At 71.5% G+C, this 103,851-nt stretch carries 95 protein-coding genes and 1 pseudogene (1 of these 96 only partly in view); 39 read left to right on the plus strand and 57 right to left on the minus strand.

What is annotated here, in order from left to right; translation table 11 throughout:
* Nucleotides 1–269, minus strand: partial view of a hypothetical protein gene (locus tag ACK8GG_RS18120; RefSeq protein ID WP_440352584.1) — the 5' portion only. Its footprint begins 157 nt before the window's first position; only the first 269 of its 426 coding nucleotides appear in the window; its start codon is at nucleotides 267–269; the stop codon falls past the left edge of the window.
* A gap of 114 nt (nucleotides 270–383) precedes the next feature.
* Here ACK8GG_RS18120 and ACK8GG_RS18125 point away from each other — a divergent pair, with 114 nt between their 5' ends.
* The gene (locus ACK8GG_RS18125) at nucleotides 384–758 is read left to right on the plus strand and encodes a DUF1801 domain-containing protein (RefSeq protein WP_440352583.1); all 375 of its coding nucleotides are present in this window, start codon (nucleotides 384–386) and stop codon (nucleotides 756–758) included.
* A gap of 27 nt (nucleotides 759–785) precedes the next feature.
* Here the strand turns inward: ACK8GG_RS18125 and ACK8GG_RS18130 are convergent, their stop codons facing one another.
* Nucleotides 786–1,502 carry a GNAT family N-acetyltransferase gene (locus ACK8GG_RS18130; RefSeq protein ID WP_440352582.1) on the minus strand — a complete coding sequence of 239 codons (717 nt, stop codon included), beginning with the start codon at nucleotides 1,500–1,502 and terminating at the stop codon, nucleotides 786–788.
* A 342-nt stretch (nucleotides 1,503–1,844) separates the two neighbouring features.
* On the opposite strand from ACK8GG_RS18130, the gene ACK8GG_RS18135 reads away from it, so the two are divergent.
* A complete protein-coding gene (locus ACK8GG_RS18135; protein ID WP_440352581.1) occupies nucleotides 1,845–2,834 on the plus strand; it encodes a malate dehydrogenase in 990 nt (329 codons plus the stop codon).
* A 231-nt stretch (nucleotides 2,835–3,065) separates the two neighbouring features.
* Entirely contained in the window at nucleotides 3,066–3,230 is a 165-nt protein-coding gene (locus ACK8GG_RS18140) for a DUF8730 family Cys-rich protein (RefSeq protein WP_440352580.1), read from the plus strand.
* A gap of 159 nt (nucleotides 3,231–3,389) precedes the next feature.
* Here the strand turns inward: ACK8GG_RS18140 and ACK8GG_RS18145 are convergent, their stop codons facing one another.
* The 5 genes and pseudogenes from ACK8GG_RS18145 to ACK8GG_RS18165 all read right to left on the minus strand — a co-directional run.
* On the minus strand, nucleotides 3,390–3,875 hold the full coding sequence (locus ACK8GG_RS18145; RefSeq protein WP_440352579.1) for an FBP domain-containing protein: 486 nt from the start codon (nucleotides 3,873–3,875) through the stop codon (nucleotides 3,390–3,392).
* A 49-nt stretch (nucleotides 3,876–3,924) separates the two neighbouring features.
* Nucleotides 3,925–5,205: an MFS transporter gene (locus ACK8GG_RS18150; protein WP_440352578.1), complete on the minus strand. Its 1,281-nt coding sequence runs from the start codon at nucleotides 5,203–5,205 to the stop codon at nucleotides 3,925–3,927.
* A gap of 243 nt (nucleotides 5,206–5,448) precedes the next feature.
* The gene (locus tag ACK8GG_RS18155) at nucleotides 5,449–6,231 is read right to left on the minus strand and encodes a GNAT family N-acetyltransferase (RefSeq protein ID WP_440352577.1); all 783 of its coding nucleotides are present in this window, start codon (nucleotides 6,229–6,231) and stop codon (nucleotides 5,449–5,451) included.
* Between the two features lie 199 nt (nucleotides 6,232–6,430).
* Complete coding sequence (locus tag ACK8GG_RS18160; protein WP_440353335.1) at nucleotides 6,431–6,910, minus strand: helix-turn-helix transcriptional regulator; 480 nt, start codon at nucleotides 6,908–6,910, stop codon at nucleotides 6,431–6,433.
* Between the two features lie 42 nt (nucleotides 6,911–6,952).
* A pseudogene (locus ACK8GG_RS18165) lies at nucleotides 6,953–7,261 on the minus strand (helix-turn-helix transcriptional regulator); the annotation flags it as partial.
* Here ACK8GG_RS18165 and ACK8GG_RS18170 point away from each other — a divergent pair.
* Nucleotides 7,201–7,926: an alpha/beta fold hydrolase gene (locus tag ACK8GG_RS18170; RefSeq protein ID WP_440356850.1), complete on the plus strand. Its 726-nt coding sequence runs from the start codon at nucleotides 7,201–7,203 to the stop codon at nucleotides 7,924–7,926. The pseudogene ACK8GG_RS18165 and the gene ACK8GG_RS18170 sit on opposite strands and share 61 nt — an antisense overlap.
* A 104-nt stretch (nucleotides 7,927–8,030) precedes the next feature.
* Here ACK8GG_RS18170 and ychF read toward each other — a convergent pair whose 3' ends face one another.
* Nucleotides 8,031–9,116: a redox-regulated ATPase YchF gene (gene ychF, locus ACK8GG_RS18175; protein ID WP_440349709.1), complete on the minus strand. Its 1,086-nt coding sequence runs from the start codon at nucleotides 9,114–9,116 to the stop codon at nucleotides 8,031–8,033.
* 183 nt (nucleotides 9,117–9,299) lie between these two features.
* Here ychF and ACK8GG_RS18180 point away from each other — a divergent pair, with 183 nt between their 5' ends.
* From ACK8GG_RS18180 to cysC, 3 genes are all read left to right on the plus strand, one after another.
* The gene (locus ACK8GG_RS18180; protein ID WP_440352575.1) at nucleotides 9,300–10,817 is read left to right on the plus strand and encodes an AlkA N-terminal domain-containing protein; all 1,518 of its coding nucleotides are present in this window, start codon (nucleotides 9,300–9,302) and stop codon (nucleotides 10,815–10,817) included.
* On the plus strand, nucleotides 10,814–11,311 hold the full coding sequence (locus ACK8GG_RS18185) for a methylated-DNA--[protein]-cysteine S-methyltransferase (protein WP_440352574.1): 498 nt from the start codon (nucleotides 10,814–10,816) through the stop codon (nucleotides 11,309–11,311). The genes ACK8GG_RS18180 and ACK8GG_RS18185 overlap by 4 nt, the downstream gene beginning before the upstream one ends.
* A 139-nt stretch (nucleotides 11,312–11,450) precedes the next feature.
* Entirely contained in the window at nucleotides 11,451–12,983 is a 1,533-nt protein-coding gene (cysC, locus tag ACK8GG_RS18190; protein WP_440352573.1) for an adenylyl-sulfate kinase, read from the plus strand.
* 87 nt (nucleotides 12,984–13,070) lie between these two features.
* Here the strand turns inward: cysC and ACK8GG_RS18195 are convergent, their stop codons facing one another.
* Complete coding sequence (locus ACK8GG_RS18195) at nucleotides 13,071–14,288, minus strand: NADP-dependent isocitrate dehydrogenase (RefSeq protein WP_440349713.1); 1,218 nt, start codon at nucleotides 14,286–14,288, stop codon at nucleotides 13,071–13,073.
* 136 nt (nucleotides 14,289–14,424) lie between these two features.
* Nucleotides 14,425–14,823, minus strand: coding sequence for a VOC family protein (locus ACK8GG_RS18200; RefSeq protein ID WP_440356851.1), 399 nt, complete (start codon nucleotides 14,821–14,823; stop codon nucleotides 14,425–14,427).
* An 86-nt stretch (nucleotides 14,824–14,909) separates the two neighbouring features.
* Between ACK8GG_RS18200 and ACK8GG_RS18205 the strand changes: the two genes are divergently transcribed.
* Nucleotides 14,910–15,698, plus strand: a complete 789-nt coding sequence (locus ACK8GG_RS18205) for a TetR/AcrR family transcriptional regulator (RefSeq protein ID WP_440349715.1) — start codon at nucleotides 14,910–14,912, stop codon at nucleotides 15,696–15,698.
* Nucleotides 15,699–15,701: 3 nt separating this feature from the next.
* Here the strand turns inward: ACK8GG_RS18205 and ACK8GG_RS18210 are convergent, their stop codons facing one another.
* Nucleotides 15,702–16,562, minus strand: a complete 861-nt coding sequence (locus tag ACK8GG_RS18210; RefSeq protein ID WP_440356852.1) for a bifunctional methylenetetrahydrofolate dehydrogenase/methenyltetrahydrofolate cyclohydrolase — start codon at nucleotides 16,560–16,562, stop codon at nucleotides 15,702–15,704.
* Nucleotides 16,563–16,994: 432 nt separating this feature from the next.
* On the opposite strand from ACK8GG_RS18210, the gene ACK8GG_RS18215 reads away from it, so the two are divergent.
* The 5 genes from ACK8GG_RS18215 to ACK8GG_RS18235 all read left to right on the plus strand — a co-directional run bounded on the left by ACK8GG_RS18215 (nucleotide 16,995) and on the right by ACK8GG_RS18235 (nucleotide 22,830).
* Nucleotides 16,995–18,608, plus strand: coding sequence for a peptide ABC transporter substrate-binding protein (locus ACK8GG_RS18215; RefSeq protein ID WP_440356853.1), 1,614 nt, complete (start codon nucleotides 16,995–16,997; stop codon nucleotides 18,606–18,608).
* Nucleotides 18,609–18,763: 155 nt separating this feature from the next.
* On the plus strand, nucleotides 18,764–19,702 hold the full coding sequence (locus ACK8GG_RS18220; RefSeq protein WP_440349828.1) for an ABC transporter permease: 939 nt from the start codon (nucleotides 18,764–18,766) through the stop codon (nucleotides 19,700–19,702).
* Between the two features lie 48 nt (nucleotides 19,703–19,750).
* A complete protein-coding gene (locus tag ACK8GG_RS18225) occupies nucleotides 19,751–20,701 on the plus strand; it encodes an ABC transporter permease (protein WP_440349718.1) in 951 nt (316 codons plus the stop codon).
* Nucleotides 20,702–20,762: 61 nt separating this feature from the next.
* Nucleotides 20,763–21,806 carry an ABC transporter ATP-binding protein gene (locus ACK8GG_RS18230; protein ID WP_440352568.1) on the plus strand — a complete coding sequence of 348 codons (1,044 nt, stop codon included), beginning with the start codon at nucleotides 20,763–20,765 and terminating at the stop codon, nucleotides 21,804–21,806.
* Nucleotides 21,790–22,830, plus strand: a complete 1,041-nt coding sequence (locus tag ACK8GG_RS18235) for an ABC transporter ATP-binding protein (protein ID WP_440349720.1) — start codon at nucleotides 21,790–21,792, stop codon at nucleotides 22,828–22,830. The genes ACK8GG_RS18230 and ACK8GG_RS18235 overlap by 17 nt, the downstream gene beginning before the upstream one ends.
* 110 nt (nucleotides 22,831–22,940) lie before the next feature.
* Here the strand turns inward: ACK8GG_RS18235 and purH are convergent, their stop codons facing one another.
* Both purH and purN read right to left on the minus strand, forming a co-directional pair.
* Nucleotides 22,941–24,509 carry a bifunctional phosphoribosylaminoimidazolecarboxamide formyltransferase/IMP cyclohydrolase gene (purH, locus tag ACK8GG_RS18240; protein WP_440356854.1) on the minus strand — a complete coding sequence of 523 codons (1,569 nt, stop codon included), beginning with the start codon at nucleotides 24,507–24,509 and terminating at the stop codon, nucleotides 22,941–22,943.
* Entirely contained in the window at nucleotides 24,506–25,129 is a 624-nt protein-coding gene (gene purN, locus ACK8GG_RS18245) for a phosphoribosylglycinamide formyltransferase (protein ID WP_440356855.1), read from the minus strand. Before purN ends, purH begins: the two co-directional genes overlap by 4 nt.
* Before the next feature lie 270 nt (nucleotides 25,130–25,399).
* On the opposite strand from purN, the gene ACK8GG_RS18250 reads away from it, so the two are divergent.
* A complete protein-coding gene (locus ACK8GG_RS18250) occupies nucleotides 25,400–25,897 on the plus strand; it encodes a DUF4190 domain-containing protein (RefSeq protein ID WP_440352564.1) in 498 nt (165 codons plus the stop codon).
* Between the two features lie 80 nt (nucleotides 25,898–25,977).
* Here the strand turns inward: ACK8GG_RS18250 and ACK8GG_RS18255 are convergent, their stop codons facing one another.
* The 4 genes from ACK8GG_RS18255 to icmB form a co-directional block, all read right to left on the minus strand.
* The gene (locus ACK8GG_RS18255) at nucleotides 25,978–27,276 is read right to left on the minus strand and encodes a cell division protein PerM (protein ID WP_440356856.1); all 1,299 of its coding nucleotides are present in this window, start codon (nucleotides 27,274–27,276) and stop codon (nucleotides 25,978–25,980) included.
* Nucleotides 27,277–27,454: 178 nt separating this feature from the next.
* Nucleotides 27,455–28,342, minus strand: coding sequence for a succinate--CoA ligase subunit alpha (gene sucD, locus ACK8GG_RS18260; protein WP_440352562.1), 888 nt, complete (start codon nucleotides 28,340–28,342; stop codon nucleotides 27,455–27,457).
* Nucleotides 28,343–28,344: 2 nt separating this feature from the next.
* The gene (sucC, locus tag ACK8GG_RS18265) at nucleotides 28,345–29,523 is read right to left on the minus strand and encodes an ADP-forming succinate--CoA ligase subunit beta (protein WP_440352561.1); all 1,179 of its coding nucleotides are present in this window, start codon (nucleotides 29,521–29,523) and stop codon (nucleotides 28,345–28,347) included.
* Between the two features lie 480 nt (nucleotides 29,524–30,003).
* Nucleotides 30,004–30,408, minus strand: a complete 405-nt coding sequence (gene icmB, locus ACK8GG_RS18270) for a coenzyme B12-dependent isobutyryl CoA mutase small subunit (protein ID WP_440349727.1) — start codon at nucleotides 30,406–30,408, stop codon at nucleotides 30,004–30,006.
* Nucleotides 30,409–30,811: 403 nt separating this feature from the next.
* Here icmB and ACK8GG_RS18275 point away from each other — a divergent pair, with 403 nt between their 5' ends.
* Together ACK8GG_RS18275 and ACK8GG_RS18280 are read left to right on the plus strand one after the other, a co-directional pair.
* Nucleotides 30,812–31,513 (plus strand): M23 family metallopeptidase, encoded by a 702-nt coding sequence (locus ACK8GG_RS18275; protein WP_440352560.1) that lies wholly within the window; start codon nucleotides 30,812–30,814, stop codon nucleotides 31,511–31,513.
* A 357-nt stretch (nucleotides 31,514–31,870) separates the two neighbouring features.
* Nucleotides 31,871–32,674, plus strand: coding sequence for a M23 family metallopeptidase (locus tag ACK8GG_RS18280; RefSeq protein ID WP_440356889.1), 804 nt, complete (start codon nucleotides 31,871–31,873; stop codon nucleotides 32,672–32,674).
* Nucleotides 32,675–32,785: 111 nt separating this feature from the next.
* On the opposite strand, the gene pcrA is transcribed toward ACK8GG_RS18280, so the two are convergent.
* Nucleotides 32,786–35,251, minus strand: a complete 2,466-nt coding sequence (gene pcrA, locus ACK8GG_RS18285) for a DNA helicase PcrA (protein WP_440356857.1) — start codon at nucleotides 35,249–35,251, stop codon at nucleotides 32,786–32,788.
* 150 nt (nucleotides 35,252–35,401) lie between these two features.
* Between pcrA and ACK8GG_RS18290 the strand changes: the two genes are divergently transcribed.
* A complete protein-coding gene (locus ACK8GG_RS18290; RefSeq protein WP_440356858.1) occupies nucleotides 35,402–37,258 on the plus strand; it encodes a bifunctional metallophosphatase/5'-nucleotidase in 1,857 nt (618 codons plus the stop codon).
* A gap of 291 nt (nucleotides 37,259–37,549) precedes the next feature.
* Entirely contained in the window at nucleotides 37,550–37,894 is a 345-nt protein-coding gene (locus tag ACK8GG_RS18295) for a chorismate mutase (RefSeq protein WP_440349731.1), read from the plus strand.
* Between the two features lie 83 nt (nucleotides 37,895–37,977).
* Here ACK8GG_RS18295 and ACK8GG_RS18300 read toward each other — a convergent pair whose 3' ends face one another.
* The 8 genes from ACK8GG_RS18300 to ACK8GG_RS18335 form a co-directional block, all read right to left on the minus strand.
* A complete protein-coding gene (locus tag ACK8GG_RS18300) occupies nucleotides 37,978–38,988 on the minus strand; it encodes an ABC transporter ATP-binding protein (protein WP_440349732.1) in 1,011 nt (336 codons plus the stop codon).
* Nucleotides 38,981–40,021 carry an ABC transporter ATP-binding protein gene (locus ACK8GG_RS18305; RefSeq protein ID WP_440349733.1) on the minus strand — a complete coding sequence of 347 codons (1,041 nt, stop codon included), beginning with the start codon at nucleotides 40,019–40,021 and terminating at the stop codon, nucleotides 38,981–38,983. Before ACK8GG_RS18305 ends, ACK8GG_RS18300 begins: the two co-directional genes overlap by 8 nt.
* A gap of 6 nt (nucleotides 40,022–40,027) precedes the next feature.
* Nucleotides 40,028–40,972: an ABC transporter permease gene (locus ACK8GG_RS18310; protein WP_440349734.1), complete on the minus strand. Its 945-nt coding sequence runs from the start codon at nucleotides 40,970–40,972 to the stop codon at nucleotides 40,028–40,030.
* Complete coding sequence (locus tag ACK8GG_RS18315; RefSeq protein WP_440349735.1) at nucleotides 40,965–41,975, minus strand: ABC transporter permease; 1,011 nt, start codon at nucleotides 41,973–41,975, stop codon at nucleotides 40,965–40,967. The genes ACK8GG_RS18310 and ACK8GG_RS18315 overlap by 8 nt, the downstream gene beginning before the upstream one ends.
* Before the next feature lie 103 nt (nucleotides 41,976–42,078).
* Nucleotides 42,079–43,674, minus strand: coding sequence for a peptide ABC transporter substrate-binding protein (locus ACK8GG_RS18320; RefSeq protein ID WP_440349736.1), 1,596 nt, complete (start codon nucleotides 43,672–43,674; stop codon nucleotides 42,079–42,081).
* Between the two features lie 418 nt (nucleotides 43,675–44,092).
* Nucleotides 44,093–45,301, minus strand: a complete 1,209-nt coding sequence (locus tag ACK8GG_RS18325; RefSeq protein ID WP_440356859.1) for a thioester domain-containing protein — start codon at nucleotides 45,299–45,301, stop codon at nucleotides 44,093–44,095.
* 190 nt (nucleotides 45,302–45,491) lie between these two features.
* Complete coding sequence (locus ACK8GG_RS18330) at nucleotides 45,492–46,178, minus strand: response regulator (RefSeq protein WP_440349738.1); 687 nt, start codon at nucleotides 46,176–46,178, stop codon at nucleotides 45,492–45,494.
* Nucleotides 46,175–47,428 carry an ATP-binding protein gene (locus ACK8GG_RS18335; RefSeq protein WP_440349830.1) on the minus strand — a complete coding sequence of 418 codons (1,254 nt, stop codon included), beginning with the start codon at nucleotides 47,426–47,428 and terminating at the stop codon, nucleotides 46,175–46,177. The genes ACK8GG_RS18330 and ACK8GG_RS18335 overlap by 4 nt, the downstream gene beginning before the upstream one ends.
* 195 nt (nucleotides 47,429–47,623) lie before the next feature.
* On the opposite strand from ACK8GG_RS18335, the gene ACK8GG_RS18340 reads away from it, so the two are divergent.
* From ACK8GG_RS18340 to ACK8GG_RS18350, 3 genes are all read left to right on the plus strand, one after another.
* Nucleotides 47,624–49,510 (plus strand): PspC domain-containing protein, encoded by a 1,887-nt coding sequence (locus ACK8GG_RS18340; protein WP_440356860.1) that lies wholly within the window; start codon nucleotides 47,624–47,626, stop codon nucleotides 49,508–49,510.
* Nucleotides 49,507–49,761 (plus strand): Asp23/Gls24 family envelope stress response protein, encoded by a 255-nt coding sequence (locus tag ACK8GG_RS18345; RefSeq protein WP_440356861.1) that lies wholly within the window; start codon nucleotides 49,507–49,509, stop codon nucleotides 49,759–49,761. The genes ACK8GG_RS18340 and ACK8GG_RS18345 overlap by 4 nt, the downstream gene beginning before the upstream one ends.
* Before the next feature lie 201 nt (nucleotides 49,762–49,962).
* Nucleotides 49,963–51,210, plus strand: a complete 1,248-nt coding sequence (locus ACK8GG_RS18350) for a phosphatidylserine decarboxylase (protein WP_440356862.1) — start codon at nucleotides 49,963–49,965, stop codon at nucleotides 51,208–51,210.
* An 86-nt stretch (nucleotides 51,211–51,296) separates the two neighbouring features.
* Here ACK8GG_RS18350 and ACK8GG_RS18355 read toward each other — a convergent pair whose 3' ends face one another.
* From ACK8GG_RS18355 to guaB, 8 genes are all read right to left on the minus strand, one after another.
* Entirely contained in the window at nucleotides 51,297–52,220 is a 924-nt protein-coding gene (locus tag ACK8GG_RS18355; protein WP_440356890.1) for a CDP-alcohol phosphatidyltransferase family protein, read from the minus strand.
* A gap of 349 nt (nucleotides 52,221–52,569) precedes the next feature.
* A complete protein-coding gene (locus tag ACK8GG_RS18360; RefSeq protein ID WP_440356863.1) occupies nucleotides 52,570–53,463 on the minus strand; it encodes an NUDIX hydrolase in 894 nt (297 codons plus the stop codon).
* A 165-nt stretch (nucleotides 53,464–53,628) separates the two neighbouring features.
* A complete protein-coding gene (locus ACK8GG_RS18365; protein ID WP_440356864.1) occupies nucleotides 53,629–54,576 on the minus strand; it encodes an NUDIX domain-containing protein in 948 nt (315 codons plus the stop codon).
* 112 nt (nucleotides 54,577–54,688) lie between these two features.
* On the minus strand, nucleotides 54,689–56,242 hold the full coding sequence (gene guaA / locus ACK8GG_RS18370; RefSeq protein WP_440349744.1) for a glutamine-hydrolyzing GMP synthase: 1,554 nt from the start codon (nucleotides 56,240–56,242) through the stop codon (nucleotides 54,689–54,691).
* Between the two features lie 100 nt (nucleotides 56,243–56,342).
* On the minus strand, nucleotides 56,343–58,046 hold the full coding sequence (locus tag ACK8GG_RS18375; protein ID WP_440349745.1) for an FAD-dependent oxidoreductase: 1,704 nt from the start codon (nucleotides 58,044–58,046) through the stop codon (nucleotides 56,343–56,345).
* Nucleotides 58,047–58,136: 90 nt separating this feature from the next.
* Complete coding sequence (locus tag ACK8GG_RS18380; RefSeq protein ID WP_440356865.1) at nucleotides 58,137–59,573, minus strand: M1 family metallopeptidase; 1,437 nt, start codon at nucleotides 59,571–59,573, stop codon at nucleotides 58,137–58,139.
* Between the two features lie 186 nt (nucleotides 59,574–59,759).
* Nucleotides 59,760–60,878: a GuaB3 family IMP dehydrogenase-related protein gene (locus ACK8GG_RS18385; RefSeq protein ID WP_440352546.1), complete on the minus strand. Its 1,119-nt coding sequence runs from the start codon at nucleotides 60,876–60,878 to the stop codon at nucleotides 59,760–59,762.
* 29 nt (nucleotides 60,879–60,907) lie between these two features.
* Nucleotides 60,908–62,398, minus strand: coding sequence for an IMP dehydrogenase (guaB, locus tag ACK8GG_RS18390; RefSeq protein WP_440353332.1), 1,491 nt, complete (start codon nucleotides 62,396–62,398; stop codon nucleotides 60,908–60,910).
* 262 nt (nucleotides 62,399–62,660) lie between these two features.
* On the opposite strand from guaB, the gene ACK8GG_RS18395 reads away from it, so the two are divergent.
* Nucleotides 62,661–63,065 (plus strand): DUF5319 domain-containing protein, encoded by a 405-nt coding sequence (locus ACK8GG_RS18395; protein WP_440349748.1) that lies wholly within the window; start codon nucleotides 62,661–62,663, stop codon nucleotides 63,063–63,065.
* Nucleotides 63,066–63,136: 71 nt separating this feature from the next.
* On the opposite strand, the gene ACK8GG_RS18400 is transcribed toward ACK8GG_RS18395, so the two are convergent.
* A complete protein-coding gene (locus ACK8GG_RS18400; protein WP_440356866.1) occupies nucleotides 63,137–64,111 on the minus strand; it encodes a response regulator transcription factor in 975 nt (324 codons plus the stop codon).
* 297 nt (nucleotides 64,112–64,408) lie between these two features.
* Between ACK8GG_RS18400 and ACK8GG_RS18405 the strand changes: the two genes are divergently transcribed.
* Entirely contained in the window at nucleotides 64,409–64,792 is a 384-nt protein-coding gene (locus ACK8GG_RS18405) for a WhiB family transcriptional regulator (RefSeq protein WP_440356867.1), read from the plus strand.
* A 216-nt stretch (nucleotides 64,793–65,008) separates the two neighbouring features.
* Here ACK8GG_RS18405 and groL read toward each other — a convergent pair whose 3' ends face one another.
* A complete protein-coding gene (gene groL, locus ACK8GG_RS18410; RefSeq protein ID WP_440349751.1) occupies nucleotides 65,009–66,652 on the minus strand; it encodes a chaperonin GroEL in 1,644 nt (547 codons plus the stop codon).
* A 69-nt stretch (nucleotides 66,653–66,721) separates the two neighbouring features.
* Nucleotides 66,722–67,030, minus strand: coding sequence for a co-chaperone GroES (gene groES / locus ACK8GG_RS18415; protein WP_502216348.1), 309 nt, complete (start codon nucleotides 67,028–67,030; stop codon nucleotides 66,722–66,724).
* A 315-nt stretch (nucleotides 67,031–67,345) separates the two neighbouring features.
* On the opposite strand from groES, the gene ACK8GG_RS18420 reads away from it, so the two are divergent.
* The 7 genes from ACK8GG_RS18420 to ACK8GG_RS18450 all read left to right on the plus strand — a co-directional run bounded on the left by ACK8GG_RS18420 (nucleotide 67,346) and on the right by ACK8GG_RS18450 (nucleotide 74,052).
* Nucleotides 67,346–68,533, plus strand: coding sequence for a THUMP-like domain-containing protein (locus ACK8GG_RS18420; protein ID WP_440356868.1), 1,188 nt, complete (start codon nucleotides 67,346–67,348; stop codon nucleotides 68,531–68,533).
* A gap of 12 nt (nucleotides 68,534–68,545) precedes the next feature.
* Nucleotides 68,546–69,025, plus strand: a complete 480-nt coding sequence (gene ybaK, locus ACK8GG_RS18425) for a Cys-tRNA(Pro) deacylase (protein WP_440356869.1) — start codon at nucleotides 68,546–68,548, stop codon at nucleotides 69,023–69,025.
* 281 nt (nucleotides 69,026–69,306) lie between these two features.
* Complete coding sequence (locus tag ACK8GG_RS18430; protein ID WP_440349754.1) at nucleotides 69,307–70,395, plus strand: sugar ABC transporter substrate-binding protein; 1,089 nt, start codon at nucleotides 69,307–69,309, stop codon at nucleotides 70,393–70,395.
* An 83-nt stretch (nucleotides 70,396–70,478) separates the two neighbouring features.
* Nucleotides 70,479–71,282, plus strand: coding sequence for an ATP-binding cassette domain-containing protein (locus ACK8GG_RS18435; protein WP_440349755.1), 804 nt, complete (start codon nucleotides 70,479–70,481; stop codon nucleotides 71,280–71,282).
* A complete protein-coding gene (locus ACK8GG_RS18440) occupies nucleotides 71,279–72,538 on the plus strand; it encodes a sugar ABC transporter permease (RefSeq protein ID WP_440356870.1) in 1,260 nt (419 codons plus the stop codon). The genes ACK8GG_RS18435 and ACK8GG_RS18440 overlap by 4 nt, the downstream gene beginning before the upstream one ends.
* A 29-nt stretch (nucleotides 72,539–72,567) precedes the next feature.
* Entirely contained in the window at nucleotides 72,568–73,746 is a 1,179-nt protein-coding gene (locus tag ACK8GG_RS18445; RefSeq protein ID WP_440353331.1) for an ROK family transcriptional regulator, read from the plus strand.
* 18 nt (nucleotides 73,747–73,764) lie between these two features.
* Nucleotides 73,765–74,052 carry a DUF1707 SHOCT-like domain-containing protein gene (locus ACK8GG_RS18450; protein WP_440349757.1) on the plus strand — a complete coding sequence of 96 codons (288 nt, stop codon included), beginning with the start codon at nucleotides 73,765–73,767 and terminating at the stop codon, nucleotides 74,050–74,052.
* 86 nt (nucleotides 74,053–74,138) lie between these two features.
* Here ACK8GG_RS18450 and ACK8GG_RS18455 read toward each other — a convergent pair whose 3' ends face one another.
* The 3 genes from ACK8GG_RS18455 to ACK8GG_RS18465 form a co-directional block, all read right to left on the minus strand.
* A complete protein-coding gene (locus tag ACK8GG_RS18455; RefSeq protein WP_440356871.1) occupies nucleotides 74,139–75,896 on the minus strand; it encodes an ABC transporter ATP-binding protein in 1,758 nt (585 codons plus the stop codon).
* Complete coding sequence (locus ACK8GG_RS18460) at nucleotides 75,893–77,593, minus strand: ABC transporter transmembrane domain-containing protein (RefSeq protein ID WP_440356872.1); 1,701 nt, start codon at nucleotides 77,591–77,593, stop codon at nucleotides 75,893–75,895. The genes ACK8GG_RS18455 and ACK8GG_RS18460 overlap by 4 nt, the downstream gene beginning before the upstream one ends.
* An 82-nt stretch (nucleotides 77,594–77,675) precedes the next feature.
* Entirely contained in the window at nucleotides 77,676–77,930 is a 255-nt protein-coding gene (locus ACK8GG_RS18465) for a hypothetical protein (RefSeq protein WP_440349760.1), read from the minus strand.
* Between the two features lie 69 nt (nucleotides 77,931–77,999).
* On the opposite strand from ACK8GG_RS18465, the gene ACK8GG_RS18470 reads away from it, so the two are divergent.
* Genes ACK8GG_RS18470 through ACK8GG_RS18485 form a run of 4 tightly spaced genes read left to right on the plus strand, consistent with a single transcriptional unit; the run spans nucleotide 78,000 to nucleotide 80,225 of the window.
* The gene (locus ACK8GG_RS18470; protein ID WP_440356873.1) at nucleotides 78,000–78,527 is read left to right on the plus strand and encodes a YbaB/EbfC family nucleoid-associated protein; all 528 of its coding nucleotides are present in this window, start codon (nucleotides 78,000–78,002) and stop codon (nucleotides 78,525–78,527) included.
* A 14-nt stretch (nucleotides 78,528–78,541) separates the two neighbouring features.
* A complete protein-coding gene (locus tag ACK8GG_RS18475; RefSeq protein WP_440356874.1) occupies nucleotides 78,542–78,865 on the plus strand; it encodes a hypothetical protein in 324 nt (107 codons plus the stop codon).
* A gap of 2 nt (nucleotides 78,866–78,867) precedes the next feature.
* Entirely contained in the window at nucleotides 78,868–79,917 is a 1,050-nt protein-coding gene (locus ACK8GG_RS18480) for a toxin glutamine deamidase domain-containing protein (RefSeq protein WP_440356875.1), read from the plus strand.
* Nucleotides 79,918–79,928: 11 nt separating this feature from the next.
* On the plus strand, nucleotides 79,929–80,225 hold the full coding sequence (locus tag ACK8GG_RS18485) for a hypothetical protein (protein ID WP_440356876.1): 297 nt from the start codon (nucleotides 79,929–79,931) through the stop codon (nucleotides 80,223–80,225).
* Between the two features lie 196 nt (nucleotides 80,226–80,421).
* Here ACK8GG_RS18485 and tsaD read toward each other — a convergent pair whose 3' ends face one another.
* The 9 genes from tsaD to ACK8GG_RS18530 all read right to left on the minus strand — a co-directional run bounded on the left by tsaD (nucleotide 80,422) and on the right by ACK8GG_RS18530 (nucleotide 88,048).
* Entirely contained in the window at nucleotides 80,422–81,468 is a 1,047-nt protein-coding gene (gene tsaD, locus ACK8GG_RS18490; protein WP_440356877.1) for a tRNA (adenosine(37)-N6)-threonylcarbamoyltransferase complex transferase subunit TsaD, read from the minus strand.
* Between the two features lie 5 nt (nucleotides 81,469–81,473).
* Nucleotides 81,474–81,872 carry a ribosomal protein S18-alanine N-acetyltransferase gene (rimI, locus tag ACK8GG_RS18495; RefSeq protein ID WP_440353330.1) on the minus strand — a complete coding sequence of 133 codons (399 nt, stop codon included), beginning with the start codon at nucleotides 81,870–81,872 and terminating at the stop codon, nucleotides 81,474–81,476.
* Between the two features lie 62 nt (nucleotides 81,873–81,934).
* Nucleotides 81,935–82,633, minus strand: coding sequence for a tRNA (adenosine(37)-N6)-threonylcarbamoyltransferase complex dimerization subunit type 1 TsaB (gene tsaB, locus ACK8GG_RS18500; protein ID WP_440356878.1), 699 nt, complete (start codon nucleotides 82,631–82,633; stop codon nucleotides 81,935–81,937).
* 60 nt (nucleotides 82,634–82,693) lie between these two features.
* The gene (gene ung, locus ACK8GG_RS18505) at nucleotides 82,694–83,392 is read right to left on the minus strand and encodes a uracil-DNA glycosylase (RefSeq protein WP_440352534.1); all 699 of its coding nucleotides are present in this window, start codon (nucleotides 83,390–83,392) and stop codon (nucleotides 82,694–82,696) included.
* Between the two features lie 69 nt (nucleotides 83,393–83,461).
* Nucleotides 83,462–83,944 carry a tRNA (adenosine(37)-N6)-threonylcarbamoyltransferase complex ATPase subunit type 1 TsaE gene (gene tsaE, locus ACK8GG_RS18510; RefSeq protein WP_440349766.1) on the minus strand — a complete coding sequence of 161 codons (483 nt, stop codon included), beginning with the start codon at nucleotides 83,942–83,944 and terminating at the stop codon, nucleotides 83,462–83,464.
* Nucleotides 83,941–85,023: an alpha/beta fold hydrolase gene (locus ACK8GG_RS18515; RefSeq protein ID WP_440352533.1), complete on the minus strand. Its 1,083-nt coding sequence runs from the start codon at nucleotides 85,021–85,023 to the stop codon at nucleotides 83,941–83,943. Before ACK8GG_RS18515 ends, tsaE begins: the two co-directional genes overlap by 4 nt.
* On the minus strand, nucleotides 85,020–86,138 hold the full coding sequence (gene alr, locus ACK8GG_RS18520) for an alanine racemase (RefSeq protein WP_440356879.1): 1,119 nt from the start codon (nucleotides 86,136–86,138) through the stop codon (nucleotides 85,020–85,022). Before alr ends, ACK8GG_RS18515 begins: the two co-directional genes overlap by 4 nt.
* Nucleotides 86,139–86,148: 10 nt before the next feature.
* Complete coding sequence (locus ACK8GG_RS18525) at nucleotides 86,149–87,636, minus strand: NAD(P)H-hydrate dehydratase (RefSeq protein ID WP_440352531.1); 1,488 nt, start codon at nucleotides 87,634–87,636, stop codon at nucleotides 86,149–86,151.
* Nucleotides 87,637–87,679: 43 nt separating this feature from the next.
* Nucleotides 87,680–88,048 carry a holo-ACP synthase gene (locus ACK8GG_RS18530; protein WP_440349770.1) on the minus strand — a complete coding sequence of 123 codons (369 nt, stop codon included), beginning with the start codon at nucleotides 88,046–88,048 and terminating at the stop codon, nucleotides 87,680–87,682.
* Nucleotides 88,049–88,221: 173 nt separating this feature from the next.
* Here ACK8GG_RS18530 and ACK8GG_RS18535 point away from each other — a divergent pair, with 173 nt between their 5' ends.
* Together ACK8GG_RS18535 and ACK8GG_RS18540 are read left to right on the plus strand one after the other, a co-directional pair.
* Nucleotides 88,222–88,518, plus strand: coding sequence for a type VII secretion target (locus ACK8GG_RS18535; protein WP_440352530.1), 297 nt, complete (start codon nucleotides 88,222–88,224; stop codon nucleotides 88,516–88,518).
* The gene (locus ACK8GG_RS18540) at nucleotides 88,518–90,092 is read left to right on the plus strand and encodes an alpha/beta hydrolase (protein ID WP_440352529.1); all 1,575 of its coding nucleotides are present in this window, start codon (nucleotides 88,518–88,520) and stop codon (nucleotides 90,090–90,092) included. Before ACK8GG_RS18535 ends, ACK8GG_RS18540 begins: the two co-directional genes overlap by 1 nt.
* 55 nt (nucleotides 90,093–90,147) lie before the next feature.
* On the opposite strand, the gene glmS is transcribed toward ACK8GG_RS18540, so the two are convergent.
* Nucleotides 90,148–92,052 carry a glutamine--fructose-6-phosphate transaminase (isomerizing) gene (gene glmS / locus ACK8GG_RS18545; RefSeq protein ID WP_440352528.1) on the minus strand — a complete coding sequence of 635 codons (1,905 nt, stop codon included), beginning with the start codon at nucleotides 92,050–92,052 and terminating at the stop codon, nucleotides 90,148–90,150.
* Nucleotides 92,053–92,296: 244 nt separating this feature from the next.
* On the opposite strand from glmS, the gene ACK8GG_RS18550 reads away from it, so the two are divergent.
* Nucleotides 92,297–93,481 (plus strand): pyridoxal phosphate-dependent aminotransferase, encoded by a 1,185-nt coding sequence (locus ACK8GG_RS18550; RefSeq protein WP_440356880.1) that lies wholly within the window; start codon nucleotides 92,297–92,299, stop codon nucleotides 93,479–93,481.
* 19 nt (nucleotides 93,482–93,500) lie between these two features.
* Here ACK8GG_RS18550 and glmM read toward each other — a convergent pair whose 3' ends face one another.
* The 3 genes from glmM to rplM all read right to left on the minus strand — a co-directional run bounded on the left by glmM (nucleotide 93,501) and on the right by rplM (nucleotide 95,899).
* Nucleotides 93,501–94,859, minus strand: a complete 1,359-nt coding sequence (gene glmM / locus ACK8GG_RS18555; protein WP_440356881.1) for a phosphoglucosamine mutase — start codon at nucleotides 94,857–94,859, stop codon at nucleotides 93,501–93,503.
* Between the two features lie 111 nt (nucleotides 94,860–94,970).
* Nucleotides 94,971–95,435, minus strand: coding sequence for a 30S ribosomal protein S9 (rpsI, locus tag ACK8GG_RS18560; protein WP_440349776.1), 465 nt, complete (start codon nucleotides 95,433–95,435; stop codon nucleotides 94,971–94,973).
* Between the two features lie 20 nt (nucleotides 95,436–95,455).
* Nucleotides 95,456–95,899: a 50S ribosomal protein L13 gene (rplM, locus tag ACK8GG_RS18565; protein ID WP_440349777.1), complete on the minus strand. Its 444-nt coding sequence runs from the start codon at nucleotides 95,897–95,899 to the stop codon at nucleotides 95,456–95,458.
* Between the two features lie 387 nt (nucleotides 95,900–96,286).
* On the opposite strand from rplM, the gene ACK8GG_RS18570 reads away from it, so the two are divergent.
* Nucleotides 96,287–97,438 carry a uroporphyrinogen-III synthase gene (locus tag ACK8GG_RS18570; RefSeq protein ID WP_440352525.1) on the plus strand — a complete coding sequence of 384 codons (1,152 nt, stop codon included), beginning with the start codon at nucleotides 96,287–96,289 and terminating at the stop codon, nucleotides 97,436–97,438.
* 147 nt (nucleotides 97,439–97,585) lie between these two features.
* On the opposite strand, the gene ACK8GG_RS18575 is transcribed toward ACK8GG_RS18570, so the two are convergent.
* Genes ACK8GG_RS18575 through ACK8GG_RS18590 form a run of 4 tightly spaced genes read right to left on the minus strand, consistent with a single transcriptional unit; the run spans nucleotide 97,586 to nucleotide 102,123 of the window.
* Complete coding sequence (locus ACK8GG_RS18575) at nucleotides 97,586–98,209, minus strand: GTP-binding protein (RefSeq protein WP_440349779.1); 624 nt, start codon at nucleotides 98,207–98,209, stop codon at nucleotides 97,586–97,588.
* Nucleotides 98,190–98,552: a DUF742 domain-containing protein gene (locus tag ACK8GG_RS18580; RefSeq protein ID WP_440349780.1), complete on the minus strand. Its 363-nt coding sequence runs from the start codon at nucleotides 98,550–98,552 to the stop codon at nucleotides 98,190–98,192. The genes ACK8GG_RS18575 and ACK8GG_RS18580 overlap by 20 nt, the downstream gene beginning before the upstream one ends.
* Before the next feature lie 59 nt (nucleotides 98,553–98,611).
* Nucleotides 98,612–99,022 (minus strand): roadblock/LC7 domain-containing protein, encoded by a 411-nt coding sequence (locus tag ACK8GG_RS18585; RefSeq protein WP_440349781.1) that lies wholly within the window; start codon nucleotides 99,020–99,022, stop codon nucleotides 98,612–98,614.
* On the minus strand, nucleotides 99,019–102,123 hold the full coding sequence (locus ACK8GG_RS18590; protein ID WP_440356882.1) for a sensor histidine kinase: 3,105 nt from the start codon (nucleotides 102,121–102,123) through the stop codon (nucleotides 99,019–99,021). Before ACK8GG_RS18590 ends, ACK8GG_RS18585 begins: the two co-directional genes overlap by 4 nt.
* Before the next feature lie 450 nt (nucleotides 102,124–102,573).
* On the opposite strand from ACK8GG_RS18590, the gene ACK8GG_RS18595 reads away from it, so the two are divergent.
* Entirely contained in the window at nucleotides 102,574–103,746 is a 1,173-nt protein-coding gene (locus tag ACK8GG_RS18595) for an ABC transporter substrate-binding protein (protein WP_440356883.1), read from the plus strand.
* Nucleotides 103,747–103,851 lie beyond the last annotated feature (105 nt).

The following is a 103,851-nucleotide window of genomic DNA, read 5'->3' on the forward strand; positions in this document are numbered from 1 at the left end:
TGCGCGTCGGCGGCGATCAGCGTCACCGATTCACTGGGGACGCCACCCATCCTGCCGTTGGAGCGCGCACGGATCTCCACGAGCTCCTCGAAGCGGATCTGCTTCCGGATCACCTCACCCCGGGTCTGGGTGACCGCCTCCTCGGAGACGAAGGTGTGCCCGCGCCGCATGCTCCGGGCGATCAGCAGCGGCAGCACGACCGCGACCAGGATGGTCGCGCCGGTCATGCCCCAGACCAGGAGCAGCCGGGGCAGGAAGACGTAGGCCATGCCGGTCATCATCGCGTCCCGTACCCCTTGATCCGCGGAGAGTGTCGGCCCGTCGCGGCATGATGAACGCCGATGTTGCCACGGGGTGCGGCCCCACCGGCGAGGGAGCTTTGGATGACGAATCGATCCGTCGAGGTGGAGCGCTACCTGGCCACGCTCGACCACCCGATGAAGTCCGGCGTCATGCGGTTGCGGTCGGCGATCCTGGACTCCAACGCCGGCATCTCGGAGTGCGTCAAGTGGAACGCGCCCAGTTTCCGCTACGACGGCACGGACCGGGTGACGTTCCGCCTGCACCCGCGCGGCCAGTGTCAGCTCGTCTTCCATTGCGGGGCCCGCGGCCGCGGCGAGTTCCGCTTCGACGATCCCGGTGGACTGCTGGTCTGGCGCGGCCCGGACCGGGCGGTGGTGTCCTTCGCGGACCAGGCCGCCATCGCGGCGCAGCAGGATGCGGTGGTGGCCCTGGTGAACGCCTGGGTCCGGACCTGACGGTCCCCGCTTCCGGGCACGTCGGTGTCAGTGACGGCTGCGGGCGATGTCGCCGTAGCGGTCGACGGGAAGCAACCGCACCCCGGCGGGATCGCCGACGGCTCGCCGGAGCGCCTCGGTCGCGGGGTCGTCCCCGATACGCCCCTCGGCGGCACCCAGATATTGAGTGAGGAACTGTCGTACCGGTTCGGCGGCGACGGTGTCGACACCGGAACCGGCCAGCTCCGGATCGACGTGCAGGGCGAGCAGCAGCATGCCGTACACGCGTTCCCGGCCGGGGCCGAACGCCGGCTGGAAGTACGGCACGTCGAGCGCGCGGGCGCCGTGCCGGGCATAGAAGCGCAGCCGGGCCTGCGGGTCGCCGCGGTGGGCGTCGCCGGTGTGCGCGTCGGGGCGTTCCACCTCGGCGAGCACCAGGCAGGGGCGCAGCGGTTCGCGCCAGCGGTCGAGCTGGGTGGTGTAGAGCAGCGAACCGATGCCGGTGCCGCGGGTCTCGGCGGCCACCGCCAGGTAGCTCAAGAGCATCACCCGGGCCGCCGGTGACCATTCGCCGATGGTGACGCCGAGCGGGCGGCCCTCGCCGTCAACCGCGACCAGCCCTTCGAGCAGTCCCGTACGCAGCCCGTCGCGGATCGCGGCGAGGGTGAGCAGTTCGTCGGGTGGGAAGGCGGGCGTCAGCAGCCGCTGGTAGACCGCATCGCAGAGCGGCCCCTCGGCCAACGCGACGAGTTCTGCCTGTGCCATGCGCGTGCCCCTCGCGGTAACGGCGCCGGTCGCGGCACCCGCCATCAGCCTAGGCATCGCCCCTGGTGAACGAGGCGATGCGAGCAGATCTCACGCTGACCGTCGCCAAGATCACAGAGAACTCCCGCTGGTGGGCCGGCGGGTTGCGCCGGGCTGCGGCGGTACCGGTTGGTCCGGATACCGACCGACGAACGGTCGTGGGAGTGGCGGCGCCGGGTGGCGCGACGGTGCCGCGTACGCCGCAAACCGTGGTAATTGGTCGGAGTCCGCCCAACGTGACCAGGGCGGCGAGCAGGATTAGCATCACCTGGAAGAGATCCGCTTGTCATCGAGGAGAAACCTGTGAGCGACGCACCCGTCAACGTCACCGTCACCGGCGCGGCCGGCCAGATCGGCTACGCGCTGCTGTTCCGCATCGCCAGCGGGCAGCTGCTGGGTGCGAACAAGCGGGTCGCGCTGCGCCTGCTGGAGATCCCGCAGGCCGTACGCGCCGCCGAGGGCACCGCGATGGAGCTGGACGACTGCGCCTTCCCGCTGCTGGACAGCGTGGAGGTATTCGACGACGCCAAGAAGGCGTTCGCCGGCGCCAACGTCGCACTGCTGGTCGGCGCCCGCCCGCGTACCAAGGGCATGGAGCGCGGTGACCTGCTCCAGGCCAACGGCGGCATCTTCAAGCCGCAGGGCGAGGCGATCAACGCCGGCGCCGCCGACGACATCAAGGTGCTGGTGGTCGGCAACCCGGCCAACACCAACGCCCTGATCGCCCAGCAGCACGCCCCGGACGTACCCGCGGACCGCTTCACCGCGATGACCCGCCTCGACCACAACCGCGCCATCGCGCAGCTCGCCAAGAAGCTCGGCAAGCCGGTCTCGGCCATCCGCAACATCGCGATCTGGGGCAACCACTCCGCCACCCAGTACCCGGACATCTTCCACGCCACCGTGGACGGTAAGAACATCGCCGAGGTCATCAACGACGAGGCGTGGCTCGCCGAGCAGTTCATCCCGCGGGTCGCCAAGCGCGGCGCCGAGATCATCGAGGTCCGCGGCGCGTCGTCGGCCGCCTCCGCCGCCTCGGCCGCCATCGACCACATCCACACCTGGGTCAACGGCACCGCCGAGGGCGAGTGGACCTCCGCCGCGGTCGTCTCCGACGGCTCGTACGGTGTCCCGGAGGGCCTGATCTCCTCGTTCCCGGTGACCGCCAAGGACGGCAAGTACTCGATCGTCCAGGGCCTGGAGATCAACGACTTCTCCCGCGCCCGCATCGACGCCTCGGTCGAGGAGCTCGCCCAGGAGCGTCAGGCCGTCAAGGACCTCGGCCTGATCTGATCCACAGCCACGGCCACGACCGCGGGCTGTCGGCAGTCACGCCGTCGCTGCTGCCGGCCTCGCAGGACGCGTCCGTCGTACCCGTTCGGGTGCGACGGGCGCGTCTTCGCTTTCCGGTCCGTCGGCGGAGTGCGATCGCGCACAGCCCTGGCGATCTGATACCCCCAGGGGTATAAAGGAATCGTCAGGCATCACGCCTCATGTGTCCGCTACTGGAGAAGGAGCACCACCATGTGCCGTCCCGCCACCTGCAAGACCTGCGGCAAGGCGACGTGGGCCGGCTGCGGCCAGCACGTCGACCAGGTCATGGCCGGGGTGCCGCGCGCCGACCGCTGCCCCGGACACGCCGCCACCGCCAAGGGCTCATTCCTCGGCCGGCTCTTCCGCCGCGGCTGACCCGACTGGCGAGAGCCATGATCGTTAGTTGATTTCCCGTGCCCTGGGGGGAGCGGAACACCGGAACCGAACTAACGATCATCAGCCGCCGCCTCTTCGCTGGTGTGGTCGTCTGCACAACTCTCACGGCCGGCCGCTCCAGCCGAGCGCCACAACGGATCAGGCGGTGACCTTGCGGAGGAAGGCGGTGAGGTTGGCGTTCATCCGCTCGACCTTCTCCTCCACGGTGATCGTCTCGTTGATGCGCCGCCCGCCGTCCTTGCGGCCCCGCAGACAGAGCGAGCAGGCCAGATCGGTGCAGATGTAGATGCCGACGGAGTCACCCTGCCGTCCGCTCGTCCCGGCCTTGCGGGCGGTCATCAGCGCGACGCCGTCGCCGGTGTGGGTGGTCAGGCAGAGCGAGCACATGCTGCGCCGCACCTGACCAGTCTTCGGTGCCACCCGCAGCGCCACCCCGACCAGCCCGTCGCCGGACTCGGCGACCAGATAACCCCGGTCCGCGCCGGAGACGTCGGACCACCCGAGGAAGTCCAGCTCGTCCCAGGGTCGTTCGTCCAGATCCTTCGGTACGCCCACCCGCTTCGCCTCGCCCTTGGTGCAGTTGACGAAGGCGGCGCGGATGTCGGACTCGGTTACGGGCTTCACCAATTCAACCTACTGACGCCCACAACCGGTTAAATCCGACAGCCCACGGTCAGCGGTGAGCTGGCCTGTCCGCTTCGCGTTCGGCGGCGTCGATGGCGGCATCGGTGACCCGGAGCATGCCGAACGGCAGGAGCAGCGCCGCCACACCCATGACGGCGAAGACCGCACGGAGCCCGAAGAGCTCCGCCAGCAGCCCGCCGGCGGCGGCGCCGAGCGGAACGCTGCCCCAGGCAAGCAGCCGGTAGGCGCCGTTGACCCGCCCGAGCAGGCGGTCCGGGGTGATCCGCTGACGCAGCGACACGGTGACGACGTCCCAGGCGGCGGCGAGCACCCCGCTGCCGAAGAAGACCCCGCCGATCACGTACGGGTTGGTGGTCAGCGCCGGTACGCCGATCAACCCGGCCCAGGAGGCCAGGGCCACCCGCAGCGTCCACACCCGGCCGAGCAGCCGCTGCAGACGCGTGGCGGTCAGCGCCCCGACAACGATGCCCGCGGCGAGTGCGGTCAGGAGCAGCCCGTACGCGGGCTCGGTGAGCCCCACCGCGGAGCCGGCCCCGACCGCGTAGAGCACCAGCACGCTCAGGGCGGCGTTGGTGGTGAAGTTGCTCCCGCCCACCATGAGCGCCAGGGTGCGCAGGAGCCGGTGCCGCCAGAGGAAGCGGAGCCCTTCGGCGATGTCGGCACGCAGGCTGGTGGTGGTGACGCGTTCGACCCGGAACCGGCCGCCGACGAAGAGCATCGCCACGACCGCGAGCGCCCAGAGCCCGGCGGGTCCGGCGAGGGCGAGGGCCACGCCACCGGCGACGAGGAACCCGGCGAGCGGTGGGCCGATGAACGCGTTCGCCGTACGTTCGACGGCGCCGAGGCGTCCATTGGCCTGCGGCAGCAGATCGCGCGCGACGAGCTGCGGCAGGATCGACTGACCGGCCGTGTCGTGCAGGGTCTCGGTGACGCCGACGGCGAACGCCACCACGTAGACCAACCAGATCGAGCCGACGTCGAGCGCGACGGCCACGGCCAGCAGTCCGACCAGGACCGCACGGAGGGTGTTGGCGGCGAGCATCGCCCGGCGCCGGTCGAACCGGTCGGCGAGCGCACCGGCCGGCAACGCGAAGAGCAGCCACGGCAGGCTGAACGCGATCGCCACCCCGGCGACCAGCGCCGGCGAGCGGGTGTAGGCGACGGCGACCAGCGGCAGGCCGACCTTGACGATCCCGTCAGCGAGATTCGACAACGCCGACGCGGAGAGGAAGCGCCAGTAGCGCCCGCCCAGACGCTCTGGCTCCGGAACCGGAGTTGGATGTTCCCGTACGGGCTCACCGACTGTCATTCCAGCGAAAATAGTGGATCTCCGGCGCCGGCGGCGGCCCGCTGCGAAGCCGCACGGCGTGTCGTCCGAGCAGCACCCGTACGGTGTGTGGCCCAGACAGAAAACCCGTACGGGCGTGTCGCCCAGACAGAAAGCAGTGTCGAGGTGTCGGCTACACCACGGCCGTGGTTGCTACTACGACGGTGATGTGGGCACCGGCTCGCGGCCGAGCGCCATTCGCAGCACGTCCCCCGCCGCCTGCCTTCAGCGCCGCCACATGTAGGGCGTCGTGGTCGACACCTTGATCAGGCCCGACCGTTCCAGGATCGGGCGGGAGTACTCGGTGGAGTCGCTGTGCAGCAGGGTCTTGCCGAGGGCGAGGGCTTCCCGGGCGCGGGCCGCGGTGAGCGCGCGGTAGATGCCCCGCTTTCGCCACGGTTCGAGAACGGCGCCGCCCCAGAGGCCGGCGAAGTCGCTGCCCTCCACCGGTTCCAGCCGTCCCGCACCGACGATCCGGCCGTCGGCCTCCGCCACCCACAGCTGCATCCCCGTGCCGAGTTCGAGCCGGCGAAGAAGGGCATCGGCCATCTCCCGCGAGGGCGACTCACCGAATGCCTCGTCCGACATCGCGCTCATCGCCCGTACGTCGTCCTCGGCCGTCACCCGGCGCAGCGTGACCCCCTCCGGAAGCGGTACGTCCACCGCCAGGGCCGCGGCCTCCCCGAGCATGATCGATTCCGGGTCGTCCGGGGAGAACCCGTGCCGGACCAGGGCCTCGTGCAGGCCGGGGACGTTGTCGTGACCCCGGGTCTTCCACTCCACCCGGCCGATCGACGGGTCGGCCCGGTAATGCTCCAGGGCCTCCGGCACCAGCCGGTCGACGGCCTCCACTCCGCGCAGATGCGGGTAGGTGATGAAACCCCGGCCGCCGGGGAAGGTCGCCAACCGCAGCGGGCCCAGCCGGGCGATCGACACCGCACTCGGCGTCTCCGCATCGGTACGCAGTTGCTCGTCGTAAAGGCGGAGGAGGTCTCTGGGGATTCGCATGCCCGTGAATCTGGCCGAAATGCCACCCCGATGCAACCGATTACAACGCGGCTCAGCCCGCGGCTGTCGGCTGATCACCCAAGCGCTCAACGGCCCGTCGTTCTGCGCGGTCCTCCCGGGCTTTCCCGCCGTCACTTCTGGTGTCACGTCCAGACAACATCGGCGGAGGAGAAGACCAGGTTTCCCTCGCCCTCAATCATCACGCTTGAACGTGTACTGATCGGGATGTCGCTGGTGGTACACCGATCTCGCCAATGTCATGGGTGCCGCAGCGCGTCTTTGTTGCGGTGGCCTGCTCGATACGGCTCACGCGGAACCAGCGCATTTCGTCGCGCAGCCGGCACCAACCAATCAGATACCAGTGGCCGTTCGTCGAGGCGAAGATCACTGGTTCGACATCCCTGGTGGTCTTGTTGCCATCCTGTGCGGCGTAGCGGATGCGAACCACCTGCTGCCCGGACATCGCCTCCTCAAGGGCCGATCTGACGGCCCGTGTTCCAGGCTGATCCGTGTTGACCCAGATGCGGCGTGCCAGTTCGTCGACCTTCACTCGGGTCCGAGGGTCGAGTACGTCCATGATCTTCCTGACGGCGACCGAGGCAAGATCGGCGTACGGCGCATCAGGGGCGGCCGAGACCGCTGCCAGAAGCGCCACCGCTTGAGCGGGGGTCAGGCTCACAGGTGGGAGGTTGGCCTGGGTGGCCAGACCATATCCACCGCGCGGTCCCGGACGGGACCAGATCGGAGCCCCACTGTTCTCAAGCGCAGCAAGATCTCTCTTGATCGTGCGCACAGACACCCCGAACTCGTTGGCCAGCCGGTCTGCCGTGCATCCACGAGGCCCGCTGCGTCGCAGCATCTCCGACAATGCGTGGAGCCGCTCCACTCGCTTCATCTCTCCACCCATCACCGAAACCGTGCCATAAATAGTGCCATGCTGTTGGCCGAGAGGGGTGCGAGGATCCCGGCATGAGAACAGCCACCAGCAATCCGACGATCCTTCTGATTCCCGGCCACTGGCTGGGAGCATGGGCGTGGGACGAAGTCCTGGAGCACCTGGCGTCCCTGGGCCACCGGGCGATCCCGCTGACCCTGCCCGGCCTCGACGAAACAGATACCGACCGGATGACCAAGACGCTGGACGAGCAGGTAGCGGCAATCGAAGAGGCCGCCACTGACAGCTCCGGCCCCGTGGTCATCGTGGCGCACAGCGGAGCCAACGCTCCGGTGAGTCTTCTGCTCGATCGGCACCCCGAGCTGGTGAGCCGGGTGATCTGGGTTGACAGCGGCCCGGCAACCTCCGGAGTCGCCTCCGCCCCGGATTTCCCAGCGGACATGGAGGGACTTTCGCTGCCACCCTTCGAGAGGCTCGCGGAGCAGGCCAGCATCGAGGGCCTGAGCGCCGATGCACTCGATCGGTTCCGGGAGCGCGCAGTGTCCGAGCCCGGGACTGTCATTCGTCAGATTGTGCATCTCACGAATGACGCACGCTTCGATGTGCCCACCACGTTCGTTTGCTGCTCAATGCCGAGTTCGCAGGTGATGGAACTGGTCAAGGCCGGTCATCCCATGTTCGCCGAGGTCGCCGATCTCAAGAGCGTCGACTACGTCGACCTTCCGACGGGCCACTGGCCCATGTGGAGTCGCCCGTCCGACCTCGCCCACATACTCGCGTCGGAATCCTCGAACAACTGATACGGCACGGATCTGCTTGGCTTCGCAACACGGTGGCGAAAACACGATGGGCCGCTGAGAACTCATGTTCTCAGCGGCCCATCGCAAGTCTCAGAGGTCAGGAACTAGACGTTGAAGCGGAACTCCACGACGTCGCCGTCCTGCATGACGTACTCCTTGCCCTCCATGCGGACCTTGCCGGCCGCCTTCGCCGCCGCCATCGAACCGGCCGCGACCAGGTCGTCGAAGGAGACGATCTCGGCCTTGATGAAGCCGCGCTGGAAGTCGGAGTGGATCACACCGGCGGCTTCGGGGGCGGTCGCGCCGACCGGCACGGTCCAGGCCCGCGCCTCCTTCGGCCCGGCCGTCAGGTACGTCTGCAGCCCCAGCGTGCCGAAGCCGACGCGGATGAGCTGGTTGAGGCCCGGCTCGGACTGGCCGATCGACTCCAGCAGCTCGCGGGCCTCCTCCTCGGGAAGCTCGATCAGCTCCGACTCGACCTTGGCGTCCATGAAGACCGCCTCGGCGGGGGCGACCAGTGCGCGCAGCTCGTCGAGGAAGGCGGCGTTGCCGAGCTCCTCCTCGTCGACGTTGAAGACGTACAGGAAGGGCTTGGTGGTGAGCAGGTGCAGCTCGTGCAGCTCCTCGACCTCGATGCCCGCCTTGGCGGCGCCGGCGTAGAGGGTGGTGCCGTTGTTGAGCAGCTCGATGGCCTGCTTCGCGGCGGCGACGATGCCGGCGCGGTCCTTGCGGAGCTTGGCTTCCTTCTCCAGCCGCGGCAGCGCCTTCTCCAGCGTCTGCAGGTCGGCCAGGATCAGCTCGGTGTTGATGGTGTCGATGTCGTCGGCCGGGGAGACCTTGCCGTCGACGTGCACCACGTTCGGGTCGGAGAAGGCCCGCACCACCTGGCAGATCGCCGAGGCGTCACGGATGTTGGCCAGGAAGGCGTTGCCCCGGCCCTGCCCCTTGGAGGCGCCGCGGACCAGGCCGGCGATGTCGACGAACGAGACCGGCGCCGGGATGATCTTCTGCGAGCCGAAGATCTCGGCGAGGGCATCGAGCCGCTCGTCGGGCAGCCCGACGACGCCCACGTTCGGCTCGATCGTGGCGAACGGGTAGTTCGCCGCGAGCACGTCGTTCTTGGTCAGGGCGTTGAAAAGGGTGCTCTTGCCGACGTTAGGCAGGCCCACGATCCCGATGGTGAGGCTCACGACAAGCCAGCTTACGCAGTCCGGGGCGGCACACCGAACAGCAGGCTCGCCGCAGCGGCGCTCCCCACACCGGCGACGGCCGCCACCAGGCACACGAGCAGCCAGGCACTCGGCCCACGCCACGCACGGTCATGTCCGAATCCCGCGAGCCGATCGGGCGGGCGAGGAGGCAGGATCGAGGGCGTGGAGCTGGACTTCGAGCGGTGCTACCGGGCGGTCGACAGCCGTGACCTGCGGTTCGACGGCCGCTTCTACACGGGTGTGACCTCCACCGGGATCTACTGCCGTCCCTCCTGTCCGGCGATGACCCCGAGACGGCGCAACGTGCGCTTCTTCCCCTCCGCGGCCGCCGCGCAGGCCTCCGGGCTGCGCGCCTGCCGCCGCTGCCGCCCGGACGCCGCCCCCGGCTCGCCCGAGTGGGACGTCCGCGCCGACCTGGTCGGCCGGGCGATGCGCCTGATCGCCGACGGGGTCGTCGACCGGGAAGGTGTGACCGGGCTGGCGCGCCGCCTCGGCTACACCGAACGGCACCTGAACCGGATGCTGACCGCGCAGATGGGGGCGGGCCCGCTCGCCCTGGCCCGGGCGCAGCGTGCGCAGACCGCCCGGATCCTGATCGAGACCACCGGGCTCGGGCTGGCCGAGATCGCCTTCGCGGCCGGCTTCGGCAGCCTGCGGCAGTTCAACGACACCATCCAGGCCGTCTACGCGGCGACGCCCTCCCAGCTCCGGGCCGCCGCCCGCACCACCCCGGCGCCCGCCGGCACCGGCACGCTGGCGCTGCGGCTGGCGTACCGGCCGCCGCTGCACGCCGGCGCGCTGCTGGACTTCCTCGGCCGGCGGGCGCTGCCCGGCGTGGAGGAGGTCACCGGCGGGACGTACCGGCGGGGGTTGTGGCTGCCGCACGGGGACGCGGAGGTGGCGCTGACGCCCGGGCCGGAGCACGTCGCGGCGACCCTGCACCTGACCGACCTGCGGGACCTGGCCCCGGCCCTCGCCCGCTGCCGCCGGCTGCTCGACCTCGACGCCGACCCGGAGGCCGTCGACACCACCCTCGCCGCCGATCCGGCGCTAGCCGCCGCCGTCGCCGCCGAACCGGGCGTACGCGTCCCCGGCACCGCCGATGGCTTCGAGCTGGCCGTCCGCGCCGTCGTCGGCCAGCAGATCTCCGTCGCCGGCGCCCAGCGCGTCCTCGCCCGCCTCCTGGCCGCCGCACGTGGGCCACACGAGCAACCGCACGCCCAGCACGAGCCCGAGCCGCACGCCGGGCCGCACGAGCCCCAGCCCCACGGGTCCGGCGAACGCCCGGACGCCCCGCACCGGCTGCGTCCGTTCCTTACGGCCGAGGAGTTGCTGGCGCTGCCGGACGACGCGTACGGGATGCCGGCGGCGCGGCGGGAGACGCTGCGCGGGCTGGCCGCGCTGGTCGCCGAAGGCGAGCTGGACCTGGCGCCGGGGGCCGACCGGGCGGCAGGCACGGCGCGGCTGCTCGCGGTGCCCGGGATCGGCGCCTGGACCGCCGGCTACATCGCGCAACGGGCGCTCGGCGACCCGGACGTCTTCCTCCCCACCGACGTGGCCGTGCGGCGTGCCGCCGGACGACTCGGCCTCCCCACCGACCCCGGGGCGCTGGCCGCCCACGCCGCCGCCTGGCGCCCCTGGCGTTCCTACGCCGTGATCAGACTCTGGAGACAGGCATGAGAAGCGATGTGCTCGACACCCCGGCCGGCCCGCTCGCGGTGCTGATCGCGGACTCAGGGGCGGTCCGCGGCGCGGGATTCACCGACGACCCGGCCCAGTTGCTTCCGTTGCTGCACCCGACGCTGCGCGAGCCGGTCACTCCCGGCGAGTCCTCCGAGGTTCGCGCGGCGGTCGCGGCGTACCTGGCCGGTGACCTGACGGCGCTGGACGCGGTGCCGGTCGAGCAGCACAGCGACGGCGCGTTCCTGCACCACGCCTGGCAGGTGCTGCGCGAGGTCAGACCGGGTGCGCCGGTGACGTACACCGGCTTCGCGGCGCTGGCCGGGCGGCCGGCGGCGGTACGCGCCGCGGCTGCCGCGTGCGCCCGCAACTCGGTCGCCCTCTTCGTGCCGTGCCACCGGGTGCTGCGCACCGACGGCAGCCTTGGCGGCTACCGCTACGGTCTACCGGTGAAGCGGTGGCTGCTGAGCCACGAGACGCGCGCGCACGGCTGACGACGAGGCACCACCACGGAACGGGCGCGGCCCACTCCCCTCCGCGTCGCCCGTATCGCAGACTGCTCGTGGAGTGGCACAGTCGACCGAAGATCGGTGGACTGAGAAACTGTGCACCGGCTTGCTAGATGGGGGTGCGATGAGCAACGGATGGGTGTTGCCCGAAGGAATCCTTGGCGAGGCCCCGGCCTACACGCCACGCCCATTCGAGCTGGCCGATCTCGAACTGCTGCTGACCGGCGCGTACGCGCCGCTGACGGGCTTCATGACCCGCGCCGACCTGACGTCGCTGCGGCGCGAGGGACGCCTCGCCGACGGCACCGAATGGTCGGTGCCGGTGACCCTGCGGATCCCCCGGGCGCTCGCCGATCAGCTCGACCTGGAGAACCCGCTGCGGCGCGCGCTGGTGCTCACCGACGGCGAGAGCGCCCCGATCGCGGTCTGCGACGTCACCGACATGTGGCCCGCGAACGACGGTGCCGCGGTCTTCGTCGGCGGCCGGGTGGGGCGCATCGGCGACGGTGGGCGCGGCCCGTTCCAGCGGCTACGCCGCGATCCCGCCGAGGTGCGCGGCATGCTGCCGCCCGGCCGGGTCCTCTGCGTGATCGCCGACCGGCCCCTGCACCGCCCGCAGCTCGCCGAGATCGCCCACGCCGTACGGACCCTCAACGGCCACCTGCTGATCCTGATCCCGGTCGGCGAGTCCTCGGTCGGCTACCTCCCCGCCGAGGTGCTGGTCCGGACCATCTTCGCCGCCCGGGACCGGATGCCGCCGGCCACGATCGTCGCGGTGCCGATGGCCTCCCGGGGTGACGAGTTCGGCGACGCCCTGCTGCGCTCCCAGGTCGCCGCCGCCTACGGGGCCACCCACCTGCTCTCCAGCAACAGCACCCTCGCCGGCAACGGCCTGCGGGTGCTGCTCTCCCGGGAGCTGGCCTACGACAACCGGGACGGGCAGTGGCGCTGGCGCGACGACGTACCGCCGCGCAACCGCCGGCTCGCGCTGACCGGGGCCGAGATCGACGACCTGCTCGACCGCGGCTTCCCGCTGCCGGAGTGGCACACCCCGCCGGCGGTGGCCAAGGAACTGGTCCGGGCCCGTCCGGCCCGCCGCCACCGCGGCCTGGTCGTCTTTTTCACCGGCCTCTCCGGGGCCGGCAAGTCGACGATCGCCCGCGGGCTCGCCGACGCGCTGCGGGAGACCGGGGAGCGGACGGTGACCCTGCTCGACGGGGACGTGGTGCGCCGCGAGCTCACCTCCGAACTCGGCTACAGCGCCGCCGACCGGGACGCGAACGTACGCCGGATCGGCTGGGTCGCGGCCGAGATCGCGCGGCACCGCGGGGTGGCGATCTGCTGCCCCATCGCCCCGTACGCCGCCGCCCGCGAGCAGGCCCGCGACATGGCGCTGGCCGCCGGGGCCGGGTTCGTGCTGGTGCACGTCGCCACGCCGCTTCAGATCTGCGAGCAGCGCGACCGCAAGGGCCTCTACGCCCGCGCGCGGGCCGGCACGCTGCGCGGCATGACCGGGGTGGACGACCCGTACGAGGAGCCGACCAACGCGGACCTGGTCCTGGACACCACCGACCTGAGCGTGGCCGATTCGGTGCAGGAGGTGCTGCACCACCTGATCGAGAGCGGCTGGGTGGAGCTGCGCCGCCCCACCGCCTGACCGCCCGCCGTACGCCCGGTTGAGGGCCGGGAACGGCGAACGCCCGCCGGGGTGAGCCGGCGGGCGTTCGGTGGTGCGAGGCGGGAATCAGGCGGCGAGCTTCGCGGCCAGGTTCTCGTCCAGCGCGGCCATGAACTCGTCGGTGGTCAGCCACGGGGCGTCGCGCGAGATGAGCAGCGCGAGGTCCTTGGTCATCTGACCGCCCTCGACGGTGGAGATGCAGACCTGCTCGAGGGTGTTGGCGAAGTTGGTGACCTCCGGGGTGCCGTCGAGCTTGCCGCGGTGCGCGAGACCGCGCGTCCAGGCGAAGATCGAGGCGATCGGGTTGGTGGAGGTCTTCTCGCCCTTCTGCCACTGCCGGTAGTGCCGGGTGACGGTGCCGTGGGCGGCCTCGGCCTCGACGGTGCGGCCGTCGGGGCTCATCAGCACCGACGTCATCAGGCCGAGCGAGCCGAAGCCCTGCGCGACGGTGTCGGACTGCACGTCACCGTCGTAGTTCTTGCAGGCCCAGACGTAGCCGCCCTCCCACTTCAGGGACGCGGCGACCATGTCGTCGATGAGGCGGTGCTCGTAGGTGATGCCCGCGGCAGCGAACTTCTCCTTGAACTCGGCCTCGAAGACCTCGGCGAAGAGGTCCTTGAAGCGGCCGTCGTAGGCCTTCAGGATCGTGTTCTTGGTCGACAGGTAGACCGGGTAGCCGCGCTGCAGGCCGTAGTTCATCGAGGCCCGGGCGAAGTCGCGGATCGACTCGTCGAGGTTGTACATCGCCAGCGCGACACCGGAGCCGGGGGCCTGGAAGACCTCGTGCTCGATCGGCGCGGAGCCGTCGGTCGGGGTGAAGGTCACCGTCAGGGTGCCGGCGCCCGGGAAGCGGAAGTCGGTGGCGCGGTACTGGTCACCGAAGGCGTGACGGCCGACGACGATGGGCTTGGTCCAGCCCGGCACCAGGCGCGGCACGTTCTGCATGATGATCGGCTCGCGGAAGATGACGCCGCCGAGGATGTTGCGGATGGTGCCGTTGGGCGACCGCCACATCTTCTTCAGGCCGAACTCCTCGACGCGGGCCTCGTCGGGGGTGATGGTCGCGCACTTGACGCCGACGCCGTGCTCCTTGATGGCGTTGGCGGAGTCGATCGTCACCTGGTCGTCGGTGGCGTCGCGGTTCTCGATCGACAGGTCGTAGTAGCGCAGGTCGACGTCGAGGTAGGGCAGGATCAGCTGCTCTCGGATCTGCTTCCAGATGATCCGGGTCATCTCGTCGCCGTCGAGCTCTACGACCGGGTTGGTTACCTTGATCTTCGCCATCAGCCGGGCGCTCCTCTCGGGGACTCGTGCTAGCAGTACGAGCGTACTGCCCGTGCTCCGGGCCGGCGCGGTCGGCCTCGGCCGGCGGCCGCACGCGCCGCCGGCCGGACCGGCCACTCCCCGTCGAAACCGGTGATCAGCCCTGCTCGCCGGGCTTACCCATCCACTGCACGAGCTGCAGGATCACGCCGTTGGGGTCGGTGACCTGGAAGAAGCGCTCACCCCAGGGCTCGGTCTGCAGTTCGGTGGTGATCTCGACACCGTCGTTGCGGAGCCGGTCGTACTCGGCGGCGATGTCGGCGACCTCGAAGGCGACGAGCAGGCCGGCGACGCTCTGCTGCTTGAGCGACTCGGGCTGCAGGCTGGCCAGCCCGGTCCGCAGGTAGACGAGGTTGAAGCCGAGGTCCTTGTGGGCCAGCGAGACGAATCCGTCTGCGGACATCACCTCGGTGAAGCCGAAGTGCCGGGTGACGAACGCGGCCGAGGCGGCGGGGTCGGCCACGTTGATCGAGATGGCGGCGCCGGTGATCTGCACGGGCTCTCCTTCTGATGGAGGCGGGAACTAACTCCGTACATGGTACAACGTACGACGTACGGAGTGGCCGTGCGACAATTGGCCACATGTCCGACGATCGCAGTGGTGCCGGCGACCCGAGCCGCACCCTGGAGCTGCTCTGGCGCCGCGACGGCGACCGGGCCGGCCGCCGCGGCCCCCGGCCGGCACTCACCCTCGACGGGATCGTGGCGGCGGCGACCGAACTGGCCGACGCCGAAGGCCTCGGCGCGCTGACCATGCGCCGGGTGGCGCAGGCGCTCGGCATCGCGCCGATGAGCCTCTACACCTACGTCCCCGGCCGCGCCGAGCTGCTGGATCTGATGCTGGACGCCGCCTACGCCGCGATGCCCCGCACCGGCCACGGCGACCGGCCCTGGCGGGACCGGCTGAGCAGCGTCGCCCGCCAGAACTGGGAGCTGTACCGCCGGCACCCGTGGGCCGCGCTCGTCTGCACCGCCCGGCCGCCACTGGGCCCCGGCATGATGGCGAAGTACGAACACGAACTGCGCGCCTTCGACGGCACCGGCCTCAGCGACGTGGAGCGGGACGCGGCGCTGACGTACCTGCTCGGCTTCGTCCAGGCCGCCGCCCGGGCCGCGGCCGAGGTCGCCGCCGCACGGACGGCGAGCGCGCAGACCGAGGCCCAGTGGTGGGCCGCGAACGGGCCGCTGCTGGCCGAGGTGCTCGATGCGCAGCGCTACCCGACCGCGGCACGGGTCGGGGCCGCCGCCGGGGCCGCCCACGACGCGGCGTACGACCCGGCGCACGCCTACGAGTTCGGGCTGGCACGGACCCTCGACGGCCTCGGCGTGCTCATCGAGGGCGGACGGCCGGCGGGAACGGCCGGCGGCTGAGCCTCAGCCGCGCTCGGCGCGCTCCACGACGTTGCTCAGCAGCATGGCCCGGGTCATCGGGCCGACCCCGCCGGGCATCGGCGCCATGGCGGAGGCGATGTCGGCCACATCGGACTCCACGTCACCGGTGTAGTGGCCCTTGCCGTCCGCGCCGACGATCCGGGTGATGCCGACGTCGATCACGACCGCGCCGGGGCTGACCATCTCGGCGGTCAGCAGCCCGGGCACGCCGGCGGCGACGATGACGATGTCGGCCTGCCGGGTGTGCGAGGCGAGGTCGAGCGTGCCGGTGTGGCAGAGGGTCACGGTGGCGTTCTCGCTGCGGCGGGTCAGCATCAGCCCGAGCGGGCGGCCGACGGTGTTGCCGCGGCCGACGACCGCCACCTTCGCGCCGCGCAGCGGCACGTCGTAGCGGCGCAGCAGCTCCACGATGCCGCGCGGGGTGCAGGGCAGCGGCGCGTCGTAGCCGAGGACCAGCCGGCCGAGGTTGACCGGGTGCAGCCCGTCGGCGTCCTTGTCCGGGTCGATGAGTTCCAGCACCCGCTGGGTGTCGAGGTGGGCCGGCAGCGGCAGCTGCACGATGTAGCCGTGGCAGGCCGGGTCGGCGTTGAGCTCGGCGAGGACCGCCTCCACCTGCTCCTGGGTCGCGTCCGCCGGCAGTTCGCGGCGGATCGAGGCGATGCCGACCTCGGCGCAGTCGCGGTGTTTGCCGTTGACGTACGCCTGTGAGCCCGGGTCGGCGCCGACCAGCACCGTGCCCAGCCCGGGGACGATGCCCCGATCCGTCAGCGCCTTGACCCGCAGCCGCAGCTCGTCCTTGATCTGCGTCGCGGTCGCCTTGCCGTCCAGAACCTTCGCCGTCACGTCCCTGATCGTCTCACGCGGCGCACCCGGCAGCCGGGCTACCCGAGCCGAAGGACTCCACCCGGGCAGACCCGACCACGTTCCGTGATGTTCCCTTCGTCACTCGGTGTAATTGTCATTACTCAGAAAACCGGCAGGACTGGCCATTGACTCGCATCACCACCAGCACGGGCAAACAGGATTAACCACTTACTTGCCGACACAGTCGGCCCAGTGCCTCAAAGGTTCCCTAAACGGCCGCGCTCAGTTGCCCTGATGGCGTCCGCCGACTAGCACGCAAGCCGGTTAGTGGCAAATATCCCGGTCCCGTCAGCGGCTTCCAGTACCCGGGCAGGTTGGTCGCCGCCCGGGTTGCCGACCTATCGTGGCGACACGTTGCGTTATGTCTTCACTCCCATGCGGATGCGCAGCGTGACGAAACGAGGAGGCCCCATGCAGGTTCGCAGACTCGCGGCCTGGACCGCCCTCCCGCTCGTGGTGACCCTCGGCCTGGTGGCCTGCGGTGACGGCGACGGCGGTTCCGGCGAGAGCAACCCCAACGCCACGGTCTCGATCGAGATCGCGGAACCGCAGTATCTGGTTCCCACCAACACCAGCGAGACCAGCGGCTCGCAGGTGCTCTCAGCCCTGTTCAGCCCGTTGGTGGACTACGACGAGCAGCACATGCCGTACGAGGTCGCAGCCGAGTCGGTGACCAGCGAGGACAACCAGAACTGGACCATCACCCTCAAGGACGGCTACACCTTCCACAACGGCGAGAAGGTCACGGTCCAGAACTACATCGACGCCTGGAACTACGGCGCGTACGGCCCCAACGGCCAGAACAACAACTACTTCTTCGAGAAGATCGCCGGCTACGCCGACATGCAGGCCGCCGAGGACGGCGCCACCCCGGCGGCGACCACCCTCACCGGACTGAAGAAGGTCGACGACCTGACGATGACCGTCGAGCTGGTCGAGCCGTACGCCGACTTCCGCGCGATGCTCGGCTACACCGCCTTCTACCCGATGCCGTCGGCGGCGTTCACCTCCCCGGGTGTGCTCGACCCGGCGTACCAGGAGGCCCCGATCGGCCAGGGCCCGTTCAAGATGAGCGGCAGCTGGCAGCACGACGCCAAGGTCGTCGTCGAGAAGTACGACGAGTTCACGGGCCAGCAGCCCAAGGTCGCCGGTGTCGAGTTCCGCATCTACCAGCAGAACAGCGCCGCCTACGCCGACGTCCTCTCGAACAACCTCGACGTGATCAAGACGATCCCCACCGAGAACCTCAGCACGGCCTCGGCCGACCTGGGTGAGCGCTACCAGCAGAGCTCGGCCTCGACGATCCAGCTGCTGGCCTTCCCGACGTACCAGAAGGACTTCAGCAACCCGGACGTGCGCAAGGCCATCTCGATGGCGATCGACCGGGACGAGATCTCCGACGCGGTCTTCAAGGGCTCGCAGCAGTCGGCGCGCTCCTTCGTCTCCCCGGTGGTCGCGGGCTACCGCGACGACACCATCGGCGCGGCAGGCGAGTTCAACCCGACCGCGGCCAAGGCCCTGTACGCCGAGGCCGGCGGACCGTCGAAGATCATCATCTCCTACAACGGCGACGGCGGCCACAAGGACTGGGTCGACGCCACCGCCAACCAGCTCAGCGCCAACCTCGGCATCGAGGTCGTCGGCAACGCCGAGCCGAAGTTCGCCGACCTGCTGACCAAGGTCGAGAAGCAGGAGAACGTGGGCCTGTTCCGGATGGGCTGGGTCATGGACTACCCGTCGATGGAGAACTACCTCGGCCCGCTGTTCAGCACCAACGGCTCGTCGAACTACTACGGCTACAGCAACCCCGAGTTCGACAAGCTGCTGGCCGAAGGCGCCGCGGCGGCCACCGAGGAAGAGGCCATCGCCAAGTACCAGGCGGCGGAGGACCTCCTCGCCGAGGACATGCCGGCCATCCCGCTGCGCTACGGCCAGAACAACTACGGCCACTCGACCAAGGTGCAGGACGTCCACATCGACGTCTTCAACCGGGTCGACCTGCTCAAGATCGAAGCGATCAGCTAGATCCGCGAGCTGGACGGGTCCGGGCCATCCGGTAGGCACCACCGGATGGCCCGGGGCCACGTCCGGGGGCATCCGAGCCCCCGCCCTCAGACGACGGCGCGGCCGGCAGTCAACGGAGACGACAGCCTTCGCCTCGGCAGAAAGAGATGCGCGCAATGTTCCGCTACATCGTGCGGCGCCTGCTCCAGATGGTGCTGGCCTTCTTCGGCACGACGCTGATCGTCTACGCCCTGATGTTCGCCGGGCAGAACGACCCGATCCAGGCGCTCGCCGGCGAACGCCCGGTGACCCCGGCCCAGCGCGCCTATCTGACCGAGAAGTTCCACCTCGACAAGACCGGCGTCGACGGCTTCTTCTACCGCTACTTCGACTACATCAAGAACCTCCTCCAGGGCGACCTGGGCGAGTCGCTGACCGGTCGCAGCATCGGCGACATCCTCTCCGCGGCCTGGCCGGTCACCGCCAAGCTGGCCCTCATCGCCATCGGCGTGGCGGTCATCTTCGGAGTCAGCGCCGGCGTCATCGCCGGCATGCGCCGCGGCAGCATCTTCGACAACTCCACCCTGGTGCTGACGCTGCTGGTGCTCGGCGTGCCGACCATCGTGCTCGCGCCGCTGGCCCAGTACCTCTTCGGCGTCAAGTGGCAGTGGTTCCCGGCCACCGCCGGCTCCGATCCGAGCTTCTACGCGCTACTGCTGCCCGGCATCGTGCTCGGCTCGCTCTCCCTGGCCACCGCCCTGCGACTGACCCGCACCTCGGTGGCGGAGAGCCTGCGCGCCGACTACGTGCGCACCGCCAAGTCCAAAGGGCTCAAGCACCGGCGGATCATCAGCGTCCACGTGCTGCGCAACTCCCTCATCCCGGTCATCACCTTCCTCGGCGTGGAGCTGGGGAACCTGATGAGCGGCGCGATCATCACCGAGGGCGTCTTCAACATCCCGGGCGTCGGCTTCAACCTCTTCCGCGGCATCCAGACCGAGGACGGCCCGCTCGTCGTCGGCCTGGTCAGCGTCCTCGTGATCATCTATCTGATCTCGAACCTGATCGTCGACATCCTCTACGCCGTGCTCGACCCGAGGATCCGTTATGAGTGACCGCAGCGCCGCCCGCTCCCCACGGACTATCCGCAGCGAGGTACGGAAATGAGCGACTTCGAAACCGTCGCGGCCATGGAGAACCCGGCCGCACGCCCCGGCCCCGCCGGCGAGCAGGACGCCGCGGCCGGCAAGCCCGCCAAGGTCCGCAGCCTCGCCGGAGACGCCTGGCGGGACCTGCGCCGAAACCCGATCTTCTGGATCAGCCTCACCCTGGTCGCGCTCGTCAGCGCCATGGCCGCCTTTCCGGGCCTGTTCACCGCGAACGACCCGCAGGACTGCGTCCTGTCCCGCCAGCACGCCGGCCCCTCCGGCGGAGCGATCTTCGGATACGACTTCCAGGGCTGCGACACGTACGCACGCGCGGTCTACGGCGCCCGGGCGTCCCTGATCGTCGGCGTCTGTTCCGCGGCGCTGACCGGGCTCATCGCGATCGTCGTCGGGATGCTCGCCGGGTACTTCGGCCACTGGGTCGACGCCGTGATCTCCCGCGTCATCGACGTGGTGCTCGGCATCCCGCTGCTGCTGGCCGCGATCGTGCTGCTCAAGCGGATCAGCAGCGACGCCCCCTCGGTGCGGATCATGGCGGTCGTCTTCGTGCTCGCCGTGCTCGGCTGGACCACCGCCGCCCGGGTGGTGCGCTCCTCGGTGATCAGCGCCAAGGAGCAGGACTACGTGGCGGCGGCGCGGATGCTCGGCGCCGGCAACGGCCGCATCATGTGGCGCCACATCCTGCCCAACTCACTGGCGCCGGCCGTGGTGGTGCTGACGATCGCGCTCGGCTCCTTCATCGCCGCCGAGGCGACCCTCTCCTTCCTCGGCATCGGCCTGAAGGCGCCGACGATCTCCTGGGGCATCGACATCAACACCGGCCGCGCCCACATGCGCGAATCGGCCCTGCCGCTGGCGGTCCCCTCCACCTTCCTCGCCCTGACGGTCCTCGCCTTCATCATGCTCGGCGACGCCATCCGGGACGCCTTCGACCCGAAGCTGCGCTGATGGGAAGCGGCGCGATGACCCAGACCCGCCACCCGGCCGCGAGTGAAAGGCGAAATCGCCCATGACGCACGCCACCGCCGAACCCGCCGCCGGCCCGGACGCGACCGCGGCCACCCCGCACCTGCTCGACGTACGGGATCTGCACGTCGAATTCCACACCGCCGAGGGCCTCTCGAAGGTCATCAACGGCGTCTCGTACCACCTGGACCCGGGCGAGACGCTCGCCGTGCTCGGCGAGTCCGGTTCCGGCAAGTCCGTGACCGCCCAGGCGATCATGGGCATCCTCGACACGCCCCCCGCGGTGATTCGCTCCGGCCAGATCCTCTACCAGGGCCGCGACCTGCTCACCATCAGCGAGGAGGCGCGCCGCCAGGTCCGGGGCAAGGAGATCGCGATGATCTTCCAGGACGCCCTCTCGGCGCTGAACCCGGTCTTCCCCGTCGGCTGGCAGATCGCCGAGACCCTGCGGGTACGCGAAGGGCTCTCCCGCGCCGACGCCCGCCGCCGCGCCGTCGAACTGATGGAGCTGGTCAAGATTCCCGCCGCGCGGGAGCGCATCTCGGACTACCCGCACCAGTTCTCCGGCGGCATGCGCCAGCGCGTCATGATCGCCATGTCGCTGGCGATGAAGCCCCGGGTGCTCATCGCCGACGAGCCCACCACCGCCCTGGACGTGACGGTGCAGGCGCAGATCATGGATCTCCTGGCGGACCTGCGCCGGGAGCTGAACATGGGCATGATCCTGATCACCCACGACCTCGGGGTGGTCGCCGACGTGGCCGACCGCATCGCCGTCATGTACGCCGGCCGGATCATCGAGCACGCCGACGTGCGCTCGCTCTACAAGAGCCCGGCCCACCCGTACACCAAGGGGTTGCTGGAGTCGATTCCGCGCATGGACGTGCGCGGCCGGAAGCTGGCCACCATCAAGGGCCTGCCTCCGAACCTGATGGACATCCCCGCCGGTTGTCCCTTCCACCCCCGCTGCCCGTACGCCCAGCAGGTCTGCCGCGAGGTCGTGCCGCCGGAGATCCCGGTCGGTGCTCCCGGCCGGTACAGCGCCTGCCACTTCGCCAAGGAGGTGCACGATGGCCGCCTCGGCTGACACCCGCACCAAGGTGCGCGGCGAGACGATCCTCGCCGTCGACAATCTGGTCAAGCACTTCCCCATCAGCCAGGGGATCCTGTTCCGCAAGACCGTCGGCGCCGTACGCGCGGTCGACGGTGTCAGCTTCGAGCTGCGCCGCGGCGAGACGCTCGGGGTGGTCGGCGAGTCCGGCTGCGGCAAGTCCACCCTGGCCCGGTTGCTGATGCGGCTGGAGACGCCCACCTCGGGACGGGCCACGCTGGAAGGTCGTGATCTCTTCGCCGCCCGCGGGGGTGAGCTGCGCCGGCTGCGGCGCAACATGCAGATGGTGATGCAGGACCCGTACACGTCGCTGAACCCGAGGATGACTGTCGGCGACATCATCGGTGAGCCCTTCGAGATCCACCCCGAGGTGGCGCCGAAGGGACAGCGGCAGGCCCGGGTGCGGGAGCTGCTGGACCTGGTGGGGCTCAACCCCGAGCACATCAACCGCTACCCGCACCAGTTCTCCGGCGGTCAGCGTCAGCGCATCGGCATCGCCCGTGCCCTGGCCCTGCGGCCCGAGATCATCGTCTGCGACGAGCCGGTCTCCGCGCTCGACGTGTCGATCCAGGCCCAGGTGGTCAACCTGCTGGAGCAGCTCCAGGACGAGCTGGGGCTGTCGTACATCTTCATCGCCCACGACCTGTCGGTGGTGCGCCACATCGCCGACCGGATCGCGGTCATGTACCTCGGCAAGATCGTCGAGATCGGCACCGAGGACGAGATCTACGAGCGGCCGACGCACCCGTACACACAGGCGCTGCTCTCGGCGGTGCCGGTGCCCGATCCGGAGCTGCGCGGCCAGCGGGAGATCATCCGGTTGACCGGGGATGTCCCCTCCCCCGCCAACCCGCCCTCGGGCTGCCGTTTCCGCACCCGCTGCTGGAAGGCGCAGGAGATCTGCGCGCAGCAGGAGCCGCTGCTGGTGCCGCAGGCCGCCGATCCGCACCCGTCGGCCTGCCACTTCGCCGAGGTGGACACCCGGGTCAACCCCGGCTGACGGCCGGTCGCCGGCGGGCCGGTTGATGCAGGCCGGCCCCGGGTCGCGAAGCGAATCGCCGCGCGGCCAGGGGCCGGAATGGCTGCCGACCAGGGCCGGTCAGCCCCGGATCAGTGGAAGAAGTGCCGGGTGCCGGTGAGGTACATGGTGATCCCGGCCGCCTGCGCGGCCGCGATCACCTCCTCGTCGCGGACTGAGCCGCCCGGCTGCACCACGGCGGTGATACCGGCGTCGGCGAGCACCTGGAGGCCGTCGGCGAAGGGGAAGAAGGCGTCCGAGGCGGCGACCGCACCCTTGGCCCGGTCCGCGCCGGCCCGGGTCACCGCCAGCTGCGCCGAGTCGACCCGGTTGACCTGCCCCATGCCGACCCCGACGGTGGCCCCGTCGCGGGCCAGCAGGATCGCGTTGCTCTTGACCGCGCGCACCGCCCGCCAGGCGAAGGCCAGATCGCGCAGGGTCGCCTCGTCGGCGGCCTCGCCGCAGGCCAGACGCCAGCTGCCCGGGTCGTCACCGGCGGCGTCGATCCGGTCGGCCTGCTGCACCAGCAGCCCGCCGCTGATCTGGCGCCACTCGGCCGCCGCCGGCCGCCACGCGGGCGCTTGCAGCAGCCGGATGTTCTTCTTGGCCGCGAGCACCTCGACCGCGCCGTCGGCGAAGCCCGGGGCCACCACCACCTCGGTGAAGATCTCGGCGATCTGGCCGGCCAGCTCCACCGAGACCGGCCGGTTGACGGCGATCACGCCGCCGAAGGCCGAGACCGGGTCACAGGCGTGCGCCCTGCGGTGCGCCTGCGCCACGTCGGCGCCGATCGCGATTCCGCACGGGTTGGCGTGCTTGATGATCGCCACCGCCGGTTCGCTGAAGTCGTTCGCCGCCCGCCACGCCGCGTCGGCGTCGACGTAGTTGTTGTACGACATCTCCTTGCCGTGCAGCTGCTGCGCCTGCGCCAGCCCGGCCGGTGCGGCCGGATCGGTGTAGAGCGCCGCCTGCTGGTGCGGGTTCTCGCCGTACCGCAGGGTCCGGTCGGCGGTCAGCGCCAGCCCGGTGAAGGCCGGCCACTCGACGTCACCATCGGTTAGGGTCTGCGCGCACCAGTTCGCCACCGCCACGTCGTACTCGGCGATGTCGGCGAAGGCGCGGGCGGCGAGCGCCCGGCGCTCGGCCAGGGTGAAGCCGCCCCCGTCGAGCGCCTCGGCGATCAGCGGGTACGCCGCGACCGAGGTCACCACGGCCACCGAGGGGTGGTTCTTGGCCGCTGCCCGCACCATCGCCGGACCGCCGATGTCGATCTGCTCGACGCACTCGTCGACGCTCGCGCCGGAGGCGACGGTCTGGGTGAACGGATAGAGGTTGGAGACCAGCAGGTCGAAGGGGCGGATCTCCAGCTCCTCGAGCTGCGCGCCGTGCTGCGGCAGCCGCAGGTCGGCCAGGAGGCCGGCGTGCACCCGCGGGTGCAGGGTCTTGACCCGGCCGTCGAGGCACTCGGGGAAGCCGGTCACCGACTCCACGCTGGTCACCGGAACGCCGGTGCCGGCGATGGTCGCCGCGGTGCTGCCGGTGGAGACGATCTCCACACCGGCGGCGTGCAGCGCCTGCGCCAGCTCGACCAGACCGGTCTTGTCGTAGACGCTGACCAGGGCCCGCTTGATCGGGCGCCGTCCGGCCTCAGATGAACTCACGGAATGTGGACCTTTCTACCGGTAATCGTCCAGCCGTCGCGTACCAGCCGCCCCACCTGCTCGACGAGCTGGCGTCGTTCGGCGTCCTTGATGCGCTCGGTGAGGGTCTCCTCGTCGTCGTCGTCGAGGACCGGTACGGCGACCTGGGCGACGATCGGACCGGTGTCCACACCGGCGTCGACGAAGAAGAGGGTGGCGCCGGTGAGCTTCACGCCGTAGGCGAGCGCGTCGCGCGGGCCGTGGATGCCCGGGAAGGCCGGCAGCAGGGTGTTGTGGGTGTTGAGGTAGCGGCCGGCGAACTCGGCCAGGAAGTCCGGCCCGACGAGCTTGAGGAACCCGGCCGAGATGACCAGGTCCGGCTGGTGGGCGGCCACCTGTGCGGTCAGCGCCCGGTCCCAGTCACTGCGCGACGGGTACGCCTTGACCTCCTCGACGAAGGTCGGCACGCCTGCGGCGGCGGCGCGGTCGAGCCCGGCGATGCCGGACCGGTCGGCCCCGACAGCCACCACCCTGGCTCCGAAGGCGGGGTCGGCGGCGGCGTCGAGCAGCGCCTGGAGGTTGCTGCCGGAGCCGGACACCAGGACGACCAGGCGACGGGCGGCGGACTCGGAGGCGGTCACGTGTGCACCTTATCTGTCCTGCTGGACCCCGGTGTATCGGGCCGAGCGACGTCCCGCCCGCCGGGCAGAAGGCCACCGGGCCCCGCGCTCGACCCGCGATAGTTGCCGTGAGCAGGTACGCTGCCGACGCACCCGATCTTCGGTCTGGGGGCACTCAATCGACCGCGAGAGCGTGCGTCCGCCTTGGGGTGTTCGGCCTTGGGGCACAGGCCTTCGGGCAACCGCAACGTCCGCATCGCATCCCGGAACATCATGAAGGAGTCTCGGATCATGCAGCCCGGTACCCCCGGTCAGGACCCGTACGGCGAGCAGCCGCAGGGCCAGAACCCCTACGGCCAGCAGCCCACGCCCGGCCAGCCCACCTCCGGCCAGCCCTACGGCCAGCAGCCCACCCCGGGCCAGGACCCGTACGGCCAGCAGCCGCAGTACGGCCAGCAGCCCCCGCAGTACGGCCAGCAGCCCTACCCGGGTGGCGGCTACGGCGAGCCCCCGGCGCAGCCCAACAACACCTTCGGCCTGATCGCCATGATCACCGGCATCGTCGGCGTCGTGCTCGGCCTCTGCTGCGGCGTCTTCGCCATCCCGATCGGCATCGTCGCGGCCGTGCTCGGCTTCCTGGGCCGCAAGAAGGTCCAGGAGGGACAGGCCAACAACGACGGGCAGGCCAAGGCCGGTCTGATCCTCGGTATCGCCGGGGTCGTCGTGAGCATCGTGTCCACCGTTGTCAGCGTCATGTTCAACCTGGGCACCGGCACCGGCAGCTTCTGAGGCATCCGCGAACGGGGCGCTCCGGGGCATTCGCTCCCGGGGCGCCCCGTTCCGTGTGCGCTTCCCGGCCGGCCCTTGAATTACGGGCGGGCGTTGCGGCGGGGCGGTGGCGGGGCGAAACGACGACCCGCGGCTGCACCGGCCAGCGCACCCGCGGCGATCACCACCGCGGCCATCAGACCGACCTGCCAAGCCACCGGACCCAACTGGGCCATCCGTCCCGCGCCGAGGCCACCCCCGGAGGCCGCGGCGACGGCACCGAGCAGGAGACCGGCGACCGGGCCGGCGATCGCGGCGGCGCCTAACAGCGTGCGCCAGCCGGGTACGGCCGGGTGCTCCGCCAGCCGCAGCGTGCGCCGGGCGAGCAGCCAGCCGGCGATCATCGCGACCAGCACCGGCAGTGCGAGCAGCAGGCCGCCGGCCACACCGAGTGGTTCGTGCGGCAGCCCCGCCAGCAACGGCACCGCCGGCAGCGCCCCGAGAGAAACCTCCGTGGTCCGCACGGTGGTGTCCACGCCGACGGCGAAGCCCGGCCCGAGCAGATACGCGACCGCCCAGACCGCGAAGTTCGGCAGGTACGCCAGGCTGATCAGAGTGATGCCGGCCTGACCGGCCAGCCCGGTGCGGTACGCGCCGATCATGTCGCCCGCCTCGGCGCCGCCGAGCGCGACCGCCAGTCCGCTCACCGCCGCCCCGACCGCCAGCAGCAGCACGGCGGCGAAGATTCCGGTGCGGATTCCGTCGCGTACCGGCGGCGGGAGGGTCCGGGCGAGGACGCCGAGCGCGCCGGTGGTGCGCGCCGCCCCGACGAGCGCCGCGAGCGCGGCGAAGACAGCGAGGGTCGATGCGGCCCGCCACACCGAGACCTCGGTGCCGCTCAGGCCGGCGAGCAGCGCCGCGACGGCGCCGAGCACTCCGTAGGCGACGCCCACGCCGGCGGCGGCGGCGAAGGTCAGCCGGTACGAGCCGCTGCCCCGGCCGCCGATGGCGCGACTGGTGTGGACACCGGCGCGGACCAGCCGCCAGCCGGCGAGCGCCGCCAGGGCCAGCGGGGTCAGCCCGAGCGGACCGGTCGCGGTCTGCAGCGGCACGCCGTGCCCGAGCAGCCAGGCGGAGACGCCGGCACCGAGCGCGCCGGAGAGGTTCGTCGAGTCCTCGCTGAGCCCGACCAGACCGAGCAGGAGCGCCACCGGCGCGTACGAGAGCAGGGCAGCCCAGCCGACGGCGACAGCGGCGGCCACGGCCAGCGGGGCGCGCGAGCGCAGGCTCCCGTCGGCGGTGGGACGCCGCGGCGGAGGCGGTGCGCCGCGGCGCACGCGCGCGGGAGTGCCGTCCGGTACGTCGGAGCGCGGTGGGCGGTCAGGGGTGACGGAGGACATCGTTCTCTACTGTGGCACGCCGACACGATCGGAGCGCGCCGAAACCACCTGCGGCGAGCGCTTCAGGTGATCTATTCCCCTTTTCGGAGGCCCTGCAACGGGCCGCAGGGCTTGCGAGAGTGGACAAAAAGCGAGAGGCCGGCCGTCGCCGGCCGGCCTCTCCATGCTGAGTTGTCGCTCAGCGAGCGGACATGATCTCCCGCATCAGCTTGGCGGTCTCGGTCGGCGTCTTGCCGACCTTGACACCGACCGCCTCGAGCGCCGCCTTCTTCGCGTCGGCGGTGCCGGCCGAACCCGAGATGATCGCGCCGGCGTGCCCCATGGTCTTGCCGGGGGGCGCGGTGAAGCCGGCGATGTAGCCGACGACCGGCTTGGTCACGTTCGCCTTGATGAACTCGGCGGCCCGCTCCTCGGCGTCGCCGCCGATCTCACCGATCATGACGATCGCGTCGGTCTCCGGGTCCGCCTCGAACGCGGCGAGCGCGTCGATGTGGGTGGTGCCGATGATCGGGTCACCGCCGATACCCACGCAGGTGGAGAAGCCGATGTCGCTGAGCTCGTACATCATCTGGTAGGTCAGCGTGCCGCTCTTGCTGACCAGGCCGATGCGGCCCGAGCCGGTGATGTCGGCCGGGATGATGCCGGCGTTGGAGGCGCCGGGCGAGGCGATGCCGGGGCAGTTCGGCCCGATGATGCGGGTCTTGGCGCCCTTGGCGACGTTGTACGCCCAGAAGGCGGCGGTGTCGTGCACCGGCACGCCCTCGGTGATCACCACGGCGAGCGGGATCTCGGCGTCGATCGCCTCGATGACCGCGCCCTTGGTGAACGCCGGCGGCACGAAGATGACCGTGACGTCCGCCCCGGTCTCCTTCATCGCGTCCGCCACGGAGGCGAAGACCGGCAGTTCGGTGCCGTCGAAGTCGACGCTCTGCCCGGCCTTGCGCGGGTTGACGCCACCGACGACGGTGGTGCCGGCGGCGAGCATCCGCCGGGTGTGCTTGGAACCCTCGGAACCGGTCATCCCCTGAACGATGACCTTCGAGTCCTTGGTCAGCCAGATTGCCATGATCAGACCCCCGCAGCTGCCAGCTCGGCGGCCCGCTCGGCCGCGCCGTCCATGGTGTCCACCCGCTGCACGAGCGGGTTGTTCGCCGCGTCCAGGATCGCGCGACCCTGCTCGGCGTTGTTGCCGTCGAGGCGTACGACGAGCGGCTTGGTGACCTTCTCGCCGCGCTGCTCGAGCAGCTCCAGCGCCTGCACGATGCCGTTCGCCACGGCGTCGCAGGCGGTGATGCCACCGAAGACGTTGACGAAGACGCTGCGCACGGCCGGGTCGGAGAGAACGATCTCCAGACCGTTCGCCATCACCGCGGCGCTCGCGCCGCCGCCGATGTCGAGGAAGTTGGCCGGCTTGACGCCGCCGTTGCGCTCACCGGCGTAGGCGACCACGTCGAGGGTCGACATGACCAGACCGGCACCGTTGCCGATGATGCCGACCTCGCCGTCGAGCTTGACGTAGTTGAGGTTCTTCTCCTTGGCGCGCTGCTCCAGCGGGTCCACGGCGCCCTGGTCGACCAGCGCCTCGTGGTCCGGGTGCCGGAAGCCGGCGTTCTCGTCCAGGGTGACCTTGGCGTCGAGCAGGAGCATCGAGCCGTCGGCCGTCTTGGCGAGCGGGTTGACCTCGACCAGGGTCGCGTCCTCGGCCACGAAGGCCTGCCAGAGCTTGACCGCGATCTGGGTGATCTCCTCGGCCACCTCGGCCGGGAAGGCGGCGGCCGCGACGATCTCGCGAGCCTTCGCCTCGTCGACACCGTCGTTCGCGTCGATGGCGATCTTGGCGACCTTCTCCGGCGTCTCCGCCGCCACCTGCTCGATGTCCATGCCGCCGGCCACGCTGGCGATGCACAGGAAGGTGCGGTTCGCGCGGTCGAGCAGGTACGAGAAGTAGTACTCCTCGGCCACATTCGCGGTCACCGTGATCATGACCTTGTGAACGGTGTGGCCCTTGATGTCCATCCCGAGGATGTCGGTGGACCGGGCAACGGCCTCGTCGACGCCCTCGGCCAGCTTGACGCCGCCGGCCTTGCCCCGGCCGCCGACCTTGACCTGCGCCTTGACGACCACCCGGTCACCAAGGCCCTCGGCGATGGCCTTTGCTTCTTCAGGGGTAGTGGCGACGCCGCCGGCGAGCACGGGCAATCCGTGCCGCTCGAACAGCTCGCGCCCCTGGTATTCGTACAGGTCCACGATTGCGCGTCCCGTCCCGTCTCCGCGACGCGCCCTCGCGCCGCCGCCAGCAAGCAGTGAATTAAGGCCTCGTCATCGACATCAGCCGACAACAGGCCGTCTGGCGCAGCCTAGCGAGACGCACACCACCGGCAACCGAGCGGGTGCGCCGTGTGCGGAAATCCACACGTCGGGAAATCCGCCGCGAGGTGTGCAATGCGGGGGCACGCGGGTTGCGGTGGGATTCCGGCGGGCGGCGCCGTGAGATCTCCGAGGGCGTCGGCGGACGTGCTGTTCTCGTCCGGGGCACGCGTAACCCCGCGGGTGGGCCGTCGTTGAGTCAGGTGTCGGCGTGTGAGAGCCCGCCGACGGGTACGGCCGATGCCCTGTCGGTCGAGGGGTGGCGGCGGGGCATCGCGCATAGAGAGGCCGGACGTGTGAGGGGTGCGTCCGGCCTCTCCCCCTGCCCGGATCCGGGCGAGGGCGTGGGGTACGGCAGGGTCAGCCGACCGGCGTGGCGACGTTGGCGCGTACCCACTCCACGATCGACTGGGTGGTCGCCCCCGGAGTGAAGATCTTGGCGACGCCGGCCTGCTCAAGCTCGGGGATGTCGGCCTCGGGGATGATGCCGCCGCCGAATACCACGATGTCGCGGGCGTCGCGCTCGGCGAGGAGCTCCACGACCCGCTTGAAGAGGGTCATGTGGGCGCCCGAGAGGATCGACAGCCCCACGGCGTCGGCGTCCTCCTGGATCGCTGCCTCGACGATCTGCTCCGGGGTCTGGTGCAGGCCGGTGTAGACGACCTCCATGCCCGCGTCGCGCAGCGCCCGGGCGACCACCTTGGCGCCCCGGTCGTGCCCGTCGAGCCCCGGTTTGGCCACGACGATCCGAAGTCGAGAGCTCATCAGCGCAACACCTTCCCAGGCCACCGTGCGGCGTTAACGTGTCGAACGGTAACCCGTACGGGCCCGGTGTGGGAATCCGGCATCCCGCACCGGCCGGCGAGGGCCTCAGGGATGCGGCTCAGGGAGAACCCCGAGAAGAACACACGGGGTGTGCGATTCGAACACGGAGCGCAATCACAGTGGTTATCGTCATAAGGCGTCAAAAACGAACAAACTACAACGGACAACCGCACATCGCCACGCCGATCTCCGGCCACGACTTGTGGCCCGCCTAGGGGTTGGCTACCGTGTGCACGGTTGTCATCAGGTCAATGGCCGGGTGACGACGCGGCCAGCAAGCGTTCATCCGAGGTTCACCGGACATCGCTCCGGTCGCCTCGGTAACCCACAACGGAGGGTATGCGTGCGTCAGCGCCTGTCGTCTGAGCCCGATCGATATCGCGGTCGCCGCCGCGTACCCACCCCACCCCGCAGCCGTTACGCCGCGGTCGTCACCACCGCTTTCGTCGGCGCCGGTCTCGTCGCCCTCGGCGCCCAGGCGATGCCGGACGCCAAGACGGTCACCCCCGCCGCGCTGGCGGACATGGAGCTGGCGAATCTCGCCGGCCAGGATCTCGCCGAGCGCGCCGCCGATGCCGAGCGCGCTTCGCGTGGCTCCGAGCGCGCCGCCGACCAGGCCGAGTCCGACATCTGGCAGCTGCCGCTGCGCGGCTACCAGCTCGACAGCCCGTACGGCATGCAGGGCGACACGCTGCACGGCGGCATCGACCTCGTCGCGCCGGAAGGCACCCCGTACAACGCTGTGCACGCCGGCAAGGTCACCAAGGCCGGCTGGTTCGGCGGCTACGGCTACGCGGTGATCGTGCAGCACCCCGACGGCACCGAGGCGATCTACGGACACTCCTCGCAGATCACGGTGACCGAGGGCCAGGAGGTCAAGGCCGGCGAGCAGCTGGGCCTGGTCGGTGCCACCGGGCATGCGTACGGCGCGCACCTGCACCTCGAACTTCACCTCAACGGCTCCCCGATCGACCCGATGGCCTTCCTGGCCGAGCGGGGCGTGGATCTGGACCTCGAGGTCGAGCCGATCAACACGGGCAGCTAGCCACAGTCGCTCCCGACGTTCTCCGAGAACCGCCCACCCCATTGGGGCCGGGCGGTTTTTCGTCATGGGGTGGGGCGGTTCTTCGTCTCCTCCCGCGCCGAACCGCCACCGATCGGGCCCGCCTCGCCGGCAAAGTCGTCTGCGCCACAGTGGCGAATGTGCCCGCCCTCACGGTCGCCACGCCCCGCCCGCGCTCCCATTCAGCCATCTTTCCGGACATATCCACATGAATGATCTTGCTCTGATTCGCCGCTGACGAGACCCCTACCCGGCACCACCCGGGAGACAAACCAGTATTTCCAGGTCCCGTTCCCGATCAGCGAAGGCGAATTCGTGCCGGAAGACAGCCCCACCGACATCGCGACCGACGTCAACGACGGCAACCCCGTCGTCGGCCGGCACCGCGCACCCGGCCGGCGGCACCCCGTCCGCCTGTACGCCGCCGCGGCCGCCGCCACCGGCGTCCTGTTCGCGCTCAGCAGCGGTGAGGTCTCCGCGGTCTCCAGCGAACGGCCGGACCAGATCGACAGCGCGTCGCTGCGCACCGCCCAGCAGGAGCGCGAGCAGAGCGCCGAGCGGGCAGACCGCTCCAGCCGCGACGCCCTCAACTCCGGCTCGGCCGCGCTGCTCTTCGGCCCGGTCGCGCCGTCGCCGACCGCCACACCAGGCCCCACCGCCAGCCCGTCGCCCACCGCCAGCCCGTCGCCCACCGCCAAGCCGAAGACCACGGCCAAGCCGAAGGCCACCCCCAGTCCGCGCCCCTCCTGGGTCAACCCGATGCCCGCCGGGAGCACCACCTCCTGCTACGGGTCGCGCTGGGGCAGCCTGCACGCCGGGGTGGACCTGGCCGCGCCGGCGAACACCCCGGTGCGCGCCGCCGGCGCCGGCACCGTGGTCGACGCCGGCTGGATCAGCAGCGGGTACGGCATCTCCGTGGTGATCGACCACGGCAACGGGTACCTGACCCACTACGCCCACCTCAACAGCAACTCCGTCGGCGTCGGCACCCGCGTCGCCGCCGGCGAGGTCATCGGCCGGGAGGGCTCCACCGGCGACTCCTCCGGCCCGCACCTGCACTTCGAGGTGCACCAGGGCGGAATGTGGAACCAGATCGACCCCGCCCCCTTCATGCGGGAACGCGGCGTCAGCCTCGGCTGCTGAACCAGCCGGCACGGCGCCGCCGTCCGCGGCCCCAGCACGCCCGGGGCCCGGACACAAAGCCAGCGCCCCCTGACCTGATGTCGCAGGTCAGGGGGCGCTTTTACGTCTCGGTCAGATCTTCTCGATCGGAGCGTGCCGCAGCACCAGCCAGAGCACCTGGTCACCGAAGTCGATCTGTGCTCGGGCGCCCGGGCCATGGCCCTCGACGGCCTGCACCCGGCCCAGCCCGTACCGCTGGTGGTTGACCCGGTCGCCGACGGCGACCTTGGGCGCCGACGGCAGCTCACTGGCGGTCCGCAACCGGCTGGCATCCACGCCCAGCCGCTCGGCGAGCCGTGCGGCCTTCGGCGTACCGCCGGAGAAGCCGCCGCCGCGGCTGACGATCGGCCGGTCCGCCGAGTCGCCGCGGCCGCCGACCCCGCCGCCGCTGCCCGACCAGGAGGTGTACGACCCCTCGGTGCGCTCCCAGCGGACCAGCTCCGGCGGCAACTCCTCCATGAACCGCGACTGCGGGTTGTAGGACGGCTGGCCCCAGGCCGAGCGGGTCACCGCCCGCGACAGGTAGAGCCGCCGGCGGGCCCGGGTGATGCCCACGTACGCCAGCCGGCGCTCCTCCTCCAGCTCGCGGGTGTCACCGAGTGAACGCAGGTGCGGGAAGACGCCGTCCTCCATGCCGGTCAGGAAGACCACCGGGAACTCCAGCCCCTTGGCGGTGTGCAGCGTCATCATGGTGACGACCCCCTGGTGCTCCGCCTCGTCGTCACCGGGCTGCTCGGGCAGCTGATCGGCGTCGGCGACCAGCGCCACCTGCTCCAGGAAGCCGGCCAGGGTGGCCCGCTCGCCCTCCTCGCCCTGGGCCTCGATCCGCTCGGTGTACTCACGGGCGACGCTGACGAGCTCCTGGAGGTTGTCCACCCGGCCCTGGTCCTGCGGGTCGAGGCTCTCCTCCAGCTCCGCCAGGTAGCCGGAGCGGGTCAGGACCGCCTCCAGCACCTCCTCCGGAGCGGCGGTCTCCGCCAGCTCCCGCAGCTCGTCGAGGAGCGCCACGAAGTCGCCGATGCCGTTGGCCGCCCGGGTGGAGATCCCCGGCGCCTCCCGGGCCCGCCGCAGCGCGGCGCCGAAGGAGACCCGGTCCCGGGAGGAGAGCGCCTCCACGCATGCCTCGGCGCGGTCGCCGATGCCGCGGCGGGGAGTGTTCATGATCCGCCGGATGCTGACCGTGTCGTCGTCGTTGACCACCGCACGCAGGTACGCGAGCGCGTCGCGGACCTCCTTGCGCTCGTAGAAGCGCACCCCGCCGATCACCTTGTACGGCAGGCCGACGCGGATGAAGACCTCCTCGAAGACCCGGGACTGGGCGTTGGTGCGGTAGAAGACCGCGACCTCGCCGGGGCGGGCCTCGCCGGCGTCGACCAGCCGGTCGATCTCCCGGGCCACCCAGTCCGCCTCGGCGTGCTCGGTGTCGGCGACGTACCCGACGATCTGCTCGCCGGCGCCGGCGTCGCTCCAGAGCCGCTTGGGCTTGCGGGAGGTGTTGCGGTCGATGACCGCGTTGGCGGCGTTGAGGATGGTCTGGGTGGAGCGGTAGTTCTGCTCCAGCAGGATCGTGCGGGCATCGGTGAAGTCCCGCTCGAACTCCAGGATGTTGCGGATCGTCGCGCCGCGGAACGCGTAGATCGACTGGTCGGCGTCACCGACGACGCAGAGCTCGGCCGGGGCCAGCCCTTCGGTGCCGGCGACCAGCTCCTTGATCAGCATGTACTGCGCGTGGTTGGTGTCCTGGTACTCGTCGACCAGCACGTGCCGGAACCGGCGGCGGTAGGTCTCCGCGACGTGCGGATGCGACTGGAGCAGATTCACCGTCGCCATGATCAGGTCGTCGAAGTCCAGCGCGTGCGCCTCGCGCAGCCGCCGCTGATAGAGCGTGTACGCCTCGGCGAGCACGCGCTCGTTCGGGCCCTTCGCCCGCCCGGCGAACTCCTCCGGGTCGACCAGTTCGTTCTTGAGGTTGGAGACCTGCGCCGCCAGCCCCCGGGCCGGGTAGCGCTTCGGGTCGAGGTCGAGCTCCCGGCCCACCATCTGCATCAGCCGCCGGGAGTCGTCGGCGTCGTAGATGGAGAAGGTCGACTTCAGCCCGGCGTGGCTGTGCTCGGCCCGCAGGATCCGCACGCAGGCCGAGTGGAAGGTGGAGACCCACATCATCCGCGCCCGCGGCCCGACCAGGGCCGCGACCCGCTCCTTCATCTCGCCGGCGGCCTTGTTGGTGAAGGTGATCGCCATGATCTCGCCGGGGTGCACGTCCCGGGCGGCGAGCAGGTACGCGATGCGGTGGGTCAGCACCCGCGTCTTGCCGGAGCCGGCGCCGGCGACGATCAGCAGCGGGCTCCCGGCGTGCGTCACCGCCTCCCGCTGCGGGGTGTTGAGCCCGGCCAGCAACGCCGCCGGATCAAGTGCGTGGGCACCGGGATACCGGCCGTGCGGACGGGCGTCACGCAAGGCGTCACCGGGCGCGGCGGAGGGGGTCACGCCGGCGTCCCCGGCGGAGTGGGCGGCGGGGATTTCGAAGAGAGGATGCATCGCGGGACGAGTCTATGCCGCCCGCCGGACATCCCTTCCCCGCGCGCCGACCGTGACGAAGTTCCCGCAGGTCGGGACTGGCGCAACGGGGGCGAATCCAGAACGATGAGCGAGAAACCCCCCTTCCCGTACACACTGGGAGCACACATCATGAGTCAACCCCGCTCGCGCGGGCGGCTGACGCTGCGTCACCTCGCGGCACCAGCCCTCGCCCTGGCCCTCGTCGCCGGCCTGCCACTGGCCGCCGGCACCGACGAGGCGCCGCCGACGACCGAGGAGTGGAACACCGTCTCCGCGATCTCCGTCGCGCACGGTCACGGCAAGGGCAAGTCGCAGGGAAAGGCCGTCAAGGCCAACTTCCTCAGCTACAACGACTTCCACGGCGCGATCGACCCGCCGACCGGCAGCGGCGCCGCGGTCGACGGCACCCCGGCCGGCGGGGTCGAATACCTGGCCACCTGGCTCAAGAAGCTGCGGGCCGAGGCGAAGTCCGAGGGACGCAAGTCAGTCACCGTCGGCGCGGGTGACCTGATCGGCGCGACGCCGCTGGTCAGCGCCGCCTTCCACGACGAGCCGACGATCGAGCTGATGGACGAGGTCGGGCTGGAGATCAGCTCGGTCGGCAACCACGAGTTCGACGAGGGCGTCGACGAGCTGCTGCGCCTCACCCGGGGCGGCTGCCACCCGGTCGACGGCTGCGCCGACGGCGACGGGTTCGCCGGTGCCGACTTCACCTACCTCGCCGCCAACACCGTCTACAAGGACTCCGGCAAGCCGATCCTGCCGCCGTACGAGATCCGCAAGGTCAACGGGGTCGAGGTCGGCTTCGTGGGCCTGACCCTGGAGGGCACGCCGGACATCGTCAACCCGGCCGGCATCAGCGAGGTCGACTTCCTCGACGAGGTCGCCACCGCCAACAGGTACGCCCGTGAGCTCAAGGCCCGCGGCGTCGAGGCGCTGGTGCTGCTGCTGCACGAGGGCGGGCAGCAGAACGGCACCGTCGGCATCTCCGACTGCAACAACTTCTCCGGACCGGTGAAGGAGATCGTCGCCGGCCTGCGCGGCGAGTACGGTCTGGTCGTCTCCGGCCACACCCACCGCTACTACACCTGCTCCCTGCCGAACTCGGCCGGCACGCAGACCGTCGTCACCAGCGCCGGCAACAACGGCCAGCTGATCACCGACGTCGACTACTCGCTGGACCGCCGCAGCGGCCGGTTCACCGAGATCAGCGCCCGCAACATCGTGGTCGCCAACGGCGTCCGCAACGCAGACGGCAGCTGGCAGCGCACCGACAGCGGCAGTTTCGTGCTGAACCCGGCGCTGGTGGACCGCAAGACCAAGCGGATCGCCGACAAGTACCGAGCCGCTGTCGCCCCGCTCGCCAACCGGGTGGTCGGCGAGATCACCGGCGACATCGTCCGGGACGTGCGCGCCAACCAGGAGAGCCCGCTCGGCGACGTCATCGCCGACGCGCAGCTCGCCTACACCGCCGGCGCCGGCGCGCAGATCGCCCTGATGAACCCGGGCGGCATCCGGGCGCCGCTGACCTACGACGCCTCCGCCGGTGGCGAGGCGCCCGGTCAGGTGACCTACGGCGAGGCCTTCGCGGTGCAGCCGTTCAACAACCTGGTCGTCACCCAGACCTTCACCGGGGCGCAGCTCGCCGCGGTGCTGGAGCAGCAGTTCCCGGGCTTCCAGGGGCAGACCAACCAGCGGGTGCTGCAGGTCTCGGCCGGCTTCTCGTACGCGTACGACAGCAGCGCGTCGGCGGGCTCGCGGGTCAGCGCCATGACGCTCAACGGCGTGGCGATCGACCCGGCCGCGACGTACCGGGTCACCACGAACGACTTCCTGGCCAACGGCGGCGACGGGTTCACCACGCTGACCGCCGGTACGGAGCGGGTCTACGCTCCGGGCTTCGACCTCGACGCGCTCGTGGCGTACCTGGGCGCCGGCACGCCGATCGCTCCGGGGCCGGCCGACCGGATCGTCCGCCTCGGCTGAGCGGTTCGCCGCTCGGCGTTGATCGGATCGCTGGTCCGCGCTGATCGGAAGTGCCCCTTCCTCCCACCGGAAGGGGCACTTTCCGCTCCGAATGCTTGCGCGGTCGGACCGGTGGTCGGCATACTCGACGACGTGATCAGCCAGCGCTTCTACTTTTACGGCTCCGGGAGTCCGGCAGCCGTGGGTCGCGCCTGATCGAAAGACCTACGAAAAGCCCCGGGCTCCTGGAGCCCGGGGCTTTTTCGGCTCCCGGGTTCCCGGCGCCGGGTCCAGACCCGTGAGAGGTATCCGATGATTGCAGACGTGCAGGAGACCAACGGCGCCACCGGCGCCGAGCCGAAGAACGCGCCGACGCCCGCCGCGCTGGCCCAGACCGGCACGGACGCCCCGGACGCGGCCGCGCAGATCCAGGCGATCCGCAAGCGGATCGACGAGATCGACCAGACCCTGATCGCGCTCTGGCGGGAGCGCGCGGACCTCTCGAAGCAGGTCGGTGCGACCCGGATGGCCTCCGGCGGCACCCGGCTGGTACTCGCCCGGGAGCGGGAGATTCTGGAGCACTTCCGCACCGAACTGGGTGCCGACGGCACGCAGCTGGCGCTGCTGCTGCTGCGCGCCGGCCGCGGACCGCTCTGACCGCGATGCCGCCAACGGCGCGGGGCGCCGGCCGCAAGACCGCGACCGACGCCCCGCACTCCCTGAGGAGGCTTTCCCTGCTGCTATTCCACCGCGTGCACCACGTCGCGGACCTCCGCGAAGTGGCAGGCGCTCGGGTGGTCCGAGCCGGGGCGCACCGTCAGCGCCGGCGACTCGACGGCGCAGATGTCCTGCGCCTTCCAGCAGCGGGTGCGGAAGCGGCAGCCTGAGGGCGGGTCGGCCGGCGAGGGCACGTCCCCCTCCAGCACGATCTGGTCACGCAGACCACGCAGCTTCGGGTCCGGCACCGGCACCGCCGAGAGCAGCGCCTGGGTGTACGGGTGGGTGGTGCGCTCGTAGATCTCGTCCTCGGTGCCGATCTCGGCGATCTTGCCGAGGTACATGACCCCGACCCGGTCGGCGATGTGGCGCACCACCGACAGGTCGTGGGCGATGAAGATGTACGACAGGCCGAGCTCGTTCTGGAGCCGCTTCAGGAGGTTGACCACCTGGGCCTGGATCGACACGTCGAGCGCGGAGACCGGCTCGTCGCAGACGATGATCTCGGGCTGCAGGGCCAGTGCCCGGGCGATGCCGATGCGCTGGCGCTGGCCGCCGGAGAACTGGTGCGGGTAGCGGTTGATGTGGTCGGGGTTGGAGCCGACCAGCTCGAGCAGCTCCTGCACCTTGCGGCGGCGGTCCCTCTTCGGCACCACCTCGGGGTGGATATCGAAGGGCTCACCGATGATGTCGCCGACGGTCATCCGCGGGTTCAGCGACGTGTACGGGTCCTGCATCACCAGCTGGATGTTGCGCCGGTAGCGGCGCATCTCCCCGCCCTTGAGGCGGCTGATGTCCTTGCCCCGCACGGTGATCGCGCCCGAGGTCGGCGTCTCCAGCCCGACCAGCAGCCGGGCCAGGGTGGACTTGCCGCAGCCGGACTCGCCGACGATGCCGAGGGTCTCGCCGCGACGCAGCTGCAGGTTGATGCCGTCGACGGCCTGGACCGCGCCGATCTGCTTCTTGAAGAGGATGCCCGTGGTCAGCGGGAAGTGCTTCACCAGGTCCTTGGTCTCCAGGACGTAGTCACTCATCGCCCTTGACCTCCTTCCAGAAGTGGCAGGCCGAGGTGCGACCCGGTGCCACCGGGTAGCGCGGCGGCGGCGGGTCGGCACGGCAGACATCCTGGACGTATCCGCAGCGCGGGTTGAACGAACAGCCCGCCGGAATGTCGGTCAACGCGGGCGGCAGGCCCTTGATGACGTGGAGTTCCTGGCCCTTGAGGTCGATCCGCGGAATCGACTGCAGCAGCGCCTTGGTGTACGGGTGTGCCGGCGTCGAGTAGATGTCGTGCACCCCCGCCTCCTCGATCACCCGGCCGGCGTACATCACCGAGATGCGGTCCGCGACGTCGGCGACCACGCCCATGTCGTGGGTGATGAGGATCAGGCCCATGTTCCGTTCCCGCTGGAGCTCGGCCAGCAGGGCCATGATCTGGGCCTGGACCGTGACGTCCAGGGCGGTGGTCGGCTCGTCGGCGACGAGCACCTCCGGGTCGAGCGCCAGCGCCATCGCGATCATGACTCGCTGCCGCATGCCGCCGGAGAACTGGTGCGGGTAGTCGTTGATCCGCTGCTTCGCAGCCGGGATCTTGACCAGATCGAGCAGTTCGATCGCGCGCTGGCGACTCTCCTGCCGGGACATCCCGCGGTGCTTGCGGAACAGCTCGGCGAGCTGGAAACCGACCGTGAAGACCGGGTTCAGCGCCGAGAGGGCGTCCTGGAAGATCATCGCAATCTTGTTGGCGCGCACCTTGCGGCGCTGCGCCTCGGGCAGCTTGAGCAGATCCACGCCGCGGTAGAAGATCTCACCCTGGGTGATGTACCCGGGCGGGGAGTCGATGATCCCCATGATCGCCTGGGCGGTGACGCTCTTGCCGCAGCCCGACTCACCGAGGATCGCCAGCGACTCCCCCGCCTGCAGGCTGAGGTTGACGCCGTTGACGGCGTGCGCGAGACCGTTGCGGGTGCGGAACTCGACGTGCAGGTCCTTCACTTGCAGCAGCGGCGCGCTGTGGTCCAGGTTGGGCAGAGCGTCGATGCTGGCGGTCACGTCAGTCTTGGTCATGGCACATCACCGCAGCTTCGGATCGAGGGCGTCGCGGAGCGCGTCACCCATGAGGATGAAGGAGAGCACGGTGCCGACCAGCAGACCACAGGGGAAGAGCAGCAGCCAGGGGTCCTCCAGGAAGTAGACCTGGTGCTGCGAGATGGCGATGCCCCAGGACTGGTCCGGAGGCTGCAGGCCGACGCCGAGGAAGGTCAATGTCGCCTCGGCGGAGACGAAGCTGCCCAGTGTGATCGTGGCGTAGACCAGCATCGGCGCGATCGCGTTCGGCAGGATGTGCCGGAACATCAGGCGGCCGTTGGAGGCGCCGACGGCCTTGGCCGCGTGCACGTAGTCCAGGTTCTTCGACGAGATCACGCTGCTTCGCATGATCCGGGCGATCGTCGGCCAGGCGAGCACAACCAGCACGAAGGACAGCGTCCAGATGGTCTGGTTCTTCATCACGACGAGGAAGACGATCGCGCCGAGCAGGAACGGCAGCGAGAAGAAGATGTCCATGATCCGGGAGATGATCGCGTCCACCCAGCCGCCGAAGTAACCTGCCAGCAGGCCGGCGAGGCCACCGACCACGACGATTCCGGCCGTCGCGAGGACCGCGATCGCCAATGACGGGTACGCGCCGTAGATGTTGAACGCGTAGTAGTCGCAACCCAGGATGTTGGTGCCGAAGATGTACTCCGCGTTCGGGGCGATACGGGTGAACTTGACGTCGCAGGCAGCCGGGTCCTTGCTCGTCCAGAGCCACGGGAAGAGCGCCATCGAGCCGACGATCAGGATGTAGATCGAGGCGACCACGAAAACCGGGTCGCGGACGAGCTGGCGTCGCGCGTCCGCCCAGAGGCTGGCGCTCTTCTCCTTGCCGCTGCCGCTGCCGCTGGGCGGGGCACCCGTGGGAGTCAGGTTGGCCGGTTCGCCGCCGACCGCCGCGCCGGCACTGGTCAGGTCACTCATAGCGAATCCTCGGGTCGAGTACGGCGTAGAGCAGGTCCACGATCAGGTTCGTCACCAGGAACACCAGGGCGAGCATCGTGACGACGCCGATCACCACTGGCGCTTCACCGCTGCGAGCGGCCTGGGTGACGAGCCGGCCGATGCCCGGGACGTTGAAGATGGTCTCGGTGACGACCGCGCCACCCATCAGTCCGCCCAGGTCCACGCCGAGGTAGGTGATGACGGGGATGAGCGAGTTGCGCAGGGTGTGCACCCCGACGACGCGCTTGTTCGCCAGACCCTTCGCCTTCGCCGTGCGGACGTAGTCGGCCCGGATGTTCTCCATGATGCTGGTCCGGGTCAGCCGCGCCGTGGTCGCCAGTGAGGTCGCTCCGAGGACCAGGCCCGGGATGATCAGACTTGCGAACGGGTACTCCAGCTTGTAGCCGGAGGCGAAGACACCGCTGGAGATCACATCTGGAATCCAGTCGACGCCCCGCAGGGTGTTGCCGAACTTCACGCCGACGTACTCGCGGACGACGATACCGAGAACGAAGATCGGCACCGAGATGAGGAAGACCGTGGAGATCTTGACCAGGTAGTCGGCGAAGCTGCCGCCACGCAGGCCGGCGATGACACCGGCGGTGATGCCGACGATCGCCTCGAAGATGACCGCCACGACGACGATCTTGAGCGTGAACGGAAGCGCGTTCGCCACCAGGTCGGTCACGTCCTGCTGACGCAGGTTGATCCCGAAGTCGAAGTGCAGGAACACGTTCTGCAGCCGGTCCCAGAAGAGCCCGAAGCAGGGGTTGCCCTTCTGCGACAGACAGGGATCGTCATAGCCGAGGCGTTCGGTGATCGCCGCGACCATGGCCGGGTCGGGCTGGCGGTCACCGAAGAGCGCCCGCACCGGGTTGCCCGAGAACTGGATCGCCAGCGAGGTGATGTAGTGCAACAGAAGCATGGTGCCCAGTGCCGTGGGGATGAACTGGAGCAACCGTCGGATGATATAGCGCCCCATGCGGGGACTCCTCTCGGCGCCAACGTGGCGGCAACAGGTCCTCGTGGGAAGCCTGCTGCCGCCACGTCCTGGACGACTACGACCAGTTAGAGACTGATCACTACTACTTAACGGTGATCGAGCTGTAGTCAGCGTCCGAGATGGGGTTCCAGACGAAGTCCTGGACGTTCGGTCCGTAGACCGCAGCGATCTTGCTGAACCACATCGGGATGACCGGCAGGTCCTCGAGCACGAGGTCCTCGGCCTGGTTGTAGAACTTGGTGGCCTCGTCGCCCGCCGCGCCGTTGCCCTGGGTGATCAGAGCGTCGAACTCGGGGTTGACGTAACCGCTGTTGTTGCTGCTGCCACCGCTGCCGTACAGCGGCGAGAGGTAGGTCTCCGACACCGGGTAGTCCGGGCCCCAGCCGAGACGGAACGGGCCGGTGAACTTCTTCTTGTCGGCGGTGTCCAGGTACTCGGGGAACTGGAGGTTGACCTTCAGCTCGTAGTCGATACCCAGGTTGGCCTTGATCTGGTCACCAACGGCCTGCAGCCAGTTCTCGTGGCTGGCGCCCGCGTTCGCCCAGAGGGTGAGCTTGCCACCCTTCCAGCCGCCGGCCTCCTCGAGCAGCTTCTTCGCCCGGTCGACATCCTGCTTGCAGTACTCGCAGGCGTCGGGACGGGCACCCTCGAAGGTCGGAGCGATCAGACCGGCCGCCGGAGTGAAGCGGCCGTCGAAGACGGCGTCGATGATCGACTGGCGGTCGATCGCGAGCGACAGCGCCTGGCGAACGCGCTTGTCCTTGAAGTTGTCGTCGTAGAGCGGCATGCCGACGTAGGTGAAGCTGTCACCCGGCTGCTCGTACATGCGGTCGCCGTACTGCTGCTTGGCTTCCTTGTAGCGCGCCGGCGGGATGGTGTACATCACGTCGAGCTCGCCCGACTGGAAGGCCGAGTAGGCAGCGTCGATCTCGGTGTAGATCCGGTAGCTGATCTTGTCGACCTTGCCGGCGTCACCCTTCCAGGTGTCGCTCTTGACGACGGTGATCAGCTGGTTGTGCTGCCACTCGCCATCCATCTTGTACGGGCCGTTGCCGATCGGCTTCTCGTTGCAGGCCTTGATGTCGTCGATGCAGGCCTGGGCCATCGGGAAGAAGCCCGAGTAGCCGACGGTCGCCGGGAAGCCGGAGAACGCCTCGGTCAGCTCGACCGTGAAGGTGAGGTCGTCGACCTTCTTCAGGCCGGAGAGCTCCTTGGCCTTCGGCTCCGCCTTCGGGTCCTCGGAGGTGACGTCCTTGATGCCGGCGATCCGCTTCATGAAGTAGCCGTTGTTCTGGGCGTTGGGCCCATACGCGGCGTAGTTCCAGCTGCGGATGAAGGAGTCGGCGTTGACCGGCTCGCCGTTGTCGAAGACGTAGTCGGGCTTGAGCTTGATCGTCCAGTTCTTCTGGTCGGTCGACTCAATCGACTCGGCAAGGTCGTTGACCGGCTCGCCGGTCTTGGTGTCGTACTTGACCAGACCGCGGTAGAGCTGGCGGATCACGTAGATCGACGGCTCGTCGTCACCGCCGGACGGGGTCAGGAAAGCGGGCTCCGATGCGTAAACGCGGAGCTCGCCACCTGCACTTGAACTCGAATCGTCGGAGCTGCCACCGCAAGCGGTGGCGAGCATGGCGATGGCGGTCGCAGCGACCGCCACCTTCAGGGTTTTCCCGCGCATGGGAGTGCCTCCTCTGGGCGCTCACGAGGGGGTTGTGAGTCGAGTGCCACTGTGACACCTACCGCCCCGGAACGTGAAGGTGCCGTTATCAACCCGTTAGTTGGCCGATGCGCCGCCGATACTGCAAAAGCGCAGGTACATCAATGGATTTTGCCCCCTGCGCTGTGGTTATTGATCACCAACGACGCCTTACCGTGCGGACAAATGTGACTTTCCCCGCCCTCACTCTCAGCAACCAGTCTGCGCTGCGCCCAGACGACGGCTACGGGCAGTGAAAGACCGATCGGTGGATATCGGAATTGCCGCATCGGAGATCAGAAATGCCCGTACGGGTGTCCGGACCGGACGGTCGGCCGACCCCGCACGGCGAAGGGCCCCGGCGCTGTCAGCAGCGCCGGGGCCCTTCGCGGGAGATGGATCAGGCGGAGAAGGTCACGCGGCGACGACGCACCATCACCACGGCGACCGCACCGGCGGCCAGCAGTGCCAGACCCGCCAGGACGATCCCGGTGGTCGCGGCGCCGGTCAGCGGCAGGTCACCGCCGCCACCGGCCCCCGGGGCGGCCGGCGACTCCGACGGCACGGCCGGGGCCGACTCGGAGGGGCTCTCCGCCGGCGTGCTGGGCGACTCCACCGGGGTGCTCGGCGACTCGGAGGGGGTCTCCACCGGGGCCGGGGTGAAGGTGGCGGCGGCCTTCGCCGTGACCTTCGAGCCGATGGTGGTGCCCAGGATCAGCTTCTGCGCCTTGTCCGCACCCCCGGTGTAGAGGAAGACACGGCCGAAGGAGAGCGAACCGCTGGCGGCGGCGGTCACGGTGACCTCGCCCGGCTCGTCGCGGGTCAGCCAGAACTGGCCGCCGTTGACGGCAGCGGTGACCGGCTTGCCCTCGGCGTCGACAACGGTGCCGCCGTTGACGGTCAGGGCGATGTCACCGGCGGGGCCGGCGACGGTGAAGGGGCCGGCCTTGCCGCCGACGGTGGCCGAAGCGGAAGCCGGGTCGATGCTCAGCGTCGGCTGCGGCTCCGGCTGGTCGGTGGCGTTGGCGATGAGGTAGTCGCGCACACCCTGGATGACGGAGTACTTCTCCTTGTCGAGCAGGTCCTTGCCCTCGACCCAGGAGGCCAGCTTGACCTCGTCGCTGAGCTGCCAGATGGCAGTCTGCGCGCCGAAGTAGAGCAGGTTGTCCAGTTCACCCTGCTTGAGATTGGTAGGCACGGTCACCTTGGCGGCCGCGACGATCTTGCCGGAGTCGACGTTCGGGTAGCTGTGCGCCAGCACCCACTGCACCTTGGCGAGGTTGCGCACCCGCGACTCGTCCCAGGCGTCCTCCTGGTACACCCCGCCGATCTTCACGGCGGTGTGGAAGTCGATGCAGTAGACGGGAACCGTCTTGCCGTCAACGGTGAGCTGGAGCTGGGAGACGGCCTTGACGCTGTTGGCGAAGTGGTTACCGTCCTTCCCCTTGCCCTCGAACCGAAGCTTGACCCTGCTGCCATCAAGCGAAGTCGGCTTGCCGGTGGCGGGCGTTTCGGCGGCGGCCGGGGCTGCCATTCCGAGGGTCAGAGCCGCGCCGGCGAGGGCGACGACAGCCCCCCGCATCCAGCGCTTTGCAGATTGTCCGAACATCAGGACGTACCTCTCCCAGAGGGATGCACCCGAGCTGACTCGAGTGGGTGAAGGGTGACGGGCAATCCATGCAGGACGACGAAAGTCGCCGCAGGGCATGGAAGCCGCTCGCATTATTGCTTGCCGAGCAGCAATTTGTCAGCCCCGTGATCACCGGAACCCCGAAAAATGTCCTTATCGGACAGTCGCCTCAGACGAGCCGCCGGTCAGCCGCCCAGCGGGAGAGCTCATAACGGTTGGACATCTGCAGTTTCCGCAGCACGTTCGAGACGTGCGTCTCCACAGTCTTGACCGAGATGAACAGTTCCCGGGCGATCTCCTTGTACGCATAGCCACGGGCCAGCAACCGCAGCACCTCACGTTCCCGGTTCGTCAGCAGATCCAGCTCCGGATCGGAGACCGGCGCGTGCGGCCGGGCCGCGAACGCGTCCAGCACGAACCCCGCCAGCCGCGGGCTGAAAACGGCGTCCCCGTCGGCCACCCGGCGTACCGCGTCGGCGAGGTCGGCCGCCGAAATGGTCTTGGTGACGTAGCCGCGGGCACCGGCCCGGATCAGCCCGATGACGTCCTCGGCGGCATCCGAGACGCTCAACGCCAGGAAGAGCACCTGCGGGTGGGACTTGCGGATCGCCTCCAGCACCGCGCGACCGCCCCCGTCGGGCATGTGCACGTCCAGCAGGACCACGTCCGGGCGCAGCGTCCCGATGCCGGTCACCGCCTCGGCGACCGTGCTCGCCTCCCCCACCACCTCGACGTGCGCACCGAGTTCGGCGCGTACCCCGGCACGGAACATCGCGTGGTCGTCGACCAGGAAGACCCGCAACCGCCGCTGCCCGGTCGATTCCCGTTCCGGCGTCGCCGGCTGCTCGCCCGTCATGACTGCTCCCTCTCACCGTTGCCGTTGCCGTTGTCCCGCGCGAGCGGCAACGTCAGCCGTACCTCGGTGCCCTCGCCCGGGGCGGAACGGATCTCCGCCCGTCCGCCGTGCCGGTCCATCCGCCCGATGATCGAGCCGCGCACCCCGTGCCGATGCTCCTCCACCCCGGCCAGGTCGAACCCGGCACCCCGGTCCCGGACGAAGACGCTGATCTGTTCCGGCTCCACCTCCGCATAGAGGGAGACGGTCTGCACCCCGGCGTGCCGGGCCGCGTTGACCAGCGCCTCGCGGGCCGCCGCGACCAGCGCGCGGACCCGCTCGTCGGTCTCCTGGTCTCCGACGACCACCGTCTCGACGGTGATCGCGAAGGTGTCCTCGATCTCCGCGGCGGCCTCCTCCAGCGCCGCCGAGAGCCGCTCGTTCGCCGAGGCGGTCGGCTTGTAGAGCCAGTTGCGCAGTGACCGTTCCTGACCACGCGCCAGCCGCTGCACCATTGCACTGTCGGCGGCGTTGCGCTGGATCAGCGCCAGCGTGTGCAGCACCTGGTCGTGCACCATCGCGGCGAGCTCGGCCCGCTCCTGCTCCCGGATGCGCGCCTCCCGCTCGGCCCGCAGCGCGGTGATGCTGCGCCAGAGCACCGGCGCCGCCACCAGCCCCACCCCGGCGAGTCCGACCAGGGCGAAGAGCACACCGTTGACGACGAAGCTCAGCCCCTGCACCGGCGAGTAGACCGCCACGACGCCGACAATCCCGAGCGCCACCAGGAGCCCACCGCAGACAAAACGCAGGATGAAGGCAGTACGCGGGTTGGCCTCCAGCCAGCGCCCCAGCCACGGCACACCGGTGGCCGCCCAGTGCCAGCGGCGGTGCGGCTGCGACTGGTGCCAGATCACCGCCGCGCCGATGGCGATGATCGCCACCAGCCAGCCGCCGGCGCCCCCGAGCAGTTCGGGAGCGCGCAGCGCCCGCTCCAGCAGCAGCACCCCCACGGCGATCCCGAGGTACGGCAGCAGCTGCGCCAGGTCGCGCCTCGACTCCCGGCGGCCGTCCTCCGGCGACAGCGGCAGCACCGCCCAGAAGACCACGTAGAGCAGCACGCCGAGCCCGTTGAGGCCGGCCAGGACGGCGAAGGCGACCCGCACCTTGGCGACCGACAGGCCCAGATGGTCGGCGAGGGCGACTGCCACGCCCGCCGCCAGCCGATCGTGACGGGACCGGTAGAGGCGCGGCGTGCCGATCGCGGTGGTGATCGCGGGACCTCCTGCTCGTACGGCGGCACAGGTGTGCGCCGTGACCTGGCGTGTGATGACTGCGGGGAAATCGTCACACGTCGGGCGGGTACGCAGCCACAGGGACTTCCCCGATCAACGCCCGTGCCGGATCTCAGGGTCGGGTCAGGGTCGACGCCGGAGGTGCTGGTGGCGGCGGCGGTGCAGGATCGAGTCATGACCGACGAATCCGCCCACACCGCCACCGGCGGCCCGGGCTCCCCCCCGGGTCCGCACGCCGAAGGTCCGCATGCCGCAGGTCCGCCGCCCGGGGCACCCGGCGCCCCGGGCAACGGGACCCCGCCGCCCGGCAGCGCCGCCTTCGCCGCCCGCTACGGTCTGGTCCGCCCGCTCGACGGTCGTTACCTGGGCGGGGTCTGCGCCGCGATCGGCCGTGCCACCGGGACCGACCCGGTCGTCTGGCGGGTGCTGCTCGGGGTGCTGACCCTCTTCGGCGGCCTCGGTCTGCTGGTGTACCTGGTGGTGCTGCTCGCCACCCCCGCCGAGGGGGACACCGCCGCGCCGGTGGAGGCGATGTTCGGGCGGGGCACCTCCAGCATGTCGCCGCTCACCGTCGTCGGCTTCGGCGCGATCACCGTGATCGGTTTCGGCTTCATCGTCCACGACTCGTTCCGCGCGATGCTGCTCGGCGCCGCGATCCTGGTCGCCGGCGCCCTGCTGTTCAACCGCAGCGGCGCCGCGGGCCAGGGCGGCAACGGCCGGCCCTGGCAAGGGCCGAACCCCGGGCCCGGCGGGCCGGGTGGACCGCCGCCGCCACAGCCGCCGTACGGACCGCCACAGCCGCCGTACGGGGCCACACCGCACCAGCCGTACGGAACGCCACCGCCACAGCCGTACGGGCCGTGGCAGCAGCCGTACGGAGCCTCGCCGCAACAGCCGGGCGGGCAGCCGTCGCCCGGCTCCACCGGGCAGCCGGGCGCCGTGACGACCACGGAGCCGGTCACCGACGGGGCCTCGGCACAGCCGACCGGCACCGCAGCCACCTCGCCGTGGCCGGAGAGGGCGACGGCGGAGACGACCACGGAGAGTGGGCAGCCGGCGGAGCACGGGATCGCCGCCGACGACACCGGCACGGCCCGGGAACTGCCCGGCGCCGCCGAGACCAGGCAGCTGCCGGCAGCCGGACGGCTGCCCGAGATCGGGGCCGGGCCGACGACGCTCGCCTTCCCCGCCCTACCGGAATCGGGCCGGTGGCGCGACCGCGACGAGATCACCGCCGTGCTCCCCGGCACGGATTCCGGCGCGACGCCGTCGGATGTGCCCGGCGCCGTCCCGGGGGCCCCGACCGGCGAACAGGCCGGCCCCGGGCTCTCCCCCGGCTTCGGCCTGCCGCCGCACTCCGGCTACCGGCCGGCCTTCGCCCCGCACGGGCCGTACGAGCCCGGCGCAGCGCCACCGCCGTTGCCGCCGTTGCCGCCGCCCCGGCAGCCGAGGCCCTCCTCCCCGCTCGGCGCGGCGACCTTCTGGATGATCTTCGTGGTGCTCGGCGTGGTGGCGGTGCTGGAGCTGACCGGCACGGTTGACGTGGGCCCTTCGGGTTACTTCGCGGCGGTGTTGGCAACCATCGGGCTGGGTCTGCTGGTCGGCACATGGTTCGGCCGCGCCCGCTGGCTGATCGCCCTGGGACTGGCGGCCGCCGCCGCCCTCGGCGTCGCCGGCACGACCGAGGCCTGGGGCCCGTTCACCGACGGCCGACGCGACGTCACCTGGACCCCTGCCGATTACGCGGAGGTGGCGAGCCGCTACGAGAGCAGCGCCGGCGACGCCGTGCTCGACCTGCGCGGGGTCGACTTCACCGGCCAGGAGACGGAGATCGCCGTCGTCGGCGGCGTAGGCAGCGTCCGGGTGTACCTGCCGCCGGAGGTCGACGTCACCGCTGTCGCCGCGGTCGACGTGGGCGAGTCGCTGCTCTTCGGAGACCAGCACAGCGGGGTCGGCACAGCCCGGCAGGAGCGCACCGACCTCGGTCCCGACGGCCCCGGCGGCGGGACCCTGCGACTGGACGTACGTCTCAACGTCGGCAATGTGGAGGTGACCCGGTGAAGCCGCATCGCACCGACATGGTCTCGCTGATCTTCGCGCTGATCTTCCTGGCGCTGGCCGGCTGGTGGTTCGCCGCCCGGCTGCTGGAGTTCTCCCTGCCCTCGATGGCCTGGCTCGGGGCAGGCGCGCTGGTCGTCGTCGGCCTGCTCGGTGTGATCGGGGCGCTGACCGCGCCGCGGCGGCGCGGCGCCGGCGCGGATCAGCCGCCGGCCGGGCCCCCGGACGGGTTCGGCGGCGGCCGGCCGCGCTGACCGCGCTGACCGCGCGGACGTCCGGCACCGGCGCCACGGGCAGTTGATCATCGCGGTGGCGAACGGTGCGGGCGGTCGCCGGTGCCGCCTATGCTGGCCGGTGGAGGTCTGCCGCCTCCACCGGCCGGGGCGCGTCGCCCGTCGTCTTCGCGGCGGCTCGCCGCGCGGTCCCCGTTTCGACCCGCTAGGAGTTCTCCCGTCATGACCCAGTCCCCCGCCGTGCGCATCCCGGGCATCACCGCCCCGCCCCGACTCGGCGAGCGCGCCGCCCGGACGCTCACCGCGGAACTCGCCCGGCACCACGACCCGAAAGCGGCGCTGCTCGTCGGCGCCACCGCCGACTCCACCGTGCTCGCCGCGGCGATCGACGCGCTGCTGCCCGGTGACAACCTGACCGTGGTCCCCGCCACTGCCGCCGACACCGAGGCGCTGCGCAACGTCGTCGCCGCCCAGGGGCAGTGGGTCAGCGACCGGGTCCGCGTGGTCGACTCTCTCGCCGAGGCGGACCCGGCGGTCGTCGTGATCGCCGGCGAGCCGATGACCGGCAGCGCCGAGGAGGTCCGGGCGACCCTGGAGGGCTGGTCGAAGTACCTGGCCGACGGCGCGGTGCTCAGCGTCGCCGTGCCGGCGCTCGGTGACAGCGGGGCGGCGGCGGAACTTGACCGGCAGCAGGCGCTCTACGGCGTCGGCGTCGACCTGGTCGTGCGCAACCAGCCGCCGGTACGCGTGCACCGGCTGCGCTCCACCCCCGCCACGGCGGCTGCGGCCGGCCGTCTCGGCCCGGCGTACCGCCCCTCCAGCGTGCCGCTGACCCGGTCGATGCACATCGACTCCAACGGGGTGGCCGCGGCCGGCATCGCCCTCGGCCTCGCCGCGGCGGCCCGCGTGGCCCGGCCGAAGTCGAAGCTCTGGCTCCTGCCGGCCCTCGCCGCCGCGCCGGTGGCAGCCTTCTTCCGCGACCCGCAGCGCGACGTTCCCGAGGACTCGAACGCCGTGGTGGCCGCCTCCGACGGCCGGGTGCTCTCCGTCGAGCGGCTGCACGACGACCGCTTCGGCGACGGGCGCTTCCTGCGGATCGCGGTCTTCCTGTCGGTGCTCGACGTGCACGTCAACCGGGCGCCGGTGCCCGGCAAGGTGATCGACTACTTCGTCACCGACGGCGGTTTCGCCGCCGCGATGAAGCCCGACGCGGAGCACAACGTGGCGGCGTACACGGTGCTGGAGACCGAGCACGGCACGGTGGTGGTGGCGCAGCGGACCGGGCTGATCGCCCGGCGGATCGTGCAGCGGGCGCCGATCGGCGCGCTGCTCGCCCGCGGTGAGCGCTTCGGCCTGATCCGGTTCGGTTCGCGTACCGACGTCTACCTGCCCGCCGACGCCGCGGAGCCGCTGGTGGCGCCCGGCGACCGGGTCATCGGCGGATCGTCGGTCATCGCCCGCTGGCTCTGATCGACGGACGAGAACGAAGCAGGGCGGCCCGGGTGGGCCGCCCTGCTTCGTCGTTACGTTCGTTGTTGCCGGGGTGTCGCGCCGCCTCAGTCGATGACGATGCGGGGGGCGCGCCGCGCGACGAGCCAGAGCGCCGGGCCGCTGACCAGGTAGGTCAGCACCAGCAGCGCGAAGGTGAGCCGGGCGTCGAGCAGCGCGCCGACCACCGGCAGCAGCCAGAGCCACGGTGGCAGCTTCACCAGCCGGGCCAGCTTGGCGTACGGGAAGCTGGAGACCATGGTGAAGGCGAGCAGCGCCACACCGGCGACCTGAACCGTGCCGGGCACCGGCAGGCCGATGATCACCACCAGGGCGAGCACGGCGGCAGCCATGGTGGTGGGCACGCCGCAGAAGAACCGCCCGTCCTTGGGCGAGACGTTGAACCGGGCGAGCCGGATCGCGGCACAGGCGGCGACGAGCGCGCAGGCGATCGCCGCGGCGGGAGTGGAGACCGACCCGGCCAGCGAGGCGTACACCACGACGGGGGCGGCCAGGCCGAAGGAGCACATGTCGGCCAGCGAGTCCATCTGGGCGCCGAACGGGCTGGCGACACCGAACTTGCGCGCGAGCGCGCCGTCCAGGCCGTCGAAGACGACGCAGGCGATGAGGGCGATGGCAGCGGTACGGGTGTCGCCCCGCATCGCCAGGAAGATCGCCAGCATGCCGAGCATCAGGCTGGAGAGGGTGCAGGACTGCACGATGGCGAACTTGATCCGGCGGGCCGGGGTGCGCTCGCCGGGCAGGAGCGGGATCGACATCGACGGTGCGTCGTCAACCGGTGTCGACGGACCCACCGCGGGGCTGATCGGCATCACCGAGGCGAGGTCCTGGTGGGCGCCGATCTCCCGCAGGTACGGGTGGGAACGGTGGGGTTCGGGGTAGCCGCGGTCGGCGAGACCGTGCGACGGGTTGTCACGTCGTCCCACCCGGACGAGCAGGACCTGGCGTGCGAAGGTGCTGCTGCGCCGCAGCCCGCCCGTCCATCGACGACCTGCGGGACGCGGACTGTCAGTGGTACGACGCCGGCGCCAGAGGGCTCTCGGCACGTTTCCTCCATCACCGGACCGGGTGGCCCGCGCGAAATTGCGCGGCCGCCGTCCGGCTCTCTCGTGCCGGACCCGCGTGCGGCCCGGCAACCCGTTTTGCGGTGTACACCATTGCACAGTCCGCAGGGGCTTGGCGATAGCTGTCAGTGGAACTATTCGGGTCAACTACTCGAATCGGCGGTTTATTCCCAGTTCCCCCGGAAGCTCGCAAACTACGCGAGCCCAACCCCTTAATCCTACCGGAGCTGCACAGTCGGGGCGCGGTGAGCGTCGCCTATGTGCCGATCCGGCGCAACGCCTCGGCCGCTACCTGCGTCAAGGCGAGATCGGCCGTCCCATCGATCGGGAACCACGCCGCCTCCGCGGTGGATCCGCCGGCCGCCTCGGTCACCGTCGCCGCCGTCGGGGTGTCGACGGCGACCCGGTAGATCGCGCGTACGACATGCCAGTCGATGGGGCGTCCCTCCGGCCCCATCGCCCGGGGATTGTGCGAGTCGTTGACGGCGATCAGCTCCCCCACCCGCCCCAACTGCCCGGTCTCCTCGACCAGCTCGCGCAGCAGACCGGTCACCGGTTGTTCGCCGTGATCGGTCCCGCCGCCGGGCAGATGCCAGCGCCCCGCCCCGGGATAGCCCGATGCGATCCGGGTCAGCAGCACCCGGCCGGCCGGGTCGGTGGCCACCGCGTACGCGCCGAAGCGCTGACCCCGGTCCGGCACCTGGGGCGGCAGGGGCGGCTGATCCGCCCGGCCGGCCGGCAGCGGTGTCGTCGGCACCCCGAGCACCTCGGCGGTGAAGGACATCAGCGGCAGCCCCGCCAGCTCCGCCGGCAGTAGCCACCGCACCCGGTCGATCATGCCGCCCGGCCCGGGACTCGCCGCCTGGACCTGCACCCGGACGTCGTAGACGAGGCGGTCGGTGTGCACGGCACACCCGGCCAGTGCGACCACGTCGGCCACCACGGCCCGCACCCCCGCGGTGGTACCGGACAGGCCGGTCTGCGCCGCGAGCTCGCGGACGACCGTCTCGTCGGGGTGCTCGGCGTGTCCCACCGCGCCCCCGGGCAGCCGCCAGACCCCGGGGAAGGCCCCCGCGGGCGAGATCCGGGTCAGCAGCACCCGCTCGCCGTCCCGGCACAGCCCGTACGCGCCGATCCGCCGTCGCTGCATCCCCGCTCCCCCCGATCGCCACCGTCCTGCGACCACGAGGCTAGCGGTGATACCCCGTCGCCGACGCCGGTGATGGACGGACAGCCTCGGGCAGGATGCCCCGGCCCGATGCCGCGGGCAGGGGTGCCCCGGGCGGATGCCGCGAGCAGGGGTACCCGCGCGGGTTCAGCCGAGCCGGGCGACCCGGACGGCTTCGACGGTCACCTCGGTGAGCCGGTCCCGGGACAGTTCCCGCAGCTCGTCGAGGGCGAACCAGCGGGCCTCGCTGGTGGAGCCGCCGACGTCGTGGACCTGCGGCGGCGCCGGCGCCTCGACCTCGACCCGGTAGAAGGCGCGTACGCCGTGCCAGTCGATCGGGTAGCCCTCCGGGCCCAGTGAGGCCGCGTCGCGGTGGCTCGCCACCCCGAGCAGCTCGACGAGCCGGCCGTGCTGGCCGGTCTCCTCGGCCAGCTCCCGGATGAGGGCCGTGCCGGGCTGCTCGCCGTAGTCGGTGCCCCCGCCGGGCAGATGCCAGCAGCCCGCTCCGGGGTAGCCGTCGGCGACCCGGGTGAGCAGGATGCGCCGCGCCGGGTCGGTGGCGACCGCGTAGGCGGCGAAGCGCTGGGCCCGGTGCAGGCCGTCCGGGCCGGGAACGGCGTAGAACGAGGGGAAGTCGGGAGTCTCGTCCGGCAGGAGGTCGCCGGTGCCGGCGGGCAGCCCGAGCGCCCGGGCGGTGAAGGCCCGCAGCGGCAGCAGGCACGCTTCGTCGAGGGTGACCCACCGGGCCAGGTCGGTGGGCTGGCCGACCCGGTGCAGCAGGCTGCCGCCCCGGACACTGACGGTGTAGAGGAGCCGGTCGGTGTGCAGGGTGATGCCCCGGTCGGGCAGCGCCCGCAGGTCGGCCAGGACGTCGGCGAGACCGGAGACGCTCACCGACAGACCGGTCTCGGCGGCGGTCTCCCGGACCACTGTGTGCTGGGGATCCTCACCGTGGTCGACCGCCCCACCGGGCAGCGACCAGGCACCGGGTGTCCCGGACCGGTCAGAGGCGCGAACGAGCAGAACCCGTTGCGCCGAGTCGAGACAGACGGCGTATGCCGCAATCCTGCGGAGCGGCTCCAGCAAGGTGGTCACGGATGTGAATTCTCGCCCCGTGCCCGCCTCACGCTGAGCGAGAGTCGGATTCCTGACAGTCACCTGTCGTCGGGTCGCAAGATCCGCTAGTGGTCACAGCCCACCGCGGCGGTCACTCCCACTCGATGGTGCCCGGCGGCTTGCTGGTGATGTCCAGGACGACCCGGTTGACCTCGGCCACCTCGTTGGTGATCCGGGTCGAGATGCGGGCGAGCAGGTCGTACGGGAGGCGGGACCAGTCGGCGGTCATGGCGTCCTCGCTGGAGACCGGCCGCAGCACCACCGGGTGCCCGTACGTGCGGCCGTCGCCCTGCACGCCGACGCTGCGCACGTCGGCCAGGAGCACCACGGGGAACTGCCAGACGTCACGGTCGAGCCCCGCCGCGGTCAACTCCTCCCGGGCGATCAGGTCGGCCTGCCGCAGCAGGTCGAGCCGCTCCCGGTCCACCGCGCCGATGATCCGGATCGCCAGGCCGGGACCCGGGAAGGGGTGCCGCCAGACCATCTCGTCCGGCAGGCCCAGCTGGGCGCCGAGGGCGCGTACCTCGTCCTTGAAGAGCGTGCGCAGCGGCTCCAGGAGCTTGAACTGCAGGTCGTCGGGGAGGCCGCCGACGTTGTGGTGGGACTTGATGTTCGCGGTGCCGGTGCCACCGCCGGACTCCACCACGTCCGGGTAGAGGGTGCCCTGCACCAGGAACTCGACGTCCCCGTGCGCGGCGACCTCGCGGGCAGCGGCCTCGAAGACCCGGATGAACTCCCGGCCGATGATCTTGCGCTTCTGCTCGGGGTCGGTGACACCGGCCAGCGCGCCGAGGAACCGGTCCTGGGCGTCGACCACCTTGAGCTTGATGCCGGTGGCGGCCACGTAGTCCTTCTCGACCTGCTCGGCCTCACCGGCGCGCAGCAGACCGTGGTCGACGAAGACGCAGGTCAGCTGGTCGCCGATGGCCTTGTGCACCAGCGCGGCCGCGACCGCGGAGTCGACGCCGCCGCTGAGGCCGCAGATGACCTCCTTGTCGCCGACCCGGGACCGGATCTCGGCGACCTGCTCCTCGATGATGTTCTCCGACGTCCAGCTCGGCGCGATGCCGGCGATGTCGTAGAGGAAGCGGGTGAGCATCTCCTGGCCGTGCTCGGTGTGCCCGACCTCCGGGTGGAACTGCACCCCGGCGCGGCGCCGGCCCAGGTCCTCGAAGGCGGCCACCGGAGCGCCGGCCGACTCGGCGGTCACCGTGAAGCCCGCCGGGGCCTCGGTGACGCAGTCGCCGTGGCTCATCCAGACCGGCAGCTCGGCCGGCAGGTCCCGCAGCAGCACCCCGGCCTCGGCGCGGGGGCGCAACGGCGTGCCGCCGTACTCGCGGTTGCCGGTGCGGCTCACCGTGCCGCCGAGAGCCCGGGCCATCGCCTGGAAGCCGTAGCAGATGCCGAAGACCGGCACGTCCACGTCGAAGAGGGCGTTGTCGACCTGGGGCGCCTCGGGGGCGTAGACGCTGGCGGGTCCGCCGGAGAGGATGATCGCCGCCGGGTCTTTCGCCAGCATCTCGGCGACCGGCATCGTGTGCGGCACGATCTCCGAATAGACGCGCGCCTCACGGACCCGCCGCGCGATGAGTTGGGCGTACTGGGCTCCGAAGTCCACCACGAGGACCGGGCGAGGCGTGCTCATGTGAAACAAGCCTACTCAGCGCCACGGCCGCGGCGCCGCCGGGGCGTGACCACGCCGCAGCGCCGCAGGCGTCACTGATACCGCCGCGCCGCCGGCACGGCTAGGGCCGCAGCGCCGCCGGGGCGTGCTGAGGCACGGCCGGGTTCTTCGGCCGCACCCGCTCGATGCGCCGGTACGCCGACCCCAGCGGCGGCCGCGGGTCCTGCTCGCCCTTGTTGGGCCAGAACGACATCGCCCGCTCGGCCTGCGCGGTGATCGTCAGCGACGGATTCACCCCGAGGTTCGCGCTGACCGCCGCGCCGTCGAGCACGTGCAGCCCTTCGTGCCCGTAGACCCGCTGGTACCCGTCGATCACGCCGTCGGCCGGGGTGGCCCCGATCGCGGCGCCGCCGAGGATGTGCGCGGTGACCGGAACGTTGAACGGCTCGGTCAGCGCGCCCCCGGCGATCCCGCCGATCTCATCGGCGAGCAGCCGGGCAGCTTCGTTCCCGGCCGGGATCCAGGTCGGGTTGGGCGCGCCGTGCCCCTGCGTGGTGCGCAGCCCGCGGCCGAAGATCCCCTTACGCAGGTGGGTGACGATCGAGTTGTCCGCCGACTGCATCACCAGCATGATGATCGTCCGCTCCGACCAGCCGCGCAGCCAGAGCAGCTTCGCCACCGTGACCGGCTGGGTGACCAGCGACCGCAGCCAGCGCCGGACCCGCCGGGGGCCGCCGTCGATGAGGGTGGACTGGAGCAGCCCCATGACGTTGGAGCCCTTGCCGTACCGGACCGGCTCGATGTGGGTCTGCGGGTCGGGGTGGAAGGAGCTGGTGATCGCCACCCCGTCGGTGTAGTCGAGACCACGGACGCGGGCCGCGCCGCGCGGCACCGCCGCGCCGAGGATCGCCTCCGAGTTGGTCCGGGTGAGCTGCCCGAGCCGCTCCGAGAGCCGGGGCAGCTTCCCCTCGTCCCGCAGCCGGTGCAGCAGCCGCTGCGTGCCGAGCGCGCCGGCGGCGAAGACCACCTGGTCGGCATGGAAGACCTGGCGCCGCTTGCGCACCCACGCCCCGGTCCGCTCGGTGACGATCTCGTACCCGCTGCCGGTGGGCGAGGGGCGGACGCTGGTCACGGTGGTGAGCGCGTGCACCTGGGCGCCGAGCCGCTCGGCGAGCCAGAGGTAGTTCTTGACCAGGGTGTTCTTGGCGCCGACCCGGCAGCCGGTCATGCAGGCGCCGCAGTGGGTGCAGCCCGTGCGCTCCGGGCCGGCCCCGCCGAAGTACGGGTCGGCGCAGCGCTCGCCCGGGCCGCTGCCGATGTGCACCCCGACCGGGGTGGAGTGGTAGCTGGCCCCGACGCCCATCTTGTCGGCGACCCGCTTGATCGCCAGGTCGGCCTTGGTCTCGGTGCCGTAGGTCGACACCCCCAGCATCCGCTTGGCCTGGTCGTAGTGGGGCGCGAGCTCGGCACGCCAGTCGGTGATGTCGCGCCACTGCGAATCGGCGTAGAAGGGCGGCAACGGCTCGTAGAGGGTGTTGGCGTAGACCAGCGAGCCGCCGCCGACCCCGGCGCCGGAGAGCACCAGCACACCCGCGCCGGACTTGCGGTGGGCCGAACGCAGCAGGTCGATGCGCTGGATCCCGTAGCAGCCCAGCTTGGGCGCCCAGAGGAAGCGGCGCACCCGCCAGGACGTCTCGGGGAACTCGTCGTCGGCGAAGCGGCGGCCGGCCTCCAGCACGCCGACGGAGTAGCCCTTCTCCGCCGCGCGCAGGGCCGCCACGCTCCCGCCGAAGCCGGACCCGATGACCACGAGGTCGTAATGCATACCCGGCATCATTACCGACGGGTAGCCGATGCGCTACCACCAGATTTCCGGATATCGAAGATCTTTCGACAATCCGGAAATAACGCCCGGCTAACGCGGTTGCGGCAGATCCGGCTTAGCCGTGCCGTACAACCAGGTGTCGAAGAGATCGTCGAGCGCGACACCCGAGACCCGCTCGGCCGTCGCCACGAACTCCTCGGTGGTGGCGTTGCCGTCGCGCTTCTCCGCCAGCCAGGTCCTGAGGGTGCGGAAGAACGCCTCGTCGCCGATGGTCACCCGCAGCGCGTGCACCGTCATCCCACCGCGCTGGTAGACCGAACCGCTGAACAGATCCGCAGCCCCCGGATCCCCCGGGGGCGTCCGCCAGATCTCCGCCGGGGAGCGGGCGTACTGGTCGGCGAAGGTAGCCGCGGCCGTCCGTCCGCCCGACTCCTCGGTCCAGAGCCACTCCGCGTACGTCGCCAGCCCCTCGTTGAGCCAGATGTCCTGCCAGCGGGCCAGCGCCACACTGTTGCCGAACCACTGGTGGGCGATCTCGTGCGCCACCACCGAGGTGTCACCACCGGCGAAGAAACCCGCCGAGTAGACCGGGCGGCTCTGCGTCTCCAGCGCGTACCCGATGCGCGGGTCGGTGATCACGATGCCGCCGTAGGACTCGACCGGGTATGGCCCGAAGACCGTCTCCAGGAAATCGGCGACCTCCGTGGTGCTCGCCATCGCCCGGTCGGCGTCGGTGCCGACCAGTTCCCGCGGCACCGCGGTCACCACCGGCCGGCCCCGGTGCTCGGCGCGGGTCACCTCGTACTCGCCGATCACCAGCGTGCTCAGGTAGCTCGCCATCGGCGTGCGCTCGGCCCACTTCCAGGTGGTCCAGCCGTTGACCGTGGTCGTGCCCTGCGGCACGCCGTTGGAGAGCGCCACGAGCCCGTCCGGGACCGTGATCTCGTACGCGTAGGTCGCCTTGTCCCGGGGGTGGTCGTTGACCGGGAACCAGGTGCTGGCCGACTCCGGCTGGCCCAGGGCGATCGCCCCGTCGGCGGTGTGCAGGAAACCGCCCTCGCCGAGGGTCTCGTTGCGCAGCGGCGCCGGAATGCCGTCGTAGGCGACGTCGACGGTGAACTCGGTGCCGCGGGCGAGCCCCGGCGGCACCGGGACGACCAGTTCGGCGCCCTCCCGCCGGAAATCGGCCTTGGCACCGCTGACGATCACCGAGCGGACGTCCAGCCCGGCGAGGTCGAGATTGAACGCGGAGAGGTCGGCGGTCGCGGTGGCACGCAGGGCGGCCCGCCCGTCGAGCCGGTCGGTGGCCGGGTCGTACTTGACCTTGAGGTCGTAGTGGAGGACGTCGTAGCCGCCGTTGCCGTACGTCGGGAAGTAGGCGTCGCCGATACCGGCGCCGCCGGGCTGGAAACCGGTCGCGCTCACCGAGGGCGCGGGCGTCGGCCGCGGACCACAGCCGGCCACGGCCAGGGCGACGGCGAGCAGCAGCGCGACTGCTGCGCGCGCCCGGGGCTGCGTACTGGTCAACTCGGCCTCCCACGTCCGCCAACCCGGATTCCCCGGGACGGGGACCGACCCTAGGGCATCGCGGCACCTGCGCGGGGACCGTGCGCGGTGGTGACGCGTCGCCGCGTCACCACCGCCGAAGAGCCGGGATCACCACGTGCCCCGCTGCGAGTGGCCACCGGGCAGCGGCATCGCGATGGGGCGTGGTCAGCGGTCCAGGACCAGGCCGACCTTCTGAAACTCCTTGAGGTCGCGGTAGCCGCACTTGGCCATCGCCCGGCGCAGCCCGCCGAAGAGGTTGAGCTGCCCGTCGGGCTCGTGCGCCGGACCGTGCAGCAGCCGCTCCATCGAGCCGAGCGACTCCTGGGCCACGCCGAAGGCGCCGCGCGGCAACGCCGGGTGGCTCGCGGCGGGGTGCCACCACGCGCCGCCGGCCGGCGCCTCCTCGCAGAGCGAGAGCGGCTCGCCGAGCATCACCGCGTCCGCTCCGCAGCCCAGCGCCTTGGCGATGTCGCCGGAGGTCTGCAGGTCACCGTCGGCGATCAGGTGCACGTACCGGCCGCCGGTCTCGTCGAGGTAGTCGCGCCGCGCGGCGGCGGCGTCGGCGATCGCCGAGGCCATCGGCACCCGGATGCCGAGCACCGACTCGGTGGTGGACCAGTCGTCGCCGCCGATGCCGACGATCACCCCGGCGGCGCCGGTGCGCATCAGGTGCAGCGCCGTCTTGTAGTCGGTGCAGCCGCCGACGATCACCGGCAGGTCGAGGTCGGCGATGAACTCCTTGAGGTTCAGCGGCTCGTCGGTGGTCGAGACGTGCTCGGCCGAGACGATGGTGCCCTGGATGACCAGGATGTCCACGCCCGCGTCGAGGATCACCGGCGCCAGCGCCAGGGTGTGCTGCGGGGAGACCCGCACCGCCACCGTGCCGCCACCGGCCCGCAGCTCGCGGACCCGCTCGGCGATCAGCTCGGGGCGGATCGGCTCGGCGTAGATCTCCTGCAGCCGCTGGGTGGCCGCCGCGTCCTCGTCGAGGGCGGCGAGCTCATGCAGGACCTTGGACGGGTCCTCGTACCGGGTCCAGAGCCCTTCGACGTTGAGCACGCCGAGCCCGCCGAGCTGCCCGAGCCGGACGGCCGTGGCCGGGCTCATGGTCGCGTCGGAGGGGTGCGCCACGCAGGGGATGTCGAACTGGTACGCGTCGAGCTGCCAGGTGGTGGAGACGTCGTCCACGTCCCGGGTGCGGCGGCTGGGCACGATCGCGATGTCGTCCAGGTGGTAGCCGCGCTGTGCGGTCTTGCCCAGCCCGATCTCGACCACGTCACGCATGGGTCACTCCAGGTTAGAAGGGGTGGTACTCAGCGGGTGTGGTAGTTGGGCGCCTCGACGGTCATCTGCACGTCGTGCGGGTGGCTCTCCTTGAGCCCGGCCGCGGTGATCCGGATGAGCTGACCGCGCTCGTGCAGCTCGGAGATGGTGGCCGCGCCGCTGTAGAACATGCCCTGCCGCAGGCCGCCGACGAGCTGGTGGACGACCTGGGCGAGCGAGCCGCGGTAGGGGACCTGCCCCTCGATGCCCTCCGGGATGAGCTTGTCGTCGGAGCTGACGTCGCCCTGGAAGTAGCGGTCCTTGGAGTACGACCGGTTCGCGCCGCGGGTCTGCATCGCGCCGAGCGAACCCATGCCCCGGTACGTCTTGTACTGCTTGCCGTTGATGAAGATCAGCTCACCGGGGCTCTCCTCGCAGCCGGCGAGCAGGCTGCCGAGCATCACCGTGTCGGCGCCGGCGACCAGCGCCTTGGCGATGTCCCCGGAGTACTGCATGCCGCCGTCACCGATCACCGGAACCCCGAGCGGCCGACAGGCCCGGGCCGCCTCCATGATCGCGGTGATCTGCGGTACGCCCACCCCGGCGACGACCCGGGTGGTGCAGATCGAACCGGGCCCGACGCCCACCTTGACCGCGTCGGCGCCGGCCTCGGCGAGCGCCCGCGCGCCGGCGTACGTCGCCGAGTTGCCGCCGATGACCTGGACGTCGGTCTCCCGCTTGAGCCGGCCGATCATCTCGACGATGGCCCGGCTGTGGCCGTGGGCGACGTCGCAGACGATCACGTCGACGCCGGCGTCGATCAGGGTCCGGGCCCGCTTGTACGCCTCGTCGCCGAAGCCGATGGCGGCGGCGACCCGCAGCCGCCCGGAGTCGTCCTTGGTGGCGAGCGGGAACTGCTCGCTCTTGGTGAAGTCCTTGACCGTGATCAGGCCCCGCAGCCGGCCGTCGGCGTCCACCAGCGGCAGCTTCTCGACCTTGTGCCGGCGCAGCAGCTCCAGCGCGTCGGGCTTGCTCACCCCGACCGGCGCGGTCACCAGCGGGATCCGGGTCATCACGTCCCGCACGAGAGTGTCCGGGTCGGTGACGAAGCGCATGTCCCGGTTGGTGATGATGCCCACCAGGGTGCCCGCGGCGTCGGTGACCGGCAGGCCCGAGATGCGGAACTTGCCGCAGATCACGTCCACCTCGCGGACGGTGTCGTCGGGCGAGCAGGTGACCGGGTTGGTGATCATGCCGGACTCGGAGCGCTTGACCAGGTCGACCTGGTGCGCCTGGTCCTCGATCGAGAGGTTGCGGTGCAGCACGCCGATGCCGCCCTGACGCGCCATGGCGATCGCCATCCGGGCCTCGGTCACGGTGTCCATTGCGCTGGAGAGCACCGGCAGGGCGATGTCGATCTCCCGGGTCAGCCGGGTCCGGGTGTCGATGTCGCTGGGGGCGATGTCCGACTCGGCGGGCTGCAGCAGCACGTCGTCGAAGGTCAGCCCGAGCGGGATCACCCGCGCCGACCCCGAGGGCATCTCCGGCATGTAACCCGCCAGATCCTCGTGTTCCGCACCGGTCTGCGAAGCGGCGGTCGGTGACTTCTCCACGATGACTCCCCTGAGCTGGTCGACGGGCATCAGCACGGCGCGCGCGCACGTAAAGCGGCACCAGGGCGACGGCGATACTTCATCGTACTCACCCGGGCGGCGGCCTCCGCCGACTGCCGGTAGGGCGCGCCGTCGGAGCGCCGAGGCGGCAGGTGACCGGCGCGGGGAGGACTACCACTACGGTGGAGGGGTGCACGAGGAGCCCATCGACCCGTTCAACGGTGACCCCGCCGACCCGGCCGCCGGTCTGCACGACCCGGACGACGAGCTGCTGGAGCCGCTGGGCGAGGAGGAGCGCCAGGAGCTGCTCGAGGATCTCGCCGACCTGGAGATCTATCAGGCGCTGCTGGCTCCGCGTGGCATCCGCGGGCTGGTGATGGACTGCGAGGACTGCCGCCAGGCGCACTACTTCGCCTGGGACCTGCTGCGCGGCAACCTGCGCCACCTGCTGACCGAAGGGCGGCCGCGGGTCCACGAGCCGGCGTACGACCCGGACCCGGACCGGTACGTGACCTGGGAGTACGCCCGCGGCTACGCCGACGGGGTCGAGGACTCGCTGGGTGACGACTCGGAGCTGGACGCCGAGGAGGGCTGAGCCGCACCGGGCCCGGCGCCCGGGGCCCGATCTGCCGGATGCCTGTGACGAGACCTGGCGGACCGCAGGGCTCAGGCGACCAGTCCGGCCCGGAAGCCCGCCGCGACCGCGTGTGCCCGGTCCCGGGCGCCGAGCTTGCGGAACAGCCGCCGGGCGTGGGTCTTGACGGTGTCCTCGGAGACGAAGAGCTCCCGGCCGATCTCCGCGTTGCTCTTGCCGTCGGCCATGCCGACGAGGACCTGCATCTCCCGCTCGGTGAGGGTGACACGGGCGCCGCGCCCCGCGCCGTCGCCTGCGGCCGGCTCACCGGGCCCCGGCCCGCTCGCTCCCGACCGGCGTGCGTCGGGCCCCGCCGCACCCCTCGATCCGGCCGCACCGTTGGGCCCCGCCGGTCTGCCCGGCGCCGGCTGTCCGTCGCGTCCCGCCGGCCCGTTGGCACCAGCGGCCGGAGCGCCCTGGCGCGGCTGCGGCTGATCCGTCGCGCCGGCCGGGTCGTTCTCACCGTCGGCCACGTCGTCGCCGCGCTGCACCGGCACCACGGTTGGTCCGCCGTCGCTGTCGACCGCGGGTCCGCCGGCGACGGTGCCCGTACGGGTGGCGGCGGGAGCGGAGCCGGTCATTCCGGAGGCGCGCCGGGCGCCGTTGACCGATCCGTTCTCCACCAGGGCGACCGCGTCGCCCGCGGCGACGTTGCGCCCCGGTGCGTTGATCAGCAGCACCAGCTTCGCCACCGCGCTGAGCAGGTCGCCGTCGCCGGCGATCAGCCCACGGGCGCCGGCGGCCATCGCGGCGGCGATCGCGGCGGACTCCTCGGTTCCGAAGAGGACGACCGCGGCCTCGGGTGAACGGGCGAGCACGCGCCGGGTGAAGCCCGCCGGGTCCGGCCTGGTCAGGGCGGTGTCGGCGAGCACGACGTCGGCCGGGCGCTCACCCAGCCGCAGCATCACCTCGGGGGCGGACGCCGCTGTCCGCAGCGCCGACGCCAGTCCGAGCCGGGTGGCGACTGCAGAGATGCGCTGCGCTGCGAGCGGAGTCCGAACACACACCAGGACGGTACGCACAGTGGTCTTCTCCTCTCCGTAGCGAGCAGACCACGGCCACAGGTGATCACGATGAGTTTTCCGATGATGGAGGTAACTTTTCGGGACAAGTTCGGGCAAAAGACATGCCGCATCGCACTTCTCGATCAAAGTTTCAGTGGTTTTGGATCAAAGACGTGTGAGAAACGACGGCCCTGGGTACCGGCAAACCCAGACCGGTTGCGTGTGCCAGCGCGGCCCGCCGCACGAGCCGGTCGGTGAGTTACGAGTCAGGTGCGGAGCCGCGCGGGAGGAGGGGTGCTCATGTCGAACGTACGCAGACTGCCCGGACCCATTGTCGATCTGTGGGAGTGGCAGCGTCTGGGCGCCTGCCGGGGTCGCGACAGCGCCCAGTTCTTCCACCCCGACGGCGAGCGCGGCTCGTCCCGTTACCGCCGTGAGGCCGGCGCCAAGACGGTCTGCGGGACTTGCCCGGTCCGCGCCGAGTGCGCCGCCCACGCCCTCTCCGTCCGTGAGCCGTACGGCGTCTGGGGCGGCTTCAGCGAATCCGAGCGCCTGCGCCTGCTCGCCATGGGCTGGGAGGACTGCGCCGACCGCCGGCAGAGCCGGGTCGACATCGCCCGCCTGGAGGCACGCCTCGGCCGGGCACACAAGTCCACGGTGCCCTCGCAGCGCAACGTGGCCTGAGCTCCACAGCACCCCGAACTCTCCAGCGTGGCCCCGGGATCCTCCGGGGCCACGCTGTCTGCGCGCGCAGCGGCGACACCCCGGACGCAGCCACAGCGGGTGGGCGGCCGTCGATGGTCAGAGACCATGCGCGGGCCCGTACAGAACGATCCGCGTGCCGGCGATGAACGCCGGCACGCGGATCGTGGTGTGGGTGGAACCCGTTACCGCCCTGACTCAGAAGCCCGGGCCGTGCTGGTGTCCGTGCCCGTGGCCGTGGCCGTGGCCCGCCTCGGCGGGCTCCGCCTCGGCCGGCTTCTCCACCACGAGGCTCTCGGTGGTGAGCAGCAGGCCGGTGATCGACGCGGCGTTGACGACCGCGTTGCGCGTCACCTTCACCGGGTCGAGGATGCCGGCCTTGGCCAGGTCGACGTACTCGTCGGTGGCGGCGTTGAGACCGGTGCCCCACTCGCCGGCGGTCACCTTGGCGACCACCACGTAGCCGTCGTGCCCGGCGTTCTGCGCGATCCAGCGCAGCGGCTCGACCAGCGACTTGCGGACGATGGAGACACCGACCTTCTCGTCGCCGCTGAAGCCGAGGCCGTCGTCGAGCACCGGGGCGATCTGCGCCAGTGCGGCGCCGCCGCCGGGGACGGTGCCCTCTTCCACCGCGGCCTTGGTCGCCGCGATGGCGTCCTCGATGCGGTGCTTGCGCTCCTTCATCTCGACCTCGGTGGCGGCACCGACCTTGATGACGGCGATGCCGCCGGAGAGCTTCGCCAGCCGCTCGGAGAGCTTCTCGCGGTCCCAGTCGGAGTCCGAGGCCTCGATCTCCTTGCGGATCTGCGTGGCCCGGTCGGCGATGTCGGCATCGCTGCCGCCGCCGTCGACGACGGTCGTCGTCTCCTTGTCGACCACGATGCGGCGGGCGGAGCCGAGCGACTCCAGGCCGACCTGGTCGAGCTTGTAGCCGAGCTCCGGTGCGACGAGCTCGCCGCCGGTCATGATCGCCATGTCCTGCAGCATCGCCTTGCGGCGGTCACCGAAACCGGGCGCCTTGACCGCGCAGACCTTGACGGTCTTGCGCAGGGCGTTGACGACCAGGGTGGAGAGCGCCTGGCCCTCCACGTCCTCGGCGACGATGAGCAGCGGCTTGCCGCTCTCGACGACCTTCTCCAGCAGCGGGAGCAGCTCCTCGATGGCGCTGATCTTCTGCGTGGTGATGAGGATGTAGGCGTCCTCGAGGACGGCGATCTGCTCTTCGAGGTCGGTGACGAAGTTCGGCGACAGGTAGCCCTTGTCGAACTGCAGGCCCTCGGTCACCTCGAGCGCGGTCTCCAGGGTGGAGCCCTCCTCGACGGTGATGACGCCGTCACGGCCGACCTTCTCCATCGCCTCGGCGATCAGCTCGCCGATGGTGGCGTCCTGCGCGGAGATCGTCGCCACGTGCGCGATCGACTCCTTGGAGCTGACCTCGGAGGCCTTGGCGAGCAGCGCCTCGGAGATCTTGGCGGCCGCGGCGTCGATGCCCCGCTTGACGCCGATCGGGTTGGTGCCCGCGGCGATGTTGCGCAGTCCTTCACGGACCATCGCCTGGGCCAGCACGGTCGCGGTGGTGGTCCCGTCGCCGGCGACGTCGTTGGTCTTGGTCGCCACCTCCTTGACCAGCTGCGCGCCGAGGTTCTCGTACGGGTTGGTGAGTTCGATCTCCTTGGCGATGGTCACGCCATCGTTGGTGATCGTGGGTGCGCCGAACTTCTTGTCGAGGACGACGTTGCGTCCGCGCGGGCCGAGGGTCACCTTGACCGTGTCGGCGAGCGCGTTGACGCCGTGCTCCAGCAGGTGCCGGGCGTCATCCGAGAAGCTCAGGATCTTCGCCATGAATGTCCCTCCAGGCGGCGCTGCCCCGGCCCGGCGAACCGGACCGGGGCAGCATCGTTGATCAGTTGATTACTTCTCGATGACCGCGAGGACGTCGCGGGCGGAGAGCACCAGGTACTCCTCGCCGGCGTACTTGACCTCGGTGCCGCCGTACTTGGAGTAGATGACGGTGTCACCGACCTTGACGTCGACCGGAATCCGGTTGCCGTTGTCGTCGATGCGGCCGGGGCCGACAGCGAGGACAGTGCCCTCCTGCGGCTTCTCCTTGGCGGTGTCGGGAATCACGATGCCCGACGCAGTGGTGGTCTCAGCCTCGTTCGCCTGGACCAGGATCCGGTCCTCGAGCGGCTTGATCGCAACCTTGGTCGCGGTAGTCACGGGCATACCCTCCTGGGGTACTGGTTTCTGTACCGGCCGACGGGGTCGGTCGGCGAATCTGCCACATGCCACCTGGCGGGTCCGTCGTCGCGGGTGCCGGTCCGCCGGGCGTTTCGCCCCCGGGCCGAAGCCCGGAAGCTGGCACCCTCAGGGCGAGAGTGCTAATCGCAGATTAGGCGGAGGCTGGCACTCCGTCAAGGAGAGTGCCAACAACGATGTCCCTCGTGTCCTCTTTTGCGCCCCGAGGGCCGCCGCCGGGGCCGGACCCGGGAACCGCGCGCGAAAGCGGCGCGGGGCTGCGACGACAATGGGCGCGTGGATCTCGACCAGCTCGCCGCCCTGCACACCCCGGCCGGCCGTACGGCCCTGGCGGCGGCGACCGGGCTGGCCGGCGGCGACCCGCTCACCGCCGCCGCCGCGCTGCGCGCCGGCGGCACCCCACCGGAGCTGGCGGCGGCCGCGCTGACCCAGGCCGAGCTGCGCCGCCGGGCGACCGGGAAGTTCGGGCCGGCCGCGGCACGGATGTTCTTCACCCGGGCAGGTCTGGAGCAGGCGACCCGGCAGGTCGTGGCGCAGCGGCGCGCGGCACGGCTGCACGCCGCGGGCGTACGGGCCCTCGCCGACCTCGGCTGCGGTATCGGCGCCGACGCGCTCGCCGCCGCCCGCGCCGGAATCCGGGTGCGCGCCGTCGACGCCGACCCGCTCACCGCGGCGATGGCCGCCGCCAACGCCGCCGCGCTGGGGCTCGGCGAGCTGCTCACGGTCGATTGCGCCGACGCCACGACCGTCGACCTGACCGGCGTGGACGCGGTCTTCTGCGACCCCGCCCGCCGCTCGGGAGGCCGGCGCATCTTCGACCCGGCGGCCTACTCGCCGCCCTGGGATTTCGTTGTCGGCCTGGCCGGGCGGGTCGGCCGTACAGTGGTCAAGGTCGCACCCGGCATCGACCACGCCCTGGTCCCGGCCGGCGCCGAAGCCGAGTGGGTCAGCGTCGACGGCGACCTCGTGGAGGCGGCCCTCTGGTGCGGCGATCTGGCCCAGGCGACCCACCGCGCCACGGTGATCGATCGCGGCGGGGCGGTCCACCAGCTCACCGGCTCGGGCACCGTCGCGGCCCCGGTCGGGGCGGTGGGCCGCTTCCTCTACGACCCGGATCCCGCGGTGGTCCGCTCCCACCTGGTCGCCGAGTTCGCCGCGACCGTCGACGGCAACCTCGCCGACCCCGACATCGCCTACGTCTACGCCGACGCCGCCACGCCCACCCCGTACGCGCGCTGCATCGAGATCACCGATGTGCTGCCCTTCTCGCTGAAGCGGCTGCGTACGTTGCTGCGTGAGCGCCGGGTCGGGCGCGTGGAGATCCTCAAGCGGGGCTCGGCCCTGGACCCCGAGCGACTGCGCCGGGACCTGCGCCTGGCCGGCAGCGAACCGGCGAGCCTCGTGCTGACCCGGGTCGCCGGGGCCCCGACTGTCGTTGTCGGCACCCCGGTCACCGCCGGCTGATACCTTCCGATCGTGGCGGGCAAGGGCACTCCGGCGACAGCGCTGCTGACCCGGCGCGGGGTCCGCCACAGCGTGCACCCGTACGACGTTCCCCCCGACGCCCCGGGCTACGGGGCGACGGTGGCGCAGGCGCTCGGCGTACCGGCGGCCCGGGTCTTCAAATCGCTGGTGACCGAGGTGGACGGCGCGCTGACGGTCGCGGTGGTGCCGGTCGACGGCGAGCTGGACCTCAAGGCGCTGGCCGGGGCGGCGGGCGGCAAACGCGCGGCGCTCGCCGACCGGGCACTGGCGGAGCGGGCCACGGGTTACGTCCGCGGCGGCATCAGCCCGCTCGGGCAGCGCAAGCGGCTGCCGACGGTGCTGGACGCCTCGGCGCTGGACTTCCCGACGATCTACGTCTCGGCCGGACGGCGCGGGCTTCAGGTGCAGCTCGCCCCGGCCGACCTGGTCGCGCTCACCGCGGCGACGACCGCCCCGATCGCCGCCCGCTGACCGACGCCCCACTCCCCACCGGCGTCGCCCCCGCACCTTCGGCAGAGACCAGCGCGGGCCCGGCCGGCCGCGGAGCCCTGAGCGGGCGCCGTTCGGGGAAGTTGCCCCAGGCACTGGTCCACTCCGGACGGCGGGGAGTTCGGGGGGATTTCCACTGGGTTGCCGAATTGTTATCGGCGTCAACAAACTCATCCCGGCGAATCCCTTGCGTGTCGTCGGCAACGATGAATACGTTGCCGGACACAACAAACACCGCTCCACCACCTGAAGGGACGCGGCACATGCGCAAAGGGATAGTGGCAGTGGCTGCCGTCGGGCTCCTGGCTGCGGGCAGCCTGACGGCCTGCGGCGAGGAGAGCGGCCCCGGCGACACGGCCGACCGGCCGAAGATCGGCGTGATCCTCCCCGACAGCAAGACCTCCGGCCGCTGGGAGAACGCCGACCGCAAGTACCTCGAGGAGGCCTTCAAGGCCGCCGGCGTCGACTACGACATCCAGAACGCCCAGGACGACAAGAGCCGGTTCCAGACCATCGCCGACCAGATGATCACCAGCGGGGTCGACGTGCTGATGATCGTCAACCTCGACTCCGGCACCGGAAAGGCCGTCCTGGACCGGGCCAAGTCGCAGGGCATCGCCACCATCGACTACGACCGCCTCACTCTCGGCGGCTCCGCCGAGTACTACGTCAGCTTCGACAACGCCAACGTCGGCCGGCTGCAGGGCGAGGGGCTCGTCAAGTGCCTCGGCGACTCCGGTGTCGACAAGCCGGTCGTGGCCTACCTCAACGGCGGCAAGACCGACAACAACGCCACCCTCTTCCACGCCGGATACGACTCGGTGCTCAAGCCGAAGTTCGACAGCGGGGAATACGTCAAGGGCCCCGAGGAGTGGGTCAAGGACTGGGACAACGCCGAGGCGGCGACCGTCTTCGAGCAGATGCTCACCCAGACCAACGGCAAGATCGACGGCGTGCTCGCCGCCAACGACGGCCTCGGCAACGCGGCGATCTCGATCCTGAAGAAGAACAAGCTCAACGGCGAGGTGCCGGTCACCGGACAGGACGCCGACGTCCAGGGCCTGCAGAACATCCTCGCCGGCGACCAGTGCATGACCGTCTACAAGGCGATCAAGAAGGAAGCCGACGCCGCCGCCGACCTGGCCGTCGCGCTGGCCCGGGGTGAGAAGAAGGAAACCGGCCAGACCGTACGCGACCCGGAGGGCAACCGGGACGTGCAGGCGGTGCTCCTCGAGCCGCAGCCGATCCACAAGGAGAACGTCAAGGACGTCGTCGCCGACGGCTTCGTCAGCAAGGAGCAGCTCTGCACCGAGGCCTTCACCGCGCTCTGCAGCGAGGCCGGCATCAGCTGACCCGGTTCCGCCGCCCGGCGCCGTCACCCCCGCGGCGCCGGGCGGCACCCACCTCGCCACCGCCCGCGCAAAGGAGCACCACAATGTCCACCTCCGCCCTGCTGCAGCTGCGTGGAATCGACAAGAGCTTCGGCCCGGTCCAGGTACTGCGGGACATCGCCTTCTCCGCCCACGCCGGCGAGGTGACCGCCCTGGTCGGTGACAACGGCGCGGGCAAGTCCACCCTGGTCAAATGCATCAGCGGCATCCACCCGCCGGACGCCGGTGAGGTCGTCTTCGACGGTCGGCCGGTGCAGATTGGCTCCCCGCGCGACGCCGCCGACCTCGGCATCGAGGTCGTCTATCAGGACCTCGCGCTCTGCGACAACCTCGACATCGTGCAGAACATGTTCCTCGGCCGGGAGAAGCGCAGCGGCCTGGTCCTCGACGAGGCCGCCATGGAGCAGCTCGCCGCCGAGACCCTGGCCGGGCTGAGCGTACGCACCGTCACCTCCCTGCGGCAGCACGTCTCGAGCCTCTCCGGCGGCCAGCGGCAGACCGTCGCCATCGCCAAGGCCGTGCTCTGGAACAGCCGGCTGGTGATCCTCGACGAGCCGACCGCCGCCCTCGGTGTCGCCCAGACCGCGCAGGTGCTGGAGCTGGTCCGGCGGCTCGCCGACAACGGTCTCGCCGTGGTGCTGATCTCGCACAACATGAACGACGTCTTCGCCGTCTCCGACCGCATCGCCGCGCTCTACCTGGGCCGGATGGTCGCCCAGGTCCGCACCACCGACATCACCCACGCGCAGATAGTCGAGCTGATCACCGCCGGCCGCAGCGGTGCGCTCGGCCTCTCCGCCGAAGACCACACCCCGTACGCCGACACCACCTCGGGAGCCGACCGATGACCACGACCGCGGCGCAGCAGCAGAACCAGCCGGCCGCCCCGCCCCCGCCGACCGTCGCCGGTCACCTGCGCGGCTATCTGGCGCGGGTCCGCGGCGGCGACATCGGCGCCCTGCCGGCAGTGGCCGGGCTGGTCGTCCTCTGCACCGTCTTCGCCGTCATGAAGCCGGTCTTCCTCACCGCCGGCAACTTCGCGAACCTCTTCACCCAGGGGGCGGCGGTCACCCTGATCGCGATGGGGCTGGTCTTCGTCCTGCTGATCGGGGAGATCGACCTCTCCGCCGGATTCGCCAGCGGTGTCTGCGCGGCGGTGCTCGCCAACGTCGTCACCGTGCTCGGCTACCCCTGGTACGTGGCGGTCGCCGCGGCGGTCGGCACCGGCATGGTCATCGGCCTGACCCTCGGCCTCCTGGTCGCCAAGATCGGCATCCCGTCGTTCGTCGTCACCCTGGCGGCCTTCCTCGCGTTCCAGGGCGTCGCGCTGCTGCTGATCGACGGCGGCACCAACATCTCGGTCCGCGACAACATCCTGCTCGCCGTCGCCAACCGCAACCTGCCGCCCGCGCTGGGCTGGGCGCTGGCCGCGCTCGCGGTGGCCGGGTACGCGACAGTGCAGCTGACCCGGCACCGGCGCCGCTCCATCCGCGGCCTGACCACCGATCCGCGCGCCGTCGTCTGGGGCCGGATCGGCGCACTGGCCCTGATCCTCGGCGCGGCGGTGTTCATCCTCAACCAGGAGCGCAGCCGCAACGTGCTGATCGTCTCGCTCAAGGGTGTGCCGGTGGTGGTGCCGATCATCGCCGTGCTCCTGGTGGTCTGGACCTTCGTGCTCACCCGCACCGCGTACGGCCGGCACATCTACGCGGTTGGCGGCAACCGGGAGGCGGCCCGGCGGGCGGGCATCAACATCGACCGCATCCGTGTCTCCTGCTTTCTGATCTGCTCCAGCATGGCCGCCGTCGGCGGCATCGTCGCGGCCAGCCGGGCCAACTCCGTGGACGCGAACACCGGCGGCAGCGACGTGCTGCTCTACGCGGTCGGAGCCGCCGTGATCGGCGGCACCAGCCTCTTCGGCGGCAAGGGCCGGGTGCTGGACGCGGTGCTCGGCGGGGCGGTGGTGGCTGTGATCGACAATGGCATGGGCCTGCTGAACTACAGCGCCGGCGTCAAGTACATGGTGACCGGGGTGGTGCTTCTGCTGGCCGCCGGCGTCGACGCGCTCTCGCGGCGGCGCGCAGCCGCCACCGGGACCCGCTGACGAGCGGCCCGGAAGAACAGAGGATGACCATGCGCCCAGGGCCGAGTCAGGACGAGATCCGCAGGCAGAACCTGGGCGCGCTGCTCCGCCACGTCCACGTCCACGGGCCGACGTCCCGCGCCGAACTGACCGCGGCGCTGGGGCTCAACCGCAGCACCATCGGGGCGCTCACCGCCGACCTGGCGGCGGCCCGGCTGGTCAGCGAGGGCGCGCCCCGCGGGACCGGGCGGGCCGGCCGCCCCTCACCGGTCGTCCGGCCCGAGTCCCGGGTCTACGCGCTCGCGCTGAGCATCCAGGTGGACCAGCTGCGGGCTGCCCGGATCGGTCTCGGCGGCGAGCTGCTCGACCAGCTCGAATGCGGACGGGAACCGGGAACGTCGGCCAAGGAGGTAGCGCCGCTGCTCGCCGCACTGGTGGCCCGGATGCGCTCCGGCCTGCCGGCCGACGCGGTCTGCGCCGGCGCCGCGGTCGCGGTCTGCGGGCTGGTGCGCCGCGACGACGGCGTGGTGCGCCTGGCGCCGCACACCGGCTGGCTCGACGAACCGCTCGGTGAGGCACTCACCGCCGAACTGGAGCTCGACAGCCCGGTGGCCGTCGGCAACGTCGCCGACCTCGCCGCCCTGGGCGAGCACACCCGCGGCGTCGCCGTCGGCTGCGACGACGTCATCTACCTGCACGGCGACGTCGGTATCGGCGCCGGGATCATCGCCGCCGGCCGCCCGGTCACCGGCCACGGCGGCTACGGCGGCGAGGTCGGGCACATGGTGGTCCGCCCCGGCGGACACCCGTGCAGTTGCGGCTCCCGTGGCTGCTGGGAGACCGAGATCGGCGAGCAGGCGCTGCTGCGCGCCGCCGGGATGCCCGAGGTCCGGGGCCCGGGCGCCGTGCGTGCCGTGCTCCGCCCGACCGGCCGCAACGCCGCGGTCGTGCAGTCGGCGGTCCGCGAGGCCGGCGACTGGCTCGGCTTCGGGGTGGCAAACCTGGTGAACATCTTCAACCCGCAGATGGTCGTCTTCGGGGGCACCCTGCGCGACGTCTACCTCGCCTCGGCGACCCGCGTACGCAGCCGGCTCACCGAGATGGCCCTCGGGCCCGGCCGCGAACAGCTGCGCCTGCGCACCCCCCAACTCGGCGACGACGCCGCCCTCATCGGAGCGGCCGAGCTCGCCTTCGCGCCGCTGCTCGCCGACCCACTCGAGGCGGTCTGACGGTCTACCCTGTCCGACATGGACGCGGCGACACGGGCCTCGGACGACGACCGGCACCGGGTCGTCACCGCCCTGCAACGACACACCGAGGCGGGCCGGCTCAACCTCGACGAGTACGCCGAACGGGTCGGCGCGGTCTGGGCCGCCCGTACCCTCGGCGAGCTGGCCACCGTCACCACCGACCTGCCGGCCACCCCCGGCCCGGCGCCGGCCGCCGACGAGAGCCGACGGGAGCTGCTGCTCCTGCTCGCCGTCGCCGGGGCCGCGCTGCTGCTGCTCGCGCTCTTCATGGCCGTCACCCGCTGAGGCTGCGCCGTCCCGACCGGCACCCGGCGAGGCCTGCGCGTCCTCGCCGTCACCCGTCAAAGGCTGCGCCGGCCGCGTTCGGCCGGTCAGTCCCGGTCGCCGTGCCAGGAACGCCAGAGCGCGGCGTACGACCCGCCGGCGGCGACCAGTTCGTCGTGCGAACCGAGTTCGGTGATCCGTCCGCCCTCGACGACCGCGACCCGGTCGGCGTCGTGGGCCGAGAAGAGCCGGTGCGCGATCGCGATGACCGTCCGCCCCTCCAGCACGGCGGCGAGCGAGCGCTCCAGGTGCCGGGCCGACCGCGGATCGATCAGCGAGGTCGCCTCGTCCAGCACCAGGGTGTGCGGATCGGCCAGGACCAGCCGGGCCAGGGCCAGCTGCTGCGCCTGGGCCGCCGAGAGGTCGTGACCGTCCGCGCCGACCTCGGTGGCCAGCCCGTCGGGGAGCTGCTCGGCCCAGTCCAGGGCGTCAACGGCGGCCAGTGCGGCGCGTACCTGCTCGTCGGTGGCGTCCGGGCGGGCCAGCGCCACGTTGTCGCGCAGGGTGCCGATGAAGACGTGGTGTTCCTGGGTGACCAGGGCGACCTCGCAGCGCAGTTCGGCCGGGGAGAGGTCGGCCAGCGCAACCCCGCCGGCGGTCACCGAGCCGCTGTCGGGCCGGTGGATGCCGGCCAGCAGCCGGCCCAGGGTCGACTTGCCCGCCCCCGACGGCCCGACCATCGCCAGCCGCTCCCCCGGACGCGGCACCAGCGTGACGTCGTGCAGCACGTTACGACCCGGCTGGTACGCGAAGCTGACGTTGCGCACCGCCAGCGCCCCGCCGTCCGCCCGCGGCGCCGCGCCGGCCGGCTCCGGCGCCCGCGCCGCGGTGGCGACGCCGAGCAGCCGGGCCAGCGACGCCCCGCCGACCTGCGCCTCGTCCAGCCAGTTGAGCAGCAGGGTCAGCGGGGCGATCAGCGCCTGCGTGTAGAGCGCGGCGGCGGTGACCTCGCCGAGCGTCACCCGCCCTTCGCTGTAGAACCAGCCGCCGAGGATCAGGGTCGCCGCCAGCGGCAGCGCGTAGCTGATCTCGGCGATCGGGAAGAAGACCGTGCGCAGGTGCAGGGTGTAGCGCTCGGCGGCGTACGAGCGGGCGATGTTCGCGTCGGCCGCCGCACGGCGCCGGGCCTGCTGCCGCAGGGCGTCGGTGGTCCGCGCCCCCTCGACCAGTTCGCTGAGCCCGTCGGTGATGTCGGCGTACGCCGCGTTCTCCGCCAGGTATCCGGCCGGCGCCCGGCGGGTGTACCAGCGGATCGCCAGCACCAGCCCCGGCACCGCGATCAGGACCGGCAGCGTGAGCAGCGGGCTGACCAGCAGCAGCGCCGCGACCACGAAGCAGATGGTGACCAGGCCGATCAGCACGTTCGGCACGGCGAACCGCACCGACTGGGAGAGCGCGGCGACGTCGCGGCTGCTGCGGGTCAGCAGATCGCCGGTGCCCGCCCGCTCCACTGTGGAAAGCGGCAACGCCAGGATCCGGTCGACGAACTCCTCCCGGAGCTGGGCCAGCACCCGCTCACCGAGGCGCGCCGACGCCAGGTGCGCGAAGCGGGCCAGCACCGCCTGCACGGCGACGAAGACGACGATGGCGAGCGCGATCCGGTCCACCGTGCCGACGGTCGTGCCGGTGGAGATCGCCTCGACCAGTTCCCCGAGCAGCCGCGGCGCGGCCAGCCCGGCGATCGCGGCGAGGGCGTGCAGCCCGACCGCGCCGCCGAGGGCGCGCGGATGCTCCCGGACCAGGCTGCGCACGTACCGCCAGACCTGGGGTCCGTCGGCGATGGGCAGGATGGTGGCCGTGCTCATGATTCCTCCCGGCTGACCACCGCGGCGTACCTCGGCTCGGCCATCAGTTCGCGGTGCGTCCCCTCGGCGACGACCTTGCCGTCGGACATGAAGACCACGTGGTCGGCGCGGTCGAGCAGCAGCGGGCTGGTGCTGCAGACCAGGGTGGTGCGGCCGGGGCGTGCCGCCGCCAGCCGCGCGGCGATGTAGGCCTCGGTGTGGGCGTCGACGGCGCTGGTCGGTTCGATCAGCACCAGCACCTCCGGGTCGGCGGCCAGCGCCCGGGCCAGGCGCAGCCGCTGCTGCTGGCCACCGGAGAACTCCCGGCCGCGCTCGGCGATCCGGGTCGCCAGGCCGTCGGCGAGCCCGTCGACGATCTCGGTGGCGCCCGCCGCGGCCAGGGCCGCCGCGACGGTGGCGTCGTCGGCCCGCCCGTGCGGGTCCAGCTCCGCCCGCAGTTCACCGGAAAAGAGGCGGGCGTCGTTGTCGGCCACCAGGATCCGCTCCCGGACCGTCTCCAGCGGCAGATCCCGCAGCGGTACGTCCGCCAGCGTCGCCTCCGAGTCGGTGTAGCGGCCGAGCCGGTCGGTGACCCGTACGGCGTCGGCGGGGGTCGCGGTTGCCAGCACCGTCAGCCGGCCGGCCGGAACGACCAACCCGGACTCCGGATCGACCAGGTCGCCACCGGGCCGGGGTGCGGCGGCCGGGCGGGCGGGATCGGTGAACTCCGGCCGCAGTCTGAGCAGGGCCACCACCCGCCGGGCGGCGACATGCCCCCGGGTGACCTTGTCGATCATCTCGGTGACGTTGCGCAGCGGTGCCACCAGGAAGGCGGCGTAGCCGTAGAAGGCGACGAGTTCACCGACGCTGATGACGCCGCGCAGGGCGAAGCGGGCACCGAGCCAGGTCACCAGCACCATGAAGATGCCGGGCAGCAGCACCTGGGCGGCCTCCAGCAGCGAGTCGACCCGTGCCACCCGTACGCCGTCGTGGCGCAGCTGCTGGGACTGTGTCCGGTAGCGGGCCGAGAAGACCGACTCCCCGCCCACGCCGCGCAGCACCCGCAGCCCGGTGACGATGTCGGCGGCCCGGCCGGTGAGCTTGCCCTGCTGCGTGCGGTACGCCTCCTGCCGCCGGTGCAGCGGCCGGATCAGCAGGCCGACCACCGCCATCAGCAGCGGCACCCCGAAGACCACGACCAGGCCCAACGGGACCGAGGTGCTGAGCAGGATCACCGCGACGACGACGATCGCCACGACCGAGCCGATGCCCCGGGAGAGGATGTCCAGCGCGCTGCCGATGTGGGCGATGTCGCTGGTGCCGATGCTGACGACCTCGCCGGCGACGACCCGCTTGGGCAGCGTCGCGCCGAGCCGGTTCGCGTGATCGGTGGTGTTCTGCACGGTACGGAACGCCGAGGCGAGCCAGTTGAAGACCGCGAACCGGTGCCGGATGATGCTGGTGATCGCCTGCCCGACACCGAGGGCGAGCAGGATCGACGCCCAGCGGATCAGTTCGCCGCGGTCGCCTTGCGTCAGCCCCGCGTCGATGGCCCGGCCGAGCACCGCCGGCTGCAGTGCCAGCGTCAGCATCCACACCGTCGCCAGCGCGATGCCCCCGGCGAGGGTCGGCCAGATTCGCGCGGCTTGCCAGAGCAGGAATCCGGTCGCCGACCGGTGGTTCGGAGTGCCGGGGTCGGGCACGGGTAAGGACCGCATAGTAGGGGGAAACTATGGGACCGCCACCCCACTCGGCTACTCAATTTCCGCTGGTGGGGTGGCTGTCACACCCCGCGGCGCGTCAGCGGTCGACCTGAGTGAAGTCCCAGGAGTGCGGCGGCCGGGCCACCAGCATCACCGGCGCGGCCGGCATCTGCTCCGGGTTGCTGCGCCACTTGGAGATGACGACCACCCGGTTGTCGGTGGAGGAGAAGACTTCGCTGGAAACGTGGAGCGGATTGTGTTCGAACTGCGGCAGGGCGGTGTCGCAGACCCAGGTGATCAGGTCGGCGAAGCCGTGCGGTTCGGCCCGCGCCTCCCACATCCGCACGATCACGCCGTACTCCCCCCGCTCGCCCCCACTGCCCACGAAACGCTACACGCCGACGACGAGGGGCGGCGCAGCTTGCGACTCACCGTGTCGATCGCCGTGTCGGTTGCCGTGTCGGTTGCCGTGTCGGTTGCGCGGCAGATCGGGACAGACAAAGGGGACGACAGTGCTTTAGGCTGCTGCAACTCGACAGTCGCGACAGCTCCACAAAGGACAATCTGGATGGCGGCATCCGTGGCCGGTCCCGGGCCCAGCCCCGACTTCCTCAATCGTTTCACCGCCGCCCAGGCCACCGCCGAGGCGGCCGACGGATTGGTGCGCCTCACCGTCGACGGCACGGGCGACCTGGTGGAGCTAGCGCTCGACCCGCGCGCGATGCGGCTATCGTCGGCCGACCTGGCCGAAGCGATCCAGGAGGCGTTCCGCGTCGCCCGCGCCGACGTGCAGGCGGTCATCCAGGAAGAGCTCACCGCGGTGCCACCGCCGCTGCCGGCTGATCTGGGGCCGCTGGTCGACGAGATCGGCAACGGAGCCTGGCGCCGCCTCGACGACCTGACCGCCACCGCACAGCAACTGGCGGACCGGCTCAATCGCCGCAGCTGAACGGAGGCATCGCAGTGCAGCCGATGCAGACCGAGCCGGAGGTCCTCGCCGGAGCCGCCCAGTCCATCGCCGGAGTCGCGGTGGAACTCGACGACGGACTGACCTCACTGACCGCCACCGTCACCAGTGACAACCCGTGGGGGGCCGACGAACCCGGCACCGTCTTCGGTGCCGTCTACGCCGAGGTGCTGACGCACGCCCTCGACACGTACGGCTCGCACGTGCAGCAGTTGCTGACCGCGGCCGAAAACCTCGCCGAGTGGGCTCAGCAGGTGATCGAGGCCGACGAGAGCTCAAGCGAGGCCTTCCAGTCCCTGAGCAGTCAGTTGGGGGGCTGAGGATGGGCCTGCAACTTCCCGCGGAGCTGACCGAACCGCTCAGCTGGATCGGCCTGGACTGGCCGCAGGCCGACGAGGAGCTGCTCTTCGCAGCCGGGCAGCAGTGGCTGGCCTTCGGCGCCCGGCTCCAAGCCGCCGGCCAAGGCGCCAACGCCGCCGCCGACGCGGTCACCCAGTACAACTCCGGCACCACCGCCGACGCGTTCCGGCAGTGGTGGGATCGGGACGACGGGCCCCGCACGCGGCTGCTCGAGGACGCGATCGCCGCGCAGCTCATCGGCAGCGTTCTGATCATCTTTGCGGCGATGACGCTGGCAATGAAGATCGCCTTCATCATCCAGCTCATCGTCCTACTGGTGCAGGTCACCATGGCGATCGCCTCCGCGGTGGCGACCTTCGGCGCGTCGACCGCGACCGTCCCCGGCTTCATCGCCGCCACCCGGATCATCTGCCAGCGCCTGGTCAAACAAATCGTCAAACAGGTGCAGACCGAGCTCAAGCAGATCCTCGAGCAGGCGAAGAAGCTGCTCAAGCTGGTCCGCACGGGGGGTGCGAAACGCGCCGCCCGCAAGGTCGAGAAGCAGATCGCGGATGACCTGAAGCGGGTCAACCCGAAGTTCGACACAAGCACCCCGCACTACTCGGCCAACTGCACCCACTGCGTGCAGGCGTACGAACTGCGGCGGCGGGGCATCGATGTCGAGGCGACGGCCCTGCCTGACCAGTACCACCCCTTCCTGGGCCGTCCTTTGGACGCAGTCGAGGGCCCGTGGGGCCGCCAGTTCACTCCTGCGTCTCGCCCGGACATCGAAAGCGCGTTCAAGGATTTCGGCCCCGGCTCACGAGGTGTGGTCTACATCAAGTGGAACGGCAACGGTGCTCACGTGTTCAATGTGGAAAACGTCGGCGGCGAAGTTCGCTTCATTGATGGCCAGAACGGCATGGCCGACGCCGCAGGCTACTTCGACCTGGGAGGGGCTACCCGCTTCGTTCGGCTGGACGACGTCGAGACGCCGAGCACGCTCTCTGAGTTCGTCCGCCCCGTGGAATAGGATTGCGCGACATGACGGTCACGTATGAAGAAGCTCGGGAGATCGTTCGTCAGGCCACCGAGCCGGATTGGCCGTTCGGCACCTACTGCCTCGATGACCGACAGATCACCGAAAACGACCAGCGGTACGTCTTCGAGGTAGGCGCCCGGGAGTATCTGATCGACGACGACATATCGTTCGCCGTCGCCGGTGCCGTGCCGACGGTGGTCAAGGCCAGCGGTGCCCTGGAATGGCTTCCGTCGGTCACCGTGGCGATGGACCGCTCGTTCCGCAACCGCCCCAATCCGGCCCCGACCCTACGCATCTGACGCCGCGCCGTTCAGGACAACTCCACCATCGACCACCTGGTGTCGGAGGGCATCTGTCGGAAACGGCGCAGTGGCTGCGGCCGGCCCGCAAGCGTACGAGGAGCTACGGCCGTGGCCTCCGGGCGTAACCACCAGGGTCGGCGGTCGACCTGGGTGAAGTCCCGGTGGTCGGCGCAGGAGCAGACCACCCTCGGCCCTAGACGCTGACCACCGTCAGCGGCATCGCGCTGTCGGCCGGCAGGTCCAGCCGGCTCGGCGCGACCCCGGCCGCGACCAGGTGCGAGCCGAGGGCGGCGACCATCGCGCCGTTGTCGGTGCAGAGCCGCGGCGGCGGCACCCGTACGGCGATGCCGTGCTTGGCCGCACGCTGCTCGGCGAGCGCCCGCAGCCGCGAGTTCGCCGCCACGCCACCGCCGATGACCAGGGTGGAGATGCCGTGCTCGCGGCAGGCGTCGACGGCCTTGGCGGTGAGCACGTCGACCACCGCTTCCTGGAAGCTGGCGGCGACGTCGGCGACCGGCACCGGCTCACCGGCGCGCTGACGTGCCTCGACCCAGCGCGCCACCGCGGTCTTGAGCCCGGAGAAGGAGAAGTCGAAGCGGTGCGCCGCCAGGTCCTTCGGCGCGGTCAGACCGCGCGGGAAGGCGATCGCGGCCGGGTCACCGGAGCGGGCCTCCCGGTCGATCGGCGGGCCGCCGGGGAATGGCAACCCGAGCAGCCGGGCGACCTTGTCGAAGGCCTCCCCCGCCGCGTCGTCGATGGTCGCGCCGAGCGGGGTCACCCCGTGGGCGAGGTCGTCGACGAGCAGTAGCGAGGAGTGCCCGCCGGAGACCAGCATGGCGATCGCCGGCTCCGGCAGCGGGCCGTGCACGAGGGTGTCAACGGCGACGTGCGCGGCGAGGTGGTTCACGCCGTACACGGGCTTCTCGGCGGCGAGCGCGTAGCCCTTGGCGGCGGCCACGCCGACCAGCAGCGCCCCGGCCAGGCCGGGGCCGGCGGTGACGGCGATCGCGTCGATGTCGGCCAGAGTGACGCCCGCGTCGGCCAGCGCCCGCTCCATCGTGGGGACCATCGCCTCCAGGTGTGCCCGGCTGGCGACCTCCGGCACCACCCCGCCGAAGCGGGCATGCTGGTCGACGCTGGAGGCGAGCGCGTCGGCGAGCAGGGTGTGCCCGCGGACGATCCCCACGCCGGTCTCGTCGCAGGAGGTCTCGATGCCGAGGATCAGCGGCTCGTCAGCCATCGTGGTCACTCCCCCTGCCGGCGCATGATCAGCGCGTCGGTGTTGCTCGGTTGGTAGTAGCCGCGGCGGATCCCGATCGGCTCGAACCCGTACGTGGCGTAGAGGCGCTGGGCCGGGGCGTTGTCGGCGGCGACCTCCAGCAGGACGTTGCGTGCGCCCCGGCGCTCCGCCTCCGCCAGCAGCGCCAGCAGCAACTGCCGGCCGATGCCGCGGCGCTGGGCGTCCCGGCGTACGGCGATGTTCTGCACCCAGGCCTCGTCGTCGGCGACCGCCAGCCCGGCGTACCCGGCGAGGCTGCCGTCGGCGTCCAAAGCGGCGATGTAGTGGTGGCCGCCGGCGAGTTCACTCCAGAACATGCCGGGCGTCCACCGCTCGGCGCCGAAGAGGTCCGCTTCGATCGGCATCGCCGCGTCGATGTGCCACCAGCGGAACCGGGTCAGCTCCACCCCGACGCTCGCGTCGACTGTCACTGCAGCACCGACTTGCGGGCGCCCGCGCCGGCAACGGCGTCGGGGCGGCGCAGGTAGAGCGGGGTGAGGAGCTCGCCGGGAGCGCCGGCGCGAACCCGGTCGGCGGCGAGCGCGGCGAGCGCCAGCGGGTCCGGGTAGCGGGGCTCGGGGCCCACCGGCAGGCCCAGCTGGTCGGCGTAGCGCAGCGCGCCGTCGCCGGCGGCCGCCGTCACCCCCAGCTCACGGGCCCGCCCGGCCACCACGGCGGGGGTGTCGACACCGGGGCCGACGATGCGCGCACCGCTGCCGTCGTAGACCGCCCAGTAGATCTCGCGGCGCCGCGCGTCGGTCGCCGCCAGCACCGGCGCGCCCCTTACCGCAGTCACGCCGTCGGCCGCCGGGACGCCGAGCGCGTCCAGCGAGCAGACCCCGTACGTGGGGATGTCGAGCGCCTGACCCATGCTCGCGGCGGTGACCAGCCCGACCCGCAGACCGGTGAAGGGCCCGGGGCCGAGCCCGGCGACGATCGCGGCCAGGTCGGCGGCGCGCACGCCCGCCTCCGCCAGCACCTCGGCGACCTGGGGGGCGAGCAGTTCGCCATGGGCGCGGGCATCGACCGTACGGCGCGCGGCGCACGGGTCGACGCTGTCGGCGGTCACCGCCACCAGGGCCGTGGTCACCGCCGGGGTCGAGGAGTCCAGCACGAGTACGAACACGGTTTACGAGCCTATCCCTGCCGCCGCCCACTCTCGGCGACGCCCCGGCCGGGGGCGGGTTCAGCCGGCGGTGCGCTCCCAGTCGATCTCCGGCAGGCCGGCGTCGGCGAGCGCCTTGTTGGCGGCGCTGAACGGGCGGCTGCCGAGGAAGCCGCGCGGGTTCATCGGGCTCGGGTGCCCGGCCTCCAGCACCACGTGCGCCGGGTTGGTCACCAGCGCCGCCTTCTTGCGGGCGTAGCCGCCCCAGAGCAGGAAGACCACCCGCTGGTCCTGGGCGTTCAGGGCCCGGATGGTGGCGTCGGTGAACTCCTCCCAGCCGCGGCCGGCGTGCGAGCCGGGGCTGGCCTGGCGCACCGTCAGCACCGAGTTGAGCAGCAACACCCCCTGCGCCGCCCAGCCGCTCAGGTCACCGTTGGCCGGCTTCGGCACCCCGACGTCCTCGCCGAGCTCCTTGAAGACGTTGCGCAACGACGGCGGCACCGTCACCCCGGGACGGACGCTGAAGCTGAGCCCGTGCGCCTGACCGGCCCGGTGGTACGGGTCCTGGCCGAGGATCAGCACCCGGCACTCCTGCGGTTCGCAGAGCCGGTACGCCGAGAAGAGGTCCTCGATCGGCGGGAAGACCGTGGCGGTGGCGTACTCGCCGGCGACGAAGGCGCCGAGCGCGGCGGTGCGCTCCGGGTCGAGGTGCGGGGTGAGCACGGTGCGCCACGGCTGCGGCAGCAGGGCGGTCAGATCGAGACTCGGAGCGTCGGACATCGGCAACCTTTCGACGGGCGGTGCGGCCCCTTTCCTATCAGCCCGGCCCGACAGGATCGGCTGCGGCCGTCAGCCCAGTGCGGTGAGGCGCGCTTCCCAGTCGCCGCCGACGCCGGACAACCGCAGCACCCGGGTGTCGTCGTCGCGGCGGTCGATGCGCACCTGCAGATGCCCCTCGCCGAGCTGTTCGACCATCCCCGCGCCCCACTCGACGACGGTGACCGACTCCTCCATCGAGGCGTCCAGGTCCAGGTCGTCGATCTCGGCGCGCGGATCGGTGGCGTCTCCCAGCCGGTACGCGTCGGCGTGCACCAGCGTCAGCCGGCCGCCGCGCGCCGGATCGGGGCGGTGCACCCGGGCGATCACGAAGGTCGGGGAGGTGACGCTCCCCTGCACGCCGAGCCCGGCGCCGATGCCCTGCACCAGGGCGGTCTTGCCGGCCCCGAGCGGCCCGGTGAGCAGCACCAGGTCGCCGGCGCGCAGCAGCCCGGCGAGCCGGGACCCGAAGGCCTGGGTGGCCTCGAGGGTCGGCGCCTCCACGACATGACTCATCCGGGCAGCCTCTCCAGGAAGTCGAGCAGCGCCACGTTGACCGGCTCGGGGTGTTCCAGCATGACGGCGTGGCCGCTGTCGGCGATCTTGAGGTACTCCGCCTGTGGCAGCCGCCGCAGGATCTCCTCGGAGTGCCGCACCGGCAGGATCATGTCCTTCTCCCCGACGATGATCAGCACGGGGACGCCGGCCAGCGCGGCCAGCGCGGGGTGCCGGGAGTGGTTGAGCAGGGTCCGCAGGTAGCGGGTGACGGTGTCGGCGGAGGTGCGCGAGTTCATCGACTCGACGTACGAGACCAGGGCCGGGCTGGGCCGGTCGGTGCCGAAGCCGTACTTGCGGGTCAGCAGCCAGGCCACGTTCGAGGCGGCGAGCCGGGTGCGGTCGATCGTCTTCCCGCCGACCCGGGTGGCGTTGCTGAGCATGAACAGCAGCGGCGAGCCGGCCCGGTTCACCAGCGCCGGCGCGATCAGCCGGGTCTCGGAGAGCAGGCCACCGGAGGTCGCCATCAGCACGACGCCGACGACCCGGTCGCCGAAGAGCTCCGGATAGAGCTCGGCGAAGGCCATGATTGTCATGCCGCCCATCGAGTGGCCGACCAGCACCAGCGGACCCTCGGGGGCGGTGCGGTCGATCACCGCGCGGAGGGTACGGCCCAGCACCGCCAGGTCGTACTCGCCGGTCTCCTGCCGGCCGGAGCGGCCGTGGCCGGGCTGGTCGTAGCAGACGATGCGGTGGGTGCCCTGCTCGGTGAGGGCGTTGCGCTGGAAGTGGAAGGTCCCCATGTCCAGGCAGAAGCCGTGCACGAAGACGACGGTGGGCGCACCCGCCACCGGCCGGGACGGCTCGACGACCTCCACCTGGATGTCGGTGCCGTCCGGCATCTCCAGCAGGAACGCCTCGTCGTAGCGGTGGCGGCCGAACTCCTCGGCGGCGTACGGGTCGCCGGGGGCGTTCTTGGCGCGGCGCACCAGCGCCCGTTCGGCGGCCAGACCGGCGGCGACACCGGCGGCCACCCCGCCGGCGGCCCCGAGGAACCCGACGGTACGCGCCAGTCTCGATCGCGGCCGCCGGGCGCTCATTCGCGCTCGCCGTCGTAGTGGCGCGGCACCCGGCTGCCACCCAGGCGGGTGACGATCTCGTAGTTGATGGTGTCGACGGCCGCCGCCCAGTCGTCGGCGGTCGGTTCGCCGTGGGCGCCGCTGCCGAAGAGCGTCGCGACGTCGCCGGGGGCGACCGGGTCGTCGCCGCAGTCGAGGACGAACTGGTCCATGCAGACCCGGCCGGCGATGGTGCGGACCTCGCCGGCGAGCTGCACCGGGCCGCGGCTGGAGGCGTGCCGGGGCACGCCGTCGCCGTAGCCGAGCGGCACCACGGCCAGGGTGGTCTCCCGGTCGGTGGTGTAGGTGTGGCCGTAGGAGACGCCGCTGCCGGCGGGGACCCGCTTGGTCACGGTCACCCGGGCGCGGGCGGTCATCGCCGGGCGCAGCCCGTAGTCCTCGCCGGGCACCGGTGAGAGGCCGTAGATGGCGATGCCGGGGCGGACCAGGTCGAAGTGGGTGTCCGGTCGGGTCAGGGTGGCGGCCGAGTTCGCCAGGTGCCGGTACCGCGGTCGCAGCCCGGCGCGCCGGGCGAGGGCGACCCCCTCGGTGAAGGCCGCGAGCTGGCGGTCGATGGTGGGATGGCCGGGCGCGTCGGCGTGGGCGAGGTGGCTCCAGAGGCCGACCACCTCGATGAGGCCGTCGGCCTCGGCCTTGGCCGCCGCGTCGACCAGGGCGGGCCATTCGGCGGCGGTCGCTCCGCCCCGGGAGAGCCCGGTGTCGATCTTGAGGTGCAGCCGGGCCGGCCGGTCGGCCACGAGCGCGGCCGCGGTCATCTCGGCGAGCTGGTCGAGACCCGCCGTGCCGAGCTGGATGTCGGCGGCGACCGCCTCGTGCAGCGGCAGCCCGGGAGCCAGCAGCCAGGCCAGCACCGGGGCGGTGATCCCCGCCCGGCGCAGTGTCAGTGCCTCGTCCATGGTGCAGACACCGAGCGCGGTCGCCCCCGCATCCAGCGCCGCCCGCGCCGCCGGGATCATGCCGTGGCCGTACCCGTCGGCCTTGACCACGGCCATCAGCTCCGCGCCGGTGCCGGCCTTCAGCCGGGCGACATTCTCACGGATCGCGTCCAGATCGACCCGGACCTCGGCCTGCCACATGCTGCTCAGCCTACTTCCGCGCGGCCGTGGCCGCCTCGACGGCCAGCGGCGCCAGCACCGGACGCAGCGCCTCGGCGACCTCCACCGCGGTGACCGGTCCGTGCCGCGCCGCCCGGCGCCCGGCCAGCCCGTGCAGGTACGCCGCGGCGGCAGCGGCCCGCACCGGCGGCAACCCGGCCGCGAGCAGGGCGCCGAGCAGCCCCGCCAGCACATCGCCGGTGCCCGCGGTGGCCAGCGCCGGGGTGCCGCTCACGTTGACGTACGCCGGCCCCTCGGCGGTGGCGATCACCGTCCGGTCCCCCTTGAGCAGCACCACGGCGTCACAGCGGCGGGCCAGCGCCGTCGCCGCGGCGATCCGGTCCGGCCCGGGCGGGGCGCCGCAGAGCCGGGCGTACTCGCGGTCGTGCGGGGTGAGCACCACCGGCGCGCTCCGGCCGCGCAGCAGTGCCCCCGGTTCCCGCTGGGCCAGCAGTGTGAGCGCGTCGGCGTCGAGCACCACCGGCACGGGCGCGGCCAGCACCGCGTGCAGCTCCTCCTCGGCCGCGGCGTCCGTACCCAGCCCCGACCCGCAGACCCAGGCCTGCACCCGGCCGGCGTCGGCGACCCGGCCGGTGACGATCACCGAGGGGTGGCGGCGGACCACCTCGGCGTACGCGCTGCCCGCGTAGCGCACCAGCCCCGCCGGGCCGACGAGCGCCCCGGCGGCGGAGAGCAACGCGGCCCCCGGGTAGGCGGCCGAGCCGGTGACCAGCCCGACCACGCCGCGGGTGTACTTGTCCGCCTCCGGCCCCGGGACGGGCCACCAGCCGGCCACATCCGCCCACTCGGTCACCCGCAGCGCCGGCTCCGCCCGCAGCCACGGGTCCAGGCCGATGTCGACCAGCTCCACCTCCCCGGCCAGCGCCGCCCCCGCCCCCACCACCAGTGCCGGCTTCAGGCAGCCGAAGGTGACGGTCACGTCGGCGCGTACCGCCTGCTCCGGGCCGGCCGGCAGCGCCCCGGTGTCGACCTCGACCCCGCTGGGCACGTCCACCGCCACCACCACCGGCCGTACGCCGTCGCGGCCGCGCAGCAGCGGCAGGGCGGCGACCATCCGGTCCGCGGGCGGGCGCAGCCCACCGCTGCCGCCGATGCCCACGATCCCGTCGAGGACCAGGTCGGCGTACTCGGGAAGCTCGCTCACCAGCCGGCCACCGACGGCGACCAGCGCGGCCAGCCCGCCCGCGTGCACCCGCTGCGGCGTCATCGGCAGCGCCGCCACCGCGGCCCCGCGGGCGGCCAGCCGGGCGCCGGCATAGAGGGCGTCACCGCCGTTGTCGCCGGCGCCGACCAGCAGCAGCACCCGCGCCCCGTACACGCCGCCCCGGTCGGCCAGCAGCAGCGCGCACCGCCGGGCCAGCCCCGCCGCCGCGCGCTGCATCAGCGTGCCCGGCGGCACGGTCGCCATCAACGCCGCCTCGGCGGCCCGCACGTCCGCCACCCGCCATGCCGGTCTCATCCACGCGCTCCGCTCGTCGTCGCCGGGCCGCCCCGGAGGGCGTTCAACCCTCCGCCACCACCATCGCCGACGCGATGCCGCCGTCGTGCGACAACGACAGATGCCAGCGCCGGATCCCGCGTTCGGCCGCCACCTCGGCGACGGTGCCGCAGACGGTCAGCCAGGGCCGCCCGTCGGGATCGGAGACGATCTCGCAGTCGTGCCAGCGCAGGCCGGCGGGAGCGCCGAGCGCCTTCGCCACCGCCTCCTTGGCCGCGAACCGGGCGGCCAGCGACTCCGGCGATCGCGGATTGCCGGAACCGGTGAGCCGTTCGGCCTCGGTGAAGAGCCGGTCGGCGAGCAGCGGCGTACGCGCCAGCGCCCGGGTGAAACGCTCAACCAGGACCACATCGATACCGACAGCTACCACCACGGCGTCAACCCTACCGGCGGCGGATCGGGCACTTTAGTCCCCCGTTCACGCCGTCGGCAATGCCTGTGGACGGTGCGCCGGACGCGGCGGGACCACCGTCCACAGCCGCACCCGCAGGGCGTGGCCGCCCGCCTAGCGTCTGCCTTCGACCGGGAGACGAAGGAGGGGCCGAGATGGGTCCGGAGTTGCTGCGCGTACGCCCCGAAGGGCTGCACGAGTGTGCCCGCCGGCTGGCGGAGGCCGCGTACCGGCTGGGGCACGGCCTGGCCGGCGTCCCCGGGTTGACGGTGACCGATCAGGCCGGTCGGGCCGTCGCCGCCCTGGCCGAGCTGGAGCAGGAGACCCACCGCCTCCTCGGCCGGTTCGGCGCACGGATCGCCGACCGGTCGGCTGCGGTGCGCAGCGCCGCGACCGCGTACGAGGAGGCGGACCGGCACGCCGCCGGGTGTCTCGCCGCCACCCCGCGGTGATGCGCTACGCCGAGCTCTGGGCGGCGCGCCCGAGCGCCTGGGACTGTGCCGCGGCCGCCTGGCGGCCGGTCACCGCGCTGCTACGCCGCCGGGCCGCGGAGGTGACCGGCGTCGCCGCGGGTCTGGCCCCCGACTGGACCGGCGCGGCCGCCGGCGCCGCCCGCGACGGAATCGGCCGCACCGCCCGGGACCTGGCCGGCACCGCGTCCCTCGGCATCGAGGTCGACCAGATCCTCGCCGAGTACGCGAGCCGGCTCGCCACCGCCAAGGCCCGGCTGACCGCCGCGGTGGCCCGGCAGCCGGCTACCGGCATCCACCTCGACCGCGACGGCGGCGTCCGGGCCGAGCCCGGGGCCGACCCGCCGACCCGCCGGCTCGCCGCCGAGATGGCGGCGGGCATCGGCGCGGCGCTGGCCCTGGCCGGCGCCGCCGACCGGGAGGCGGCCGCCCGGCTGGCGGCGTTGACGACGGCGATCGCCGACGGCTGGTCGACGCCGCCGCCGTCCTACCGGCCACCGCCCGGCGCGTCGCCGCAGCTGGCCCGGCTCTGGTGGGACGGGCTCTCCGCCGCGCAACGGCGCTGGCTGGTCAACCACGAGCCGGAGCTGGTCGGCGGATTGGACGGGATCCCCGCCGACGCCCGGGACCAGGCCAACCGGCTGCTCCTCGACGCGCACCGGCGGCGGCTGCTGGAGCAGCGCCTGCGGTTGAGCGCCCAGGCCCCGCTGGACCCGCTGGAGACGGCCGCGCTGCTCCGGCTCGACGCCCGCATCCGCGGCCTGGCCTCGGTCGCCGACCGGCTCGGCGACGACGCAGCGCCGCGGGCGTACCTGCTCGGGTTGGCGAGCGCCGGGGACGGGCGGGCGGTGGTGGCGCTCGGCAACCCGGACCGGGCGGCGAACGTGGTGACCTACGTGCCGGGGATGACCTCCGAGCTCGGTTCGATCGACCGGGAGCTGACCCGCGCCGAGCGGCTCGCCGTGCGCTGCGCCGAACTGGAACCGGCGACCGGCACCTCGGTGCTGCTCTGGCTCGACTACGACGCGCCAGACTTCCTCGGCGAGGGGACCCGCGACGCGCACGCCACGGCGGCCGGGCCGGCGTTGCACCGCTTCCAGGAAGGGCTGCGCCTCACCCACGAGGGCCCGCCGGCGCACCAGACGGTGCTCGGGCACAGCTACGGGTCGCTGGTGGTCGGCGCCGCAGCCCGCGACCACGGCCTCGCCGCCGACGCGCTGGTCTTCGTCGGCTCACCCGGGGTCGGCGTGGACCATGCCGCCGCGCTGCGGATCGAACCGGACCGGGTCTTCAGCGCACTGGCGGCCGACGACGCCGTCCGGCACGCCCGGCCGGTGCGGGACCTGGTGGGCGCGGCGGGCGGGCCGCTCGTGCCGCTGGCCGAGGCGTGGCTGGGCCAGCGCGAGGACCGGCTCTGGTTCGGGCGCAACCCGGCCGACCCCGACTTCGGGGGCCAGACCTTCGCCAGCACCCCGGACGGGCACAGCGGCTACTGGAACGCCGGCAACCCGGCGCTGGATGCCATGGCCCGCATCGCCCTGGGCGGGCGGCCCTGAACCGCGGTGCTCCCGGCCCGGCTCCCGGCGCCGGGCCGGGAGCACCGCGGGCGGATCATTCGACGGTCACGGACTTGGCCAGGTTGCGCGGCTGGTCGACGTCGTGACCGCGGGCGGCGGCGATCTCGGCGGCCAGCACCTGCAGCGGCACCGTGGTCACCAGCGGCGCCAGCAGCGTCGGCGTGCGGGGGACATAGATGAGGTGGTCGGCGTACGGCTCGACGGCCCGGTCCCCCTCCTCCGCGATCACGATGGTGCGCGCCCCGCGGGCCCGGACCTCCTGGATGTTGGAGACGACCTTGTCGTGCAGCATGCTGCGCCCGGCGGCCGAGGGGACGATGCAGATCACCGGCGTGCCCTCGTCGATCAGCGCGATCGGGCCGTGCTTGAGCTCGCCGGCGGCGAAGCCCTCGGCGTGCATGTACGCGAGCTCCTTGAGCTTGAGCGCACCCTCCAGCGCGACCGGGTAGCCGACGTGGCGGCCGATGAAGAGCACCGTGGGGGCGCTCTTGAGCTCCCGGGCCAGCTCCCGCACCGGCTCGATGCGGCCCAGCAGCTCACGCAGCTTCTCCGGCACCTGGTGCAGCTGGGCGACGACCGCGGCCACCTCGTCGGCGTACTTGATCCCCCGCACCTGGGCCAGGTGCAGGCCGATCAGGTAGCAGGCGACGAGCTGGGTGAGGAACGCCTTGGTGGAGGCGACGGCGATCTCGGGGCCGCCGTGGGTGTAGAGGACCGCGTCGGACTCCCGCGGGATGGTCGAGCCGTTGGTGTTGCAGACCGCGAGCACCCGCGCCTTCTGCTCCTTGGCGTGGCGCAGCGCCATCAGCGTGTCCATCGTCTCGCCGGACTGTGAGATCACCACGACCAGGGTCGAGCGGTCCAGCACCGGATCGCGGTAGCGGAACTCGCTGGCCAGCTCCACCTCGCAGGGGATGCGGGTCCAGTGCTCGATGGCGTACTTGGCGACCATGCCCGAGTGGTACGCCGTACCGCAGGCGACGATGAAGATCTTGTCGACGTCGCGGAGGTCCTCGTCGCTGATCCGTACCTCGTCGAGCATGATCTGGCCGTTCTCGGTGAGCCGGCCGAGCAGCGTGTCGGCGATCGCCTGCGGCTGCTCCTCGATCTCCTTGAGCATGAACCAGTCGTAGCCGCCCTTCTCGGCGGCGGAGGCGTCCCAGTCGACGTGGAAGTCCTTACCGCTGGCCGGCTGCCCGTCGAAGTCGGTGATCTCGATGGTGTCGGCGGTGATCAGCACGATCTGGTCCTGGCCGAGCTCGACGGCCTCGCGGGTGTGCTCGATGAAGGCGGCGACGTCGCTGGCGAGGTAGTTCTCGCCCTGGCCCCGACCCACCACCAGCGGAGAGTTGCGCCGGGCGCCGACGACCGCGCCGGGGATGGCGGCGTCGACGGCGAGCAGCGTGAAGGCGCCCTCCAGGCGCAGGCAGACCTGCTGCATCGCCTTCGCCAGCAGCTGCGGGGAGTTCTCCTCGCCGGCGGCCCGCAGCTCGGTCAGCGCCGCGGCGAGCAGGTGGGCGGCGCACTCGGTGTCGGTGTCGCTGCGGAACTGGACGCCGGCGTCCTCCAGCTCGGCGCGGAGTTTGGCGAAGTTCTCGATGATGCCGTTGTGGATGACCGCCACGTCACCGTCGGAGGCCTGGTGCGGATGTGCGTTGCGATCGGTGGGACCGCCGTGGGTGGCCCAGCGGGTGTGACCGATGCCGGTGGGACCCTCCCCGATGCCGAGACCGTTGGCGCCGTCGGTCGCCGCCTCGCGCTCGGCGAGCAGCTTCTCCAGGTTGGCCAGCTTACCGGCCTTCTTCTCGGTCTGGAGTTCACCGTCACAGACGATGGCCACCCCGGCGGAGTCGTAACCGCGATACTCCAGGCGCCGCAACCCGTCGAGAACGATCTCCAGTGCCGGGCGCGCCCCGGCGTATCCCACGATTCCACACATGTTCGGGAGCCTAACCCATCTTTCGCTCAGAGGTAATGCTCGAAACTCGGCCTAATGCGCAGGGCCCGTGATCGATATTCGGGCCAAAACCGTCATAACATCCTTCAGTCCCAGCAGGGGCGGCGGGGACGATCCCCGGCGCACCCGCCGCGACCTGCACCGCAACGCACGACAGGAGCAGCTTCTGCGCCCCGGGCAAAGCCCGCCCGTGGCCCGCACGGCCGCCGCGCCCTAGTCTCGGTACGTGACGACCACCACGGATCCCCTGGCTTCCCGAATGCGCCCGTTCGGCACCACCATCTTCGCGGAAATGTCCGCACTGGCCGTGTCCACCGGTGCGGTCAACCTCGGCCAGGGCTTCCCGGACACCGACGGCCCACCGGAAATGCTCGCCGCCGCCGCCGAGGCGCTGCGGGGCGGGCAGAACCAGTATCCGCCCGGTCCCGGCATCCCGGCACTGCGGGAGGCGGTCGCCGCACACCAGCGCCGCTTCTGGGGGCTCGACTACGACCCCGGCAGCGAGGTGCTCATCACCGCCGGCGCCACCGAGGCGATCGCCGCCACCATCCTGGCGCTCTGTGAGACCGGCGACGAGGTGATCTGCTTCGAGCCCTACTACGACTCGTACGCCGCCTCGATCGCGTTGGCCGGCGCGGTGCGGCGCCCCGTGACGCTGCGACCCGGATCCGACGGCCGGTATGCCTTCGACCCGGACGAACTGCGCGCCGCCTTCGGCCCGCGTACCCGGCTGGTGCTGCTCAACACCCCGCACAACCCTACCGGCAAGGTCTTCACCGCCGACGAACTCGCGCTGATCGCCACGCTCTGCCAGGAACACGACGTGTGCGCCGTCACCGACGAGGTCTACGAGCACCTGGTCTTCACCGACGCGGACGCCCCGCACGTGCCGCTGGCGACGCTGCCGGGAATGCGGGAGCGGACACTGCGCATCTCCTCGGCCGGCAAGACCTTCTCCTGCACCGGCTGGAAGGTGGGCTGGGTCAGCGGTCCGGCGCCGTTGGTCTCGGCGGTGCTGCGGGTGAAGCAGTTCCTCACCTTCGTCAACGCCGCCCCGCTGCAGCCGGCCGTGGCCGTGGCGCTCGGGCTCCCCGACCGGTACTTCACCGAGTTCCGCGACGGCATGCAGTCCCGGCGCGACCAGCTCCTCGCCGGTCTCACCGACGCCGGGTTCACGGTGCTGCCGCCGGAGGGCACGTACTTCGTCACCGCCGACGTGACCGCGCTCGGCGGCCGGGACGGCATCGAGTTCTGCCGCTCGCTGCCGGCCCGCTGCGGCGTGGTGGCAGTCCCCACCCAGGTCTTCTACGACGACGTCGAGGCGGGCCGCCGACTGGTCCGGTTCGCGTTCTGCAAACGGCCCGAGGTCCTGGCCCAGGCCGTCGACCGGCTGCGCCGGCTGACGGCCTGAACCGGACCGGCCCCGGCCCTCAGGCCGACGCGGGACTCGCCGTGCGCACCTCGGCGGCGATCCGCTCCGCGGTCGCCTGCGCGATGTCGTGCGAGGCGGCCTCGACCATCACCCGCACCAGCAGCTCGGTCCCCGACGGGCGCAGCAGCACCCGGCCGGTCTCACCCAGCTCGGCCTCGGCCTGCGCGACCGCGGCACGCACCGCCGGCGCCTCGGCACCGACCTTGCGGTCGGCTACCGGAACGTTGATCAGCACCTGGGGCAGCCGCTCCACCGCCGAGGCGAGATCGGCCAGCGATCGGCCGGTCCGCGCCATCCGCGCCATCAGGTGCAGCCCGGTCAGCACCCCGTCGCCGGTGGTGGCGTACTCCGGCATCACGATGTGCCCGCTCTGCTCACCACCGAGGGCGAGACCGGCGGCGCGCAGCTCCTCCAGGACGTACCGGTCGCCGACCCGGGTCTCGATCACGCGAATGCCCTCTCGGGACATCGCCAGGCGCAGACCGAGGTTGCTCATCACGGTCGCCACCAGCGTGTCCGCGGTGAGCGTGCCGGCGTCGCGCATGCTCAGCGCCAGGATGGCCATCAGCTGGTCGCCGTCGACCTCGGCGCCGTCGGCGGTCACCGCGACACACCGGTCGGCGTCGCCGTCGTGCGCGATACCCAGGTCCGCGCCGTGCGCCAGGACGGCATCCCGCAACGCGTCCAGATGCTGCGACCCGCACTCGTCGTTGATGTTGAGCCCGTCGGGCTGCGCGTGGATCGCGATCACCTCGGCCCCGGCCTCCCCGTACGCGGCGGGAGCGACCTCGCAGGCGGCGCCGTTGGCGCAGTCGACCACGACCTTGAGCCCGTCGAGCCGGTCGTCGATGCTGGCGACCAGGTGGTTCACGTAGTGGTCGGCGCCGTCGAGCAGGTCGTGCACCCGGCCCACGCCGGCACCGGTGGGGCGGTCCCAGACAGCGGCGGCATTCGCCTCGATCGCCTGCTCGATCCGCAGCTCGATCTCGTCGGGGAGCTTGTGCCCGCCCGAGGCGAAGAGCTTGATGCCGTTGTCGGGCATCGGGTTGTGCGAGGCGGAGAGCATCACCCCGAGGTCGGCCTTGACCTCACCGACCAGGTGGGCGACGGCCGGAGTCGGCACGACACCGACCCGGATCACGTTGGCGCCGGCGCTGGTCAGCCCGGCGACCACGGCGGCCTCGAGCATCTCGCCGCTGGCCCGGGTGTCACGACCGACCACCGCCAGTGGCGGGTGGCTGCGGTCGGACTCGGCCAGGGTGTGCGCGGCGGCGATCGCGACCGCCATCGCCAGTTCCGGTGTCAGGTCGGCGTTGGCCCGCCCGCGCACCCCGTCCGTACCGAACAACCGACCCATGCGGCGAACCTTTCCAGAGGTAGACGGGAGCAGAAGACGGAAACGACCGGTTCCGCCTCCCTCTCGTGGTGGCGAAACCGGTCGTCCGTCAAACGCGCAATGCGGCGCGTATCAGCGCTTGGAGTACTGCGGCGCCTTACGGGCCTTCTTGAGACCGTACTTCTTGCTCTCCTTGACGCGGGCGTCCCGGGTGAGGAAGCCGGCCTTTTTGAGCGCCGGACGGTCGTCCGGCTCGTCGACGATCAGCGCACGCGCGATCGCGAGCCGCAGGGCACCGGCCTGGCCGGTGATGCCGCCGCCGCGCAGGTTGGCGATGACGTCGAAAGCCTCGGGCTTCTCGGTGGTCACCAGCGGGTCCTTGATCAGCTGCTGGTGCACCTTGCTCGGGAAGTACGCCTCGAGGTCGCGGCCGTTGCAGGTGATCTTGCCGCTGCCGGGGATGAGGCGCACCCGGACGATGGCCTCCTTGCGACGGCCCACGGTCTGGATCGGGCGGTCGCTGCGGGGCGCGCGGGCAACCGGCGCCGGAGCCTCGACGACCTCGACCTCAGCCTCGGTCTCGATGGTGTCAGTCATGCTGATTCCCTCGCCCGCGCTCACTGCGCGATCTGCTTGATCTCGAACGGCACCGGCTGCTGCGCAAGGTGCGGGTGCTCGGCACCCGCGTAGACCTTGAGCTTCTTGATGATCTGGCGGCCGAGCTTGTTGTGCGGCAGCATGCCCTTCACCGCCAGCTCGATGGCCTTCTCGGGGCGCTTGCTCAGCAGCTCCTCGTAGCCGACCTGCTTCAGACCACCCGGGTAACCGGAGTGGCGGTAGGCAACCTTGGTCTGCCGCTTGTTGCCGGTCAGCGCAACCTTGCCGGCGTTGACGATGACGACAAAGTCACCGGTGTCAACGTGCGGCGCGAAGGTCGGCTTGTGCTTTCCCCGCAGCAGCGTGGCGGCGTGGGTGGCCAGGCGGCCCAGCACGACATCAGAGGCGTCGATAACGTGCCACTGACGTTCGATCTCACCCGTCTTCGGGCTGTACGTACGCACAGGTCTACCTTGTCTCGTCGTCGGTCTGGGGTGGCACGCCGGAAAACCAGGCGCGCGCGAACGACCAAGCGTACCTCATGCGGCACGCCTCGGATGTCGTACAACAGCAGGCAACGATACTCGCTGCCTGGCTGTGAGGTCAAAACGGGCCCGGTTCGGCCATCAGCGAGAAGATCCTCGCCCGGCCCGGGACGGCCCCGGGGTCGGCCTCGCCATACACGATAGCTCTCCACCGAGGCCGACCCCGAACGGCCCCTGCCATATCGCGGTCCGGCCGCGATCCGCCACCTGGCGCCGACGGGCGAAGGTCTCGCGCGCACAACGCTTAGCAGGACCGAAACACCCGGGACGCCAGGAGGAAACGGAAAAACGGCACGCTATGCCGTCATGACAGAGAGTTCCGATCCGCCGACTGTACGTCGTCGATCGGGGCGGAGCAGCGGGACCACGACGGACGAGGCGCTCGTCGGCTTCACCGTCGGCGTCACCGCCGGCCGACGATCCGACACCCTCGCCGGGCTACTGCGTCAGCACGGCGCCCGGCTGGTCGCGGCACCGGCCCTGCGGATGGTCCCCTTCGCCGACGACGCGGAACTGCGCGCCGTCACCCGCGCCTGCCTCAGCGAACCCCCCGACGTGCTGCTCGCCACCACCAGCACCGGTATGCGGGGCTGGCTGGAGGCGGCGCAGGGCTGGGGGCTCGCCGACTCACTGCGCAACACGCTCAACGACACATACATCGTCTCCCGGGGCCGGCGGGTCACCGCCGCACTGCGCCGGGCCGGGCTGCCGGCGCACTGGTCGCCGCCCTCCGAGAGCTGCGACGAGATAGTGGCGCACCTGCGCGGGCGCGGGCTGCCCGGGCGGCGGATCGTCGTACAGCTGCCCGGCGAACGACATCCCGAGCAGACCGACCAGCTGATCGCCGGCGGCGCAGAGGTGCTGGAGATCCCGGTCTACCGCTGGGCGCCGCCGCAGGACCCGGCACCGCTGCACCGCCTTGTCGACCTGGTCGGCGCCCGGCTCGTCGACGCCGTGACCTTCACCTCTGCGCCGGCGGTGGCGGCGTTCCTGCGTACCGCCGGAGACCGGACCGCGCTCGTGCTGGAGGCGTTCTGCTCGGATGTGCTCGCCGCCTGCCTGGGGCCGACCACCGCGTCCGTGCTGCGCCGGCACGGCGTGCCGGTCCGGGTTCCCCGCCAGCCCCGGCTCGAGGCGCTGGCGGAACTGATCGCCGCGGAGCTGCCGGCCCGGGCCGCGCCGCTCAAGGTCTCCGGCCACCTGCTCACCCTGCGGGGACACGCCGCCGTGGTGGACGGGCGGCTGCGCCCCCTGGCCCCCGCCCCGATGGCGGTGCTGCGGACCCTCGCCAACTCGCCGGGGCGGGTGCTCTCCCGCACCGCGCTGCTGCGGGCCCTGCCGCCGGGCGCCGACGAGCACGCCGTGGAGATGGCGGTGGCCCGCCTGCGCGCGGGCCTCGGCGCCCCGCGCCTGGTGCAGACCGTGGTCAAGCGCGGCTACCGGCTGCGCGTTGACTGAGCGTCGAGACCGGCAGCGGCCGCCCGGGCCGGTACCCACCCGCCCGTGGCAGAGCGGCTCACCGTTGCCAGGCCGTCCGCCCGACGGCCAGGCAGCGTCGGCCCGCGCACCGGCCGCGCTCCGCAGCGGAGCGCGGCCGGTGGCGCGTCAGCCGACCGGAGCGGGAAAGCCCCGGCCGTGATCGTTCTGCAGCCGTCGCATGGCGTGCGTGACGACATGCACCAGCACCTCTTTGACCGAATCCCGGTGCCGGGCGTCGGTCATGATCAGCGGCACCGTCTCCGGGATGGCGAGCGCCTCCCGCACCTCGTCCAGCTCGTAGCGGGGGGCGCCGTCGAACGCGTTCAGCGCCACCACGTACGGCAGGTTGCGGTTCTCGAAGTAGTCCAGCGGCGCGAACGCGTCCGCGATCCGCCGGGTGTCCACCAGTACGGCGGCCCCGATCGCACCCCGGATGATCTCGTCCCACATGAACCAGAAACGGGTCTGACCGGGTGTACCGAACAGGTACAGGATCAGATCGTCGGCCATGGTGATACGCCCGAAGTCCATGGCGACCGTGGTGGTCTCCTTGCCCGGCACCTTGGACGGGTCGTCGATACCCACACCGGCGGCGGTCATCAGCGCCTCCGTACGGAGCGGGGTGATCTCCGAGACCGCGCCGACGAGGGTTGTCTTGCCCACCCCGAAGCCACCGGCGATCACAATCTTCGCCGAGGTGATTCCCGGCCCGCGGCGGTCCCCGGCGGGGTCATAGCCTGCGAAGTCCACTTAGCACCCTCTCCAGCAGTTCCATCCGCTCCTCGTACGCCTCGGCAGGAGCGGCTTCGTGCAACGTCAGCAGGCCTTCGGCCACCATGTCGGCGACCAGCACCCGGGCAACACCCAACGGCAGACGGGTGTAGGCGGCGATCTCCGCCAGCGACTGCGGCTGGCCCTCGCAGACCATCGCGATGCGGTGTTTGTCGTGCCCGGCGAACCGGGATTCCGCCAGCGCCGTGACGCTGGCGGTGAGCACCGCCTCCAACGCGATGTCCTGACGGGGTTCCGTCCGACCCCGGGTGACCGCGTACGGCCGTACCAGCGCCCCCCGTGGATCGTCGCGTCGATCCATGCCGCGATCACCTCCTCAACAAGCGGTCCGGTCGCGCCACGCCGCGTACCGGTTTCGGTCTAGGGCCGCGACACCGCGTCCCTCGGCAGCGGCACCAGTGCGGCGCCCACCCGCTCGACCAGCAGCGCCATCTCGTAGCCAACCTGGCCGACGTCGCAGCTGCGCGCGGCGAGGACTGCCATCGAGGAGCCGTCGCTGATCGACATCAGGAAGAGGTACCCGCTGTCCATCTCGATGACGGTCTGCAGGACCCCACCGGCGCTGAACATCCGGGCCGCCCCCTCGGTCAGGCTGACCACGCCCGAGGTGATGGCGGCGAGCTGGTCCGCCCGGTCTCCCGGCAGGTCCCGGGACGAGGCCAGCAACAGCCCGTCCGCCGAGACGGCGACGACATGGGCGATCCCGGCCACACTGTCGGCGAAATTGGTGAGCAGCCAACTCATGTCCTGCATCGCGGCCGGCCTGGTCATTGCCTCGTCTCCTTGCTCGAATTGCCGATCGGGTCGCCGCCGGCGGACCGTCCGCGCTGCACACCGCGGTGGTAGGCCGACAGCAGACCTCGTACTTGGTCGGGCGACCTCCGGGTGCGGTCCTTGGCCGCGCTCGGGTCCACACCGCCGGGCACGAGCTGTGCCTGCGGCACCCGCTTGGGCAGGCCGCTGCGGGTGGTTCCGGTCACCTCAGGCTCGGCGGCGCGGGAGGCCCGGGCCCAGCCCTCGTCCGCCGCGGTACGCCAGCTCTGTCCGGCGCCGGGCCGGCCGCCCGCAGGCGGCGTGTAGCTCGGCGGCGGCGGCGCGGTGTTGTGCGCCGCGGTCGCCGGAGAGGGCGCGGCCGGGCGGGCGGGCGGCACCGTGGCGTACGACGCGGTGGCCGCGGTGAACGACGCCGGGGGGGCCGGGGCCGCCGGGGCGGGCGGATCGTCGAACGACGGGCGTTCGAAGATCGCGGTGGAGTCGTTGCCGTGGGAGCGGAACCAGACCGCCTCCATCTCCCGGAAGATCGGCGCCTCGGCGCGCTCCTCGGGGCGGCGTACGCCGGGTGCGGAGGCGGCGGCCAGACCGGCGACGGGTCCGCTGGGCAGCGGGGTGCTGCGGGGCGTGTACTGCGCCGGGACCGCCGGTGCCGCCGGCTGGGCCGACCCGAACGACTGCGCCGGCGGGGCCGGAGCGAACGACTGGGCCGGGGCCGCCGGAGCAGGTGACTGCGCGGCGAGCAGCCCCTGGGCGTCGGCGCCGGGCCGCGCCGCTTCGGGCGTACGCCGGGGCAGACCGTTCGCCTCGGTGTATCCGCCCATCTTCGGGGCGGAGACGGAGGGCGACGGGGCGGGCTCGGGGCTGCGCACCGGCCAGTCGGCCTGTGCCGGCGCGGCGGCTTCGCCGATCTCGGCACGCCCGCCGACGGGCTGCCCACCGGGCGTTTCCTGGCCCTGGCGCCACTGGCGTGCCAGGGTCGACGTGCTCTGCCGCCACTGCTGGGGCAGGGTCGGCCGGGCGCTGTTGACCGGTGGAGCGGCGGGCGGAGCGACTGCCATCGGAGCTTCCGGCTGGGCCGTCAGCTGCCGGGGCGGACCGGCGAGGATCTGCTCGCGGCCACGCACCTTGGGCAGCACCACGGTGGAGCTCGGCAGCGTCACCTGGGCGACGGTGCCCCCCTCCACATTGCGGCGCAGCTCCACCCGGATGCCGTACCGGTTCGACAGCCGGCTCACCACGGCCAGGCCCATCAGCCGGAAGGCCATCACGTCCACCGACGGCGGCGCGGACAGTCGCTCGTTGAGCGCGTCGAGCTGCTCGTCGGTCAGCCCCAGGCCACGGTCCTCGATCTGGATCAGCACGTAGTCGCGCACCCGCCGGGCGTCGGCCACCACGACCGCGTCCGGCGGCGAGAAGCGGGTGGCGTTGTCCAGCAGTTCGGCCACGAGCCGGACCACGTCGTTGACGGCGTGGGCGGCGACGGAGATGTCGGTGTCGACGGTGCCGAACTCGATGCGGTTGTAGGCCTCGACCTCGGACTGGGCGGCCCGTAGGGCGTCCACCAGCAGTGCGTCCTCACGCCGCGGCATGGCCGAGTCGGCGCCGGCGAGCACGAGCAGGTTCTCGTCGTTTCGGCGCATCCGGGTGGCGAGGTGGTCCAGCTCGAAGAGCTGGGCCAACCGCTTCGGGTCCTCTTCTGCCCGCTCGATGCGGTCCAGCTCGCCGATCATCCGGTCGACCAGGGTCTGACTGCGCCGGGCCAGGTTGAGGAACATCGCCGAGACGCTGGTCCGCAGAGCCGCCTGTTCGGCGGCGACCCGGACGGCTTCCTTGTGCACGACGTTGAACGCGTCCCCGACCTCGCCGATCTCGTCGCGGTTCTCCAGCCGGATCGGGTCCTCGAAGTCGCGCATCAGCGCCTCGACACCACCCTCGCCGATGCTGTCGATGTCACGGAAGCGGCTGACCGCCTCGGGCAGCTCCTTGTTCGCTACCCCGAGCGCGCCCTCGCGCAGCCGGCGCAGCGAGCTGTTGAGCGAGCGGGCCAGGAACACCGCGAGCGCGACGGCGAGGATCAGCGTCGCCGCGACCAGAATCGCCTCGATGCCGGCTCGGCGCACCACTTCGGAGCGGGCAGCCTCGACCTGGGACAGCAGCCGTTCTTCCATCCGCACCTCGGCCCAGCGCATCAGGTCGTTGACGGCGCCGACCGCGGCGGTGGCCTCGGCCGCGGTGACGAGCCCGACCGGGGCGTTGATGGAGCGGGTGACGTCGCTGGTGACCCGATCGGCCAGTACCACCGCGTCGCCGGCGACGGTGGCGCTGACCAGCGCGCGCTGTTCGGGATCGGCGGAGCGGGTGAAGTCCAGCATCGCCTCCTGCTGCCCGGTCAGGGTGGCCATGAAGGTGGAGAACTGCTCGTAGCTGCCGCCCTCCGCGGAGAGCGCGATGTAGATCGTCACCTCCTCCTCGGCGACCGCCGCCTTGGCGAGGGCGAATGACGCCAACGCCCGGCGGCTCTCGGAGAGCTCGTCCACGCCGGGCAGCTGGGAGAGCCCTTCGTTGTAGGAGATGAGCGAGTTGAAGAGCATGCCGTAACGGAGAATCACCTGGGAGACCGACATCTGCCGGTTGTCCAGGATCTGCTGCCGCAGGGAGGTCAGCGCCTCGAGGTTCTCGTCGATGACCGTCAAGCGCGCCTGCACCAGCGCCGGCACGGCGCCGATCTCGGCGCGCGCGGCCTCGTAATCCTCGATCCGGCGATCGGTGTCGCGGATGCGCTGGTTGTAGGGGTCGGCCTTGGCCCGTGGCTGGGCGAGGAACGCGGCAGCGGCCATCCGTTCCTTGTGGACATCCTGGGCCAGCGCGGAGGCGTTGTGGCCGAGACTGGTCAGGGTGCGGATCTGGGTGGCGCCCGCGGCCTCCTGGCCGACATCGACGAGCCGGACCGTCGCCAGACCGAGCACGGCGAGTACCGGGACGATGAGGATCAGGGTGAGCTTCGATCTGATCCGGACGTCACCGAACCGTGGCAGGAGTCCACCCCACTTGCCCTTTGATCCTGTGCGGTCAGACCGCGTCGTAGGTCCGGCGCTCACGACATCGCCTCCGTCGCCTCTCCCACGCGTGACCCGCCAACCCGCGCCTTGTGCAGCGGACCGCGCCACACGCGGCACGGCCGCGATTTCACCAGAACCTCGTCATTTTGGGAAGCCGCGACAGGGCCGAAAAGGGCCGCAGCGACGGCATCAGTTACTCCCGGCAAGGAATTCCTTCATTTCCACACGATGCTGATCAGGCAGTTCGTTGCGGTCGTACGGATTCGGACCCGCCAGGTGCACGTTCCGTACGGTTCACGATCTGCCAAGATGTGGGACCGTTCGTCTCAGGTTCGGGGGTTCCCGCGCTTGACCGCGGTACCGGCCATTGCAAGGATTTGCTCGCTTCGCGCACACCGTACGGCAAACCGCGGTCTTTTCTCTACTGAGGACGCTGCTGCCGTCATCGGCCGCCGGCAAACGCCGGGGGCCGCGCATTGGAGGATCCAGTTGAGCCCCATCCGCACCATAAAATTCACCCTCGTCGCATCGCTGGCGGTAACCACACTGCTCACCGGCTGCCAGCTCGGTACGGGTTCGGGGGACGCGGCACCGATTGTCGTCGGCGTCGACCTGGAGCTCTCCGGCAGCGGATCGGAGGCCGGGCGCGCCTATGAGCAGGCGCTCACCCTCCGGGTCGAGCAGCTCAACGAGCAGGGCGGCCTGGGCCGCCCGGTGGAGCTGCGCATCCGCGACAACCGCTCCGACCCCACAGAGTCCGAGCGCAACATCGTCGACCTCGCCGCGGACAGGTCGGTCGCCGGCATCATCACCGGCGGCTGCAACGAATGCGCGATCAAGGCTGCGGCCGCCGCCGGTGAGCAGCGGATTCCGCTCCTCGCGCTCGCCGGCAGCGACGCCATCACCAGCCCGCTCGCCGACCGGCCTTTCGCATTCAAGATCGCCACCAGCCCGCGCGAGAACGCCGGGGCGCTCCTCGGCGCCCTGGCGATGAAGCGGGTTCGCTCATTCAGCATGATCCGCATCGACGACACGTACGGCGCGGAGGGGCAGCGTGCCCTGCGGGAGGCCGCCGGACGGGTCGGGATGGGCATGGGCCAGGTCGTCACACTCGCGTCGGACGAGAAGGACCTCTCCGGACCGGTCGGCAGGGTCCTGCGGGACAATCCCAGCGCGTTGGTGGTGATCGCCTCCGCCCAGCAGGCGGCAGCCATCGTCACCGAGGCACGCGGCGCCGGCTACCGCGGTGAGATCGTGCTGGATCCGGTCGCGGGCGGCAGCCTCTTCCAGCCCGCCGGCACCGACGGCACGACGATCGCCTTCAGCCAGACGATGGTGATCGACGATATCGTCGCCACCACCCCGGCCAAGGCGATGCGGCTGCAGTGGTTCCGCGACTACAGCACCCGGTTCGGCGACTACTCGGGGCTCGCCTCGTACGGCGCCGACGCGCTGACCCTGCTCACCGAGGCTGTCGTACGGTCCGAGGTCGACGACACCGCGCCGGACCGGGAAGAGGTCCGCAGGGCGCTCGAGACCTCGCAGGCCGACGGATTCTCCGGGTCGCTGCGGCTGACGCCGGAGAACCACTCGGCGCTGATGCCGCAGTCGCTGACCCTGCTCTCGGTCCGTGGCGGTCGCTGGCGTCTGGCCTTCGGCTGACAGCCGCGGCGTCGGGTGCGGCCGCGCGGGCGCCCCCCCGCCGCCGGGGGCGGGCGGGGGGGGGGGGGCCCCCCCCCGCCCGGGCGGGGGCGCCGGCGGCGGGGG

The organism is Melissospora conviva, assembly GCF_049523535.1.
Lineage (GTDB): Bacteria > Actinomycetota > Actinomycetes > Mycobacteriales > Micromonosporaceae > Melissospora > Melissospora conviva.

Bases quoted from the DNA above. Each gene is read 5' to 3' on its own strand.
- ACK8GG_RS18350 (WP_440356862.1), top strand. From the start codon at position 49,963: ATGACCCAGTCCCCCGCCGTGCGCATCCCGGGCATCACCGCCCCGCCC.
- ACK8GG_RS18230 (WP_440352568.1), top strand. From the start codon at position 20,763: ATGACGCACGCCACCGCCGAACCCGCCGCCGGCCCGGACGCGACCGCG.
- rimI (WP_440353330.1), bottom strand. From the start codon at position 81,872: ATGCCGATCGAAGCGGACCTCTTCGGCGCCGAGCGGTGGACGCCCGGC.
- guaB (WP_440353332.1), bottom strand. From the start codon at position 62,398: ATGCCCTCGGGGTCGGCGCGGGTGATCCCGCTCGGGCTGACCTTCGAC.
- cysC (WP_440352573.1), top strand. From the start codon at position 11,451: ATGAGCAACGGATGGGTGTTGCCCGAAGGAATCCTTGGCGAGGCCCCG.
- ACK8GG_RS18185 (WP_440352574.1), top strand. From the start codon at position 10,814: ATGAGAAGCGATGTGCTCGACACCCCGGCCGGCCCGCTCGCGGTGCTG.
- ACK8GG_RS18235 (WP_440349720.1), top strand. From the start codon at position 21,790: ATGGCCGCCTCGGCTGACACCCGCACCAAGGTGCGCGGCGAGACGATC.
- ACK8GG_RS18320 (WP_440349736.1), bottom strand. From the start codon at position 43,674: ATGCGCGGGAAAACCCTGAAGGTGGCGGTCGCTGCGACCGCCATCGCC.
- ACK8GG_RS18580 (WP_440349780.1), bottom strand. From the start codon at position 98,552: ATGGATCGACGCGACGATCCACGGGGGGCGCTGGTACGGCCGTACGCG.
- ACK8GG_RS18570 (WP_440352525.1), top strand. From the start codon at position 96,287: ATGACAGAGAGTTCCGATCCGCCGACTGTACGTCGTCGATCGGGGCGG.
- ACK8GG_RS18405 (WP_440356867.1), top strand. From the start codon at position 64,409: ATGTCGAACGTACGCAGACTGCCCGGACCCATTGTCGATCTGTGGGAG.
- ACK8GG_RS18455 (WP_440356871.1), bottom strand. From the start codon at position 75,896: ATGAGCACGGCCACCATCCTGCCCATCGCCGACGGACCCCAGGTCTGG.
- ACK8GG_RS18225 (WP_440349718.1), top strand. From the start codon at position 19,751: ATGAGCGACTTCGAAACCGTCGCGGCCATGGAGAACCCGGCCGCACGC.
- ACK8GG_RS18305 (WP_440349733.1), bottom strand. From the start codon at position 40,021: ATGACCAAGACTGACGTGACCGCCAGCATCGACGCTCTGCCCAACCTG.
- ACK8GG_RS18140 (WP_440352580.1), top strand. From the start codon at position 3,066: ATGTGCCGTCCCGCCACCTGCAAGACCTGCGGCAAGGCGACGTGGGCC.
- ACK8GG_RS18540 (WP_440352529.1), top strand. From the start codon at position 88,518: ATGCGCTACGCCGAGCTCTGGGCGGCGCGCCCGAGCGCCTGGGACTGT.
- ung (WP_440352534.1), bottom strand. From the start codon at position 83,392: ATGTCCGACGCTCCGAGTCTCGATCTGACCGCCCTGCTGCCGCAGCCG.
- pcrA (WP_440356857.1), bottom strand. From the start codon at position 35,251: ATGCATCCTCTCTTCGAAATCCCCGCCGCCCACTCCGCCGGGGACGCC.
- icmB (WP_440349727.1), bottom strand. From the start codon at position 30,408: ATGAGCTCTCGACTTCGGATCGTCGTGGCCAAACCGGGGCTCGACGGG.
- groL (WP_440349751.1), bottom strand. From the start codon at position 66,652: ATGGCGAAGATCCTGAGCTTCTCGGATGACGCCCGGCACCTGCTGGAG.
- ACK8GG_RS18340 (WP_440356860.1), top strand. From the start codon at position 47,624: ATGACCGACGAATCCGCCCACACCGCCACCGGCGGCCCGGGCTCCCCC.
- guaA (WP_440349744.1), bottom strand. From the start codon at position 56,242: ATGAGCACGCCTCGCCCGGTCCTCGTGGTGGACTTCGGAGCCCAGTAC.
- ACK8GG_RS18130 (WP_440352582.1), bottom strand. From the start codon at position 1,502: ATGGCACAGGCAGAACTCGTCGCGTTGGCCGAGGGGCCGCTCTGCGAT.
- ACK8GG_RS18430 (WP_440349754.1), top strand. From the start codon at position 69,307: ATGCGCAAAGGGATAGTGGCAGTGGCTGCCGTCGGGCTCCTGGCTGCG.
- sucD (WP_440352562.1), bottom strand. From the start codon at position 28,342: ATGGCAATCTGGCTGACCAAGGACTCGAAGGTCATCGTTCAGGGGATG.
- ACK8GG_RS18295 (WP_440349731.1), top strand. From the start codon at position 37,550: ATGATTGCAGACGTGCAGGAGACCAACGGCGCCACCGGCGCCGAGCCG.
- rpsI (WP_440349776.1), bottom strand. From the start codon at position 95,435: ATGACTGACACCATCGAGACCGAGGCTGAGGTCGAGGTCGTCGAGGCT.
- ACK8GG_RS18250 (WP_440352564.1), top strand. From the start codon at position 25,400: ATGCAGCCCGGTACCCCCGGTCAGGACCCGTACGGCGAGCAGCCGCAG.
- ACK8GG_RS18515 (WP_440352533.1), bottom strand. From the start codon at position 85,023: ATGAGCGCCCGGCGGCCGCGATCGAGACTGGCGCGTACCGTCGGGTTC.
- tsaD (WP_440356877.1), bottom strand. From the start codon at position 81,468: ATGGCTGACGAGCCGCTGATCCTCGGCATCGAGACCTCCTGCGACGAG.
- ACK8GG_RS18535 (WP_440352530.1), top strand. From the start codon at position 88,222: ATGGGTCCGGAGTTGCTGCGCGTACGCCCCGAAGGGCTGCACGAGTGT.
- ACK8GG_RS18585 (WP_440349781.1), bottom strand. From the start codon at position 99,022: ATGACCAGGCCGGCCGCGATGCAGGACATGAGTTGGCTGCTCACCAAT.
- ACK8GG_RS18440 (WP_440356870.1), top strand. From the start codon at position 71,279: ATGACCACGACCGCGGCGCAGCAGCAGAACCAGCCGGCCGCCCCGCCC.
- glmM (WP_440356881.1), bottom strand. From the start codon at position 94,859: ATGGGTCGGTTGTTCGGTACGGACGGGGTGCGCGGGCGGGCCAACGCC.
- ACK8GG_RS18485 (WP_440356876.1), top strand. From the start codon at position 79,929: ATGACGGTCACGTATGAAGAAGCTCGGGAGATCGTTCGTCAGGCCACC.
- ACK8GG_RS18330 (WP_440349738.1), bottom strand. From the start codon at position 46,178: ATGACGGGCGAGCAGCCGGCGACGCCGGAACGGGAATCGACCGGGCAG.
- ACK8GG_RS18375 (WP_440349745.1), bottom strand. From the start codon at position 58,046: ATGCATTACGACCTCGTGGTCATCGGGTCCGGCTTCGGCGGGAGCGTG.
- ACK8GG_RS18460 (WP_440356872.1), bottom strand. From the start codon at position 77,593: ATGCGGTCCTTACCCGTGCCCGACCCCGGCACTCCGAACCACCGGTCG.
- ACK8GG_RS18310 (WP_440349734.1), bottom strand. From the start codon at position 40,972: ATGAGTGACCTGACCAGTGCCGGCGCGGCGGTCGGCGGCGAACCGGCC.
- ACK8GG_RS18290 (WP_440356858.1), top strand. From the start codon at position 35,402: ATGAGTCAACCCCGCTCGCGCGGGCGGCTGACGCTGCGTCACCTCGCG.
- ACK8GG_RS18150 (WP_440352578.1), bottom strand. From the start codon at position 5,205: ATGACAGTCGGTGAGCCCGTACGGGAACATCCAACTCCGGTTCCGGAG.
- ACK8GG_RS18480 (WP_440356875.1), top strand. From the start codon at position 78,868: ATGGGCCTGCAACTTCCCGCGGAGCTGACCGAACCGCTCAGCTGGATC.
- ACK8GG_RS18525 (WP_440352531.1), bottom strand. From the start codon at position 87,636: ATGAGACCGGCATGGCGGGTGGCGGACGTGCGGGCCGCCGAGGCGGCG.
- ACK8GG_RS18445 (WP_440353331.1), top strand. From the start codon at position 72,568: ATGCGCCCAGGGCCGAGTCAGGACGAGATCCGCAGGCAGAACCTGGGC.
- ACK8GG_RS18315 (WP_440349735.1), bottom strand. From the start codon at position 41,975: ATGGGGCGCTATATCATCCGACGGTTGCTCCAGTTCATCCCCACGGCA.
- ACK8GG_RS18435 (WP_440349755.1), top strand. From the start codon at position 70,479: ATGTCCACCTCCGCCCTGCTGCAGCTGCGTGGAATCGACAAGAGCTTC.
- ACK8GG_RS18195 (WP_440349713.1), bottom strand. From the start codon at position 14,288: ATGGCGAAGATCAAGGTAACCAACCCGGTCGTAGAGCTCGACGGCGAC.
- ACK8GG_RS18205 (WP_440349715.1), top strand. From the start codon at position 14,910: ATGTCCGACGATCGCAGTGGTGCCGGCGACCCGAGCCGCACCCTGGAG.
- ACK8GG_RS18215 (WP_440356853.1), top strand. From the start codon at position 16,995: ATGCAGGTTCGCAGACTCGCGGCCTGGACCGCCCTCCCGCTCGTGGTG.
- ACK8GG_RS18170 (WP_440356850.1), top strand. From the start codon at position 7,201: ATGAGAACAGCCACCAGCAATCCGACGATCCTTCTGATTCCCGGCCAC.
- glmS (WP_440352528.1), bottom strand. From the start codon at position 92,052: ATGTGTGGAATCGTGGGATACGCCGGGGCGCGCCCGGCACTGGAGATC.
- ACK8GG_RS18325 (WP_440356859.1), bottom strand. From the start codon at position 45,301: ATGTTCGGACAATCTGCAAAGCGCTGGATGCGGGGGGCTGTCGTCGCC.
- tsaE (WP_440349766.1), bottom strand. From the start codon at position 83,944: ATGAGTCATGTCGTGGAGGCGCCGACCCTCGAGGCCACCCAGGCCTTC.
- ACK8GG_RS18220 (WP_440349828.1), top strand. From the start codon at position 18,764: ATGTTCCGCTACATCGTGCGGCGCCTGCTCCAGATGGTGCTGGCCTTC.
- ACK8GG_RS18360 (WP_440356863.1), bottom strand. From the start codon at position 53,463: ATGCAGCGACGGCGGATCGGCGCGTACGGGCTGTGCCGGGACGGCGAG.
- ACK8GG_RS18155 (WP_440352577.1), bottom strand. From the start codon at position 6,231: ATGCGAATCCCCAGAGACCTCCTCCGCCTTTACGACGAGCAACTGCGT.
- ACK8GG_RS18125 (WP_440352583.1), top strand. From the start codon at position 384: ATGACGAATCGATCCGTCGAGGTGGAGCGCTACCTGGCCACGCTCGAC.
- ACK8GG_RS18385 (WP_440352546.1), bottom strand. From the start codon at position 60,878: ATGCGTGACGTGGTCGAGATCGGGCTGGGCAAGACCGCACAGCGCGGC.
- ACK8GG_RS18300 (WP_440349732.1), bottom strand. From the start codon at position 38,988: ATGAGTGACTACGTCCTGGAGACCAAGGACCTGGTGAAGCACTTCCCG.
- alr (WP_440356879.1), bottom strand. From the start codon at position 86,138: ATGTGGCAGGCCGAGGTCCGGGTCGATCTGGACGCGATCCGTGAGAAT.
- ACK8GG_RS18450 (WP_440349757.1), top strand. From the start codon at position 73,765: ATGGACGCGGCGACACGGGCCTCGGACGACGACCGGCACCGGGTCGTC.
- ACK8GG_RS18255 (WP_440356856.1), bottom strand. From the start codon at position 27,276: ATGTCCTCCGTCACCCCTGACCGCCCACCGCGCTCCGACGTACCGGAC.